The 113,955-nt window shown below is 58.4% G+C and carries 107 protein-coding genes and 1 tRNA gene (2 of these 108 only partly in view); 47 read left to right on the top strand and 61 right to left on the bottom strand.

Annotation, left to right across the window (positions count from 1 at the left end):
• From ASE26_RS14595 to ASE26_RS14570, 6 genes are all read left to right on the top strand, one after another.
• On the top strand, window positions 1–825 hold the 3' portion of the coding sequence (locus ASE26_RS14595) for a branched-chain amino acid ABC transporter permease (protein WP_055927198.1). The gene continues 234 nt to the left of window position 1, outside the view; the window shows 825 of its 1,059 coding nt (coding positions 235–1,059); its start codon lies off the left edge, out of view; it ends in the stop codon at window positions 823–825.
• A 29-nt stretch (window positions 826–854) separates the two neighbouring features.
• Entirely contained in the window at window positions 855–2,159 is a 1,305-nt protein-coding gene (locus ASE26_RS14590) for an ABC transporter substrate-binding protein (RefSeq protein WP_055927203.1), read from the top strand.
• 7 nt (window positions 2,160–2,166) lie between these two features.
• On the top strand, window positions 2,167–2,967 hold the full coding sequence (locus ASE26_RS14585) for an ABC transporter ATP-binding protein (protein WP_057246464.1): 801 nt from the start codon (window positions 2,167–2,169) through the stop codon (window positions 2,965–2,967).
• 5 nt (window positions 2,968–2,972) lie between these two features.
• Window positions 2,973–3,326 (top strand): MmcQ/YjbR family DNA-binding protein, encoded by a 354-nt coding sequence (locus ASE26_RS14580; protein ID WP_057246472.1) that lies wholly within the window; start codon window positions 2,973–2,975, stop codon window positions 3,324–3,326.
• Complete coding sequence (locus tag ASE26_RS14575; RefSeq protein ID WP_057246463.1) at window positions 3,326–4,582, top strand: phenylacetate--CoA ligase family protein; 1,257 nt, start codon at window positions 3,326–3,328, stop codon at window positions 4,580–4,582. Before ASE26_RS14580 ends, ASE26_RS14575 begins: the two co-directional genes overlap by 1 nt.
• Window positions 4,583–4,677: 95 nt before the next feature.
• Complete coding sequence (locus ASE26_RS14570) at window positions 4,678–5,259, top strand: hypoxanthine-guanine phosphoribosyltransferase (RefSeq protein ID WP_055927206.1); 582 nt, start codon at window positions 4,678–4,680, stop codon at window positions 5,257–5,259.
• Between the two features lie 2 nt (window positions 5,260–5,261).
• On the opposite strand, the gene ASE26_RS14565 is transcribed toward ASE26_RS14570, so the two are convergent.
• The 11 genes from ASE26_RS14565 to ASE26_RS14515 all read right to left on the bottom strand — a co-directional run bounded on the left by ASE26_RS14565 (window position 5,262) and on the right by ASE26_RS14515 (window position 19,721).
• Window positions 5,262–6,695: an ATP-binding protein gene (locus tag ASE26_RS14565; RefSeq protein WP_055927207.1), complete on the bottom strand. Its 1,434-nt coding sequence runs from the start codon at window positions 6,693–6,695 to the stop codon at window positions 5,262–5,264.
• Window positions 6,688–7,401 carry a response regulator gene (locus ASE26_RS14560; RefSeq protein WP_055927211.1) on the bottom strand — a complete coding sequence of 238 codons (714 nt, stop codon included), beginning with the start codon at window positions 7,399–7,401 and terminating at the stop codon, window positions 6,688–6,690. Before ASE26_RS14560 ends, ASE26_RS14565 begins: the two co-directional genes overlap by 8 nt.
• Window positions 7,373–8,701: an ABC transporter substrate-binding protein gene (locus ASE26_RS14555; protein ID WP_229208154.1), complete on the bottom strand. Its 1,329-nt coding sequence runs from the start codon at window positions 8,699–8,701 to the stop codon at window positions 7,373–7,375. The genes ASE26_RS14560 and ASE26_RS14555 overlap by 29 nt, the downstream gene beginning before the upstream one ends.
• A 32-nt stretch (window positions 8,702–8,733) precedes the next feature.
• Window positions 8,734–10,071, bottom strand: coding sequence for a sugar MFS transporter (locus ASE26_RS14550; RefSeq protein WP_055927213.1), 1,338 nt, complete (start codon window positions 10,069–10,071; stop codon window positions 8,734–8,736).
• Between the two features lie 63 nt (window positions 10,072–10,134).
• Window positions 10,135–12,738 (bottom strand): TonB-dependent receptor, encoded by a 2,604-nt coding sequence (locus tag ASE26_RS14545; RefSeq protein ID WP_057246462.1) that lies wholly within the window; start codon window positions 12,736–12,738, stop codon window positions 10,135–10,137.
• A gap of 90 nt (window positions 12,739–12,828) precedes the next feature.
• Window positions 12,829–14,079: an ABC transporter substrate-binding protein gene (locus tag ASE26_RS14540; RefSeq protein WP_057246461.1), complete on the bottom strand. Its 1,251-nt coding sequence runs from the start codon at window positions 14,077–14,079 to the stop codon at window positions 12,829–12,831.
• A gap of 238 nt (window positions 14,080–14,317) precedes the next feature.
• Complete coding sequence (locus ASE26_RS14535) at window positions 14,318–15,277, bottom strand: nitronate monooxygenase family protein (RefSeq protein WP_057246460.1); 960 nt, start codon at window positions 15,275–15,277, stop codon at window positions 14,318–14,320.
• A 10-nt stretch (window positions 15,278–15,287) separates the two neighbouring features.
• Window positions 15,288–16,883, bottom strand: a complete 1,596-nt coding sequence (locus tag ASE26_RS14530; protein WP_057246459.1) for a DUF4139 domain-containing protein — start codon at window positions 16,881–16,883, stop codon at window positions 15,288–15,290.
• A 58-nt stretch (window positions 16,884–16,941) separates the two neighbouring features.
• Entirely contained in the window at window positions 16,942–18,459 is a 1,518-nt protein-coding gene (locus tag ASE26_RS14525) for a CorA family divalent cation transporter (protein WP_229208153.1), read from the bottom strand.
• A gap of 124 nt (window positions 18,460–18,583) precedes the next feature.
• Window positions 18,584–19,492, bottom strand: coding sequence for an MBL fold metallo-hydrolase (locus ASE26_RS14520; RefSeq protein WP_057246457.1), 909 nt, complete (start codon window positions 19,490–19,492; stop codon window positions 18,584–18,586).
• A gap of 4 nt (window positions 19,493–19,496) precedes the next feature.
• Window positions 19,497–19,721, bottom strand: coding sequence for a DUF1289 domain-containing protein (locus tag ASE26_RS14515; RefSeq protein WP_055927230.1), 225 nt, complete (start codon window positions 19,719–19,721; stop codon window positions 19,497–19,499).
• 106 nt (window positions 19,722–19,827) lie between these two features.
• Here ASE26_RS14515 and ASE26_RS14510 point away from each other — a divergent pair, with 106 nt between their 5' ends.
• A complete protein-coding gene (locus tag ASE26_RS14510) occupies window positions 19,828–20,796 on the top strand; it encodes a PHB depolymerase family esterase (protein ID WP_055927233.1) in 969 nt (322 codons plus the stop codon).
• Here the strand turns inward: ASE26_RS14510 and ASE26_RS14505 are convergent.
• Window positions 20,738–21,001 carry a SemiSWEET transporter gene (locus ASE26_RS14505; protein ID WP_055927236.1) on the bottom strand — a complete coding sequence of 88 codons (264 nt, stop codon included), beginning with the start codon at window positions 20,999–21,001 and terminating at the stop codon, window positions 20,738–20,740. The genes ASE26_RS14510 and ASE26_RS14505 overlap by 59 nt on opposite strands.
• Complete coding sequence (locus ASE26_RS29980; RefSeq protein ID WP_082507176.1) at window positions 20,991–21,209, bottom strand: hypothetical protein; 219 nt, start codon at window positions 21,207–21,209, stop codon at window positions 20,991–20,993. The genes ASE26_RS14505 and ASE26_RS29980 overlap by 11 nt, the downstream gene beginning before the upstream one ends.
• A gap of 152 nt (window positions 21,210–21,361) precedes the next feature.
• Between ASE26_RS29980 and argB the strand changes: the two genes are divergently transcribed.
• Window positions 21,362–22,255: an acetylglutamate kinase gene (gene argB, locus ASE26_RS14500; RefSeq protein ID WP_154668170.1), complete on the top strand. Its 894-nt coding sequence runs from the start codon at window positions 21,362–21,364 to the stop codon at window positions 22,253–22,255.
• Between the two features lie 39 nt (window positions 22,256–22,294).
• Window positions 22,295–22,369: transfer RNA gene (locus tag ASE26_RS14495), tRNA-Thr, on the top strand.
• Window positions 22,370–22,375: 6 nt separating this feature from the next.
• On the opposite strand, the gene ASE26_RS14490 is transcribed toward ASE26_RS14495, so the two are convergent.
• A complete protein-coding gene (locus ASE26_RS14490; RefSeq protein ID WP_055927242.1) occupies window positions 22,376–23,272 on the bottom strand; it encodes a TraB/GumN family protein in 897 nt (298 codons plus the stop codon).
• 18 nt (window positions 23,273–23,290) lie between these two features.
• On the opposite strand from ASE26_RS14490, the gene ASE26_RS14485 reads away from it, so the two are divergent.
• Genes ASE26_RS14485 through pabB form a run of 3 tightly spaced genes read left to right on the top strand, consistent with a single transcriptional unit; the run spans window position 23,291 to window position 26,377 of the window.
• Window positions 23,291–23,968 (top strand): pyrimidine 5'-nucleotidase, encoded by a 678-nt coding sequence (locus ASE26_RS14485; RefSeq protein WP_055927244.1) that lies wholly within the window; start codon window positions 23,291–23,293, stop codon window positions 23,966–23,968.
• 19 nt (window positions 23,969–23,987) lie between these two features.
• The gene (slmA, locus tag ASE26_RS14480; RefSeq protein ID WP_055927247.1) at window positions 23,988–24,563 is read left to right on the top strand and encodes a nucleoid occlusion factor SlmA; all 576 of its coding nucleotides are present in this window, start codon (window positions 23,988–23,990) and stop codon (window positions 24,561–24,563) included.
• Complete coding sequence (gene pabB, locus ASE26_RS14475) at window positions 24,560–26,377, top strand: aminodeoxychorismate synthase component I (protein WP_055927250.1); 1,818 nt, start codon at window positions 24,560–24,562, stop codon at window positions 26,375–26,377. The genes slmA and pabB overlap by 4 nt, the downstream gene beginning before the upstream one ends.
• Here pabB and ASE26_RS14470 read toward each other — a convergent pair.
• A complete protein-coding gene (locus ASE26_RS14470; protein WP_055927253.1) occupies window positions 26,363–26,722 on the bottom strand; it encodes a DUF1428 domain-containing protein in 360 nt (119 codons plus the stop codon). The genes pabB and ASE26_RS14470 overlap by 15 nt on opposite strands.
• 30 nt (window positions 26,723–26,752) lie before the next feature.
• Window positions 26,753–27,727, bottom strand: coding sequence for a transcriptional regulator FtrA (gene ftrA, locus ASE26_RS14465; RefSeq protein WP_055927255.1), 975 nt, complete (start codon window positions 27,725–27,727; stop codon window positions 26,753–26,755).
• Between the two features lie 97 nt (window positions 27,728–27,824).
• Between ftrA and ASE26_RS14460 the strand changes: the two genes are divergently transcribed.
• Window positions 27,825–28,238, top strand: coding sequence for a rhodanese-like domain-containing protein (locus ASE26_RS14460; RefSeq protein WP_055927258.1), 414 nt, complete (start codon window positions 27,825–27,827; stop codon window positions 28,236–28,238).
• Here the strand turns inward: ASE26_RS14460 and ASE26_RS14455 are convergent, their stop codons facing one another.
• Complete coding sequence (locus ASE26_RS14455; protein ID WP_055927261.1) at window positions 28,239–28,844, bottom strand: glutathione peroxidase; 606 nt, start codon at window positions 28,842–28,844, stop codon at window positions 28,239–28,241.
• A gap of 37 nt (window positions 28,845–28,881) precedes the next feature.
• Between ASE26_RS14455 and ASE26_RS14450 the strand changes: the two genes are divergently transcribed.
• Window positions 28,882–29,859 carry a PHB depolymerase family esterase gene (locus tag ASE26_RS14450; RefSeq protein WP_055927265.1) on the top strand — a complete coding sequence of 326 codons (978 nt, stop codon included), beginning with the start codon at window positions 28,882–28,884 and terminating at the stop codon, window positions 29,857–29,859.
• Here ASE26_RS14450 and ASE26_RS14445 read toward each other — a convergent pair.
• The 3 genes from ASE26_RS14445 to ASE26_RS14435 are packed head-to-tail and all read right to left on the bottom strand — an operon-like array spanning window position 29,825 to window position 32,054.
• Entirely contained in the window at window positions 29,825–30,844 is a 1,020-nt protein-coding gene (locus ASE26_RS14445) for a HAMP domain-containing sensor histidine kinase (protein ID WP_229207083.1), read from the bottom strand. The genes ASE26_RS14450 and ASE26_RS14445 overlap by 35 nt on opposite strands.
• Complete coding sequence (locus tag ASE26_RS14440) at window positions 30,816–31,547, bottom strand: response regulator (protein WP_055927271.1); 732 nt, start codon at window positions 31,545–31,547, stop codon at window positions 30,816–30,818. Before ASE26_RS14440 ends, ASE26_RS14445 begins: the two co-directional genes overlap by 29 nt.
• Window positions 31,548–31,562: 15 nt before the next feature.
• Complete coding sequence (locus ASE26_RS14435) at window positions 31,563–32,054, bottom strand: Spy/CpxP family protein refolding chaperone (protein WP_055927274.1); 492 nt, start codon at window positions 32,052–32,054, stop codon at window positions 31,563–31,565.
• A gap of 208 nt (window positions 32,055–32,262) precedes the next feature.
• Here ASE26_RS14435 and ASE26_RS14430 point away from each other — a divergent pair, with 208 nt between their 5' ends.
• The 5 genes from ASE26_RS14430 to ASE26_RS14410 all read left to right on the top strand — a co-directional run bounded on the left by ASE26_RS14430 (window position 32,263) and on the right by ASE26_RS14410 (window position 35,215).
• On the top strand, window positions 32,263–32,448 hold the full coding sequence (locus ASE26_RS14430) for a hypothetical protein (protein ID WP_055927277.1): 186 nt from the start codon (window positions 32,263–32,265) through the stop codon (window positions 32,446–32,448).
• A 51-nt stretch (window positions 32,449–32,499) separates the two neighbouring features.
• Window positions 32,500–32,787 carry a hypothetical protein gene (locus ASE26_RS14425; RefSeq protein WP_055927280.1) on the top strand — a complete coding sequence of 96 codons (288 nt, stop codon included), beginning with the start codon at window positions 32,500–32,502 and terminating at the stop codon, window positions 32,785–32,787.
• Between the two features lie 47 nt (window positions 32,788–32,834).
• Window positions 32,835–33,155 (top strand): hypothetical protein, encoded by a 321-nt coding sequence (locus ASE26_RS14420; RefSeq protein ID WP_055927284.1) that lies wholly within the window; start codon window positions 32,835–32,837, stop codon window positions 33,153–33,155.
• 47 nt (window positions 33,156–33,202) lie between these two features.
• Window positions 33,203–33,493: a hypothetical protein gene (locus ASE26_RS14415; RefSeq protein WP_055927286.1), complete on the top strand. Its 291-nt coding sequence runs from the start codon at window positions 33,203–33,205 to the stop codon at window positions 33,491–33,493.
• Window positions 33,494–33,604: 111 nt separating this feature from the next.
• A complete protein-coding gene (locus tag ASE26_RS14410; RefSeq protein WP_055927288.1) occupies window positions 33,605–35,215 on the top strand; it encodes an alkaline phosphatase in 1,611 nt (536 codons plus the stop codon).
• An 8-nt stretch (window positions 35,216–35,223) separates the two neighbouring features.
• On the opposite strand, the gene ASE26_RS14405 is transcribed toward ASE26_RS14410, so the two are convergent.
• Together ASE26_RS14405 and ASE26_RS14400 are read right to left on the bottom strand one after the other, a co-directional pair.
• Window positions 35,224–36,822 carry an NAD(P)-binding protein gene (locus tag ASE26_RS14405; RefSeq protein WP_057246456.1) on the bottom strand — a complete coding sequence of 533 codons (1,599 nt, stop codon included), beginning with the start codon at window positions 36,820–36,822 and terminating at the stop codon, window positions 35,224–35,226.
• Window positions 36,822–38,333, bottom strand: coding sequence for a polyamine aminopropyltransferase (locus ASE26_RS14400; RefSeq protein ID WP_055927292.1), 1,512 nt, complete (start codon window positions 38,331–38,333; stop codon window positions 36,822–36,824). The genes ASE26_RS14405 and ASE26_RS14400 overlap by 1 nt, the downstream gene beginning before the upstream one ends.
• A 64-nt stretch (window positions 38,334–38,397) precedes the next feature.
• On the opposite strand from ASE26_RS14400, the gene ASE26_RS14395 reads away from it, so the two are divergent.
• The 6 genes from ASE26_RS14395 to rsgA all read left to right on the top strand — a co-directional run bounded on the left by ASE26_RS14395 (window position 38,398) and on the right by rsgA (window position 43,084).
• Window positions 38,398–38,784 (top strand): DUF350 domain-containing protein, encoded by a 387-nt coding sequence (locus tag ASE26_RS14395; RefSeq protein WP_055927296.1) that lies wholly within the window; start codon window positions 38,398–38,400, stop codon window positions 38,782–38,784.
• An 11-nt stretch (window positions 38,785–38,795) separates the two neighbouring features.
• Window positions 38,796–39,842 carry an SPFH domain-containing protein gene (locus ASE26_RS14390; protein WP_055927299.1) on the top strand — a complete coding sequence of 349 codons (1,047 nt, stop codon included), beginning with the start codon at window positions 38,796–38,798 and terminating at the stop codon, window positions 39,840–39,842.
• Window positions 39,843–39,852: 10 nt separating this feature from the next.
• On the top strand, window positions 39,853–41,334 hold the full coding sequence (locus ASE26_RS14385) for a DUF4178 domain-containing protein (protein WP_057246455.1): 1,482 nt from the start codon (window positions 39,853–39,855) through the stop codon (window positions 41,332–41,334).
• Window positions 41,331–41,504 (top strand): hypothetical protein, encoded by a 174-nt coding sequence (locus ASE26_RS31205; protein ID WP_200953774.1) that lies wholly within the window; start codon window positions 41,331–41,333, stop codon window positions 41,502–41,504. The genes ASE26_RS14385 and ASE26_RS31205 overlap by 4 nt, the downstream gene beginning before the upstream one ends.
• Window positions 41,501–41,860, top strand: a complete 360-nt coding sequence (speD, locus tag ASE26_RS14380; RefSeq protein ID WP_055927306.1) for an adenosylmethionine decarboxylase — start codon at window positions 41,501–41,503, stop codon at window positions 41,858–41,860. Before ASE26_RS31205 ends, speD begins: the two co-directional genes overlap by 4 nt.
• 210 nt (window positions 41,861–42,070) lie before the next feature.
• Window positions 42,071–43,084, top strand: coding sequence for a ribosome small subunit-dependent GTPase A (rsgA, locus tag ASE26_RS14375; RefSeq protein ID WP_057246454.1), 1,014 nt, complete (start codon window positions 42,071–42,073; stop codon window positions 43,082–43,084).
• Here the strand turns inward: rsgA and ASE26_RS14370 are convergent.
• Window positions 43,081–43,470, bottom strand: coding sequence for a VOC family protein (locus tag ASE26_RS14370; RefSeq protein ID WP_057246453.1), 390 nt, complete (start codon window positions 43,468–43,470; stop codon window positions 43,081–43,083). The two genes, rsgA and ASE26_RS14370, sit on opposite strands and share 4 nt — an antisense overlap.
• A 115-nt stretch (window positions 43,471–43,585) precedes the next feature.
• Here ASE26_RS14370 and ASE26_RS14365 point away from each other — a divergent pair, with 115 nt between their 5' ends.
• Window positions 43,586–44,140, top strand: a complete 555-nt coding sequence (locus tag ASE26_RS14365; RefSeq protein WP_055927314.1) for a hypothetical protein — start codon at window positions 43,586–43,588, stop codon at window positions 44,138–44,140.
• On the opposite strand, the gene ASE26_RS14360 is transcribed toward ASE26_RS14365, so the two are convergent.
• From ASE26_RS14360 to ASE26_RS14350, 3 genes are read right to left on the bottom strand one after another with little or no spacing between them, the layout of a single operon-like run.
• Window positions 44,141–44,824: an SDR family NAD(P)-dependent oxidoreductase gene (locus ASE26_RS14360; RefSeq protein WP_055927317.1), complete on the bottom strand. Its 684-nt coding sequence runs from the start codon at window positions 44,822–44,824 to the stop codon at window positions 44,141–44,143.
• A gap of 31 nt (window positions 44,825–44,855) precedes the next feature.
• Window positions 44,856–45,623, bottom strand: a complete 768-nt coding sequence (locus tag ASE26_RS14355; protein ID WP_055927320.1) for a LytTR family DNA-binding domain-containing protein — start codon at window positions 45,621–45,623, stop codon at window positions 44,856–44,858.
• On the bottom strand, window positions 45,602–46,642 hold the full coding sequence (locus tag ASE26_RS14350) for a sensor histidine kinase (RefSeq protein WP_162259176.1): 1,041 nt from the start codon (window positions 46,640–46,642) through the stop codon (window positions 45,602–45,604). The genes ASE26_RS14355 and ASE26_RS14350 overlap by 22 nt, the downstream gene beginning before the upstream one ends.
• Window positions 46,643–46,812: 170 nt before the next feature.
• Between ASE26_RS14350 and ASE26_RS14345 the strand changes: the two genes are divergently transcribed.
• Window positions 46,813–47,640: a DUF2306 domain-containing protein gene (locus tag ASE26_RS14345; RefSeq protein ID WP_057246451.1), complete on the top strand. Its 828-nt coding sequence runs from the start codon at window positions 46,813–46,815 to the stop codon at window positions 47,638–47,640.
• Window positions 47,641–47,688: 48 nt separating this feature from the next.
• On the opposite strand, the gene ASE26_RS14340 is transcribed toward ASE26_RS14345, so the two are convergent.
• From ASE26_RS14340 to ASE26_RS14275, 14 genes are all read right to left on the bottom strand, one after another.
• Window positions 47,689–48,114 carry a F0F1 ATP synthase subunit epsilon gene (locus tag ASE26_RS14340; protein WP_055939532.1) on the bottom strand — a complete coding sequence of 142 codons (426 nt, stop codon included), beginning with the start codon at window positions 48,112–48,114 and terminating at the stop codon, window positions 47,689–47,691.
• A gap of 52 nt (window positions 48,115–48,166) precedes the next feature.
• Window positions 48,167–49,567 (bottom strand): F0F1 ATP synthase subunit beta, encoded by a 1,401-nt coding sequence (atpD, locus tag ASE26_RS14335; protein ID WP_055939529.1) that lies wholly within the window; start codon window positions 49,565–49,567, stop codon window positions 48,167–48,169.
• 30 nt (window positions 49,568–49,597) lie between these two features.
• Window positions 49,598–50,470 (bottom strand): F0F1 ATP synthase subunit gamma, encoded by an 873-nt coding sequence (atpG, locus tag ASE26_RS14330; protein ID WP_055939526.1) that lies wholly within the window; start codon window positions 50,468–50,470, stop codon window positions 49,598–49,600.
• Between the two features lie 45 nt (window positions 50,471–50,515).
• The gene (gene atpA / locus ASE26_RS14325; protein ID WP_055939521.1) at window positions 50,516–52,057 is read right to left on the bottom strand and encodes a F0F1 ATP synthase subunit alpha; all 1,542 of its coding nucleotides are present in this window, start codon (window positions 52,055–52,057) and stop codon (window positions 50,516–50,518) included.
• A gap of 48 nt (window positions 52,058–52,105) precedes the next feature.
• Window positions 52,106–52,639 (bottom strand): F0F1 ATP synthase subunit delta, encoded by a 534-nt coding sequence (locus tag ASE26_RS14320; protein WP_055939517.1) that lies wholly within the window; start codon window positions 52,637–52,639, stop codon window positions 52,106–52,108.
• A 2-nt stretch (window positions 52,640–52,641) separates the two neighbouring features.
• Complete coding sequence (locus ASE26_RS14315; protein ID WP_055939514.1) at window positions 52,642–53,112, bottom strand: F0F1 ATP synthase subunit B; 471 nt, start codon at window positions 53,110–53,112, stop codon at window positions 52,642–52,644.
• A gap of 40 nt (window positions 53,113–53,152) precedes the next feature.
• Window positions 53,153–53,431, bottom strand: a complete 279-nt coding sequence (gene atpE / locus ASE26_RS14310; protein ID WP_055939510.1) for a F0F1 ATP synthase subunit C — start codon at window positions 53,429–53,431, stop codon at window positions 53,153–53,155.
• Window positions 53,432–53,503: 72 nt separating this feature from the next.
• The gene (gene atpB, locus ASE26_RS14305) at window positions 53,504–54,304 is read right to left on the bottom strand and encodes a F0F1 ATP synthase subunit A (RefSeq protein WP_055939506.1); all 801 of its coding nucleotides are present in this window, start codon (window positions 54,302–54,304) and stop codon (window positions 53,504–53,506) included.
• A 19-nt stretch (window positions 54,305–54,323) separates the two neighbouring features.
• Complete coding sequence (locus ASE26_RS14300) at window positions 54,324–54,692, bottom strand: ATP synthase subunit I (RefSeq protein ID WP_055939505.1); 369 nt, start codon at window positions 54,690–54,692, stop codon at window positions 54,324–54,326.
• 247 nt (window positions 54,693–54,939) lie between these two features.
• Entirely contained in the window at window positions 54,940–55,827 is an 888-nt protein-coding gene (locus ASE26_RS14295) for a ParB/RepB/Spo0J family partition protein (RefSeq protein ID WP_055939502.1), read from the bottom strand.
• Between the two features lie 15 nt (window positions 55,828–55,842).
• Window positions 55,843–56,613 (bottom strand): ParA family protein, encoded by a 771-nt coding sequence (locus ASE26_RS14290; RefSeq protein ID WP_055939498.1) that lies wholly within the window; start codon window positions 56,611–56,613, stop codon window positions 55,843–55,845.
• Between the two features lie 98 nt (window positions 56,614–56,711).
• The gene (rsmG, locus tag ASE26_RS14285; protein ID WP_055939494.1) at window positions 56,712–57,356 is read right to left on the bottom strand and encodes a 16S rRNA (guanine(527)-N(7))-methyltransferase RsmG; all 645 of its coding nucleotides are present in this window, start codon (window positions 57,354–57,356) and stop codon (window positions 56,712–56,714) included.
• The gene (gene mnmG / locus ASE26_RS14280) at window positions 57,356–59,284 is read right to left on the bottom strand and encodes a tRNA uridine-5-carboxymethylaminomethyl(34) synthesis enzyme MnmG (protein ID WP_055939491.1); all 1,929 of its coding nucleotides are present in this window, start codon (window positions 59,282–59,284) and stop codon (window positions 57,356–57,358) included. The genes rsmG and mnmG overlap by 1 nt, the downstream gene beginning before the upstream one ends.
• A 158-nt stretch (window positions 59,285–59,442) precedes the next feature.
• Window positions 59,443–60,204, bottom strand: a complete 762-nt coding sequence (locus ASE26_RS14275; RefSeq protein WP_055939488.1) for a TSUP family transporter — start codon at window positions 60,202–60,204, stop codon at window positions 59,443–59,445.
• 92 nt (window positions 60,205–60,296) lie between these two features.
• On the opposite strand from ASE26_RS14275, the gene ASE26_RS14270 reads away from it, so the two are divergent.
• Both ASE26_RS14270 and ASE26_RS14265 read left to right on the top strand, forming a co-directional pair.
• Window positions 60,297–61,454: an iron-containing alcohol dehydrogenase gene (locus ASE26_RS14270; RefSeq protein WP_373922111.1), complete on the top strand. Its 1,158-nt coding sequence runs from the start codon at window positions 60,297–60,299 to the stop codon at window positions 61,452–61,454.
• A 59-nt stretch (window positions 61,455–61,513) separates the two neighbouring features.
• Window positions 61,514–62,233, top strand: coding sequence for a hypothetical protein (locus ASE26_RS14265; protein WP_057246450.1), 720 nt, complete (start codon window positions 61,514–61,516; stop codon window positions 62,231–62,233).
• Here the strand turns inward: ASE26_RS14265 and ASE26_RS14260 are convergent.
• From ASE26_RS14260 to ASE26_RS14230, 7 genes are read right to left on the bottom strand one after another with little or no spacing between them, the layout of a single operon-like run.
• Window positions 62,230–63,207, bottom strand: coding sequence for a branched-chain amino acid ABC transporter permease (locus ASE26_RS14260; RefSeq protein ID WP_055939479.1), 978 nt, complete (start codon window positions 63,205–63,207; stop codon window positions 62,230–62,232). The two genes, ASE26_RS14265 and ASE26_RS14260, sit on opposite strands and share 4 nt — an antisense overlap.
• On the bottom strand, window positions 63,208–64,092 hold the full coding sequence (locus ASE26_RS14255; RefSeq protein WP_055939476.1) for a branched-chain amino acid ABC transporter permease: 885 nt from the start codon (window positions 64,090–64,092) through the stop codon (window positions 63,208–63,210).
• Window positions 64,093–64,097: 5 nt separating this feature from the next.
• Window positions 64,098–65,303 carry an ABC transporter substrate-binding protein gene (locus ASE26_RS14250; protein WP_055939474.1) on the bottom strand — a complete coding sequence of 402 codons (1,206 nt, stop codon included), beginning with the start codon at window positions 65,301–65,303 and terminating at the stop codon, window positions 64,098–64,100.
• 27 nt (window positions 65,304–65,330) lie between these two features.
• The gene (locus ASE26_RS14245) at window positions 65,331–66,035 is read right to left on the bottom strand and encodes an ABC transporter ATP-binding protein (protein ID WP_055939471.1); all 705 of its coding nucleotides are present in this window, start codon (window positions 66,033–66,035) and stop codon (window positions 65,331–65,333) included.
• Entirely contained in the window at window positions 66,032–66,781 is a 750-nt protein-coding gene (locus tag ASE26_RS14240) for an ABC transporter ATP-binding protein (RefSeq protein ID WP_057246449.1), read from the bottom strand. The genes ASE26_RS14245 and ASE26_RS14240 overlap by 4 nt, the downstream gene beginning before the upstream one ends.
• A gap of 18 nt (window positions 66,782–66,799) precedes the next feature.
• A complete protein-coding gene (locus tag ASE26_RS14235) occupies window positions 66,800–68,404 on the bottom strand; it encodes a GMC family oxidoreductase (RefSeq protein ID WP_055939464.1) in 1,605 nt (534 codons plus the stop codon).
• A 12-nt stretch (window positions 68,405–68,416) separates the two neighbouring features.
• Window positions 68,417–69,454 carry a nitronate monooxygenase family protein gene (locus ASE26_RS14230; RefSeq protein ID WP_055939461.1) on the bottom strand — a complete coding sequence of 346 codons (1,038 nt, stop codon included), beginning with the start codon at window positions 69,452–69,454 and terminating at the stop codon, window positions 68,417–68,419.
• Window positions 69,455–69,758: 304 nt separating this feature from the next.
• Between ASE26_RS14230 and ASE26_RS14225 the strand changes: the two genes are divergently transcribed.
• On the top strand, window positions 69,759–72,731 hold the full coding sequence (locus ASE26_RS14225; RefSeq protein ID WP_156409943.1) for an EAL domain-containing protein: 2,973 nt from the start codon (window positions 69,759–69,761) through the stop codon (window positions 72,729–72,731).
• Window positions 72,732–72,957: 226 nt separating this feature from the next.
• Window positions 72,958–73,662 carry a 5'-methylthioadenosine/adenosylhomocysteine nucleosidase gene (locus ASE26_RS14220; RefSeq protein WP_055939455.1) on the top strand — a complete coding sequence of 235 codons (705 nt, stop codon included), beginning with the start codon at window positions 72,958–72,960 and terminating at the stop codon, window positions 73,660–73,662.
• On the opposite strand, the gene ASE26_RS14215 is transcribed toward ASE26_RS14220, so the two are convergent.
• Window positions 73,655–74,110, bottom strand: coding sequence for an Lrp/AsnC ligand binding domain-containing protein (locus ASE26_RS14215; RefSeq protein ID WP_028103394.1), 456 nt, complete (start codon window positions 74,108–74,110; stop codon window positions 73,655–73,657). The genes ASE26_RS14220 and ASE26_RS14215 overlap by 8 nt on opposite strands.
• Window positions 74,111–74,322: 212 nt before the next feature.
• On the opposite strand from ASE26_RS14215, the gene putA reads away from it, so the two are divergent.
• Window positions 74,323–77,952, top strand: coding sequence for a trifunctional transcriptional regulator/proline dehydrogenase/L-glutamate gamma-semialdehyde dehydrogenase (gene putA / locus ASE26_RS14210; RefSeq protein ID WP_057246447.1), 3,630 nt, complete (start codon window positions 74,323–74,325; stop codon window positions 77,950–77,952).
• A gap of 111 nt (window positions 77,953–78,063) precedes the next feature.
• A complete protein-coding gene (locus tag ASE26_RS14205; RefSeq protein ID WP_082507640.1) occupies window positions 78,064–78,837 on the top strand; it encodes a transposase in 774 nt (257 codons plus the stop codon).
• Window positions 78,838–78,893: 56 nt separating this feature from the next.
• Here ASE26_RS14205 and ASE26_RS14200 read toward each other — a convergent pair whose 3' ends face one another.
• A complete protein-coding gene (locus ASE26_RS14200; RefSeq protein ID WP_055939445.1) occupies window positions 78,894–79,862 on the bottom strand; it encodes a LysR family transcriptional regulator in 969 nt (322 codons plus the stop codon).
• A 102-nt stretch (window positions 79,863–79,964) separates the two neighbouring features.
• On the opposite strand from ASE26_RS14200, the gene ASE26_RS14195 reads away from it, so the two are divergent.
• Window positions 79,965–80,228 carry a hypothetical protein gene (locus ASE26_RS14195; protein WP_229207329.1) on the top strand — a complete coding sequence of 88 codons (264 nt, stop codon included), beginning with the start codon at window positions 79,965–79,967 and terminating at the stop codon, window positions 80,226–80,228.
• Between the two features lie 19 nt (window positions 80,229–80,247).
• Here the strand turns inward: ASE26_RS14195 and ASE26_RS14190 are convergent, their stop codons facing one another.
• The 5 genes from ASE26_RS14190 to ASE26_RS14170 are packed head-to-tail and all read right to left on the bottom strand — an operon-like array spanning window position 80,248 to window position 83,212.
• Window positions 80,248–80,871 carry a chalcone isomerase family protein gene (locus tag ASE26_RS14190; RefSeq protein ID WP_229207328.1) on the bottom strand — a complete coding sequence of 208 codons (624 nt, stop codon included), beginning with the start codon at window positions 80,869–80,871 and terminating at the stop codon, window positions 80,248–80,250.
• 58 nt (window positions 80,872–80,929) lie between these two features.
• Entirely contained in the window at window positions 80,930–81,184 is a 255-nt protein-coding gene (locus ASE26_RS14185) for a YfhL family 4Fe-4S dicluster ferredoxin (protein ID WP_055939436.1), read from the bottom strand.
• A 12-nt stretch (window positions 81,185–81,196) separates the two neighbouring features.
• Window positions 81,197–81,688 carry a pantetheine-phosphate adenylyltransferase gene (gene coaD, locus ASE26_RS14180; RefSeq protein WP_028103399.1) on the bottom strand — a complete coding sequence of 164 codons (492 nt, stop codon included), beginning with the start codon at window positions 81,686–81,688 and terminating at the stop codon, window positions 81,197–81,199.
• 36 nt (window positions 81,689–81,724) lie between these two features.
• Window positions 81,725–82,318 (bottom strand): 16S rRNA (guanine(966)-N(2))-methyltransferase RsmD, encoded by a 594-nt coding sequence (rsmD, locus tag ASE26_RS14175; protein ID WP_156398226.1) that lies wholly within the window; start codon window positions 82,316–82,318, stop codon window positions 81,725–81,727.
• Window positions 82,319–82,345: 27 nt separating this feature from the next.
• Window positions 82,346–83,212, bottom strand: coding sequence for a DUF6279 family lipoprotein (locus ASE26_RS14170; RefSeq protein ID WP_057246446.1), 867 nt, complete (start codon window positions 83,210–83,212; stop codon window positions 82,346–82,348).
• Window positions 83,213–83,243: 31 nt separating this feature from the next.
• On the opposite strand from ASE26_RS14170, the gene glmU reads away from it, so the two are divergent.
• Entirely contained in the window at window positions 83,244–84,641 is a 1,398-nt protein-coding gene (gene glmU, locus ASE26_RS14165; RefSeq protein ID WP_055939430.1) for a bifunctional UDP-N-acetylglucosamine diphosphorylase/glucosamine-1-phosphate N-acetyltransferase GlmU, read from the top strand.
• Here glmU and ASE26_RS14160 read toward each other — a convergent pair.
• Both ASE26_RS14160 and ASE26_RS14155 read right to left on the bottom strand, forming a co-directional pair.
• The gene (locus tag ASE26_RS14160; protein ID WP_055939428.1) at window positions 84,604–85,200 is read right to left on the bottom strand and encodes an ACP phosphodiesterase; all 597 of its coding nucleotides are present in this window, start codon (window positions 85,198–85,200) and stop codon (window positions 84,604–84,606) included. The genes glmU and ASE26_RS14160 overlap by 38 nt on opposite strands.
• 327 nt (window positions 85,201–85,527) lie before the next feature.
• Entirely contained in the window at window positions 85,528–85,986 is a 459-nt protein-coding gene (locus ASE26_RS14155; protein WP_055939425.1) for an Lrp/AsnC family transcriptional regulator, read from the bottom strand.
• 129 nt (window positions 85,987–86,115) lie between these two features.
• On the opposite strand from ASE26_RS14155, the gene glmS reads away from it, so the two are divergent.
• Window positions 86,116–87,945, top strand: a complete 1,830-nt coding sequence (gene glmS, locus ASE26_RS14150; protein WP_057246445.1) for a glutamine--fructose-6-phosphate transaminase (isomerizing) — start codon at window positions 86,116–86,118, stop codon at window positions 87,943–87,945.
• Between the two features lie 284 nt (window positions 87,946–88,229).
• Here the strand turns inward: glmS and ASE26_RS14145 are convergent, their stop codons facing one another.
• A complete protein-coding gene (locus ASE26_RS14145; protein ID WP_156409942.1) occupies window positions 88,230–88,766 on the bottom strand; it encodes a DUF6471 domain-containing protein in 537 nt (178 codons plus the stop codon).
• Window positions 88,767–89,659: 893 nt separating this feature from the next.
• Here ASE26_RS14145 and ASE26_RS14135 point away from each other — a divergent pair.
• From ASE26_RS14135 to ASE26_RS14115, 5 genes are all read left to right on the top strand, one after another.
• A complete protein-coding gene (locus ASE26_RS14135; RefSeq protein ID WP_057246442.1) occupies window positions 89,660–90,940 on the top strand; it encodes a hypothetical protein in 1,281 nt (426 codons plus the stop codon).
• Window positions 90,937–92,679: a TnsD family Tn7-like transposition protein gene (locus ASE26_RS14130; protein ID WP_162259175.1), complete on the top strand. Its 1,743-nt coding sequence runs from the start codon at window positions 90,937–90,939 to the stop codon at window positions 92,677–92,679. The genes ASE26_RS14135 and ASE26_RS14130 overlap by 4 nt, the downstream gene beginning before the upstream one ends.
• A 37-nt stretch (window positions 92,680–92,716) precedes the next feature.
• The gene (locus ASE26_RS14125; RefSeq protein WP_057246440.1) at window positions 92,717–94,321 is read left to right on the top strand and encodes a TniQ family protein; all 1,605 of its coding nucleotides are present in this window, start codon (window positions 92,717–92,719) and stop codon (window positions 94,319–94,321) included.
• 65 nt (window positions 94,322–94,386) lie between these two features.
• Window positions 94,387–95,256, top strand: a complete 870-nt coding sequence (locus ASE26_RS30640) for a hypothetical protein (RefSeq protein WP_162259174.1) — start codon at window positions 94,387–94,389, stop codon at window positions 95,254–95,256.
• A complete protein-coding gene (locus ASE26_RS14115; protein ID WP_057246438.1) occupies window positions 95,249–97,507 on the top strand; it encodes a hypothetical protein in 2,259 nt (752 codons plus the stop codon). The genes ASE26_RS30640 and ASE26_RS14115 overlap by 8 nt, the downstream gene beginning before the upstream one ends.
• A 155-nt stretch (window positions 97,508–97,662) precedes the next feature.
• Here the strand turns inward: ASE26_RS14115 and ASE26_RS14110 are convergent, their stop codons facing one another.
• Entirely contained in the window at window positions 97,663–97,995 is a 333-nt protein-coding gene (locus ASE26_RS14110) for a helix-turn-helix transcriptional regulator (protein ID WP_200960815.1), read from the bottom strand.
• A gap of 276 nt (window positions 97,996–98,271) precedes the next feature.
• On the opposite strand from ASE26_RS14110, the gene ASE26_RS14105 reads away from it, so the two are divergent.
• The 4 genes from ASE26_RS14105 (at window position 98,272) to ASE26_RS30630 (ending at window position 106,571) form a co-directional block, all read left to right on the top strand.
• A complete protein-coding gene (locus tag ASE26_RS14105) occupies window positions 98,272–104,040 on the top strand; it encodes an ATP-binding protein (protein WP_082591364.1) in 5,769 nt (1,922 codons plus the stop codon).
• A 32-nt stretch (window positions 104,041–104,072) separates the two neighbouring features.
• Window positions 104,073–105,047 (top strand): DUF4917 family protein, encoded by a 975-nt coding sequence (locus ASE26_RS14100; RefSeq protein ID WP_057246436.1) that lies wholly within the window; start codon window positions 104,073–104,075, stop codon window positions 105,045–105,047.
• A gap of 291 nt (window positions 105,048–105,338) precedes the next feature.
• On the top strand, window positions 105,339–105,947 hold the full coding sequence (locus ASE26_RS30635) for a hypothetical protein (protein ID WP_156409940.1): 609 nt from the start codon (window positions 105,339–105,341) through the stop codon (window positions 105,945–105,947).
• An 84-nt stretch (window positions 105,948–106,031) separates the two neighbouring features.
• Window positions 106,032–106,571, top strand: a complete 540-nt coding sequence (locus ASE26_RS30630; protein ID WP_156409939.1) for a hypothetical protein — start codon at window positions 106,032–106,034, stop codon at window positions 106,569–106,571.
• Between the two features lie 503 nt (window positions 106,572–107,074).
• Here the strand turns inward: ASE26_RS30630 and ASE26_RS14090 are convergent.
• On the bottom strand, window positions 107,075–107,542 hold the full coding sequence (locus tag ASE26_RS14090) for a hypothetical protein (RefSeq protein ID WP_156409938.1): 468 nt from the start codon (window positions 107,540–107,542) through the stop codon (window positions 107,075–107,077).
• Between the two features lie 28 nt (window positions 107,543–107,570).
• Between ASE26_RS14090 and ASE26_RS14085 the strand changes: the two genes are divergently transcribed.
• Window positions 107,571–107,852 carry a helix-turn-helix domain-containing protein gene (locus tag ASE26_RS14085; RefSeq protein ID WP_057246433.1) on the top strand — a complete coding sequence of 94 codons (282 nt, stop codon included), beginning with the start codon at window positions 107,571–107,573 and terminating at the stop codon, window positions 107,850–107,852.
• Between the two features lie 228 nt (window positions 107,853–108,080).
• The gene (locus tag ASE26_RS14080; RefSeq protein WP_057246432.1) at window positions 108,081–109,121 is read left to right on the top strand and encodes a hypothetical protein; all 1,041 of its coding nucleotides are present in this window, start codon (window positions 108,081–108,083) and stop codon (window positions 109,119–109,121) included.
• A gap of 393 nt (window positions 109,122–109,514) precedes the next feature.
• Here the strand turns inward: ASE26_RS14080 and ASE26_RS14075 are convergent, their stop codons facing one another.
• Window positions 109,515–112,916 carry a DEAD/DEAH box helicase family protein gene (locus ASE26_RS14075; RefSeq protein WP_057246431.1) on the bottom strand — a complete coding sequence of 1,134 codons (3,402 nt, stop codon included), beginning with the start codon at window positions 112,914–112,916 and terminating at the stop codon, window positions 109,515–109,517.
• 20 nt (window positions 112,917–112,936) lie between these two features.
• Window positions 112,937–113,955 carry the 3' portion of a restriction endonuclease subunit S gene (locus ASE26_RS14070; protein ID WP_057246430.1) on the bottom strand. It continues 211 nt past the right edge of the window, so 1,019 of the gene's 1,230 nt are visible here — the last part of the coding sequence; its start codon lies off the right edge, out of view; its stop codon occupies window positions 112,937–112,939.

Below are 113,955 nucleotides of genomic sequence, written 5' to 3'. Positions count from 1 at the left end.
GGCACCGCCGCCTTCATGGCGGTCGGTGCGTTCGGCGCATATAACTTCATGCTGCGCGTTCCCGGCATTCCGGTGCTGGTGGCATTCGTGCTGGGCGGCCTGTGCGCTGCAATGGTCGGCATTGCCTTCGGCCTGCCTTCGCTGCGCATCCGCGGCTTCTACCTTGCCGCGTCCACCCTGGCGACGCAGTTCTTCGTGGTGTGGTGCCTGACCAAGATCGGCTGGCTGACGAATTACAGCTCCTCCGGCGTGATCACAGCGCAGAAAATGGAAATCTTCGGCTACGCCTTCGATACGCCGGAACGCAAATACCTGTTGGTGTTGATGGTGGTGGCGATCATGGCCCTGCTGGCCAAGAACATGATCCGCTCCAATGTGGGCCGCTCCTGGATGGCTGTGCGCGACATGGATGTGGCGGCGGAAGTGATCGGCATCCGCCTGATGCGCACCAAACTGCTGGCGTTCGCGGTGAGCTCCTTCTACTGCGGTGTGGCCGGCGCGTTGTACGCCTTCGCCTACCTCGGCACCGTGGAACCGGAAGCCTACAACCTGGACCTGTCCTTCCGCATCCTGTTCATGATCATTATCGGCGGCGTCGGTTCCGTGCTGGGCTCTTTCCTCGGTTCGGCCTTCATCGTGCTGCTGCCTGTATTCCTCAACATCGTTGCTCACGGCCTGGCGCTGCCGACCACCGTGGCATCGAACCTGGAGCTGATGGTGTTCGGCGCCCTGATCATTTTCTTCCTGATCGTGGAACCCCACGGCTTGGCGCGTTTGTGGCAAATCGGTAAAGAGAAACTCCGCCTGTGGCCTTTCCCGCACTGAGCGGCAACTATAAAACCTGGAGACATTACATGAAATCGTTCGTACTTGGCATTGCCGCAGCAAGCAGCATCGTCGCCGGCAGCGCATGGGCACAACCAGCGGAACAATTCGTCGCCCTGCCCTCCTATCGCGTCGGTCCCTATGCGGCGGGCGGCTCCGGCTTTTACGGCGGCATCATCGACTACTTCAACCTGGTCAATGCCAACGGCGGCGTGAATGGCGTGAAAATCAGCTGGGAAGAATGCGAGACCGAATACAACCCTTCGCGCGGCGTCGAATGCTATGAAAGGCTGAAAACCAAGAATGGCGGCGCAACCGTGGTCGAACCGCTGTCGACCGGCATTGCCTACGGCATCCTGGACCGCATCCCGCAGGACAAGATCCCGATGACAACCCTGGGCTACGGCCGCTCCGACGCAGCCAACGGCAAGGTCTTCCCGTATGTCTTCCCGCTGATCTCCAACTATTGGAGCCAAGCCGCAGCGATGGTGAAATACCTCGGAGAGAAGAGCGGCGGCATGGACAAGCTGAAAGGCAAGAAGATCGTGCACCTGTACCACGATTCCGCCTTCGGCAAGGAGCCCCTGCCCGTCTTGGAAGCGATGTCCGCGCAATACGGCTTTGAACTGGTCAAGATCCCGGTCGCGCCACCTGGCAGCGAGCAGCAGTCGCAATGGCTGCAGATCCGGCAGGCAAAGCCCGATTACGTGATCCTGTGGGGCTGGGGCGTGATGAACTCCGTCGCCATCAAGACCGCGCAGCGCAATGGCTTCCCGCGCGAGAAGATGCTGGGCGTCTGGTGGGCCGGCTCTGAAGAAGACACCGTGCCTTCCGGCGATGCCGCAAAAGGCTACACCTCGATGACCTTCAACACCCCTGGCAACTACCCGCTGCTGGATGAACTGCGCAAGAAGGTGTATGCCGGCGGCAAAGGCAACCTGGCCGACCAGGGCCGCATCGGTTCGGTCTATCACATGCGCGGCCTGACCGCTGGCGTGATGTACGTGGAAGCGATGCGCGCCGCGCAGGATAAATTCGGCAAGGGCAAGGCTGTCAATGGCGAGCAACTGCGCTGGGGCTTCGAAAACCTGAACATCGATGAAACACGCCAGAAAGCCCTAGGCGTCTACAACATGTTCCCTACTGTGAAGACCTCCTGCGAAGACCATGAGGGCTCTGGCGCCGTGAAAGTCCAGCAATGGGACGGCAAGGCCTGGAAGGCTGTCACGCCGAACTGGGTGGTGGGCGACAAAGTCCTGCTGCGCAAACTGGTGGATGAATCGTCCGGCAAGTACGCCGCTGAAAAGAAAATCACGCCTGCCTGCATGAAGTGAGCCGCTTATGAGCTACCTGTCGGTAAATAACATCGAGGTCATTTACGACCACGTGATCCTGGTGCTGAAAGGCGTGTCGCTGCAGGTCCCCCAGGGCAAGATCGTTGCCCTGCTGGGCGCCAACGGCGCCGGCAAGTCCACCACGCTGAAGACCATCTCGACCTTGCTGCGCGGCGAGCGCGGCGACGTCACCAAGGGCGAGGTGCAATTCAAGGGGGAGCGCATCGACCAGCTGACGCCCAATGAACTGGTCAAGCGCGGGCTGTCGCAGGTGATGGAAGGCCGTCATTGCTTCGGCCACCTGACCATCGAGGAGAATTTGCTGACAGGGGCTTATACGCGCAGCGCATCGCGTGGCGAGATGAAGGAATCGCTGGACAAGGTCTACCACTACTTCCCACGCCTGCGCGAACGCCGCAACAGCCAGGCCGGGTACACCTCGGGTGGCGAGCAGCAGATGTGCGCCATCGGCCGCGCGCTGATGGCCAGGCCTTCCATGATCCTGCTGGATGAACCTTCGATGGGCATCGCGCCACAGATCGTGGAAGAGATCTTTGGCATCGTCAAAGACCTGAATGCAAAAGAGAACGTGTCTTTCCTGCTGGCGGAGCAGAACACCAACGTGGCGCTGCGCTACGCGGATTTTGGCTACATCCTGGAGAACGGCCGGGTGGTGATGGAAGGCGAGGCCAGCGAGCTGGCCAACAACGAAGACGTGAAGGAGTTCTATCTCGGCATGTCCGGTGCCGGTCGCAAGAGCTTCCGCGACATGAAATTTTATCGCCGGCGCAAGCGCTGGTTAGCTTGATCAATATGAATCTGACTAAAGCCAAAGAGTTCTGCCGCACCCTGCCCGGCACCACCGAAGACATCAAATGGGAGTGCAACCTCGTGTTTTCGGTCGGCGAGAAAATGTTCGCCGCCATGGATGCCAAAGACAAGGCAAAGGCCATCAGCTTCAAAGTGGACGACGACCGCTTCCTGGAATTGACAGACCGCGAAGGCATCATCCCCGCGCCTTACCTGGCGCGCGCCAGGTGGGTGATGGTGGAAGACTTGTCCAAACTGCCGGATGCGGAAGCGAAAGCGCTGCTCAAGCGCTCACACGAGCTGGTGTTCGCAAAATTGACCAAGAAACTGCAACGCGAGATTGAAGGAGCGGCATGATGGCCGAAACCCTGGACAGCCTCGAGACGCGCCCGCACGCCGAGCGTGAACGCGATCTGATGGAGCGCCTGCCTCTGTTGATAGCGCAAGCGCAAGCGGCACCTGGCTGGGCGCGCATCCTGTCCGGCATCGATGCCTCACGCATCGACAGCCGCGACGCGCTGGCGCAACTTCCGGTCACACGCAAGTCCGACTTGAAGTCTTTGCAGGCGCAGCAGCGTCCCTTCGGGGGCCTGAACAGCACCCCGTCCGGCCAGCTGGGTCGCATTTTCATGTCCCCCGGGCCGATTTTCGACCCGGAAGGCCGCTCGATCGACTGGTGGCGCTTCTCGCGCCCGATGTTCGCCACCGGCGTTCGACCCGGCTGCCTGGTGCAGAACTGCTTCTCTTACCACTTCACGCCGGCCGCCTTCATGGTGGAAGGCGGTGCGGCACGCATCGGCTGCACGGTGATCCCGGCCGGCGCCGGCCAGACCGAATTGCAGGTGCAGGCAATGGCGGAACTGCGGCCGGATACCTATATCGGCACGCCCTCCTTCCTGAAAATCATCATCGAGAAGGCCGCCGAGATGGGCGCCGACATCAGCAGCGTGAAGCGCGCCATGACGGGCGCCGAGGCGCTGCCTGAATCGCTGCGCCAGTGGTTCGCGGCTCATGGCGTGCCGGAAGTGATTTCAACCTACGCCTCCGCCGACATCGGCAGCATCGCTTACGAGACACGCAGCAACGGCAAGCTCAATCCCGGCATGGTACTCGACGAAGATGTGCTGCTGGAGATCGTGCGTCCCGGCTCCGGCGAACCTGTAGCGCCAGGCGAAGTGGGCGAGGTGGTCATCACCCTTTTCAACCCCGACTATCCGCTGGTGCGCTTTGCCACCGGCGACTTGTCCGCAGTGCTGACCGACGCCGCACCGTCGGCATGCGGCCGCACCAATACCCGCATCAAGGGCTGGCTGGGACGCGCCGACCAGACCACCAAGGTGCGCGCCATGTTCGTCCACCCATCGCAGGTGCACGAAATCGCGCGCCGCCATCCCGGCATGGGCAAGGCGCGCCTGGTCGTTTCCGGCAAAATCGCCGATGAAATCATGACGCTGCATTGCGAAACCGACGATCCCGCGCTGGCGGCGCAAGCCACCGAAATCGTTGCCACCATCCGCGACATCACCAAGCTGCGCGGCGAAGTATGCTTCGCGCCGCGCGGCAGTTTGCCAAATGACGGCAAGATCATCGACGATGTGCGCGATTACAGTTGAGATACCGAAGCGTGTGGCGTAAATCCAACTGTTCCTAGGGCGGGCGGCGGAATGGCGGGATAATTGAGCCATTCTTGACCTGCCTCAGAAACATCATGCAAGATTTTCACCACAACCGCGCACGCGCCCTGCTGCAGAACGCAGAAGAGCTTTTCGACAAGGAAACGGTACAGGTGGCGGTCAGCCGCATGGCCGACACCCTGAACGACCGCTTCGGCGATCCTTCCAAACAGGAATTCCCGCTGGTGCTGGGGGTAATGGGTGGCGCCGTGGTCTTCACCGGCAACATCCTGCCGCAACTGACCTTCCCGCTCGAATTCGACTACATCCACGTCAGCCGCTACGGCGACGAAGACCAGGGCGGCAAGGTAGTGTGGAAGGTCGTTCCGCGCCCGACCGTCTCCGGCCGCACCGTGATCGTACTGGATGACATCCTCGACGAAGGGGAGACTTTGGCGCATGTCAAAGAGCGCCTGCTCGAAATGGGCGCCAAGGAAGTCATCATCGTCGTCTTCTGCGACAAGGATATCGGCAAGACCAAGCCGGTGAAGGCCGACCTGGTCGGCATCACGATTCCCAACCGCTTTGTGGTCGGCTTTGGCATGGATGCTTACGGCTACTGGCGCAACCTGCCGGGCCTGTGGGCGATCAATCCGGCCGACCTGAGCAAAGGCTGAGCTCAGGCCGGCAGCCGGATCACAGCATTCAGGCCGCCGTCGGGGTGATTGGCCAGCACCAGCTGGCCGCCATGGCCATCCACGATTCCCTTGGCGATGCCCAGGCCAAGCCCCATGCCCGTGTCGTTGCGCTCACGGCCATGGGACAAGCGCACATAAGGCTCCAGCAGGCTTGGTATCGCTTCTTCCGGAACGCCGGGGCCGTGGTCGCGTACCGCGATTTCCGTCCATCCCTCCATTGAATGCACGCTGATTTGCGCGCGCTCGCCGTAAAACAAGGCGTTGTCCAGCAAGTTGCCGATGGCACGCTTGAGCGCCAGGGGCTTGCCATGCACGGCAATGCCGCTTTCTTCGTATGCCACGTTGTGACCCGCCAGTTGTGCGCTGCGGACCAGGCGACGAATTAGCGGGTCCAGTTTCACTTCGGTCGGGTTTTCGTGGATATCGCTGTCTTTCACGCATTGCAGCGCGCCTTTGACCATCATGTCCAGTTCATCCAGGTCTTCCTCGAACTCGCCGCGCAGGGCATCGTCGTCAAGCAGTTCGGCGCGCAGTTTAAGGCGGGTGATCGGCGTGCGCAGGTCATGCGAAATGGAAATGAACAGGCGTTCGCGGTCCTTGATGTATTTGGCGATACGCTCGCGCATGGCGCCGAAAACGCGCGCCGTGTTGACGAACTCACGGCTGCCCGATTCGGGCAAGGCTGGCGCATGTTCGTCCTTGCCAAATGCCTCGGCGGCATCCGATAGCGCCGCCAGCGGGCGCGTGATCGAGCGCACGACCAGGAAGGAGAGCAGCAGCAGCACGGCCAGCGATACGCCCTGCACCACCAGTTTGTCCGGCGACAGGGGGTCGTTGCTGTTCAGGAAATAGGGATTTGGCATCAACGTCGCGAGGTAGAGCCAATTGCCCGGCTCAAGTTCGGTCTGGATCACCAGGATCGGCGCCGGATCGGGCTTGAGCAGCAGGATATGGCGCACCCACGCTTCCGGCAGCTCGCCAACGCGTACTCCGTCCGGCGACACTGCCAGTTGCTCGGGCCAGGCGAAGTCCAGCCGCAGGCGATTATCCCCTGCCAGGTCCTTGCGCAGCGTGGTCTCCAGCGTTCCGAGCGCAGTCTGCGTCAGCGCGGTCTGCGCAATTTTCTGCACCTCGACCTCATCACGATTCAGCGCAACGTAGAAGCGCGTGCCGCCCATTTCGCGGAACTGCTGGATCAACAGGCTGCGGTAGCTTGGCGGCAGGCTGCGGAAGAAACGGATCGAGGCGGCGGCGCCCTGGCCCAGGTATTGCGCGGCCGATTTGACGTCCGCCTGGGTCTTGTCGCGCAGCTGCAAGGTCCACAGCGCACTCACGGCCACCTGCGTCAGGAGCAGCCCCGCCACCATCACCAGCGACAGGCGTGCCAGCAGCGATTGCGGCCAAAGCCTAAGCATGCGTGACCGCCACTGTGGCGGAAAACACGTAGCCAGCGCCGCGGACAGTCTTGATCAGCATCGGTTGCTTGCCATCGTCGTTAAGGCGCAGCCGCAGGCGGCTGATCTGCACGTCCAGTGAGCGATCTAACGGCCCCGAATCGCGGCCGCGCGTCTCCTCGCACAGCACGCTGCGGTCCAGCACCGTGCCGGGATGTTCGACAAAGTATTTAAGGAGCTGGAAATCGAGCCCGGTCAACGCCAGCGGCACGCCATCGCCATCGACCACCGTGCGTTCCGCCAGGTCCAGCGTGAAGCCGTTGAAGTGGTAAGCGCGCACTGTCGGCGCCGGGTCGGCCCCGGCGCGGCGCAGGATCGCCTTGATGCGCGCCAGCAGTTCGCGCGGGCTATACGGCTTGGCGATGTAATCGTCAGCGCCCAGCTCCAGCCCCACCACGCGGTCGGTTTCGTCGGAGCTGGCGGTCAGCATGATGATCGGCAGGTTGGAGCGCTGGCGCACGATGCGGCACAACGCGAAGCCGTCGGTATCCGGCAGCATCACATCGAGGATCACCAGCGACAGCTGGTCCGCATGCGCGTGCAGCTCTGCCAGGAAACTCTCGCCGTTGTGGGCGAGGATCACCTCGTACTGGTTCTTCTCCAGGTACGTCTTGAGCAGCAGCCGGGTTTTTTGGTCGTCATCGACGATCAGTATCTTGCGTGGCATGTTGGCTTCCTTGCTGTTTGTGGGTGCGCAGATTCAGGGTGCGCAGGAGGCTGGCCAGGCGGCGCTGCGTTTCCGCCGCCGTCACCCCGTCATCCATATAGAAGCGATGCAGCTCGGCGATGATGGCGTCGCGGCTCTCTTCGTCAGCCGCCATGCGGTGCACCAGGCTTGGAGCTTGCGCTGCCGCGCCCCGCGCGAAACTGCGCCACGAGGAGCGCGCGCAGCTATCCATGGCGGCAGGACTGGCGTCGCGGCGAACCGGGACCGAACCCTTGGCGCTGCTGTATTGCTGCTGCGCGAGCGGAGACATCACAGCCTTCGCCAGCTTTTCCTGCGCAGCCTGGTGGGCGTAGTCGTTGACGAACATGGCCAGCGTGTCCACGCTGTAGAGATGGTAATTGTCGGTGCCGGGCAGCGGGACGCAGGAGAAATCCGTGTCGATGGCCTGTCCCAACTCATTCAGTTCGGCCTTGGCCCAGTCGCCCATCACGAACATCGCCGCCTCGCCGCGCGAGAAGCGTTTTACCGCCTCGGTCCATGGCTGTTCCTCGCCGGGGCTGAGCATCCATCCCTTCATGGCGCGCAGCCGCTGCAAGGCTTGCGCCAGGCGCGGATCGGCAGCCGCCTGCGGGCTTTGCCGCACAAACAGCTCGCGATAATATTCAGGCCCGCCGGTCGCCAGCAGCAGGTTTTCGAACAAGGTGGCCACCTGCCACGGTTCGCTGCTCTGTACCAGCGGGGCGATTCCCGCGGTGCGCAGCTGGCGTGCGGCTTTTTCGAATTCGGGCCACGTCGCAGGCGGCGCCAAATTGAGGCGTTCGAACAGCTTGCGGTTGTAGAACAGGGTATTAATGCGGTGAATGCCCAGCGGCGCCGCGACCACATGGCCGCGATGCCGGACCAGGTCGCGCACGGTGGGGAAAAGCGCTTTGTTCCAGTTGCCTGTGCTGGCGACACCATCCAGTTCGAGCAGCAGGCCAAGTTCCGCCCATTCACCGATGGAAACGCCGATGATCTGCGTGGCGTCCGGCGCATCGCCTGCCAGGACCCGGCTGCGCAGGACCTTGCCGGCGCCCAGGCCTGCACCGCCCGGAATCGCAGCATCCTGCCAGGTAATGCCTTCATCCCCCAGCCGCGCCGCCAGCACATTGGCGGCATGGCGCTCCCCGGCCGACGTCCACCAGTGCAGCACCTGCAAGGATGGTGCTGCCGCCTGGACGGGCAAAGACATCAGCATCAGGGGAAGTGCGAGCAGGCGCGCCAGGCGCGCAATCTGCAAACGCCGGTGGGACTTGGGCACCTACTACTCCAGCAGATAACGATCCGGCAATTCTATCTCCATGAAGTCATTTTGTGTCCTTTTACCGCATAGAACAGGATCAGCGCATAGCACGGCAGCAGCATCCAGTATGCCGACTGCGATCCGGAGACGTCGGACAGGTACCCGTACAGCATTGGCAGCAGCGCGCCGCCGGCAATCCCCATGATCAGCAAGGCCGAACCGCTGGCCGTGTAGCGCCCCAGGCCGTCCAGCGCCAGCGGCCAGATCGCCGGCCATACGAGGGCGTTGGCGAAACCCAGCATGGCGAGGAACATCACCGTATCCGGCACCGCCGGCACGCCGAACGCGCCAAGCATCGCTTGCGACAAACCGCTGCCGCTCGCCGAGCCCTCGATCACGCCAAAGGAGAACACGATGCCGCACAAGGCCGACAGCAATAGCGCCTGTTTCTGCGACAGCCAGCGCGGAATCGCCACGATGCCGACGATATAGCCCGCCACCATGAAGCCCATGGTGTAGGAAGTCAGGATGCCGAATTTCTCCACATGCAGGTTGTGACCGTACAGGCCGATGGTGTCGCCCGCGATCACTTCCACGCCCACGTAGACAAACAGCGCCAGCGCCCCCAGCACCAGCTGCGGGAATTGCAGCACACCCCAGCGCGAAGTGCCCTCATCGCTGCCGGCCTTCTGCTCCGGGATCTCGCTTAGCGGCGCAAAACGCACGATCAGCGCCATTGCCAGCAGGCCGGCAGCCATCAGGCCGTATGGCAGCACCAGGCGTTGCGCGAGCTGGCTGCGCAGCAAAGCACCATCAACGGCACTCATGGCGGCCAGCGTCGCATCAGAGTATTTGCCAAAATCGGACAGCATCATGCCGCTGAACGCCAGCGGCACCAGTACGCCGGCAGTCTTGTTGAACAAGCCCATGATGCTGATGCGGGTCGCCGCACTCTCGCGCGCCCCAATGCAGACGATGTAGGGATTGATTGCCGTCTGCATCAAGGTCATGCCGCTGGCCAGCGTGAATAGCGCCAGCAGGAACAGCGGGTAGGACGCAGCGCGCGCCGCAGGAATGAACAGCACCGCGCCGAACGCCATCACGGCCAGCCCGATCGACATGCCGGCACGATAGCCGGTGCGCCGCAGCACCGCGGCAGAAGGCAATGCCATCAGGGTATAAGCGATATAGAAGGCGAAAGTGACCCACAGCGACTGGAAATTGTTCAGGTCGCAGGCGATCTTGAGGAAGGGGATGAGCGAACCATTCAGCCAGGTAGCGCAGCCAAGAATGAAAAACATCAGGCCAATGAAAGTCATGGCCACCGCCACGCTGGCGCCGGGCACGGCCTGGGCGCCGGCCATCTCGAGAGTCTGTTCTTTGTGCATGTGAATCCGAAGGGCGAAGATGAAGAAGCGCCCTCCCGGCCGGGAGGGGCGCGTTGCGGCAAATCAGAACTTGCCGCGCAGGCCGACGCTGTAACGCGCGCCGTTTTCATACACACCAACCGGCAAGCCGTCGGTGGTGTTGGTGCGGATCAGCTCATTGCCGATGTTGACGGCGCTGGCAAAGATGCTCAACTGCGGCGTGATATCCCAATTGGCGGTGGCGTCCCACTGGCCGTAAGCGCTGGTCACGTCCTGGCCACCCTGGTCCAGGCCACCATAGGACTTGGAGCGATAGTTGTACGACAGGCGCACGCTGTAGCTGTTCTTCTCGTAGAACACGCTGGCATTCATCTGGTTTTTCGAGTTGCCGATCACGTTCAGCTTGCGGCCGCCTGCCACCGCGCCGGTCTTGGCATCGGTGTAGGTGAAATTGACCACCGTGCCGAAGCCGCTGCTGCCAAACGCTTGCTGCCACTGGATTTCCAGGCCGTTCACCTTGGCGCCATTGTCGGCGTTATGCGGACGGGTTACGGGGCGCTGCACGCCGGCCACATTCTCCATTGCAGTCGAGGTATAGATGAAAGTATCGAGCTGTTTTGAGAAAGCGGTGGCCGACAGCAGCGAGGCATCGGCAAAGTACCATTCGGCACCGAGCTCGAACTGGTTGGCGTGGTATGGCTTGAGCAGCGGATTGCCCGCGGTCGCGGCATTGGTGGTGCCGCTCACCTCGGTACTGGCACTCAGGTCGCTGAAAGTGTTGCGGGCCATGACGCGCGAGGCGGCCGCACGCAGCAGCAGGTCCTTGCGGAAGTCGTACACCACGTTGATGTTCGGCAGTGCGTCCGTGTAGCTGCGGCCTACGCTGCCCAGCACGTAGTTGCCGGTGCCATCCAGGTCCTGGTAAGCATCCGAGGCCTGCTTGGTGCGCACCAGGCGCACGCCGAAGTCGCCGCGCCATTTATCGAAGGCGTAATCGGCACGGACATAAGCCGCCGAAATTTTCTCCTGGATGCGGTAATACTCGCCCTTCGCCTCCTTGTAGACCATGCCTTTGTCGTACATGGCGAAGCCCTTGCTGGCCGCAAGCCCGTCATCCACCCAGGCAAACTGGGTCAGCGAGCCTGCGGTCGCGGCTTCCTGGCTGATCATCGGCGACGGACCGCTCGACAGGTCGGCCAGGGTATAGGGAATCCAGCCGACGCTGCCCGGGCCGACGCTGCCGATGGTGCGGCGGTTCTGCACCTTGTTGTCGCGGTACTTCAGGCCAACCTTGACCGACTTGATATAGGGATTTTCCAGGTCGAACGTCAGGTCGGCCTGGCCGTAGTTTTCCTTGCTTTCCATGCGGCGGATCCAGTCGCGCGCGCTCTGCAGCGTCAGCTTGGTCGGATCGAGGGGGCTCATGTCGAGGTATTTCACCTCGTAAGTATCCGGCGCGATGTTGATAGTGGCGCGCGTATTCCCGGTGAACCAGAAATTGCGGTCATGCTTGCTGCCGCCGGAACCGGAAGTCGTACCGGCCTGCGCATGCAGCTTCCAGTTGTCGCCGTCGTAGCTGCCCTCCAGGTCCAGCACTTTCGACTTCACATAGGCTTCGCGGTAGATCGGCTCGAACGACACGCCATTCACCGGACCTACGGTGCCGCCCACCACCGACTTGCCGCCGTCGGAGTTGTTGATAAAACGCGGGTTGTCCACACGGATATTGTTGTTCGCGTCCGCCAGGCCGCCAATCTGCCACAGGTAATTCTGGTTGCTGTTATCCATCTTCATATCGGAATTGAGGTAATTCAGCGATATGTCGGATTGCGGGGTCGGGCGCAGCTGCAGGGTGATGTTGCCGGTGGTGCGCTGGCGATCCTGGCGGAAGATCGGCGTGCCGCCGCCCCAGGATGCATAGGCATTCGGCGTCACAACGCCATTCTGGTCGACGATGTTGTACTTGGTGGCGTCGGTAAAGTTCTCCAGGCCGTCGCGGCGCATGGTGCGCTCCTGGCGGCTCAGGGCCACCAGCACGCCGAAGGTCTTCGCTTCATTGACCCAGTTCACCAGCCCGGAAAACTGCGGGTCGGTTTTTTTCGGCAAATCACTGTAGGTTGCTTCCGCCGAAACCTGCGCAGTAAACGGCTTCTTGAATTGCAGCGGCTTGCGGGTACGGACGATCACCAGGCCGCCGATGCTGCCTTCATCCAGGTCGGCCGAAGGGCTCTTGAATACATCCAGGCTGCCGACCAGCTCGGACGGCAGGATGTCGTAGTTGAAGCCGCGGCTTTGCGCGTCGTTCTTCCACCAGTAGGCGGAAGCCACCGACTGGCCGTTCAACTGCGTCATGTTCAGGTTCTTATCGGTACCGCGCACGAAAATGTCGCGCCCTTCGCCCCAGGTGCGGTCGACCGAAATGCCGGGGATGCGCTGCAGGGAATCGGCCACGTTCTTGTCCGGGAATTTACCCAGGTCCTCCGCCGTAACGGAATCCACCACATTCAGCGCGTCGCGCTTCTCGGCCAGGTTGCGCTTCAGGGTTTCGCGAATGCCGCGAACCTCCACCGATTGCAGGGCCTCATTGCCGTCTGCAGTCTGCGCCTGCACGTTATGCAGTGCCAGCGTGCCGAACATCAGCGCGATCAACTGCGGTAGTTTCTTCCTTCCTAGCGGTGCTCCGTTCATTTCTTTTTCCTTATCGTCTCTAAAGCGCTGCAAAAAATTCCCCGGCATACTCCCCATGCCGGGGCCAACACACTGCTTGGGGGAGTGTGATCATTCCTGCTGTGGCAAATACCACTTTGCAAAACCGTTCTGTATGCGGGCCGCCGCCTCGCGCGCGCCCAGCTTTCCGTTCAAGACCTGTGCATTCACCGACCACAGCTCGCTCTCCATATTGGGCAAGCCGCGGTTCATGATCAGCGCATTGAGGCGAAAGTTCGAATCGCAGGTCGTGCGCCAGGCCGCCATCTGCTTGGCCAGCGGGTCGCGCACGGCGATCAGGTGGTTCGACAGCGTAAAAAAGCCGATGACGCGATTGGTGTACAGGTCCGCAAACTCCTGGGAGCCGAGCCAGGCCAGGAACTTGTAGGCGTCGGCCTTGTTGCGCGACTTGCGGTTGATGCCGATGCCGATGTCCATGTGGTCGGAAATCTGGCAGCGGTCGCCCGCCTGCTGTACCGGCGGCGCGAAAACGCCCAGTTCAAGCTCCGGGAACTGGTTGAAATACGAAATGTCCCAGGAGCCTGCCGGGTAGATCGCGGCGCCGCCCTGTGCAAACAGCAGCTGGGCATCGCGGTAAGTCTGCACCGGGGCCGATTTGGGCAGGTATGCGGCAAGGCGTGCTTCGAACTCGAAAGCGGCTACGAAAGGCGCATCGGTGAACTTGGCCTTACCGGCTATCAGCGCACGCCGGCCCTGCTCCCCGCGCCAATAATTCGGCCCGATATTGGTAAACACGGTCTGGCTGGACAACCATTCATCGGCCGTGCCCAGCGCCAGCGGCGCGTACTGGCTCTTGCGAACCGCATCCAGCACCCCGAAAAATTCCGCTTCCGTCGCAGGCGGCTGCAAGCCAAGCTTGCGGAAGATCTTCTTGTTGTACAGGAAGCCATGGATCACTGAGGCGACCGGCAGGCAGAAAATCTCCTTGCCATCATCGGTCTGCCACGCAACCAGCGAGCCGGGCGCGAAGTTTTCCATGCCGGCCTTGCCGTTCAGCTTTTCAAGGTAGCCGCGGCGGTACAACAGCAGCGAAGTATCGAAAGGGCGGCAGGCCAGCATATCGCCTGCAGTGCCGTTGCCCAGGCGCGCGGCCAGGCTGGTGTCGTATTCGGTGGGAGCGGTAGGCGAGAACTTTACCGAGATGCCGGGGTGCTTGCGTTCGAACGCCGGCAGCAGCACGATTTCCCATAAGGCCTTGTCGTCAACCCGCCAGCTCTCCAGCACCAGCGTACCGGCGCGTGCGGCGCTGGTGCAGGTCAGCGCCAGGATGAATGCAGCTCGCAGGATACGACTGGTTGGCACGGCGGATTCTCCACGGGGTGTTGTCGATCAGTAAATTCATGCTAACACCGTGAAAAATGTGACACCAGCGACACCCTCGCGTGTGCTGCGGGATCGCAAATCGTTGATTCTTATGAGGATTTTGCAGAAGGACTGCGGCGGCGCTTACAAAACTTTACAGAGCAGCGGCCGCAGCCCGATGATTACGTAAAGGCCCTGGCATGAGCACTTACAAAACATTACGAAACGCGCGCATTTATTACGTGCGAAGCTGAAGGCGGGCGCGCGCAGCGTTGTATTCCGTCTTCAGTCGCTCCACCAGTTCGGCCGTCGTCGGCACATCGTGCATCAAGCCGACGCCCTGGCCAGCACCCCAGATATCGCGCCAGGCCTTGGCCGTGCCGCTGTTGAAGCTCATTTTCGTTTTGTCCGATTCCGGCAGGTTCTCCGGATCGAGGCCGGCCGACACGATGGATTTCTTCAGGTAGTTGCCATGCACGCCGGTGAACAGGTTGGTATAGACCACGTCCGCCGCCGACGATTCGATGATGGCCTCGCGGTAGTCTTGCGTGACGTTGGATTCCTGCGTGGCCAGGAAGCGCGAACCGATATAGGCAAAGTCGGCGCCCATCGCCTGCGCCGCCAGCACCGCATCGCCGGTAGCGATCGAGCCAGACAGCGCCAGCGGTCCGTCGAAGAAGCGCCGCACCTCCCCCACCAGCGCAAAGGGCGACAATGTGCCGGCATGGCCGCCCGCGCCGCTGGCAACCAGGATCAGGCCATCGACGCCCGCTTCCAGCGCCTTTTGCGCATGGCGGATATTGACCACGTCATGCAGTACGATGCCGCCGTAGCTGTGGATAGCATCCAACATTTCCACAGGCGGCGCGCGCAGCGAGGAAATGATGATTGGCACCTTGTGGCGCACGCACACGTCCACGTCGTGCTCCAGCCGCTCATTCGAATGGTGGACGATCTGGTTGACCGCAATCGGGCCAACGCGCACGCCTGGATTCTCGGCCTGGTGGACGGCAAGCTCCTTCTGCAGGTCGGTCAGCCAGGTATCGAGCAGCTCCTTCGGCCGCGCGTTCAGCGCCGGAAAGGAACCGACAATACCCGCCTTGCACTGGGCTGCCACCAGCGCGGGGCCGCTGGCGATGAACATCGGCGAAGCAATGACCGGAAGCGTCAGATTCTGCAATACGGCGGGTAGTGTCATGGCCCTGTCCTTAGAAATTGTGCATGCCGCTTACTGTACCTTCTTTGGGATAGCTGATGGTGTAGCCGACGCTGATCTTCATGGTCTCATTCGGCGCCATGGTTTTTTCCCAACCAACCACGCCCTGGCGCTGCTCCCATGCTGCAATACCCGGCTGCGGCGAGAAGGCCTGCTTCACTTTGATCTCTTCCGATGCGCTGACCGGCGTTGATTCCAGCACCAGCAATTCAACCGGCGTCTTGTGGAAGCTGCTGATCGTGAACACATCGGCGACCTGCTGCTCGCCGCGCTGCGACAGGAAGCCGCGGCTGCCCGACTGCTGGTCGGCGCGGTCAACCGTGACGCGCACCAGTTCATCGCGGCCGAAAGACAGCGCCAGCTTGTCCGAGCTCTGGGTATTCCAATGGGTCGCGCCGACATAGCCGCCATCGCGGAACAACTGGATATTCCCGCTCAACCAGACGCCGGCCGGGCGCTCGGCTTCCGCCGTGATCACGGCGAATTTCTCCTGGCGCGGCACAACGCGCACGCGCTGCCTGGCCGCGACCTTCAGTGTCGACAGGGGCAAGGTAATTTCGCGGCCGTCGGATGCCAGGGTGACCCGGTTCGGCACCGCGAATTCGGTATCGAAGGTGCCTTGCGTCTCGAGCACCGGCGGGATGAAGTTGTCCGATGCAATGCGTGATCCGGTAACCGCTACAGGGGCGGCAGGCGGAGCCGCTGCGTACATCGGTTCCGGCATGGGGCGCGATTCCTGCGGCGGACGCGGCGGGTAATAGGTCAAACGCTGCGGCACAGGTTCAGGCGCTTGCGGCGAAAGGCGCGGCTGGCCGGTGGACAGGCGCATCTCGACACCACTCCAGTCTTCGCCGGACTTCTGCGCCACCACTGCCATGCGCTCCAGCTCAATGGTCGACGTGGCGGAATTCAGGGACGCGCGGTAAGCCGGTTTCCAGCCCGCGCGGTTCACCTGGTAGGACAGCTGGATGCTGCCGGCCTGCTGTGCCGCGACGGCAATGGTAATACTGCGCTGGTCGCGCGCCCCGCTGCGCACCTTCTCCAGTTCGCGCTGCACCATCTTGAGCTTCTTGTCGATCTCGCGCAATTGAACCTGGGTGCGCTGGATCTGCGCCAGCGCCTCACGGCCGCCGCGCTTGATCGTGTCGACGGCGGCAGCAAGCGACTTGCCATCAAGCTGGCTCGGAACGCCCTCGCCGCCATTCAGCTTGGACAGGTAGTTCTTCACCAGGACAGACGACTCGATCTCCACGTTCAGCAAATCGCGGCTGTCCTCCAGCGCCTGCAATTTCGCCTCCAACTCCGCCTCGCGCGGACTGACCGCATCCGCCTGCCCCACGTCGCGCGTCACGACCTGGCCGACCTGCACGCCTGGCGAAGCCTGGATGCGCAGTGTCTGCGCATCGAAATTAGCCGGCAGGCCGGTGATTTCAAGCTCCTTCAAGCCGGGGGAAACCTGGGCGCTGCGCTCCACGGTAGCGATCCCGGAATACAGGGTCACGCGCGAGATCGGCGCATTGCTGGCGCAGGCGAAACCCTGCAGGGTGAAACAAAGGACCACTGCGGTGGCGATGCGGCTTGGCTTCATAAAGGCTTCACGGGCGACGAAAAACCTGATCTTGCAGCGCCCGCAAAATATTGTCAATTTAGGAACGCCACACCGAGGCCAGGACCTTCACTTTGGTCCATATCGACAAGCGTTCGTCCGACAGCGCATCGAGGAAGTCGGACAGGCGCTTGGACTTCGCCATGGTGTACACCGTCAGGGCAGTAGTAATGACGAAAACCGAGCCAAATATCCACACCCGGCGCGACATCGGCGCATCGGCTTCGGCCAGCAGGTTCATGCCGAGGAAGCCGGTGGTGATGGTACCGATCATGCCGAAGATGGTGACCACCGTCAGCCGCACGACGGTGTTGGCCTGGCGCCGCAGGCTGTCGGCCTCCAGGTAGCCGTTCATGTCGGCCACGCGGGTTTTCACCTCCGCATAGGCGCGCTCGATGTCGAGGTGCTGGCTGCTCATGCGAAACAGGGCGCGGATCTGCTGCTGGTCCGATATTTCGGTGAACCAGTATCGATGCGTGAAGCGCAGGAAGCTCTCGAAGGCGTAGCGGATACGGCGCTTGAAGGAGCGCACGCTGTCGGCATCAGTCACCTGCAGCTCCGTCAGCGCTTCTGCCAGGCGATCGGAGAACATCAGCAGCGACGCTTTCTGCAGGTGGGCGATCATGAATAGCAGGAAGTGCTGGTGGCGGAACTGCGACAGTACTCCGCGCTCCTTACAGCAGAAAAATTGCGAAGCCGCGTCGCCGACGACAACCAGCGCGTAGCCGCTGCAGATGTAGCGCGTGTAGGGCGCGGCGCCGCCGTTGCACCAGAAGCGGTCATAGAAATAGCGGCGGTCGACGCCGTCCGACTGCGTGCGCTGGGCGTCCGCCGGAGCGGAAGAAGTACCGGCCATCGTGCCCAAGGCCGCGAAATCGGCTGGCGACAGCTCGCTCGGACGCTCGACGGCAAGGTAGGCCATCATCGGCATGCGGTAGTACTCCACCTGCCGGTAGCGCAGTGCCGCCCTGGCGCCGGGGCCATCGGGCTCCATCGGCTCCAGCAGGTAGCGCCAGTGCGAAGCGATACGCGGCGTTTGGTGGCGCACCACCTGGTCGATGAAGGCTTGCCGCTCCTGCGCATCGGATTGCACCAGCAGGCGGCCGTCGGCATCGAGCCACTCGACGCCGTGCATGCAATGCAGGGCATTGCCCGCGTCATCCCAACCAGCGGGGTAGGCACGGCCGAAGCGGTACAACAGATCCTGCGCCTCATCGAACTGCAGGTCGTTGAAGCCGACCTCCATCACCAGCAGCACGATATCGACGTCGAAGAAGAAATGCAGGCAGAGGTTATGCACATCCAGCACGCGCGGTTCGGCGCCGGGGAGGGTCGTCACGCGAACCCAGGCGATGTCCTTGCGGCGGAAGATGCGGCGCTGGCCGGCGCCGAACAGGAAGCGCTGCACATAAGGCAGGAAGCTGACGAATTCGGTGTAATAGCGCTCCTGGAAAGCAGCGCTGGCATCCTGCGCGGAAGTGACTTCGCGCCACGGCGCATCAGCGCCCAAAAGTTCCCAAGGCCGCGCATGCGCACGCTCGGCCCCATCGGGCGGCATCAACCGCAAGGGCCATAAAAGAACCTGCCTTACATGCTGGACATGCGGGGATTGGGCGCTCATGCACCCAGTATAGCCGAGCCCGTGTCACACCCTGGGGTCACACCCAAGGTGTGACACGAAGTCAGCCGTCGTTCAGGAGGATGTCGTTTTCGACGCGGGCGCTGCAGGCGCGCACCAGTTGCTTGATGGCCCAGGCGGCCAGCTCGTCGATGCTCATGCCAAGATGGCGGCTGGCGATTGCCTGCATCAGGGGGATGGAGGCGAACAAGGGCACTACGTCGGCTACCGGCATGCTTTGGCGCTCCAGCAGCAGGAATTTGAGCAGGACTTTGACAGCATATTCGGCATTGCGTTTCGGGTCGGCCGACAGGAAATCCAGGCGGCGGCGGGCGCGCGACAAAGCGGCTTCCACGTCGTCAAATACCGCGCCGTGGCCCGGGATCACGACTTTCACATCCAGGCCGGCAATCACGTCCAAGGTGGCCGCCGCTTCGGCAAAGCCTTCATCGCCTTCCAGCTCGGGGAAAATCACGCCGAAACCGTTTTGCCACAGCGCGTCGGCCGACACCAGTACCTTCTCCGACGGGCAATAGAAGATTACGGAGTGGGCATGGTGGCCTGGAGCGCCCAGCACCTGCCATTCCAGGTCGCCCAGCGCCAGCGTTTCGCCGGCGGTGATCACGCCGTCGATGGAAAATCGTTCGCACTGCTGGCCGGTGGCCTTGAAACTGAGCGCGTCCTCGTCCCAGTGCCGCACTTTGTCCGCTTCCGGCTCGGGGATATAGGTGTCGCAGCCGAAATGCGCCTGCAGCGCCGCGTTGCCGCCACAGTGGTCGGAATGCAGGTGCGTGGTGTACAGGCGGTCCAGCCGGCGGCCGTGCAGGGCGTGCCGCACCAGGTCGAGCGTCTGCTGCTGGTGCGCGACGTAGCCGCTGTCGATCATGGCCGCGTCGTGTCGGCCCAACAGCAGGACGTTATTGGATGAGAGCCAGCCGCGTTCGAAAACGTGGATGGATGGGTGTAGCTTCATTGCGTCAGTCAAAGTCGATCAGTTGCTCACGGCGGCGCAGCTCGGCCCACACGGCGCGCTTGTAAGCGTCGTCGGCACGCGACCAGGCGACGATTTCGTCGATGGTGCGCAGGCAACCTTCGCAAAAACCGGTGTCCTGGTTCATCTTGCACAGGCTGATGCAGGGGGATGGCACGGGCGTGGCCAGTTCCGGCGCGCCTGGCGGCAGTTCAGTACTCATGGCCGACATTTTACCGCAGTGCGGCAAAAATGCCCGGAATGGCCATATACTGATGGGGCACCAGAACAAAAAAAATGGCGAGGAGACACCCTGACCAACCAGCTCCGAGGTGCTTATGAAGCTCGATCGCCATTGGTTTTCCCGCGCGCTGGGCCAGTTGGCGCGCAGCCGCCTGGGCCCTCCTGGCCCAGGCCAGCCGCAATTTATCGGCGGCGATTTCAATTGCCGCGCCGGTAGCCGCAGTTACAAGCTGTACGTGCCTTCCTGCTACCAAGGCCAGCCCATGCCGCTGCTGGTGATGCTGCACGGCTGTCTGCAAGATCCCGACGATTTCGCCGCCGGCACGCAAATGAATGCGGTGGCCGAGGAACGCGGCTGCCTGGTGCTGTACCCGGCGCAAACGCCGGATGCCAACCACACCCGATGTTGGAACTGGTTCAGCGCCCTCGACCAGGAACGCGGCCAGGGCGAGCCAGCCATCATCGCCGCCATGGCGCGCGACGTCATGGCCCACTACCCGGTGCTGCAAAGCGCGGTGTACATCGCCGGACTGTCGGCGGGCGGCGCTATGGCGATCATTGTTGGCACGCTTTATCCGGACCTGTTTGCCGCCGTTGGCGTGCACTCCGGCCTGCCTTTCGCTGCGGCGCGCGACCTGCCATCGGCCTTGCTGGCCATGCGCCGCGGCGCTGCACACGCACAGGCGGCACTGACAGCGGGCCAGCCGGTCATCGTGTTCCACGGGGACCAGGACCGCACCGTGCACCCGGCGAATGGCGAAGAGGTGCTGGCGCAGGGCTTGCGCAGCCACCCGCTGGGCGAGCAGGCCAGTCCGGCCACGCTGGCAGGCCAGGTGCCCGACGGCCACGCCTTCACGCTCAAGGCGCACTGGCTGGAAGACGGCTCGCCGCTGGGAGAACATTGGGTAATCCATGGCGCCGGCCACGCCTGGTCAGGCGGCAGCGCGGAAGGCAGCTACACCGACCCGCGCGGGCCGGATGCCAGCCGCGAGATGATGCGCTTTTTCAGCGCCGCGAAAAGTGCAGTTTCATCGCCAGCACGCACAGGGCCAGCACCAGGGTGATGCCGTTGGCGATGATCACCGGCCAGGCGTTGGTTTGCAGGCCGTACAGCAGCCACAGAAGCACGCCGATGCTGAAGATCAGGTACATGCCGGTGGAAATGCCTTCGGCGCTACGCTGGCGCCAGACCAGCAGGACTTGGGGTACAAAAGCGAAAGTGGTGCAGAAGGCGGCGATAAAGCCGAGCAGGTCAGGTTCAAGCAACATCAGTTGGAGTTTCCAGGGTGGCGATATGGGCACGCAGGCATGCAGGACACCAGCATCCGACCGCCTCGGCTCCGGGCACCGGAATGGCGGGCGGCAGGAAGGTGCACCAGCACGGTGTCTCGCCAGGCGCGCCAGTCGGCTCCTGGCCCGGCGGTGCATCGGCCATCGCGCACAGGAACTCGGCGCCGCAACGCTCACAGGTGCTCATATCATCAATGCAATCATGCGTAAGGGAGAAGGCCAGACTAGCGGATCAAACCGTAAATTACAACTCGATTGGCCCTATAATGCGCAGCATTGACCTTAAATCTAATTTTCTGGAACCCCGCCATGACCAACCTGCCTGTCCACGACCCGGATATGTCCACTGACCTGAGCGGCGTCACGCCCCAAGTCAAGGCCCAGATCCTGGCCGAGGCGCTGCCGTATATCCGCAATTACCACGGCAAAACCATCGTCATCAAATACGGTGGCAATGCCATGACCGAAGAGCGCCTGAAGCATGGCTTCGCGCGCGACCTGATCCTGCTGAAACTGGTGGGCATGAACCCGGTCGTGGTGCACGGCGGCGGACCGCAGATCGACAATGCGCTGAAGAAGATCGGCAAACAGGGCACCTTCGTGCAGGGTATGCGTATTACCGACGAAGAAACCATGGAAGTGGTGGAATGGGTGCTGGGCGGCGAAGTACAGCAGGACATCGTGATGCTGATCAACCACTACGGCGGCCAGGCAGTGGGCCTGACCGGCAAGGACGGTGGCCTGATCCGCGCCCGCAAGATGGCCATGCCGGACAAGGAAAAGCCAGGCCAGTTCCTGGACATCGGTTTCGTCGGCGAGATCGAGGCAATCAACCCGGCCGTGGTAAAAGCCCTGCAGGACGATGCCTTTATTCCAATTATTTCCCCGATCGGCTTCGGTAAAGATGGCCAGGCTTACAACATCAACGCTGACGTTGTAGCCGGCAAGATCGCCGAGATCCTGAAAGCTGAAAAGTTGATCATGATGACCAACATCGCCGGCGTGCAGGACAAGAACGGCAACCTGGTGACCGACCTGTCGGCGCGCGAAATCGACGAGATGTTCGCAGACGGTACGATTTCCGGCGGCATGCTGCCGAAAATTTCTTCCGCACTGGATGCCGCCAAGTCGGGCGTGAACACCGTGCACATCATCGACGGGCGAATTGAACACAGCCTGTTGCTGGAAGTCTTGACCGAACAGGCTTTTGGCACTATGATCCGGTCTCACTAAAAATTTTGGCGGCTTTCAACAGCCGCCGAAATCGTGAATGCCCTTGTAGCTCAGTGGTAGAGCACTCCCTTGGTAAGGGAGAGGCCACGTGTTCAATCCACGTCAAGGGCACCATTCTCCTTAGTAGATCCGCTCTACTTTCACGCCACGCTGGCGCAGCAGTTCCGCAACATTCCCCGATCCGACCAGATGCAGAGTGCCGATAGCGGCAAAACTGTGCTGTTCTTTTTTCATCATTTCCACGATGCCGTCGGCCAGCACGGGATTGCGCTCGTCCAGCAACACCCGCTTCATGAACTTGCCTGAGAAGGTCTTGTCCTCCTCCACCTCGCGCGCCAGCGCGTCGAACTTCGCGGCATCGGCGGAAGCCCAGGCATCGACCAGGTCGCGCGGCTGCACGCCCTGCTTGCTGTCTTCGAAGGTATCCAGGCTGTCTTCCAGGAAGCGCGCCTGCTCCTGCGGCGTCAGGCGGCCGAACAGCGCGGCCTGGCCGCCGACCGATTCCAGCTCCACTACGCGCTGCTTGCGGCCGTGCGCTGCACGTGCCAGTTGCAGGTCGATGCCCAATTCCGGACGGTAGCCCAGGGCACGGTATTCGCCGACGGTGATCATCATGACAATCAGCCATGGCTTCATCGACGCCACCATTTCAGGCGCGATGCCGTGCTTCTTCAACATGCTTTCCAGGCGCGGGCGGTATTCGGGACGGATGTCGGCCATGGCATTGCCGGCGCCGGGCGCGTACAGGCCATACTCGCGCATGACCGCCATGGACTTGGCCGGGTCGGCGGCGGGATCGACTTCCAGCGCAACCGCCGTGGCACGCTCCATGGCCTGCGTCACGCGCGGTTCGAGCGGATAAAAGTCGGGCAGGCCGACGTGGATAGTGCCGAACAACCAGGACGTATGGCCGGCGTATTCCAGCTTGTACAGCGCACCGCGCGCAGGCGGGGCGGCAGTGGCCGAGAAGCTCAACCCAAGCAGCAGGCAAAACATCACTATAATCGTGCGTCGCATAGTCTCTCCAAGTAGAACGTGAATATTAAACCTTTGGCACCGGTCTGGCTCTTCGACCTGGACAACACGCTGCACAATGCATCGCATGCCATCTTCCCCGCCATGGTGGAGAAGATGAATGCGTACATGGCGCGCGTGCTGGGCGATGGCGAAACGCCGGCCAGCGCAGAGGAAATCAGCGCCACCCGCGCCCTCTACTGGCAGCGCTACGGCGCCACCCTGCTCGGACTGGTGCGCCATCACGGCGTCGATGCGGCCCACTTCCTGCGCGAGACCCACGACCTGCCGGAAATCGAATCGATGATCCGTTTTGAGCGCGGCCTGGGGCAGTTGCTGCGCCGCCTGCCGGGCCGCAAGATCCTGCTGACCAATGCGCCGCGCGACTATGCGCGCAAGGTGGTCGGACACATGGGCATCGGCCGCCATTTCAGCGACCAGATCACCATCGAATCGATGCATGTGCATCGCCAGTTGCGCCCCAAGCCGTCGCGCATCATGCTGCGGCGGCTGATGCGCCGGAAGGGATTGAACCCGCGCCGGTGTATCCTTGTCGAAGACACGCTGGATAACCTGCGATCGGCTCATGCGCTGGGCATGCGCACGGTGTGGGTCACGCAATACCTGCTGAAACCGGGGAAAAAACCGGCGTGGCTTGATGTCAAAGTAAAATCGGTTAAAAAGCTGATAGAAATTTAAATAAACAGGTCCAATACCCATGGCAAGTACACAGCCCGGACAGCGCAAGCTGCAAATCCTCCAGGCACTGGCTGAAATGCTGGAGCATCCTAAAGGAGAAAAGATCACCACGGCTGCGCTGGCGCGCAAGCTGGATGTATCCGAGGCGGCCTTGTACCGCCATTTCGCCAGCAAGGCCCAGATGTTCGAGGGGCTGATCGAATTCATCGAGTCCACCGTGTTCGGCCTGATCAACCAGATCGCCGACAAACAGGCGGACGGCCTGTCCCAGGCGCGCGACATCCTGGGCATGCTGCTGCATTTCGCCAGCAGTAATCCGGGCATGACCCGGGTGCTGATCGGCGATGCGCTGGTCAACGAGGACGAGCGCCTGCAGCAGCGCATGAACCAGTTTTACGACCGCGTGGAACTGGCACTGAAACAGGCGCTGCGTGCTGCAGCGGCCGAAGGCCAGGCCCATGAGGCTGACGTGACTGCCCGCGCCGGGCTGCTGGTCAGCTTCGTACTGGGCCGCTGGCACCGTTACGCCAAGAGCGGCTTCAAGTCGAATCCTTCGCAGGATGCCGCCATACAGATTGCATTGCTCTTGAATTGAACTGCTTGTCCTTTGCTTTGCTGGACGACGCTAGCGTCGATCCAGCCAGCGGCGCTGGCCGTCCATCCCGCCTCTACACCGGACATAAGGCCACCCTCGCCTGCAGCGATTTCGCCGGCTGGCCGGGTGTATTGGCAGGGATGGAGCAGGCGCTCGCCCGCGGCTTGCATGCGGTGCCGGTGCTCAGCTACGAATTGGGCCACCATATCGTGGGGGTGGCGCCGCGCGCCGCCGCGCCCGGCGCGCCGCCGCTGGCGCAAATACTGCTGTTCGAGCGCTGCGACGAGCTGTCGCAATCCGAGGTGGCCGATTGGCTGGCGGCGCAGGCCGGTCCCGCTGCAGCTCCCGCCGGCGTGGCGGATATCCGCCCCAACGTGAGCGAAGCGCAGTTTGTCGACGCCATCGAGCGCATCCGCGATTACATCGCCGCCGGCGACACCTACCAGGTCAACTACACCTACCGCCTGCACTTCGACGCCTTCGGCTCGCTATTCGCGCTCTACCAGCGCTTGCGCGCCCGCCAGCCCGTGCCATATGGCGCCCTGATCGGCTTTGAAGACGGCCGCGCCGTGCTGTCGCTGTCGCCGGAACTGTTCGTGCGCAGGGAAGGCTGCACGCTGACCGCGCGCCCGATGAAAGGCACCGCCCCTGCAGCACCCGACGAACCGGAAAACGCACGCCGCGCAGCCGCCCTGGCAGCCGACCCGAAGAATCGCGCCGAGAACCTGATGATCGTCGACCTGCTGCGCAACGACATCGGCCGCGTGGCCGCTACCGGCAGCGTCGAAGTACCTAAGCTGTTCGAGGTTACGCGTTTCAGCAGCGTGCTGCAAATGACCTCCACCGTGCAGGCCCGCCTGCGCCAGGGCGCCACGCTGCAGGACATCTTCACCGCCCTTTACCCATGCGGCTCCATCACCGGCGCGCCCAAGAAGCGCACCATGGAAATCATCGCCGAGCTGGAGCCGGAGGCGCGCGGCATCTACACCGGCGCCATCGGATGGTTCGCCCCGGATGGGGATTTCTGCCTGAACGTCCCGATCCGCACGCTCACGCTGCAAGCGCAGCAAAACGGTATTCGCGAGGGTGTAATGGGGGTCGGCGCCGGCATTGTCTACGATAGCGAACCGCACGACGAATTCGCCGAATGCCAGTTGAAGGCCCGCTTCCTGACCGGCCTGCCGAATGATTTCGAACTGTTCGAAACCATGTACGCCACGCGCGAAGCCGGCCCGCGCCACCTGGGGCGCCACCTGCAACGCCTGCAGGCCTCCGCACGCTACTTCGGCTTCGCCTGGGACGAAGCAGCCGCGCGCGCCTACCTCGCACTGGCCTGCCAGGCCCTGCCCGCCGGCCAAGCACACCGCCTGCGGCTCGCCATGAACAGTGCCGGTGCTTTCGCCGTCCAAACCGCTGCTCTCACGCCCTTGCAGGAACCAGTACGCGTGCTGTTGTCCGACGACGCAACCGACAGCAGCGACCTTTTCCTGCGCCATAAATCGACCATTCGCGAACGCTATGACGCGGCATGGAAAGCCGCCGATGCCCAGGGCGCCTTCGACAAGCTGTTCTTCAATGAGCGTGGCGAGTTGACGGAGGGAGGTCGGAGCAATGTCTTCCTCCGCATCGACGGCATGTGGATAACGCCGCCTTTATCCACCGGCATCTTGCCGGGCGTGATGCGCGCCGTGATCCTCGAAGCCTGGGGCGCGCAAGAACGCATCGTCACGCGCGGCATGCTGCTGGCCGCGGAGGAAATCATGGTCTGCAATTCCCTGCGCGGCGCGATGCGCGCCAGCCTACAGGTCGATTAGCATCTCGAAGCCGCCATAGATCAACCGTTTGCCGTCAAACGGCATCTTGGCGGGATCCATCATTTCCTTCATGCGCGGGTCTGCCATCACCTTCTCGTTGCAGGAATCGCGCACCTGGCGCGAGGGATAGATAATCCACGAGAACACAACCACTTCGCCGTCCTCCAGCTTGACCGCTTGCGGGAAGGAAGTGTGAACGCCCACTTTCACGTCGTCAGCCACAGTTTCGCGGTATTCCGTGGCGCCGTATTCGCGCCACACCTTGGCACACTGGCGCGACATCTCCAGGTATGCATCCATTTTGCTGCGGGGGACCGGCACAATGAAGCCATCGACATAAGCCATGTGAATCTCCTTGTGAAGTGAGCCCTCAGCTTATGCCGCACGATTGGCCGTGACAAGGAAAGCACGCCGGTATGCGCCCGGCGTGGTCGAGGCAATGCGGCGGAAATGGTGGCGCAGCGACTCTTCCGACCCGAAACCCGCCCGCTCGGCTACCTGGGCCAGCGCAATATCGGGTGATTCCAGCAAATCCTTCGCAATCGCTACCCTCTCGCGTGACAGCCAGTCGACCGCTCCCATGCCGGTAGCGTCCTGGAATTGGCGCTGCAAGGTGCGCGGGCTCATGGCCGCGCGCTCGGCCATGCTGGCCACGGTGTGGGGCTCGGCCGGATGGCTGCGCAGCCAGTCCATCAGGCGCGACAGCCTGCCCTGCTCATCATGGGCCATAGGCCGCGGCAGGAACTGCGCCTGGCCGCCTTCGCGATGCGGCGCCACCACCAGCCGCTGCGCCACCATATTGCCGACGCGCGCGCCGTAATCGCGCCGCACCAGGTGCAGCAGCATATCCAGTCCCGCGGCCGAGCCGGCCGAGGTAATGATTTGCCCTTCGTCGACATACAGGTCGTCCGCCAGCGCACGGATGCGCGGATAACGGCGCTCCAGACGTTCAACGTAGCGCCAGTGGGTGGTGGCGCGCAGCCCATCGAGCACGCCGGCAGCAGCCAGGATGAAAACGCCGGAACAGATGGTGCACAGGCGAGCGCCGCGTGCGTGGGCAGCACGGATTTGCGTCAGAAGGGCTTCCGGCGGCTTTTCGTCGGCATCGCGCCAGCCTGGAATCACGATGGTGTCGGCGCGCTCCAGCAGCGAGGGGTCGTAAGGTGCCTGCACCACAATGCCGCCCGCCGCGCGGATCGGCCCCTGCTCGACAGCGCAAACGGCAAAGTCGTACCAGTCAACGCCCAGCTCCGGACGATCGAGGGCAAACAATTCGACCGTGCAGCCGAATTCGAAGGTGCACAGGCCGTCGTAGGCCAGCGCCACGACCAGGTGTTTTTTCGCGCTCATGGCGCAATCTTAACGCAATATGGCATTCGCGCCACTGCCTGGGGCGGAGCCGGCGGCCGACAATGGAGCCACTTTCAACCGCTACAGGAGAATCCAGATGCCATCCATCGTCACCGAAATCGCCGCCGCCCCGAGTGCCGACGCCCTCGCTCACTTCGAAGATTCGCTGCGATTTGAAACCGATTGCTGGGATGTCCACAGCGTGATGGGCACCGCGCAGCAGGATTTCGTGCTGCTCGACGTACGGGGAACGGAGAAATTTGCAGCCGGTCACGTGCCCGGCGCGGTGGACCTGGCGCAGCGCAAGATTATCGGCTCCAAACTGGCCGGATACCCGCCGGAGACCGTGTTTGTCACTTACTGCGCCGGCCCGCACTGCAACGGCGCAGCGCGGGCGGCAATCCGGCTGGCCAAGCTTGGCCGTCCGGTGAAGATCATGACCGGAGGGATCACCGGCTGGCTGGATGAAGGCTTCGCCCTCGCCTCCGCGCCGGTGGCCGCCGCCGCGTAATCAGCCCGCGAGGGCCTTCTCGAGCGCTTCAACCAGCGCCTTGTCATCCGGTTTGACCTTGCTCGGGAAGCTCTCGACCACATTGCCCTTGCGATCGATCAGGTATTTATGGAAGTTCCAGGCCGGCGTCCTGCCGGTCGCCTTGATCAGCTTCGCATAGAACGGATTCGGCGCCTCGCCCGACACCACGGACTTGGCGAACATCGGGAACTTCACGCCATAAGTGTTGTAGCAGAGGTCAGAGATCTCCTTGCTGCTGCCAGGTTCCTGCCTGCCGAAATCATTCGACGGGAAGCCCAGCACGACCAGACCTTTTCCCGAGTATTTCGCATACACTTCTTCCAGTCCTTTGTACTGCGGGGTATAGCCGCAAAAACTGGCCGTGTTGACCACCAGGATCACTTTGCCGGCGTACTGGCACAGGTCCTGCGGCGCATCGTCCTGCAGGCGGTTGAAGGACTGTTTCAGGATGGCGGGGCAGCTCGCCGCCGGCGCATTGGCGCTGGGGGCGGCTGCAGGTTGCGCGGCAGGTGCCTGTGCAAAGGCAGCAGCAGCGCTTAGGCTCAGCGCGGACAGCGCTGCAAACTTGGTGAGGATAGATGGCATGGGTAGTCTCTTCCGGTACGTTCGAATTTCCGATTGTATGACAATTGCAGGCTGCACGTTGACGCTGGCCGCCGCACAAGCCGTGGCCGGGCCGGCGCCGCTGCCCGCGATGAAAGCGCAGCAGGTATCGATATCCGGCCTGTCGTCGGGTGCCTTCATGGCGGTGCAATACCAGGTCGCCTACTCCGGCAGCGTGGTTGGCGCAGGCATCATCGCCGGCGGCAGTTATTACTGCGCGCAAGGCAGCATGATGAACGCCATCGGAAGCTGCAAAGGCGCCGACGTCGGCGAGCTGGCGGCGGTGACCCGCAAGCGCGCCGAGGCCGGCCAGGTCGATCCGGTCGCGAAACTGGCCTCGCATCGCGTATGGATGTTCTCCGGCACCCTCGACAAGCTGGTGCCGCCGGCCGCGATGGCCGACCTGGCGAAATACTACGCAGCCTTCATTCCCGCCGCACAGCTTCAATACAAGAACGACCTGGCCGCCGGCCATGCCATGCCGACCGACAGCTATGGCAACAAGTGCGACGCACTGGCCGCGCCGTTCATCAGCAATTGCGGCTTCGACGCGGCCGGCGGCCTGCTGCAATGGATTTACGGACCGCTGAAAGCGCGCGCCGACAACGCCGCCCCGGCGGGCAAGCTGCAGGAATTCGACCAGTCCGAATTCCTCCCTTCGCCCACCACGCACGGCATGGCCAACACCGGCTATGTCTACATTCCACCGGGTTGCGAAACCGGCGGCGCGGGCTGCAAGCTGCACATCGCCCTGCACGGCTGCATGCAGGACATCGGCACCTTGAAAGATACCTATGCCCGCCACGCCGGCTACAACGCCTGGGCCGACACCAACCGCATCGTGGTGCTCTATCCGCAAACGGCGGCAATCAGCCCGATGCCCAATCCCAAAGCGTGCTGGGACTGGTGGGGCTACGACGATCCGGACTACTCGGTGCAGGGCGGCCGCCAGCTGCGCGCCATCAAACGGATGGCTGACCGCCTGACGGGAGCGTAACCCGGAAGCACGCGCCATGCTCGCCGTTTGGCAGGCATTCGACCTCGCCGCCATGGCGGCGGACAATCTGGCGCACCAGCGACAGGCCCAGCCCGACGCTGCCCGCCTTCTCCGATGCCCCGGGAAGCCGATGGAACGGCTGAAAGATGCGCTCACGCTCGGCCGCCGGTACACCCGGACCCCGATCGCAAACATCGAGCATGGTTCCGCCCGCAGCGCCGGCCAGCATCACGCTCACCTCGGCCTCGCCGCCATGGCGCCGGGCGTTTTCGAGCAGGTTGCGCACCATGCGGCGCAACAGCGTCGCATCGCCGCGCACGACGCCTGCGCCCCCGTCCAGCGCAGCATCAAGCCGCGCGCACTCTTCGGCGACGATACCGGTAAAGTCCACCTCTTCCGGTGCCGCACCATCCTGCGGCACCGCATCGAGCCGGCTGGCCAGCAAGACTTCATCGATCAACTGGTCCAACTCCGCAATATTTCGTGCCAATTCCTGGCGTATCGACGGACTGGCTGAATCCTGCAGCAGTTCGACCGCCATGCGGATCCGCGCCAAAGGCGACCGCAGTTCATGCGACGCGTTGGCCAGCAAGGATTTTTGCGCCTCCACCAGCGCCTCGATGCGCGCGGCCGAATCGTTGAAGCTGGCCGCCAGTTGCGCCACTTCGTCCGAGCCCTTGGCATCGACGCGCGCGGCCAGGTCCCCACGCCCCCAAGCCTGCACACTGCCCTGCAGTTGCTCCAGCCTGCGCGTTATCCGCCGCACGACCGGATAGGCGCCCGCCGCAATCACAATCGCGATCATCAGTAGCAGCAGCGTCACCGCCATGGTGGCATTGCGCGGCATATGACGCGGCGGAGCGAACCAGAAGTGGATGTAGCCGAACATCAGGACGGCCAGCAGGATGCAGGCCAGCAGCGTCGCGTAAATGCGCACGTACATGCGCGAGCCGAGGCTACGCATCCTGGACTTTCGCGAAGACATAACCGGCGCCGCGCACGGTGATGATGCGGCGCGGTGCCTTGGGATCATCTTCGATCGCCGCGCGCACTCGGCCCACATGAACGTCAATGGAACGGTCAAATGGCTCCAGCGCGCCGCCTTTGAGCGCATCGATCAACTGTTCGCGCGACAACACGCGGCCGGCGCTGTGGGCGAAGGCCATCAAAAGATCGAACTGGTAAGCCGTCAGCGGGCGCTCGGCGCCATCGACACGCGCAATGCGTGCGCCGGGGTCGATTTCAAGGCGCCCGAAGCGCAACGGCGGTTCGGCGCCCGAGGCCCCGGCCGGGCCTGCCAGGGTCGGACGGCGCAACAGGGCACGCAAGCGCGCCAGCAACTCGCGCGGCTCGAATGGCTTGGGCAAATAGTCGTCGGCCCCAAGCTCCAGGCCGATGACACGATCCAGCGGATCCCCCTTGGCCGTCAGCATCAGCACGGGCAGGCTGCGCAGCGGTTGCGGCATGCCGCGCAGGCGGCGGCAGACCTCCAACCCATCGAGGTCGGGCAACATCAGGTCCAGGATCAAGGCGGAGAAACTGCCCGGCGCGGCCTGCGCCAGCCGATCCAATCCCGCCTGCGCGGTACAGGCATGCTCCACGCGCAGGCCATTCTGGGCCAGGTAGGTTTCAACCATGGCCGCCAGGCGCTGGTCGTCGTCGATGATGAGGACAAGGGGTTGGGACATGGTTGAAACTATAACTTAATGACTCCCCATATGGCTCGTCGCCATCATGTGCAAGGCCCCATTGAACCTGGTGCGCTGTTCCGGCGAGAGCACTTCGGCGGCATCCATCGCCGCCGCCAGCACGCGGCGCGACATCAGGTCCATTTTCTGCACATGGTCGGCGCGCAGGGCCTCCAGCGCAGCGCGGTCGATCGCCGGCTGGGAGAGCTGGCGCGACATCGCCTCATGCCCCTCCTGCAATTGCTGGTGGATCGGCTTCACGTCGTTGAAGCAGGCCTTGGCGATTTCGGCCAGGCGCGATTTCTGGGCCTCCGTCGCATCGGGCAGGATGTGCGCCACCATTGTTTGGATGTGCTTGTCCGCCTGTGCGGCATCCATCGTCCACGGACTATGGCCATGGCCGTGGACGTGGCCCTGGCCGCCTGCATGGTCTGCACCGGCATAAGCTCCGGAACCACCCAGGGCGGCAACAACAGCGGCAATTGCGATCCAGGACTTCTTGTTCATGACATCTCCTGATAAAGGTTTGTGGGTAGGGCCACTTTAGGGAGCCGGCATGTCGCTTCGATGAGTCCTGCGTAAAGTTTTGTAAATCTGCGACAAATGTAAGGGTTTGTAATGACGGTCAACACACTGCTGAGTGAACCCGTTTTCAGCTCAGTGACACAGGAAACAGTGCGCTACACAAGATCAACTAAATAGTGAGGATTTAAAAATGAAAAAAGTCATCGCAACCCTGATCGCCGGCCTGTTCGCAAGCGCCGCATTCGCACAACAAACTCCTGCCCCAGCTACCCCAGCGGTCCCGGAAGTCAAAGCTGAAGTCAAGGCCGAAGTCAAAGCCGAGGTCAAACAAGAAGTTAAGCAGGAAGTTCAAAAGCCTGCAGCTGAAAGAAAGTAATCGAATAATTAGCTAAACGATTTATACAAATTCTTCCAAAGGACACGCACCATGAAAAAGACCATCGCTACCCTGATCGCCGGCCTGTTTGCTACCGCTGCCTTCGCTACCACTCCGGTTGCCCCAACCACTCCAGCGCCAGCAGCAGCTCCTGCGGCAGCCGTGGCAGCCACCAGCGCCAAGGCTGAAGCCAAGGTAGACGCGAAAGTCGAGAAGAAAATCGAACACAAAGGCACGCACAAGAAGGCTGAAAAGCCTGCTGAAACCAAAACCGAAGTGAAGGCGGGCGCCACCCCCGCAGCTGCGCCTGCGCCATCCGCCGCTCCAGCAGCCAAGTAATCCTCGCCAAACCGAATTTAAGACTACTGATTAAAAGGACACATACCATGAAAAAGACCATCGCTACCCTGATCGCCGGCCTGTTCGCTACCGCTGCATTCGCTACCACCCCTGTTGTTCCAGCCGCTCCGGCGCCGGCGGCAGCTCCTGCGGCCGAAGCCAAGGTAGAAGCAAAAGCAGAAGCCAAGACCGAAGCAAAAGTCGAGAAGAAATCCGTGCACAAAGCAGCACACAAGAAGGCGGAAAAGCCTGTTGAAACCAAGTCTGAAGTGAAGGCGAGCCCGGCTGCGACCACGGCCGCGGCGCCTGCACCGGCTGCAGCTCCTGCTCCTGCTCCAGCTCCTGCCGCAACCCCGGCAGCCAAGTAATCTTTGCCAATCGCGCAGCCCCAAACTCGACTTAAAGGACACACACCATGAAAAAGACCATCGCTACCCTGATCGCCGGCCTGTTCGCTTCCGCTGCTTTCGCTACCACCCCGGTTGCTCCAGCTGCTCCGGCGCCGGCAGCAGCGCCAGCCGCTGAAGCCAAAGTAGAAGCCAAAGCAGAAACCAAGACCGAAGCAAAAGTGGCAAAGAAAACCACTCACAAGAGCACCCACAAGAAGGCCGAAAAGCCTGTTGAAACCAAGTCCGAAGTGAAGGCGAGCCCGGCCCCAGTCACGGCCGCGGCGCCTGCACCGGCAGCAGCTCCTGCAGCCAAGTAATCCCGCCTCTCCCCAAAAAGGCCTCTTCGAGCACGAAGAGGCCTTTCTTCATTTGCCCGTCACATTCGGAAAATACATTGATGTACCGTCCAACATCAATGAGGTTTCAATATGACGAATCCCGGCTATACCCGCCGACGCTTCCTCACCCACAGCGGGGCATTCACAGTAGGCAGCGCAGCGTTCGGCCTGGCAGGTTGCGGCTCCGGCAGCTCCACGGCAGCGCCGAACATCATTGCTTCCGAATCCGAACGTCCCAAGCTGCCGTATGGATTCCAGATCGGCGACATCGCTGATGGCCGCGCCATGGTATGGGCACGTTCCGACCGCCCGGCCCGCATGCGCGTGGAGTTCGATACCACTGAAAGCTTCCTTAATCCACGCCAGGTGATCGGCCCGACTGCCACCGAGGCAAGCGATTTCACCAGCCGTATTGAGTTGACCGGACTGCCTTCCGGCGAGAAGATATTCCTGCGCGTCTCCTACGACAGCGCCACCGACCTGAAAATCGGCAGCGAACTCGCGACAGGCAGTTTCCGCACCCTCCCATCGCCGGACGGCAAACGCCCGGTGCGTTTCGTGTGGAGCGGCGATACCGCAGGCCAGGGTTGGGGCATCAATCCCGAATTTGGCGGCATGAAGATCTACGAAGCCATGCGCAAGCGCCAGCCGGACTTCTTTGTCCACAGCGGCGACAATATTTATGCCGATGGGCCGATCAGCGCCGAAACCAAAGCGGAAAATGGCCGCATCTGGAAGAACATCGTTACCCCGGAAGTGTCGAAAGTCGCCGAAACGCTCAATGAATTCCGCGGCCGCTACCGATACAACCTGATGGACGAGAATGTCCGCCGTTTCAACGCCGAAGTAGCGCAGATATGGCAGTGGGACGACCACGAAGTCACCAACAACTGGTCGGCGTCGAAGGACCTGGGAGGCGACACCCGTTACACCGAGAAAAATATCCAGACGCTGATCGCGCGCGGCAGACAAGCCTTCCTGGAATACGCCCCGATGCGCTGGGGCGACCAGCCTGAATCGCAGCGCGTCTACCGGCGGATTCCCTACGGCCCCTTGCTTGACGTGTTCGTCCTCGACATGCGCTCGTATCGCGGCCCGAACAGCACCAACCTGCAAGCCGTCGAGAGCGACGCAAGCGCCTTCCTTGGCCCGGCACAAGTCAAATGGCTCAAGGACTCGCTCGCGCAATCAACCGCAACGTGGAAAGTGATTGCCGCCGACATGCCGATCGGCCTGCAGGTGCCCGACGGCAAGGACGCCGGCGGCACCGCACGCTGGGAAGCAATCGCCAACGGCAATGATGGCGTGCCTTTGGGCCGCGAAATCGAAATGGCCGGCCTGCTGCGCGACATCAAGCCGATCAAGAACGTGGTGTGGATAACTGCCGACGTGCACTACTGCGCCGCCCATTACTACGATCCGGCGCAGGCCCAGTTCACCGACTTTTCGCCATTCTGGGAGTTCGTTGCAGGCCCGCTGAACGCAGGTACTTTCGGCCCCAACGCCCTGGACGCCACGTTCGGGCCACAGGTCAAATTCCAGAAAGCCCCACCCGCCGGACAGTCCAACCTTTCACCATTCGCCGGTTTCCAGTTCTTCGGTGAAGTGAACGTCGACCCATTGACGAAAGCGTTCACCATCGACCTCAGGGACCTGGACGGCGCTTCGGTCTACTCCAACACCTTGCCGCCGGCGGCCTGACCCGGCAGCTAACCGCGCAGTGCCCGCTGCGCTGCGCGGTATCCCCACCAGGACGCTTCCTCGAACACCGAGAAGCCACTCAGGTCCGAGTGCGCAAACAGCACCGGACCGTCCATCTCGCGTAACGCCTTCAGACCCGCATCACCGCGGAATCCAGGCACCGGCACTGCCATCGCATGGCCGCGCAAGGTAATGTCCACACGCTCGACGCAGCGCTCGAATTGCGCGCCGTAGGCTGCTTTCAGGTCAACGCTCGCCAGCGCCAGCAATTCGTCGCCGCTGGCAGCCGTCATCCACTTGCGTGCCTCGCGCGGATCGCGGTCGGCCAGCGCCACGTAGCTGGTGAAGACGGTTTTCTCAGGCGGCGCCACGCGAATATCCTGGTGGGTCGACACCACGTAACCCAGGCCCTTCGCGCCATGCACCACGTTATCCCAGGACAACGGCACCTCCGGCAACTCCCGTGGAAAACGCTTCATCAGGAAATTTGCCACCATCCAGGGTGCGTGGATCTGCTTGTGGACATCCGGCATGTTTTCCACAACCCTCGCCGCAACATGCAGCGGCATGGCCGAAATAACGCGCCGCGCACGAATCGTGAACGTGCGTGCCACGCCGCGTTCCAGCGCAAAGCAAAGCACCTCCACGCCAGCGGCGCCGTCCGTGTGCACTCGCACCGCGCTGCCCGCAAGCCGCTTTGGCCGCGCCAGCCGCTCCATCCCGCTTGCCAGCGCCTGCAGTCCCTCCGGCCAGGTCAGCCAGGAACCCGGCTCCGCGTTCTCCGCTTCGCCGCCGCGCCCGCAGAAATAATGCAACCCCGCCCAAGCAGATACCGCATCGACTCCCGCGCCGTAATCGTCGCGGCAGCAGTAATCCATGTACCAAAGCAGGGAGGGTGCCCGATAGCCGTGCTGCGCCAGCCACGTGCCAAAGCTCATGCCATCAAGCTGCATCGATTCCGCATCGGTCGACGAATGCTCGCTGGGGAAGGTAAATCGGCGCCGCCCATCCGCCCCGACCGCGCCGCGCAACACCTCCACCTGCGCAAAGAAGCGCTTGTGCTCGGCCAGGTCGGCATCCGGCACGCCTTCATGCGGCAAGACGCCTTCCTGCCAGACGCCGTTGAACAGCAGCCGATCTTCCGGTGCATGCAGCACGAAGCGCTCATCGTAGTAGGGCTTGCGCGACGTGGCCCCACGCTGGATCACCCCCAGGTCCGCCAGCAATTCGCGCACGTGGGCGCATTCCTCGGTCGGCAGCGGCAGGTAATGCGCACCCGTTGGATAAACCAGCGAACCAAAATGCCCGCCGGCCGCATTGCCATACGGTTCCGGCCCATCGAGCATCAGGAAGTCATCATGCCCCTGCTTGCGCAACTGCCAGGCCGCTGTCAGTGCGGCGATACCGGTACCGAGGATCAGCACGTCCGTCGACAGCGCCTGCGAAGGCGCAGGCAAAGGCTTGCGGTCGCGCAGGAAGTGGCCCTCCTCCCGCCCCGGGGCATTCACTGCCGGCGTTATCTCCTGCCAGCGCAGGTAGCCCGCCACGCTGGCCGCCGCGGTAGCGCCGCTGGCCGCGGCCCAGGCCAGGAAAGAACGGCGCAGCATCAGCGAATCACCCTGCGCCAGTCCTGTTCGAATTCATGCACCAGCGATTGGGTGTTGAGCCGGTTCGGCGCCATCGGCAGCGGTTTCATATCCGGCGGGAAGGCAAACATGGCGCGCGTGGTTTCCGCGTTCAGGAAGCGCATCGGAAGGCTGTACGACTCGGGCGGCCGGTATTCAAGCTGCGGCGAGGCCATGATGAAGCCCCATTCGCCAAACGATGGCACATACAGGTGATACGGCCAGGTGCGCATGCCCACGTCACGCAGCGTTGCATCGACCGTCCAGTAAGCATGCGGTGCAAAGAACGGCGATGTCGCCTGCACTACAACCAGCCCGTTAGCCGCGATATGCTTTTTCAGCACACCATAGAACGGCACCGAATACAGCTTGCCCAGCGCAAAACTGGAAGGATCGGGGAAGTCGACGATCGCCGCATCGAACATATCCTGGTTCTGCTGCAGCCAGATCGCCGCGTCGGCATTCACCACGGTGACGCGCTTGTCGCGGAAAGAGCCCTTGTTCAGCGCCACCAGCTCGTCGCGGCTGGTAAACGCTGCAGTCATCGCAGGGTCCAGGTCCACCAGCGTCACGTGTTCCACCTGTGGATAACGCAAAACTTCACGCAGCGCCAGGCCGTCGCCGCCGCCCAGGATCAGCACCCGCCTGGCCCACGGCAGCGCGCCCATCACCGGATGCACCAGCGCCTCATGGTAACGGTACTCATCGCGCGACGAAAACTGCAGGTTGCCGTTGATGTACAACCGCAGGTCGTCCTTCCATTTGGTGATGACCAGGCGCTGGTACGGCGTGCTGGTCGAATACACGATCTCATCGCCGAACAAGCCATGCTCGCCCCAGCCGGTCAGCCGGTCCGCGCCGCTGAAGCCGACCACCAGCGCCAGCATCACCGCGCTGGCGCGCAGCAAACGGCCTGTCACGTTCGCAAGCTCTGTGCGAAAAACGTAAATTGTCCACAGCGCGACCGCGATATTCAGCATCCCGAACAGGAAACCGGTGCGCACCAGTCCAAGTTGCGGCGCCAGCACCAGCGGGAACAGCAGCGACACGGCCAGCGCGCCAAGGTAGTCGAAGGTCAGCACCCGGCTGACCAGCTCACTGAATTCCGTCTGGCGCGAGTTCAAGGCCCGCATCACCAGCGGAATCTCCATGCCCACCATGGCCCCTACCAGGAATACCATCGTGTACAGCAACGTGCGGAACGGCGCGGAAGCCAATGCAAAAGTCATGAACAGCACCGCAGCCGACAGGCCGCCGACCAGGCCAACCGCCAATTCGATGTCGACGAAGCGCGCCAACACGTCTTCGTCCTTCACATATTTGGAAAAATGGGCCCCGACGCCCATCGCAAACAGGTAGCAGCCGATAATGGTGGAGAATTGCAGCACCGAGTCGCCCAGCAGGTAGCTGGAAAGAGCACCGGCGATTAATTCGTAGGCAAGTCCGCAGGAAGCGACGACGAAGACTGAAACAATGAGAATCTTTTTGGTCATTTGAGTGCTTTTGTTCTAATATGTTTCTTTTGCTACAAGCTTGTCACTTTAACCGGGGATCGACGTGAACGCCATCCTAAATTATCTGGTCCACTTGGCACTGGCCGCGCTGTTGTTGGTAGTCTTCTTCAAAGCCTATACCTGGCTGACGCCCTATGACGAAGTAAAACTGATCCGGCAGGGCAACCACGCCGCAGCCCTGTCGCTGGGCGGGGCCATGCTGGGCTTTTCGATGACCATCGCATCGAGCATCCTGCATACCAATAACTGGCAGCAGTTCCTGGCCTGGGCCGTCGGCGCGATGGTCGTGCAAGCGCTCGGCTATGCTGTTACGACGCACTGCCTGAAAATGGCGCAAGACCAGATTGAAGCCGACAACAGCGCCTTTGGCGGCCTGCTCGGCACTATTTCGCTTTCCATCGGCGGCATCAATGCCGCCTGCATTTCCTAAGAGGTCACATCATGGGTATCGGCAGCTTTATCAAGAAGCAGTTTATCGACGTACTGCAGTGGAATGAAGAAACGGAAGGCGTACTGTCCTGGCGCTACCCGATGCAGGACTTCGAAATCCAGAACGGCGGCGTGCTGATCGTGCGCGAGTCGCAGGTCGCAGTATTCGTCAACGAAGGCCAGATCGCCGACGTGTTCGGACCTGGTACCCACAAGCTCACCACGCAAAACCTGCCGCTGCTGACCAACCTGAAAAACTGGGACAAGCTGTTCGACTCGCCGTTCAAGTCGGATGTCTATTTCTTCAGCACCCGCGTGCAGACCGGCCGCAAGTGGGGCACCCCGCAGCCGATCACGATCCGCGACAAGGATTTCGACATGATCCGCGTGCGTGCCTTCGGCATGTACTCCTACCGCGTAACCGATCCGCGCAAGTTCTTCACCGAATTGAGCGGCACCCGCAGCACTTACACCCGCGACGACGTGGAAGACCAGCTGCGCGGCATCCTGCTGGCCTCCATGGCCAACTCGCTGGGTGCTTCGCAGATCGCATTCCTCGACATGGCGGCCAACCAGGCCCTGATGGCGCAGGAAGTCAAAGGCGGCCTGGCCGACGCATTCGCGCGCTACGGCATCGGCCTGGATGAATTCAATGTCGCCAGCGTCAGCCTGCCGGAAGAACTGCAAGCCGCGCTGGACGAGCGTATCTCCGCCGGCATGAAGGGCGGCATGAGCGATGCCAAGATGGCCGGCTACACCAAATACCAGGTGGCGCAATCGATCCCTCTGGCTGCCGGCAACGAAGGCGGCCTAGCGGGCATCGGCGCCGGCCTTGGTGCCGGCCTGACCGTCGGCCAGGTGATGGGCCAGGCCATGGGCCAGGCGCTGAACCCGGGCGCGGCACCAGCTCCTGCTCCAGAAGCAGCTCCGGCCGCGCCGGCGCAGGAATCGATCGAAGACCGCCTCGGCAAGCTGAAAGCCCTGCTGGACAAGGGCCTGATCTCGGCAGCCGATTACGACGCCACCAAGGCTGAATTGCTCAAGAAACTGATCGGATAAGCCAGGCCGCATGCAAACCGTTTCCTGCCCTAGCTGCGGCGCAGAGGTTAACTTCCGCTCGCACGCCTCCGTCATGGCGGTGTGCGAGTACTGCAACACGCGTGTACTGAAGGAAGCCGGCGCGGTCAAAGACCTGGGCAAGATTTCCTCCGTGCTGGAGGACTATTCCCCGATCCAGGTCGGCACCAGCGGCGTGCTGGGCGGCCGCAATTTCAATGTGGTGGGCCGCATCCAGCTTAAGTACGACGCCGGCATGTGGAACGAGTGGTTCATCGTCTTCGACGACGCCACCAGCGGTTGGCTGGGCGATGCGTCGGGCCAGTACACGGTAACCACCCTGCGCAAACCCGACTCGCAGCTGCCGGCCTTTGAAGACATCGTCCCCGGCAAGCCCTACCAGCTGGTTGGCGCGCGCTATATGTCGGCCGACGTCAGGACCGCGCAATGCGTTGGCGGCCAGGGCGAACTGCCGTTCAAGGTAGGCGACGGCTGGCAAGCGAAAGTCGCGGACTTCCGCCGCGCCGACCATTTCATCACACTCGACTACTCCGACGACGGCCCGCCGCTGATGTACACCGGTATCGCAGTCACACTGGAGGGCATGCAGGCCCAGTTGCTGCGCGATGTCGACGAAATCAAACGCACCACCGGCCGTTACCGCGGCAAGCTCGATGCGCTGGAATGTCCGAACTGCGGTACCCAGATCAAATACCTGCCCGGCTTGACGGCCAGCCTGGTTTGCCAATCCTGCCAAACCCAGATCGACGCGGGCGGCCCGAAAGCGGAAGTCATCGCAATCGGCGAGCGGCAAGAGAAGGAGCGCTTCACGCTGCCGCTGGGTTCCAGCGGCAAGCTGGGTAACCAGGACTTCACCGTAATCGGCGTGATGCGCCGTGCCGACGACGAAGGCAGCGGCTGGACCGAATACCTGCTGTACGGCAGCCGGAACGGCTTTACCTGGCTGGTAGAGACCGAGGACGGCTGGTCGCGCGCGAATGTGATGGACCAGTGGCCGGAGGCGAAAGTACTGGATTCCCAATCGGTCACCTTCGACAAGGCCGACTACAGCAAGCTGTATGACTACAACTCCGTCGTCACCTACGCGGCCGGCGCCTTCAATTGGCGCGTGCAGGTGGGCGACCATACCCACGTCTACGAGTTCAAACGCCAGCAAGTCACGCTGGCGGCCGAAATCACGACCACCGAACTTGGCTGGTCGCGCTCGACTCCGGTCGCCTGGGATCAGCTCAAAGCCTGGTTCGGCGATGCGGTCAAAGGCGAAGCGAAGGCCGGTAGCGCGGCTGCACAAGATTCCGGTAAGGGCCGCTATGCGCGCTCGGCCAAGAATTGGATCATCGGCATGCTGGTACTGAACGCGATTCCGCTATTGTTCAACTTTGGCGCCAGCTTCGGCGTCACTATTGTGGCCGCCCTGGCGCTTTACCTGCCGGCATTGGTGCTGGATGCAATCGACGAGCAAAACAAAAAATGAATAAATTCTTTGGCTACGCCGTGGTGGTGAGCATGTTCAGCGTGGGCACAAGCTGGGTCAAATTCATCAGCGAACCTTCGTCGAGCAGCGGCGGCGGCTATCGCGGCAGCAGCTGGTCCTCCAGCTCCGGCAGCTGGGGCAGCGGTGGCGGCGGCGGAGGCCACAAGTGAGCATTCACCAACCTAGTGGCACGCACCTGCTCGCGGACATGGCAGGCATCGATCCGAGCCTGCTGGTGGACTGCACAGCGATTGAGCAATTGCTGCGCAGTGCAGCAGCGGCGGCCGGCGCCCAGGTGCTGCACAGCCACTTCCACAGTTTCGGCGCAGGGCTGGGCGTGACCGGCGTGGTACTGCTGGCGGAATCCCATATTTCCATCCATACCTGGCCGGAAAACGGCTTTGCGGCCGCCGACATCTTCATGTGCGGTGCTGCCCAGCCCCACCTGGCGCTGGAAGCCATCGAGGAAGCACTGCAACCCGAGTGCTCGGAAGTCCGTACCGTCGACCGCGAGCCACCGCATTGACTTGCCTTGCCGCCAATGCGACACTGGCGGCTTACCCACCAACCCACAGGAGATTTGCCATGCGTTCGTTTGATATTGCCCTCCTGTCGGCTGCCTGACCTTCTGCGTTTGAGCTAGAGCGCCCCGCCGGGCGCCGACATTTCCAGACTATTCCTGCTTGCCACGCCGCGCGTGGCTGGCTGTGTTCACCTATGGAAAACGCTCATCATCATGATCGACTTCGACTACGAAGCATTACGCAGTATCGGACTTAACAACACCATCGTTTCGCGCCTGGCTGAAGCCCCTGCCGGCCGGCTATACCGCATCACCGAATACCAACGCGACCGTATCACCCTGCACGACGGCACGGCGGAACTGCACGCACGCGCCCTGCCCCGCCTGCTTGCCGATACACCGCTCTGTGTCGGCGACTGGGTAATCGCGGAGGTCAACTCATTAAACGAGGTGTGGATAAATCATCGTTTATCCCCAATGAATCAATTTGCACGCGCAGATGCTCCACCGATCGCCAGCAATATCGATACCGCTTTGCTGGTCATGGGGCTGGACGGCGATTTCAACTTGCGCCGTATCGAACGCTACCTTGCGTTGGCCGCAGCCGCCGAAGTCACGCCACTGATCGTCCTCAGCAAACCCGATCTCGGCGCCGACATCGACAGGCTGGTGGCCTCGCTGACGGAACGGCTCCCGCCGCGCACGCAATTCCTGCTGGTGAATGGCACTGATCCGGAGTCTGTCGCCCAACTGGCACCCTGGCTGGGCGCGGGCCAGACGATCTGCCTGCTCGGCTCGTCCGGCGCCGGCAAATCGACGCTGACCAATGCGTTGGCCGGAGCGGCGCAGGAAACCGGCGGCGTGCGGCGCACCGATCACCGCGGCCGCCACACGACAACAGCACGGTCGATGCACCTGTGCCCTTCCGGCGCCTGCATCATCGATACCCCGGGCTTGCGCAGCCTGAGTCCCGAATCCTTGTCGTCGGCCTTCGATGATATCGATTCGCTGGCGACAGGCTGCCAATTCCGCGATTGCCGGCATGAAGGCGAACCTGGCTGCGCTGTGCTTGGCCATGTCGATCCCGACCGCCTGCACAACTTCCACAAGCTGCAGCGCGAGGTACAGCGCAACCAGCAAACCGCACTGGAACGGATTGCCGAACGGCAGAAATGGAAATCCCTGATGAAGTCGGCCGCTGTGCGCAGCCGGCTGAAGCGGGGCTAGTTCTCCTGGACGGTGGCCTCGATGTTATTGCCGTCGAGGTCAATAATGAAGGCGCTGTAGAAGTTTGCATCGCTGACGCGTGGACCTGGCGGGCCGTTGTCTTCGGCCCCCAGGTCAATCGCCGCATGGTAGAACGCATTCACCGCGTCCCGGTTCGGAGCGGAAAATGCCAGGTGGACGGGACTGCGCGATGGTTCGTGACCGCTTTCCCAAAAGCTGGGAATTTCCGCGCCTACCCACAGGAAAGGATGGCCGGTGCCGGAGGCATAAATGGCCCAGTCCAGGTCAGACACTGAGCGCCGGATTCCAAGCGGCGCCAGGCAGGCATCATAAAGCGCCGCGCTGCGCACGAAATCCGAAACGACGATACCGAGATGGTGGATCATGCGTGCCTCCCGTCGCTACTTTTGGTTCAAGACTAACACTGCGCCAAAGCGGGCGGCGCACCACTCAGCTAGCCGGTCGGGTAAACTGTGGGACCAGAAAGAAGAGGTTCACACCATGCGCAAAGCCGCGCCACTCGCCCTGCTGCTAGCCCTTGCCGGCTGCGGTGACACTTATACTCCTGCCGCGCTATACCAGGCGACTTCGCCGGATTGCGGCACGCCGGTCGACGCCGATACCTTTGAGTTCCCGCGCGGAATTACCGTGGCTGCCACGACAGTCCTGCCGCAAGCAGCCGACGGCGGAATGGAGATCGGGGTCAACTACATGCTGCCCCGCACGACCCAGGTTCACTTTGCCACTGCCCACTTCCAGGTCAGCGAACCGAAGGGCCCGCTGATTGAAAACGCGACGGTGCTGAGCGTCTACCAGCGCCCGACCAACGCGAAGCCCGAGATCGTCGAAATCGTTAACGGTGTGCCGCTGGCCCTGTATGCCGTCGGCACCAGCGACGACACCCAGTTCCGCTACCGCCTGATCATCAAAGGCAAAATGCCGAAACGCTTCGACCTGACCCCGCCCGACGTCATCATCGGCGAGAAGCGCTACGTCTCCCGCACCTTTACCTACCGCTGGTTTGAGGACAAGCAAGCCTACGGCATGTGCCACTGATCAGGTGCAAGGGATCGCCGCACCGTGGATGGCACGGGCAGCGGGGCTGCAGAGGTAGAGGATCACGTCAGCCAGCGCTTCCGGCATGACCCATTTGCCGCGGTCGGCGTTCGGCATCGCGGCGCGGTTGTCCGGCGTATCGATGGTGCCTGGCAGGACGCAGTTGACGTTGATGCCCTGCCCGCGCAGTTCAGCCGACATCGACTCGGTGAGGCGGATCACTACGTCCTTGCTGGCACAGTAGGCACCCATATTCGCCAGGCCCTGGCGCGCCGAGCCGGAAGCGATATTCACGATCTTGCCGCCCTGCCCGTCCAGCATGCCGGGCACCACTGCGGCAACGGCGTTGCGCAGGCTGCGCACATTCAAATCAAACAGCTCGTCCCATTGCGCATCGGCGGTGGCATGCACCGGCGTGCCCATCGCGAAGCCGCCGGCGATATTGCACAAGCCGTCGATTCGGCCGAAGCGTTCGGCACCGGCACCAACCGCGGCGGCGACTGAGGCTGCGTCGCGCAGGTCGGCGACGGCAAACATGCGGCGTTCGCCCGCCGGTCCACAGGCAGCTTCCAGCCGCGCGGTATCCCTTCCAACGAGAACGGTATTGGCGCCGGCTGCATCGAAGGCTCGCGCGACGGCGCTGCCAAGTGCTCCCGCCGCGCCGGTGATGAAGATCGTGTTCATTGCATATCCCTCATTCGATAGTGTGGTGATTCTACATTTGCCTGAAATGGTGCAGATAGCTGCGGCTGACCGGCAGTAGTTCGCTGCGGCCGTGCAGGTGAAGCTCGGCTGTTTCGTTCATTCCGCGTATCATTTCGCGCACATACCTCAAGTTGACGATGACCGAGCGGTGGGTTTGCACGAATTGTGCTGGGTCTAGTTCTTCGGCCAATTCGCGGATGCTTTTCCTTATCAGCGCTTCTCCCTCATCCCATGCGACCAGCGTGTATTTTTCTTCGGCGCGAATGTAGGCCACCTGGTCGACAGGGATCAGGCGAACGCTGGTGCCAACTGACGCTTTGATCCACTGTAGCCAGGCGCGCTGCGGCTGCTTGCCCATTGCCTGCGCGACGCGGCCAAGCGCCAGTTCCAGCGCGGAGTGATCGACCTGTTTGTGCACTAGCCTTTGCTGCAACCGTTCGACAGTATCGGCCAGCCGTTGCCCATTGAGCGGCTTTACCAGATAGTCGATTGCCCCCTGTTCGAAGGCCTGGATCGCGTACTGCTCAAATGCGGTAACAAAGACGAGGTGGGCACGGCGTGCCAGGGCCCGCGCCACTTCGATTCCGTTCAGTCCAGGCATCTGGATGTCTAGAAACACCATGTCCGGCTGGTGAACGTCAAACAGTTCGAGCACTTCGTAGCCGTTACGCGCTTCATCAACGACGCGCAGGTCGGGCCAAAGTCGCTGCAATTGCGCGCGCAGGTGCTGGCGCAGCAATGGCTCGTCGTCTGCGATCAGGGCAGTGATGGACTGCATTCGGTTTCCCTAACTGTGAAATGACATTCTGCGCGCAGTCCGTGTGGCGCGACTTCATGCAGGTCGAGACGGGCCGTGTCGCCAAAGGTGGCGCGCAGCCGTGCACGCACATTGCCCAGGCCGGCACCGGGTGCGGCCGATTCCGGCATTCCTGAGCCGGTGTCTGCTACCCAGACGTTGACGGCTCCTGTGCCGCGGTCGCGCTTGGCGCCCACATCGATACGGCCGCCATCGGTCGTGGGATCTATGCCGTGGCGGACTGCGTTTTCAACGAGCGTCAGTAAAGCCATGGCGGGAAAGCGCAGGCTGGCCAGCTCCGGCGCAACCGACAAGGTGTATGTGAGCCGGTCAGGCATACGCATCCGCATCAGCGAAAGATAGGCTTCCACCAGTTGTAATTCCCGGCCCAGCGTCGCGTCTGCATCGGCAAGGTGTGGGCCGGCTGCGCGCAGGTAGTTGATCAAATGGCGCAGCACGGGAGCCGCGTTAGGCGAGCCTGCTTCGACCAGGGCCTGGATATTTGCCAGCGTATTGAACAGGAAGTGGGGCTCAATCTGTGCCTGCAACAAACGCAGGCGAGCATCGAGCAAGCTGCGCTCGAGCGCATCCTTTTCACTCGCCGCGCGGGCGCGGTCGTCCCGTTCACGAACCAGGCGTTCGAGGCGCAGTGCGATCGCCGCCGAGACCAGCCCGCATATCCAGGAAACGAGCGTCAGGACGACCAGCGCGCCCACGCCCTCCACCCTATCCAGGTATTTCCCGACATGCGGCCACTCCGCGACGATAAAAGTGGCCATCGAAGCAAGCGGCGCCAGCAGCGCGATTGCCAGCAGGCGCAGCACAGCGTGGCGCCGTGCCGTGGCATAGAACACGAACAGGAAAACCGCGCCAATGAATCCAATGCGCGCAAATACCGGCAGGAAGGCTGTGGAAAACAGTGCCTTTAATCCCCAGGACAATTGCAACGCGATGAAAAGCGCAATGGCGCCCTGTCGAGATGTCGGCAGGCGGCGCGGCAAACGGTTGGCCGGGTTGACGGGGTTAATAGGCATGCAAGTACGATAATCGCTTCATGCCCGTCATTCAAGCCCAGCAAACCGTGGTTCATCGCAAAATTCCGTGGGCCAGGCTTCGCATTCCCACGCGCGCATCTAAGTTGAAGCAGTCAACTTAACCAGGAAGCCACGCCATGACGACTGCCACTGCAACTTCTTTCCCACCGCTCCCAAAAAGCAGCCCTGCGCGCGCACTGAAGGCCGCAGCGACCTTTTGGTTCACCGTGACCGCCGTGGGCCAATTGATGTTTGTGCTGTATATCCTCGGCTTTCATGGCCGCGCGGTAGTACAAGGCCACCCGGAAACTGTGAACAAAGTGCTGCCCAAGGGATATATGCCTGGCGATCTGGCGGGCAACGTTGCGCTGTTCATGCACGTCGCGTTTGCAGTCGTGATTATTGCCGGAGGATTGCTGCAACTGGTACCGCAAATGCGCACCGTGGCTCCGGTGCTGCACCGTTGGAACGGGCGGACCTACGTAGCGCTGGCAGTTGTTTCAAGCCTGGCCGGCATGTTGATGATGGCGACGCGCGGGACAGTGGGCGGACCATTCATGTATGCGGGGATGACGCTCGATTCGCTGCTGGTATTGGGGTTCGCCTATATGGCGGTGCGCGAGGCACGCGCGAGGCGCTTCGATAGCCACCGGCGCTGGGCCCTGCGGCTGTTCATGGCCGTCAGCGCTGTCTGGTCTTTTCGTGTCGGCCTGATGGGGTGGCTGCTCATTAATGGCGGACCGGTGGGTTTCGATCCCGTGGCATTCCGCGGTCCCTTCCTCGATGTCCTCGCGTTTGCGCAATACTTGCTGCCGCTTGCCGTGCTGGAGCTCTACTTTCGTGCCCTGGCCAGCCGCAGCATGCTGGCTGGTCGCGCCATGGCAGCGACGTTGTTCGCGGCAACGACCTTGATGGGGGTCGGCATCTTCGGCGCGGCGATAGGAATGTGGCTGCCGCGCCTGTAAAAGAAAAAGGCAGCCGAAGCTGCCTTTCCAGTGCAACGAGAAAAGGGATCAGCCCTTGATCTTGCGCAGTTTTGCGATTGCTGCCAGCTGGCCGATAGCCGCTGCCAGTTCCGCTTGTGCTTTCGCGTAGTCGATGCCGGTCTGCTTGTTGGCCAGGCTTTCTTCCGCCAGTTTCTTGGCAGCTTCAGCTTTGGCTTCATCCAGGTCGTGACCACGGATCGCGGTGTCAGCCAGGACCGTCACAGCGTTAGGCTGCACTTCCAGCAGGCCGCCGGCGACGAAGACGAACTCTTCTTCAGCCTGGCCTGGAATCTGGATGCGCACCGCGCCTGGACGGATACGGGTGATCAGCGGGGTGTGCTTAGGGTAGATACCCAGCTCGCCCTGCTCGCCCGGCAACGCCACGAAAGTCGCTTCGCCCGAGAAGATCTGCTCTTCGGCCGAAACCACATCGACGTGAATAGTGTTTGCCATGTTTATCCTCTGTAGATAGCAGCCCCGCAAGCGAGGCCGCTACTTCAATCGATTAGCCCAGTTTCTTGGCTTTTTCGATGGCTTCGTCGATGGTACCAACCATGTAGAAGGCCTGTTCTGGCAGGTGGTCCAGTTCGCCGGAAGCGATCATCTTGAAGCCCTTGATCGTGTCTTTCAGCGAAACGTACTTACCTGGGGAACCGGTAAACACTTCAGCAACGTGGAACGGCTGGGACAGGAAACGCTGCATCTTACGAGCGCGTGCCACGACCAGTTTGTCTTCTGGAGCCAGTTCGTCCATACCCAGAATCGCGATAATGTCGCGCAGTTCCTTGTAGCGCTGCAGGGTGCCCTGAACGGCGCGTGCGGTAGCGTAGTGCTCTTCGCCCACGACCAGCGGGTCCAGCTGGCGCGAGGTCGAATCCAGTGGGTCAACCGCAGGGTAGATACCCAGTGCAGCGATGTCACGGGACAGAACGACGGTCGAATCCAGGTGACCGAAGGTGGTCGCTGGCGACGGGTCGGTCAAGTCATCCGCTGGAACGTACACGGCCTGGATCGAGGTGATCGAACCGGTCTTGGTGGAGGTAATACGCTCCTGCAGACGGCCCATCTCTTCAGCCAGGGTAGGCTGGTAACCCACTGCGGAAGGCATACGGCCCAGCAGTGCGGAAACTTCGGTACCGGCCAGGGTGAAGCGGTAGATGTTGTCCACGAAGAACAGAACGTCACGGCCTTCGTCACGGAACGATTCAGCGATGGTCAGGCCGGTCAGCGCAACGCGCAGACGGTTACCAGGTGGTTCGTTCATCTGACCGTAAACCATGGCCACTTTGGAGTTGGCCGGGTTTTCCAGGTCAACCACTTTAGCGTCAGCCATTTCGTGGTAGAAGTCGTTACCTTCACGGGTACGCTCACCAACACCAGCGAACACGGACAGGCCCGAGTGCGCTTTAGCGATGTTGTTGATCAGTTCCATCATGTTCACGGTCTTGCCCACACCTGCACCGCCGAACAGACCAACCTTACCACCCTTAGCGAATGGGCAGACCAGGTCAATCACCTTGATGCCGGTTTCCAGCAGGTCCTGGGATGGGGACAGTTCGTCGTAGGCAGGGGCCACGCGGTGGATCGAAGCAGTCTGCTCGTGGGAGACAGGACCGCATTCGTCGATCGGGTTGCCCAGCACGTCCATAATACGGCCCAGGGTGGCTTTACCCACTGGAACCATGATTGGTTTGCCGGTGTTCTGGATGGTCATACCGCGACGCAGACCGTCGGAGGAGCCCAGAGCAATGGTACGGACAATGCCGTCACCCAACTGCTGTTGCACTTCCAGGGTCAGCTCGGAGCCTTCCATTTTCAGCGCGTCAAAAACCTTAGGCATCGCGTTGCGTGGGAACTCAACGTCCACCACAGCGCCGATACACTGAACGATTTTGCCATCAGCCATGTTCGTTCCTTCAAATATAGTTAAATTCGTTTAAACCGCTGCCGCACCGGCGACGATTTCAGACAGTTCTTTGGTAATTGCAGCCTGGCGGGTCTTGTTGTAGACCAGCTTCAGCTCACCGATCACGTTGCCGGCGTTGTCCGATGCGGACTTCATCGCCACCATACGCGCCGATTGCTCGGACGCCAGGTTTTCTGCAACGGCCTGGTACACCAGCGCTTCAATGTAGCGCTCGAGCAGTTCGTCGATCACGGAAGCAGCGTCCGGCTCGTAGATGTAATCCCAGTTGTGGGACTTGTCATCGGCCTTCATCTTGTCCGCGGTCAGCGGCAACAGCTGCTCGACCAACGGTTCCTGCTTCATCGTGTTGATGAACTTGGTGTAGCACAGGTAAACGGCGTCCAGTTTGCCTTCCTGGAATTTCTCCAGCATCACTTGCACTGGGCCGATCAGCTTTTCCAGGTGCGGCGTATCGCCGATCTGGGTAGCTTGTGCGACCACTGGTACACCGATGCGGTTCAGGAAGCCCAAACCTTTGTTACCAATTGCGACTGCTTCAATCTTGTTGCCTGCAGCTTCCAGCTCGCGGGTCTTGTTGGTCACCATACGCAGAACGTTGGTGTTCATACCACCGCACAGACCTTTGTCGGTCGTCACGATGATAAAGCCCACAGCCTTGGCTTCCGTACCGGCTTCAGCCAGGAACGGGTGCGTGTACTCGGGGTTGGCATTCGCCAAGTTTGCAGCGATATTACGAATCTTGTCACTGTAGGGACGGGCGGCGCGCATACGGTCCTGCGCTTTGCGCATTTTCGATGCGGCGACCATTTCCATCGCCTTGGTGATCTTCTTCGTATTCTCTACGCTCTTGATCTTGCCACGTATCTCTTTGCCTGCTGCCATGATCCTTCTCCTTTGCGGGGTGGCCCGTTGCCGGGCCACCAGGTATTAGTTTGCGAAGGATTTCTTGAAATCAGCAATGGCGGCCGACAGCGCAGCTTCGCCGTCTTTGTCCAGTTGCTTGCTTTCTTCGATCTTGGCCAGCAGTGCGGAGTGCTTGGTCTTCAGGAACGAGTGCATTTCGCCTTCGAAGGCCAGCACGCGCTTGACTGGAACGCTGTCCAGGAAGCCTTTGTTCACTGCGAACAGCGAAGCGCCCATCAGGGAAATCGACAGCGGCGAGTACTGAGCCTGCTTCAGCAGTTCGGTCACGCGGGCACCGCGGTCCAGCTGCTTACGGGTCGATTCGTCCAGGTCGGAAGCGAACTGCGCGAACGCAGCCAGTTCACGGTACTGTGCCAAGTCGGTACGGATACCGCCGGACAGGTTTTTGATGACCTTGGTCTGGGCAGCACCACCAACGCGCGATACCGAGATACCTGCGTTAATCGCAGGACGGATACCGGAGTTGAACAGCGAGGTTTCCAGGAAGATCTGGCCGTCGGTAATCGAAATCACGTTGGTTGGAACGAACGCCGAAACGTCGCCAGCCTGGGTTTCGATGATTGGCAGGGCGGTCAGGGAACCGGTCTTGCCTTTGACAGCGCCCTTGGTGAAGGCTTCGACGTAGTCGGCGTTCACGCGAGCTGCGCGTTCCAGCAGGCGGCTGTGCAGGTAGAACACGTCGCCTGGGTACGCTTCGCGGCCTGGTGGGCGGCGCAGCAGCAGGGAGATCTGACGGTAAGCAACTGCTTGCTTGGACAGGTCATCATACACGATCAGGGCGTCTTCACCGCGGTCGCGGAAGTATTCGCCCATGGTGCAACCGGAGTAAGCCGAGATGTACTGCATTGCTGCGGATTCCGAAGCGGAAGCGGCGACAACAATGGTGTACTCCATCGCGCCGTGCTGTTCCAGGGAACGCACGATGTTCTTGATGGTCGATGCTTTCTGGCCGATAGCGACGTAGATACAGGTAACGCCCTGGCCTTTTTGGTTGATGATGGCATCAACTGCAACGGCGGACTTGCCGGTCTGGCGGTCGCCAATGATCAGCTCACGCTGGCCACGGCCGATTGGTACCATCGCGTCGATCGACTTCAGGCCGGTCTGCATAGGCTGGCCGACGGACTCACGGGCGATAACGCCTGGAGCGATCTTTTCGATTGGGGAGGTCAGGCTGGTGTTGACAGGACCTTTGCCGTCGATCGGCTGGCCCAGCGCGTTAACTACGCGGCCGCACAGTTCAGGACCGATCGGCACTTCCAGGATACGGCCGGTGCACTTGACGGTGTCGCCTTCGGAGATGTGCTCGTAGGCGCCCAGAATAACGGCACCAACGGAGTCACGCTCCAGGTTCATTGCCAGGCCAAAGGTGTTGCCTGGGAATTCCAGCATCTCACCTTGCATCACGTCGGACAGGCCGTGGATGCGGCAGATACCGTCTGCTACGGAAATTACGGTGCCTTGATTGCGCACTTCAGCGCCGCCGTCAATGCCTTGGATCCGGCTCTTGATCAGCTCGCTGATTTCGGATGGGTTGAGTTGCATACTAACTCCTAAATGTTTTCTCTCTAGCTGTCGCGAAAGGCGGCCTGATTAGGCGACCAGCGCGGAACGCAGCTGCTGCAGCTTGGCATTGACCGAAGTGTCCAGCACTTCGTCGCCAACCACGACGCGAACACCACCGATCAACGAAGGATCGACGGACACGACTGGTTTGAGCTTGCGGCTGAATTTCTTTTCCAGCGTCTTGATCAGCTCGGCCACTTGGGCTTCGCTCATGTCGAATGCGCTCGTGATTTCGGCGTCTGCCGCACCTTCGGCTGCATTCTTCAGCAGCGTGAATTGGGCGCCGATTTCCGGCAGCAATGCGATACGACCGTTTTCGATCAGCATCGAGAGGAAGTTGTTCGCTTCCGCGTTGAGCGGCGATTTCAGCAAGGCCTTGATGGCTGCGATGACATCGCTATCCAGAACTTTTGGATTGCGGGCATATGCCAGCACCTCTTCATGCGAACCGATCTGGGCCAGTTCGGACACCAGATCGGACCACTGCGCGAGGTTGCCAGCCTGGGCTACGCGGAAGACGGCTTCCGCGTAAGGACGGGCGACGGTTGCGAGCTCTGCCATAATCAGAGCTCGGTAGCCAGGCGAGACAGCAGGTCAGCGTGAGCCGACGCGTTGACTTCGCGCTTCAGGATTTGCTCCGCGCCCTTCACAGCCAGGTCAGCCACTTGGCCGCGCAGTGCTTCGCGGGCCTGGGTTACTTGCTGCTCAGCTTCAGCTTTAGCTTGTGCCACGATGCGGGCAGCTTCAGCTTGTGCGTTTGCTTTGACTTCTTCTGCGACCAGTTGAGCACGCTTTTCAGCGTCCGAAACGAGCGACGAAGCATCGTTACGGGCAGTGGTCAGGAGTTCTGCAGCGGCTTTTTCAGCGCGCTTCATGGCATCCTGACCTTGGTCGGCGGCAGCCAGACCATCTGCAATTCGCTTGGCACGCTCATCCAGCGCACCATTCAGCGCTGGGAATACGAACTTCATCGAGAACCAGACGAGCACCGCGAAGGTGATCATCTGACCGATGAGAGACATATTGATGTTCATACCTTGCTCCTAGAAAGAGTTTCCCCGGTTGGAGCGTTGATTACTGAACAGCTGCGGTCAGGGCGGTCAGGAATGGGTTGTTGAAGGTGAACAGCAGAGCAACACCAACGCCGATCATGGAGATCGCGTCCAGCAGACCAGCGATAACGAACAGTTTGGTTTGCAGTTGTGGCATCAGTTCTGGTTGACGTGCCGAAGCTTCCAGGAACTTGCCGCCCAGGATAGCGAAGCCGAGTGCGGTGCCGATGGCGCCCAGGCCAACGATGATTGCTACGGCCAGAACGGTCATGCTTTGTACTTGTGCGATCAGAGCTTGCATTAGATTTCTCCTAATTTAAAAAAAACGAAAATACCAAAAAACTAAAACCAAATACTACGAATAAGTTGCTGATTAGTGCTTTTCAACCGCGAGGGCCAGGTACACAACCGTCAACGCCATAAACACAAACGCTTGCAGAGTCACAATCAGAATGTGGAAGATTGCCCATGGACCGCCCAGCAGCCACTGTGCCCACCATGGCAGCAGTGCGATCAGGATGAAGATCAGTTCGCCGGCGTACATATTGCCGAACAGTCGCAGCGACAGGGAAATCGGCTTGGCGAACAGTTCCAGCATCTGGAAGATGAAGTTCACTGGAGCCAGCAGGATGGTAGCAACGGTGCCGTGAGCGTGGAACGGTGCGGTGAACAGTTCTTTACCCCAGCCACCGACGCCTTTGGCTTTGATCGAGAAGCCGATGATGCAGATCAGCACACCAACGGACATGCCGAAGGTGTGGTTCACGTCAGCGGTAGGAACGACGCGCAGGTAGTTGACGCCGACATAGCTCAGCAGCTTAGGCAGCAGGTCGACCGGCAGGAAGTCCATTGCGTTCATCAGCCAGACCCATACGAAGATGGTGATGGCCAGAGGAGCGATAACAGCGGATTTGGCGTGAAATGCGGAATTGACGGTCTCGTTGACCATCTCCATGACCCATTCCACGAAGTTTTGCAGCTTGCCTGGCACGCCAGCGGTAGCGCGCTTGGAAGCCATGTAGAAGATACCGAGGAATACGAAGCCCAGGATCAGGGAGATCCAGAAGGTATCCAGGTTGACGGTGCCATTGCTGTTGTGAGTAAGGTGGTGCTGGATATACTCGGTGGCGTTAGCCGGGCCGGCGTGACCGCCCGTAGCGTGTTCAGTAGTCATAGGTCCGAATTTTTAATGATTAAATCTTGAGCAGCGACAGCCAATAAGCCAGGGTTGCCACTACGAATCCTAGGATCAGCCATAACCAGGCGGCTGATTTAAACAGCACCAGTGCACAAATAAACAGCACTGCCGTTACAAATACCTTCAGCATCTCGGCGCGGAAATGCGTCCGAAATGCTTTCTTTGCATCATCGGTGCCGCGCGCTACCATCAGCGCATAGACCAGGCTACCGGTTACTGCCATACCGCCGCCCATGGCGGCAGACCAGCCTTTTTCCACCCCGGCGAAAAGCGCCACGGTAGCGGAAAAGAGGACGGCGATTGTGAATTGCAGGGCAACTACTCGGAAGACTGGCCAGGCGATACTTCTTGAAGAATCACTCACTTGCCACCATTCCTTAAGACCCAAAGACACGGGATTATAGTTTGTTTACATCGCCAAGGTCAAACGTGGTCCATCGCAAAAAGTCGCTCTAACAACAAGTTATTCTGCTGAAAAGGTAGGCATCTGGCGATTACTTGTGGGGTAATCGAAACCGGTAATGCAGTGTCTGACCTCAGGGTCAGACACTGCTCGGCAGCCGCCGCGGGTGCGGGTCTGACCCTTGGGTCAGACCCTGGTTTACCGGGCTTTAGCCGCGCAAACGGGCAATAACGCCATCCAGGATATCGAGATCCGCGAAATCAATAATCATCTGCCCCTTGCCCTTGGCCCCCATCTTGAACACGACGGAGGTTGCCAAAGTATCGGACAGCTCTTCTTCGAGACGCTTGATGTCGCCCGATTTTTCTTTGGCGCGCGCGGTTGGCTTAGCCTTCGCCTCTTCCATATGGTTGTGGACAAGTTTTTCCGTCTCACGCACCGATAGTCGTTTCGCTACAACAACATTCGCCAAAGCAATTTGTGACGCCGCATCGACTGCCAACAAGGCACGCGCGTGCCCCATGTCGATATCCCCCGCCATCAGCATGGTCTGCACCGGCTCCGCCAGGTTCAGCAAACGCAGTAAATTGGAAACCGCCGAACGCGAACGACCGACAGCCTGCGCGGCCTGCTCATGGGTAAACGAAAAATCTGTAATCAGCCGATGGATGCCCTGCGCTTCTTCAAGCGGGTTCAGGTCTTCGCGCTGGATGTTCTCGATCAGGGCCATGGCGGCCGCGGTCGTGTCATCCACATCCTTCACCAGGACTGGCACGGTTTCCAAACCAGCAAGTTGTGCTGCACGGAAACGACGCTCGCCGGCGATGATTTCATATTTGACATGACCGGTTGCCTGGTCGATGCCGACCGGACGAACCAGCAGCGGCTGGATAATGCCCTGGGTCTTGATCGACGCAGCCAGTTCCGCCAGGCCACCCTCATCCATCTGGGTACGCGGCTGGTATTTGCCGGCTTGCAAGAATTGCACTGCCATCTCCGACGGAGTCGGGTGCGAAGTTGGATTGGACGGGTCTTCGTCGCCGCCGAGCAGCGCGTCGAGACCGCGGCCGAGGCCTTTCATTTTTTTAGTCGCCATTGTGGATAAGTCCGCTTACATTTTCTTGATACGTTTAACCATCTCGGCGCCGAAGGCGATGTAGGCCTGCGCGCCCTTCGACGTCGGGTCGAAAGTCACGCCCGGCATGCCGTAGGACGGCGCTTCGGCCAGCCGCACATTGCGCGGAATGATGGTCTTGAATACTTTGTCGCCGAAGTGCTGCTCGAGCTGGGCCGAGACTTGCTGCGACAACGTCATGCGCGGATCGAACATCACGCGCAGCAGGCCGATGATCTTCAGGTCCGGGTTCAGGTTGGCGTGCACTTTCTTGATGGTGTTGACCAGGTCGGACAAACCTTCCAGCGCGTAATACTCGCACTGCATCGGGATGATTACGCCATGCGCCGCGCACAAACCGTTCAGCGTCAGCATCGACAGCGCCGGAGGGCAATCGATCAGCATGAAATCATAGTCTTTCGCTGCCAAGCCCAGCGCATCGCGCAGGCGGCGCTCGCGATTCTCCAGCTGCACCATCTCGACTTCGGCACCGGCCAGCTCGCGGTTGGCTGGCAGCACGTCAAAGCCGCCGGCTTCCGAGCGCACGCGCGCAGTCGCCACGTCGGCAGTGCCGAGCAGGACTTCATAAGTGGAAGCTTGAAGCGTCGCCTTGTTGATCCCCGCGCCCATTGTCGCGTTACCTTGAGGATCGAGGTCAACAAGCAACACTCGTTGATTAAGTTTGGCCAGGCCGGCGGCCAGGTTCACAGTCGTGGTAGTCTTACCTACGCCGCCCTTTTGATTTGCTACACAGAAAATTTTGGCCATCGAGTTTTCTTATATGGTCTAAATCGTTTATTCGGTATAAACCGTTTATACTATTTATCTCGTATAAACGATTAAAATTATTTATACTGTTTAGCCAGTTACGTCCTGCCGATGAAAACCAGGTGGCGCTGCGCCTCCAGTCCTGGTACTTGCAAAGGCTGTAGCTCGTTCACTTTCCATGGGTCTGGCAGTCGCTCGCGCTCCTCTGCCGGCGCCGTGCCTTTCAGGGCGATGAATCGCCCGCCCTCTGCCAGCAAGTGTCCGGACCAGTTCACAAAATCGCTCAGGTCCGCGAAGGCTCGCGAAGTGATGACGTCGTAAGGCGTCTTGACCTGCAGTTCCTGCACCTTCTTCGTGTACACCGTTACGTTGACCAACTCCAGCTCGGCTTTCACCTGGTTCAGGAAGGCGGTCTTCTTGTGCACGATGTCGATCATCGACACTTTCATGTCCGGTCTTGCGATGGCCAGGACCACGCCCGGCAATCCCCCCCCTGCCCCAACATCCAGCACACTCTGCGCATCCTTGAACGCCGGCACTGCTGCCAGCGAATCGAGAACGTGCAGGGTCATCATTTCCATCGGGTCGCGTACGGCCGTCAGGTTGTACACCTTGTTCCACTTGTTCAGCAGGGACAGGTAATCCAGCAGTTTTTCCTGCTGTACTTCGCTCAAGCCCAGGTCCAGCTGTTTGACACCGTTCTCCAGTACATGCGCCAGGGCGGCGCGATCAAACATCGCCATCAAGCCGCCTCATCTTTCAGCGTGACGAAACCGCCGAAGCCGGCTTTCTTCAGGTGCACCAGCAGCAGCGAAATTGCAGCCGGGGTCACACCCGAAATACGCGAAGCCTGGCCCAGGGTTTCCGGACGATGCTTCTGCAGTTTCTGGCGCACTTCCATCGACAGCGCTGTGATCTCTGCGTAGTTGAAACCTTCCGGCAGCTTCAGGTTTTCGTAATGCTCGTGGCGCTCGACTTCCCGCAGCTGGCGATCGATATAGCCGGAGTACTTCAGGGTGATCTCGATTTGCTCCATCACTGCATCGTCGGTAACGCCCTGGCCCGCCAGCGACTGGCCTTCGGTACCAGTCATGGTCATCAGCTTTTCGTAGCCGACGCCCGGACGACGCAGCAGGTCGGCCAGCGAATATTCACGTTCGATGGCTTGGCCAATCACGCGCTCGGACTCGGCTGCCGCCAGGATGCGCGGGTTGACCCAGACCGATTTCAGGCGTTCCAGCTCTTGCGCCACGGCTTCGCGTTTGCGCTCGAAAGCTTCCCACTGCGCATCACCGACCACGCCCAGCTTACGCCCGATTTCTGTCAGGCGCATGTCGGCGTTGTCTTCACGCAGGCTCAGGCGGTATTCCGCGCGGCTGGTGAACATACGGTATGGCTCTTGCACGCCTTGGGTCACAAGGTCGTCAACCAGCACGCCGAGGTAGGCTTCGGAACGGGCCGGGGTCCAGGCTTCCTCGCCCTTGGTTTGCAGTGCGGCGTTGATACCAGCCAGCATGCCCTGGGCCGCCGCTTCTTCGTAGCCAGTTGTGCCATTGATCTGGCCGGCGAAAAACAGGCCGTTGATCGCTTTTGTTTCCAGCGACGCTTTCAAACCGCGCGGGTCGAAATAGTCGTACTCGATGGCGTAGCCTGGACGCAGGATGTGTGCGTTTTCGAGGCCCTTCATCGAACGCACCAGCTCGATCTGCACGTCGAATGGCAGGCTGGTCGAGATACCGTTCGGGTAGAACTCGTGGGTAGTCAGGCCTTCCGGTTCCAGGAAGATCTGGTGCGATTCCTTGGCCGAGAAGCGGTGGATCTTGTCTTCAATCGACGGGCAATAACGCGGGCCGACACCCTCGATCACGCCGGTGTACATCGGGCTGCGGTCCAGTCCGCCACGAATAATGTCGTGGGTTTTCTGGTTGGTGTGGGTGATCCAGCACGGCAATTGCTGTGGGTGCATGGACGTATTGCCCATCACCGAAAACACTGGCACCGGGTCCAGGTCGCCCGGCTGCTCGGTCATTTGCGAGAAGTCGATGCTGCGGCCGTCGATACGCGGCGGGGTACCGGTCTTCAGGCGGCCTTGCGGCAGTTTCAATTCTTTCAGGCGAGCGGACAGCGAAATCGCAGGCGGATCGCCGGCGCGGCCAGCCGAGAAATTCTGCAGGCCGACGTGGATCTTACCGTCCAGGAAGGTCCCAGCGGTCAGCACAACAGCACGACCGAGGAATTTCAAGCCGATCTGGGTCACGGCGCCAACCACGCGCTCGCCCTCCACCATCAGGTCGTCCACCGCCTGCTGGAACAGCCACAGGTTTGGCTGGTTTTCCAGGCGATGACGGATCGCAGCCTTATACAGGATGCGGTCGGCCTGGGCGCGAGTCGCGCGCACGGCAGGGCCTTTGGACGAGTTCAGGATACGGAACTGGATGCCCGACTCATCGGTTGCGATGGCCATGGCGCCGCCCATGGCGTCAACCTCTTTGACGAGGTGGCCTTTGCCAATGCCGCCGATGGATGGGTTGCACGACATCTGGCCCAACGTCTCAATGTTGTGCGTCAACAGGAGAGTCTTCTGGCCCATGCGGGCGGAAGCGAGGGCCGCTTCGGTACCGGCGTGACCACCGCCGACAACGATAACGTCGAATTCAGTAGGAAATAACATGGTGAAAATGAGGGAAAGCTGGGGATCGAACTGAATTATAAAGTTTTTTCGCCCCTGCGAATTTTTTGGGCAGGATTTTTTTGCGCGCAATGTTTCACGTGAAACAAAAAAGGGCGCCGTTTAGCGCCCTCTTCAACATTGTTTCACGTGAAACACTATTACTTAAACCACGCGTCATAGCCGGTTTTGATGATTAGCAGCACCACCACAACCAGGAACAGGCGCCTTACAAACCCGCTCCCATGCTTCAGTGCGAGCTTGGTGCCGAGTACCGAACCGACCACCTGGCAGACCGCCATGGTCAGGCCCAACTGCCAGATGATGTGGCCAGTAAATCCGAACAGCAGAATCGCCGCGACGTTGCACGCCACGTTCACCACCTTCGCGGCCGCTGAAGCGCCAAGGAAGTCGAAGCCGAAGCTGCGGACGAACAGGAAGACAAGGAAGCTACCGGTGCCGGGACCGAAGAAGCCGTCATAAAAACCGATGCCCGCCCCCACCAATATCGCCAGGACCTTTTCCTTGGTGCCGGTATGCAGCGGTGCATGAACACTGCCAAGGTCCTTGCGAAAGAAGGTATAACCCGCCACAGCGACCAACACAAATGGGAGCAAACCACGCAGGAAATCCGGCGGGATCCGGGTGACGGTATACGCGCCGAGGAAAGCAAACAGGAAAGCAGCAATCGCCGCCGGTGCGACAGTGCTCCAGGCAATCTGAGTGCGCCGTGCATAGTTCACTGCCGCGGCGCCAGTGCCAAACACACTGGCCACCTTGTTCGTACCCAACAACGTCGCGGGAGGGGTAGCACCCATTGTCGAGAAAAGAGCAGGAATCTGGATCAGCCCGCCGCCGCCAACCACCGCGTCCACAAATCCCGCCGCAAATGCGGCCCCCGCCAACAATCCATACTCGACCATTACCCTGCCCCAGCCATATTCGGAAACGTAATATTGTAAGTCGGAACCCGGCACGCTGCTGGAGGCTGGTGTAAGCTTTCCCGATGGACCTGTTGACCTCTTTCAGCTTTGCGACCGTCCCCACCATCCTGTCCGCTCCCGGCGCGACAAAAGCTCTGGGCAAGGAACTTCGGAGCCGGTTCCCGAACATCCGTCGCGTGCTCCTGGTTAGCGACCAGGGTTTCCTACGCACCGGCCAGGCCGATGCAGCCATCGCAAGCATGCGAGCGGCAATGTTTCACGTGGAACAATTTGCGGATGTGGTAGCTGATCCTCCCGAGCACGTCGTCGAAGAGGCACTTGCCCTCGCCCGACAGCATGCGTCAGAACTCGTTATCGGCCTCGGTGGCGGAAGTTCAATGGACGTCGCCAAGCTCGTTGCCGTGCTGACCGCCAGTCCGCAATCGCTGTCTGAAATCTACGGCATCGGCAACGTACACGGCTCGCGCCTGCCCCTGGTCCAGATTCCGACCACTGCCGGCACAGGCTCAGAAGTCACCAACATATCCATCGTCACCACCGGCGCCACCAGCAAGATGGGCATCGTTGCACCCCAGCTGTACGCCGACATGGCCATTCTCGATGCCGAGCTTACCATCGGCCTTCCGCCCGCCGTGACCGCAGCAACGGGCATAGACGCCATGGTTCACGCCATCGAAGCCTACACCAGCAAGCACAAAAAGAATCCGCTATCGGATGGGCTTGCACGCCAGGCCTTGGGCCTGCTGTCGCGCCACCTGATCCGCGCCTGCGAAAATGGACAGGACTTGGCAGCCCGACAGGCCATGCTGCTTGGCGCCATGCTGGCTGGACAGGCCTTCGCCAACGCACCGGTCGGAGCCGTTCACGCGCTGGCATATCCCATCGGCGGCATCTTCCATGTCGCCCATGGGCTCTCGAACTCTTTGGTCCTGCCCCATGTCTTGCGATTCAACGCGCAGGCGTGCGCCGAACAATATGCAGAACTGGCGGCGATTGTCGTGCCTCACGCAGCGGGAAGCACGGCGGCGCGCGCCGAAGCCCTCGCTGTTGCAATGCAACAATTCGCCGCTGTCACGGCTCTGCCGCGCACCCTAAGTCAAGTCGGCATCACCGCCGGCGATCTCGACTTGCTTGCGAGCGAGGCCATGAAGCAAACTCGCCTCCTCGGCAACAATCCACGCCCGGTTGCTCGCGCAGACGCCTACGCACTGTATGAACTCGCGCTCTGAGTTATCACCGTGACAAAGATATAATCCGCGTTCCCAAAAAAACTACGCGGATACTGCACATGGCCGTTCGGTCAGCCCTTCCATTTCTCATATTGCTGATGGCCGGACCAGCTGCCGCAGGCGATGGAATCGATGGGCGCTTTGGTCGCACCGAAGTTCGCTACATTGCCGCCAAACCGGCCGTCTTCCAGAATGGGCAGAAAGCACTCGCCCTCGACGACGCAAGCGAAGCCGCTATCCTGCGCCTGGTGCCTGAAGCTACAAAGGACTTCATCCTCCTCCGCTCCTGGAAGCCAGCACCGAAGTGCCCAGCCAGTTATCGCTTGCTAAGCATCCAAGCGAAGGCGCCGCTCCAATCCTCCCCGCCGTTTGGTGTGTGTGCTGACCTCGCGGGTATCAGCTTCGCTGGCCCCTATCCACTCCTTCACCTGCGCCAGTCTGCCCCAACGAAAATTACGCAGTTCACCTGGAAGGATGGGAAGATGTTCGAACTGCCGGCGATGACCGAGGCATGCTTCGCCAAGCACGAACACGCGGTCGAAATGAGCGGCCGGCAACTTCAGCAAGCTAGCTATGTGGCAGCCGGCGAAGGGCGGCTGCAATTCCATTCAGCACCAGATGAACGCTGCGGCATTGAAGGCATTTTCGTGGTTCCTGGCGACCGGCTCGAAGCGTCCCGCGTCAACGGCCGATACACGCTGGTCTTTTACCAGCATCCAAAGACCCCCAAAGTCGCTGCCGGTTGGGTCCACAGCGCACGGCTCAAGCCAGTGAATTAGGCTTGCTTGCGCCGCTTTCCTTGCAGGTAGAGGAACTCGCCAACGATCCCCTTGCGGAACAGCAGCACACAAGCGACGAAGATAAATCCAATCACCAGGCTGACCGCTTCGCCAAGCGTGGAGAACCACTCAATGCCGGTGGCCCCAGCCATCATTGTACCGAAGTCCCCAAGTTTGTTTTCCAGCGAAATGATCAGGATCGCACCGATGATCGGGCCAACCAGCGTGCCCATTCCGCCAACAAGCGTCATCAAGATGACCAGGCCAGACATCGCCCAATGCACATCGGTCAGCGTTTCAAAGCCCAGCACGATCGACTTGGTAGCCCCCGCGAGGGCAGCCAGCGAACCCGAAAGCACGAACGCCGCCAGCTTGTACTTGTCCACGTCATAGCCAAGCGAAATTGCCCGCGGCTCGTTCTCCTTGATCGCCTTCAGCACCTGGCCAAACGGCGAATGCACCGTGCGCATAATCAGCGCAAAGCCCGCAATGGAAATCGCCAGCACCACGTAGTACATGGTCAAGTCGCTACCCAAGTCCAGCACACCAAGCAGCTTGCCGCGCGGGACACCCTGCAAGCCATCTTCGCCGCCGGTGAAATCGGTGAAGCGCAGCGCAGCGAAATACACCATTTGCGCCAGTGCCAGCGTAATCATCGAAAAGTAAATTCCCTGGCGCCGAATCGCCAAGCCGCCCATCACCAATCCAATCGCGGCACCGGCCAGCACGCCAACCAGCAAACTCAGCTCAAACGCCAGTCCCCAGTTTTTCAAGGCGTTGCCGGCAAAGTAGCCCGCGGCGCCGAAGAAGGCCGCGTGGCCAAACGACAGCAAACCGGTAAAGCCAATCAACAGGTTGAACGCGCAGGCAAACAGCGCGAAACACAGAAGCTTCATCAGCAGCACGGGATAGCCGACAAACGGCGCGCCCAGCGCCAGCGCAAAAGCGATGGAATAGCCCAGCTTCTTGTTCATTTATCGTTCCTTGCCAAACAGGCCGGCGGGACGCAGCAATAAGATGATGACCATCACCAAAAATACGACGGTGTTGGCAAACTCCGGATAGAACACTTTCGTCAGCCCTTCGATCACGCCGAGCGCCAGGCCGGTCACGATCGAGCCCAGGATCGACCCCATGCCCCCGATCACCACAACGGCGAATACGACGATAATCAGGTTCGACCCCATCAAGGGTGTCACTTGCTGGATTGGAGCCGCCAGGACGCCTGCAAAGCCCGCCAAAGCGACACCGAAGCCATAGGTCAGGGTCACCATCAGCGGCACGTTGATTCCAAAGGCTTCCACCAGCTTCGGATTCTCGGTCCCGGCCCGCAGGTAGGCGCCAAGTTTGGTCTTCTCGATCACGAACCAGGTCGCCAGGCAAACCACCAGGGATGCCAGCACCACCCAGGCCCGGTAATTCGGCATCGCCATGAAGCCAAGGTCGGTCGCCCCCTGCAGGGCCTCCGGCGTCTCAAACGGCTGCCCAGAGACCCCGTAAAACGAGCGGAAACCACCTTCAACCAGCAGGGTCAGGCCGAATGTCAGCAGCAGCCCGTAAAGGTGATCGAGTTTGTACAGGCGCCGCAGCATCGTCCTCTCGATCACCACGCCCAATATGCCGACGATCAACGGCGCGAGAACCAGCATGCTCCAATAGCTCATGCCAAAGTAGGTCATGCCGATCCACGCGAGGAAGGCGCCCATCATGTACATGGCGCCGTGCGCGAAATTGATCACATTCAGCAGGCCGAAAATTACGGCAAGACCGAGCGACAGCATGGCGTAAAAAGAGCCGTTGACGAGCCCCAGCAAAAGCTGGGACATCATCATCGGAAGCGGACGGCCGAAGATCTCCATCTAGCTTACTTCCACAGGGCACACTTGGATTCGGCCTTGGACATATAGGCCTGGTTGCCAGGGATCGTCGCCGCAACCTTGTAGTAATCCCATGGATACTTGGATTCCGACTGCTTTTTGACCTCCATCAAATACATATCGTGCACCATGCGGCCATCAGGCCGGATCACGCCGTTGCTGGTGAATACGTCCTTGATGGTGGTCGATTTCAGCTTCGTCATCACCTTGTCCGCATCGTCGGTACCGATAGCCTTCACAGCGGCCAGGTATTGCGAGGCGGCGGAATAATCCCCCGCCTGCAGCATCGACGGCTCCTTCTTCATTTTCGCGAAATAGCGCTTCGACCAGGCGCGCGTGGTGTCGTTCATGTCCCAGTACCAGCCGTCCGTGAGGTACATGCCCGCGGTGGCGTTCAGGCCCAGCGAATGAATGTCGTTGATGAACACCAGCAAGCCAGCCATCTTCATCTTCTTCGACACGCCGAATTCATTGGACGCCTTGACCGAATTGATAAAGTCGCCGCCCGCATTCGCCAGGCCAAGCACCTGCGCACCTGAAGAAGACGCCTGCATCAGGAAGGACGAAAAGTCGGTGCCAGGGAAGGGGTGGCGCACATTGCCGATCACCTTGCCGCCGGACTTATTCACCACCTCAGTCGTGTCTTTCTCCAGCGAGTGGCCGAAGGCGTAATCGGCCGTCAGGAAATACCAGTTCTTGCCGCCCTGCTTGACCATCGTGGCGCCGGTGCCGCGCGCCAGCGCCACGGTGTCGTAAGCATAGTGCACGGTGTAGGGCGTGCATTCCTCGTTGGTCAGGCGCGACGAGCCGGCCCCAATCACCATGAACACTTTCTTCTTATCCGCGGCAATCTTCGCCATCGCCAGGTTAGCGCCGGAATTGGTGCCGCCCACCAGCATGTCAACGCCCTGCTGGTCGAACCATTCGCGCGCCTTGGATGCTGCAATATCGGCCTTGTTCTGGTGGTCGGCAAAAACGAACTCGATCTTCTTGCCATTGATCGCGCCGCCCGCATCGGCAATCGCCATCTTGATGGCTTCGGCGCCGCCCTGCCCGTCGATGTCTGAGTAGACACCCGACATATCGGTGATGAAGCCGATCTTGATGGTGTCGCCGGAAATCTGGGCGTGGGCGCTGCCCACCGGTCCAAATGCGCAAAGGGCTGCTGCAAAGGCAATGGCGTTGCGTTTCATAGTGTCTCCGTTTTCAGTTTTTGATATTCAAACGCCCAGCAGCTCGGTCAACACCGGCATGCGGGCATCCAATTCCGATGACGCAAAACTCTCAACAATCCGACCGTGTTCCATGACATAAAACCGATCCGCCAGCGGCGCCGCGAACCGGAAATTCTGCTCGACCATCACAATCGTGTATCCCTTGGCTTTCAGCGTGCGAATCATACGCGCCAAGCCTTGCACAATCACTGGCGCCAGCCCTTCGGAGATTTCGTCCAGCAGCAACAGGCGCGCACCAGTGCGCAGAATCCGCGCCACCGCCAGCATCTGCTGCTCGCCACCGGACAGGCGCGTACCCTGGCTGGCGCGGCGTTCCTTCAGGTTCGGGAACATCTCGTAGATTTCTTCAACCGACATGCCCTCCCCGGTTTTCAGCGCAGGAGGAAGCATCAGGTTTTCTTCGGTGGTCAGCGAAGAGAAAATGCCGCGCTCTTCGGGACAATAGCCGACTCCCAGATGGGCAATTTTGTGCGTCGACAAACCGATCGCTTCCTGGCCGTTGATCCGGATCGAACCCTTGCGGGTTCCGGTCAGCCCCATGATGGCGCGCAGCGTCGTTGTACGGCCGGCGCCGTTACGCCCAAGCAGCGTCACCACTTCGCCGTGGTTCACGTTCAGGTTTACGTCATGCAGGATGTGCGACTCGCCGTACCAGGCCTGGAGCTGGCTGATCTCCAGCGCCGCCGTCATGCTTCGGTCCCCATATAGGCTTCCATTACGTGAGGACTTTTCGATACCTCAGCATACGGCCCTTCAGCCAGCACTGCGCCGCGCTGCAGCACGGAGATCCGGTCGCAAATGCCGGAGACTACGTTCATATTGTGTTCGACCATGAGGATCGTGCGGCCGGCAGAAACCTTTTTGATCAACTCCGTCACCCGGTGCACGTCTTCGTGCCCCATGCCTTGGGTCGGTTCATCGAGCAGCATCAGTTCAGGCTCCATCGCCAGCGTGGTCGCAATCTCCAAAGCACGCTTGCGGCCATAAGGCATATCGACCGTCAGCGTATCGGCAAACGAAGCCAGGTCGACCTCAGCCAGCAACTCCATCGCGCGGCCATTCAACTGCTCCAGCGTTCGTTCGCTGCGCCAGAAATGGAAGGTTGTGCCGAGCTTGCGCTGCAAACCGATGCGCACATTTTCAAGCACGCTCAGGTGAGGGAAGACTGCAGAAATCTGGAACGAACGAATCACGCCCATGCGCGCAATCTGCGCCGGCTTGTACGAAGTGATGTCCTTGCCGTTAAAGAGGATCTGGCCCGAAGTCGGCACCAGGAATTTGGTCAACAAGTTAAAGCAGGTCGTCTTGCCGGCGCCGTTCGGGCCAATCAAGGCGTGGATATGCCCACGTTGGACTTGCAAGTCCACGTTGGCGACAGCGGTGAATCCCTTGAACTCCTTGGTCAAACTCTTTGTTTCCAAGATGAAGTCGGACATTGCGTCTCCCCGGTTTTGCTAGATCATACACAAAAGCGCTGCCTTTTCCGCAATCATGATTACCGGGGAATTCGTGTTACCTGAAGTGATGGTCGGCATCACCGAAGCGTCGGCAATGCGTAAACCGCGCACACCGCGAACCCGCAATTCGCTGTCAACCACGGCCGAAACGTCGTCCGTGCGGCCCATTTTGCAGGTGCCGACCGGGTGGAATATCGTGGTGCCGATGGAGCCCGCAGCCTCCGCCAACTCCTCGTCGGTGCGAAAATGCACACCGGGTCTGCATTCTTCCGGCCTGTATTTTGCCAGCGCCGGCGCCGCAACGATTTTGCGCGTGAGGTTCAATGCAGCCGCGGCGACGCGCCGGTCTTCATCGGTGCTCAAATACATCGGCGTGATTTTCGGCGGCGCATAAGAGTCGGCGGAAGCAATCCGCACATGGCCGCGCGAAGTCGGGCGCAAGTTGCAAACGCTGGCCGTGAAAGCAGGGAAGTCATGCAGAGGTTCTCCAAAGCGTTCCAGCGACAGCGGCTGCACATGGTATTGCAGGTTGGGTGTCGCCTGCTCCGGGCCCGAACGCGCAAAGGCGCCCATTTGCGATGGCGCCATCGACATAGGGCCGCTCTGGAACAACGCATACTCAAGCCCGATGCGGGCTTTGCCCAGCCAACTGGCCGCCAAAGTATTCAGCGTACGTGCTCCCTCCACCTTGAACACCATACGCAGCTGCAAATGGTCTTGCAGGTTCGCACCGACACCCGGTAAGTCGAGCACTGGCGTCACCCCTGCTTTCGCCAGCACATCCGCCGGGCCAATACCGGACAGCTGAAGGATTTGCGGCGTACCGATAGCGCCAGCTGCCAGCACTGTCTCGCGCCGCGCCTCGGCGCTCCAGCGGGTCCCGCCACCGGTGAAGATCACACCTTTGCAAACACCCTGCTCCAGCACCAGTTTCTCGACGTGGCAGCCTGTCATCAAGGTCAGGTTAGGGCGCCGCGCCGCCCTGCGCAAAAAGGCCTTGGCCGTGTTCCAGCGGATGCCGCGCTTCTGGTTCACCTCGAAATACGAACAACCGAAATTGTCACCCCGGTTGAAATCATCGACTTTCGGGATCCCGGATTCGGCGGCCGCGTCCCGGAAAGCGTCAAGGATGTCCCAGCGCAGGCGCTGCTTCTCAACGCGCCATTCACCACCGGCGCCATGAAAATCAGTAGCGCCGCCATGATGGTCTTCGCTCTTGCGAAACAACGGCAAGACTTCCGACCAGCGCCAGCTCGAATCACCGCACATCTCCGCCCATTTGTCGTAATCGCTGGCCTGTCCGCGCATGTAAATCATGCCATTGATGGAGGAACTGCCGCCAAGGACTTTACCGCGCGGATAAATCAGGCTGCGGCCGCCCAACCCCACATCTTCCTCTGTGCGGAAAAGCCAGTCGGTACGCGGGTTATTGATGCAGTGCAGATAGCCGACGGGGATGTGAATCCAGACGTAATCGTCCTTCCCTCCCGCCTCGATCAACAGTACTTCCACCTTCCGGTTTTCAGTCAGGCGGTTCGCGAGCACACAGCCCGCAGTCCCACCGCCCACAATAATGAAGTCAAACTGGCCTACAGATTCCAAGTGTTCTCCGGGTCAGGAATTATCGATTTCCGAAATAAGAGTTTCCATCAATTTTGCAGTCGGCATGGCGCGGCATTTAGCGACGCCCGTGCCCGCCCACAACGACATCAATTCGGCATCGCCACGCTTCGCCGCTTCAGCACGAATGCTGCCGGTCAGGGCGTTCTGGATTGGATAGGCCGGCACTTCGGCCTCGACCTCGGCCATCTGGCGCATGAAGCGGTTCTCGATTCCGCGTGCATAGCGCCCCGAAATGGCGCGCGTGAGCCGGGTGGGGTTGCCTTGCGCGGCCAGCAAGCGCTCTTTGTAGGCCGCCGGGATGCCTGACTCTTGCGTGACCAGGAAGGCAGTCCCCATTTGCACCGCAACTGCACCCAACGCCAGGCGCTCACGGATCTCTGCACCCGTCATGATATTTCCGGCGGAGATAACGGGAATCTTCACCGCCTGCAGCACGGCAGACAACAGCGGAATTGCCGCCAGCGTCGCAGCGGTTTGCTCGCCAATGAAGGTGCCGCGATGGCCGCCCGACTCCACGCCGGAAGCAACAACCGCATCAGCTCCGGCGGCCTGCCAGGCCAGCGCTTCTTCCACATTGGTAACCGTACCGATAACAAACATGCCCGCATCATGAAGGCGTTTTACCTGCGCGGCGCTAAGGATATCGAAGGTAAAGCTGGCGACGGCAGGCTTCAGCTCCAGCAAAAGCTCAAACTGCGCGGCGAAATCCTCACACCATTTAGCCGGCTTCGGCAGGTCCGGCCAGCCCAGCGAGCTCCAAATTGGCCGCAACAATCCAGCCCCGCGCTCCACTTCCTGCTGCGAAGGCGATGGCATTCCCTGCACGAAGCAATTCAGCATGAATGGTTTGGCGGTCAGGCGCCGGGTTTCGGCAACTTGAGCACGGATTGTCTCCTGCGAAATCATCGAAATACCGAACGATCCAAGCCCCCCGGCATTTGACACCGCCGCCACCATCGCCGGCGTATTGGCACCACCAGCCATCGGGCCCTGGATGATCGGAATGGGAAAAATCGCTTTCATGCTCATTTTTCACCCCTTTATAGCTGTGGATAACGCTATGAATATCCACAGGCATCATTTGTGAGTAAACAAGACTTCCCGAAAACCGCCGAAAATTGTCCAAAAACAGTTCTCTGTTCACGCAAGGTTTACGCGCCTGCTTATACAGCTCGTAAACCCCTGATTTTTCTTCGCAAGGTGCACTTATCCACAGAAAGTCGGGGTTGTTAACAACCATTACTACTTTGTATACACACTAATCTAACGTAAACACAACTCTCCACCTATACTGAACAAGCAAGTTGTTCCATGCAATTCGCCTGGAGGGCTCTTGTCGACCACCGACGCCTATCGACGCTTTCGCAGGCGTTTGCTCGTCACCATGACCATGCTCGCCCTGCTCGCCACGGCAGTCGTGGCCTGGCAGCTCGCCTCTTCCGCACGCGATCGCGAACAGGCCATCCGTCAGCAAACCCAACACTACGCACGAGCAATCGAAGCCCAAGTCCTTAGCTCGATCCAACTATCCGACATCGCATTGCTCGGCTTTGCCAACGCGATCAAGGTCGCTCCCTACACGCCACAGACCATTGACGGCCTGCTTTCTTCTCGCGGAGCCTCTTTCGGCAACAGTTTCTGGATAACCTTCCTTGATCCAAAAGGCTTTGCCACTGCCAGCTCGCGCGATATCGCTGTCAAGGGCATCAACTATGCTGACCGCGACTACTTCCGGGCCCAACTAAAACCCGGAACCGAACTGTTTGTCGGTGAACCGACCTATGGACGAATTTCAAAATCGCGGCTTCTTTTCCTGAGTCGCCGGGTTGAAGACGCTGAGGGCAAATTCCTCGGGGTGATCGTGGCTCCGGTTGACGCCAGTCGCCTTGCAGAAACCTTTGAGAACTCACGCCTCAGCGACGACGTCACGGTCACCCTGTTCCACACCAACGGACATATCGTTGCTCGCGCTCCCCTGTTCAGCGAAACCTTCAACCGCGATATTCACGATTCAAACGTCTACAAGGCCTTCGGCAGCAACCCGATCGGCACAATCGAGACGGTCAGCCCCATAGACAAAAAATCCCGCATCGCCAGCTACCGCAAACTACCAAACCTGCCCCTGGTAGTTACCGTCGGTAGCTCAAATGTCGGCTTAGCCCTGATTTCGCAGCGCCAATTACTCATCGCCGGCATCGCGCTGTTCCTGATCTTTACGCTGATCGTTGCTGCGATCATCTACGCCCTGCGTTCCTTTGCCGCGGCAGAAGACCGGGAAATCCGCTATCGCGCCCTCTACGCGACCTCGATGGAAACAGAAAAGAAACTGGCCAGCAGCGAACAACGCTTGCGCCTGATAGCGGACAACCTGCCAATCGTGATCGCCTACATGGACCGGGACGAGCATTACTCCTTCAAAAATCGCCGCTTTGCTGAAACTTACGGCAGTGGCGAAAGCCTGCAGCAAGCCCTGCCACCTGACCTTTACGCCGAAACCATGCCTCACCTGGAACGTGCCTTTGCCGGCGAAACGGTACATTTTGAGCGGGGCATGAAACGCAAAGACCAGGAATGCTGCGACGCCATCACCTACGTGCCCGATCGCGACGAACAAGGAAAAGTCCTTGGCCTGTTCGTCATGGCGGAAGACATCAGCGAGCGAAAGCGCCACGAAGAGACCAGCAAACTGGCCACCCTCATGTACGAGAATGCCAGCGAAGGCATGATGGTGACCGACGCGGAAGGCCGCATCTTGTCCGTGAATCCAGCTTTCTCCCAGATCAGCGGTTATGCCCCAGAAGAAGTCATCGGCCACCTTGCTTACGAGCTGACCTCGAGCCACCAGGACATCAAGTTTTACAGCCGCATGCGCCAGACCATCACCGACACCGGCTACTGGGAAGGAGAAATCTGGCACCAGCACAAGAACGGCGACCACTACCTGGTCTCGCTGCGCTTCAACACCGTCTTCGATAACAAGGGCAACCCGCTGCGCCACGTAGCCCTGTTCACCGATATCACGAAGAAGAAGGCGAGCGAGGAGGCAATCTGGAAGCAGGCCAACTTCGACACCCTCACCAGCTTGCCCAACCGGCGCATGTTCAATGACCGGCTGCGGCAGGACATCAAGAAAGCAGCACGCGACCATTTGCCAATGGCGCTGATCTTCATCGACCTGGATGGCTTCAAGACTGTCAACGATACGCTTGGCCACGACTTTGGCGACGTCTTGCTCAAACAAGTGGCGGAACGCCTCATGCAATGCGTGCGCAATACCGATACCGTGGCCCGCCTGGGAGGCGATGAATTTACCGTCATCCTCAGCGAGCTCAAAGAACCCGGTGACGTGGTCAGGATCGTCCAAGAAATCCTGCACAGCCTGGCCAGGCCATTCCAGCTCAAACATGAAATAGCCGATATCTCGGGCAGCGTCGGCATATCGCTATTCCCCGACGATGGTGACGATGCTGAAGTGCTTATTAAAAATGCAGACCAGGCCATGTACCTCGCCAAGCAGCAGGGCCGTAACCGCTTCAATTACTTCGCGCCCTTCATGCAGGAAGCCAGCCAGATGCGCATCGAACTGGCGAATGAGCTGCGCAGTGCCTTGAAAAACAATGAGTTACGCCTGCTGTTCCAGCCAATCAGCAACTTGGCCACAGGCAAAGTCGAAATGGCGGAGGCCTTGATTCGCTGGGAACACCCTCAACGAGGATTGCTCAAGCCAGCCGAATTCATCGGCGTCGCTGAAAATACCGGGGTCATTGCAGCGATCGGCGAATGGGTCTTCCAGGAAGCAGCAGCGATGGCAGCCAGATTTGGCAACGAGTTCAAGGTATGCGTGAACAAATCGGCTTGGCAGTTCCGCCATGAAGCGGTCGGCGTTGAGCATTGGCTGGAATTGCTGCGCGAGCAGGCCCTGTCCCCTTGCTCGATGGTGATCGAAGTCACCGAAGGCTTACTGCTCGAAGCAAACAGGGAAGTGGTGCACCGGATGCAGTCACTCAGGGACGCCAAGCTCCAGATTTCCCTGGACGACTTTGGCTATGGCTACTCGTCCCTGAACTTCCTGAAGCGATTCAAGATCGATTTCCTCAAACTGGACACCAGTTTCAGCGACAACCAGCTCCTTTGCGAAGCAATTGTCACCATGGCGCACAAGCTCGACATCAAAGTGATCGCAGAAAAGATCGAAAACAACGCCCAAATGGAAATATTGATGGCTGCAGGTTGTGATTTTGGCCAGGGATACCTGTTTGGAGAGCCAATTTCAGCTGAAAAACTGCATCGCCTGTTGATAAGTTGATGAATATCCACAGGATCGAATGTGCGTAAACACCATTTTCGAGTTCACGCACAAAAATTGTTCAGAACTCATCCGGTTTACACACAGTTCTTGTCCAGCCAGTTCTACAATTCGTAAACTTCTGATTCTGTGGATGTTAACAGCTTTATCCACAGACAGGCTCGCGTTTACTATCTACTACTATCCTTTCGTATACAACTTTAAATAAATAGAGGACAACTCGCGCATGCGTCTCGGGATCATCTCAGCCTTGGCAGAAGAACAGCAAGGTCTACTGGAAGCCATGGAGAGCCCCTACAAGCTCATCCACGGCAAGCGTGAGTACACAGCCGGAAAACTCTGGAAAATCGATTCTGTAGCTGTTTTATCGCGAATTGGGAAGGTTGCTGCAGCAGTGACAGCTGCAACACTTGTGGAGAAGTTCAACGTTACCCACATTATTTTTACCGGCGTTGCCGGTTCTGCAGACCTGGGGGTTCGAATTGGAGACGTCGTAGTCGCCGATTCCCTGGCTCAACACGATTTTGATGCCAGCCCCTTGTTCCCCCGCTTTGAAATCCCGCTAACCGGGCTCTCGCGCATGCCGACAGACCGTGAATTGAGCCTGAAGCTGAGCCTGGCTACGCGCCAATTCCTGCAAAACGACGCACAAGTGCATCGCGGCCTGATCGGCAGCGGAGATCAATTCATCAAGGACAGGCTCCACCTGGAAGCCCTGAAAGACGCACTGCCTGATTTATTGGCAGTGGAAATGGAAGGTGCAGCAGTCGCCCAGGTATGTCACGAACTGGGAGTACCGTTTGCCATCATGAGGACGATTTCCGACAACGCAAACGAAGAAGCGGCGACGGATTTCATGCACTTCGTGCAAACCGTCGCCGCTCGCTACGCCTTTGGCGTGATCCAGAATTTCTGCAAATCGCTTACTTGATGGGCAGTTTGGTAGTGTTTTTAACTTCTTCCATCACCGCATAGGTGTGCGTCTCACGCACACCCTTCTGCAGCAACGTTTTGCCAAGGAACTCACGGTAAGCCGCCATGTCTTTTACGCGAGCCTTGACCAGGTAGTCAAAACCGCCGGCAACCATATGGCATTCCAGCACTTCGGGAATCAGCTGCACGCTGTGCTTGAAAGCATCAAACACCTCCGGTGTCGTGCGATCCAGCACCACTTCGATGAACACCAGCAGCGAAACATCCAGTAGCTGCGGATTCAGCTGGGCCGTATAACCCATGATGTAGCCCGCTTCGTGCAACTTTCGCACTCGTTCCAGGCAGGCGGCAGGCGAAAGGTTCACTCGCGCAGCCAGTTCAACGTTGCTGATCCGGCCATCATTCTGCAACTCGGCCAGAATCTTCTTACTGATCTTGTCCAGCATTACATCCCCACTATTAATTTTATTCGGTCAAATTCTCTCACCAAAAACTATCTATTGCTAGCAATAAGTATTACCAGAATTAATCCGAGCGATTCCGCCGTACAATCGAATCATTAGTTGCACTGCACAACACGCCCGGGCAAACAGGGTTTGCCGGGCGTGTTTTCTTGTCAGCGTCCAGATTTTTTACATACCAGCCAATAGAGACATCCATGCACCTGAACACCACACCGTTCGCAGCACTTCAAGCGGAAATCCTGCGAGATCCGAGCCCGTTGCGCAGCGCCATCACTGCTGCGTACCGCCGTGACGAACAAACTGCGGTGCAATGGCTCCTGTCGCAGATTAACGTCGGTTCGCCGGAAACTACGCAAGATGCACAATCCTTGGCTAAGCGGCTGGTGACCTCCGTTCGTGAAAAACGCACGCGTTCTTCCGGTGTGGATGCCCTGATGCATCAATTCTCGCTGTCGTCCGAAGAAGGCATCGCCCTGATGTGCCTGGCCGAAGCACTGCTGCGTATTCCAGACTCTGCAACCGCTGACCGCCTGATCGCCGACAAGATTTCCAAAGGCGACTGGCGCAAGCATTTGGGCGAATCGCCTTCCCTGTTCGTGAATGCAGCGACCTGGGGCTTGCTGATTACGGGCAAGCTGGTCAGCTCTTCCAGCGAAGAAGGCCTCGGATCGGCCATTACCAGCATAATTGCCAAAGGTGGCGAGCCCCTGATTCGCAAAGGCGTCGACCTGGCAATGCGTATGCTGGGCAACCAGTTCGTCACCGGCCAGACCATCGACGAAGCAATCAAGAACGGCAAGGACAACGAAGCACGCGGCTATCGCTACTCCTACGACATGCTGGGCGAAGCAGCACTGACCGAAGTTGATGCTGCCTACTACTACGCCGCATACGAGAAAGCGATCCACGCGATCGGCAAGGCCTCGAATGGCCGCGGCATCCGCAATGGCCCTGGCATTTCCGTCAAGTTATCAGCCTTGCATCCACGTTACAGCCGCGCCCAGCGCGACCGCGTGATGTCCGAACTGCTGCCGCGCCTGACCGCGCTGGTCAAGCTCGCCAAGCGCTATGACATCGGCCTGAATATCGACGCCGAAGAAGCTGATCGCCTGGAACTGTCGCTCGACCTGATGGAGGCAATGGCCTTCAATCCGGAACTGGAAGGCTTCGACGGCATTGGCTTCGTGGTACAGGCCTACCAGAAACGCTGCCCGTTCGTAATCGACTACCTGGTCGACCTGGCAAAGCGCAGCGGCCGCAAATTCATGGTGCGCCTGGTGAAAGGCGCCTACTGGGATGCTGAAATCAAACGCGCCCAGGTTGACGGCATGCCTGGCTATCCGGTCTACACCCGCAAGGTCTATACCGACGTGTCCTACCTCGCGTGCGCACAGCGCCTGCTGGCAGCGACCGACGTCATTTACGCGCAATTCGCAACCCACAACGCTCAAACCCTCTCCACGATCTACACCTGGGCCAAGCGTGACGGCATCTCAGGTTACGAATTCCAGTGCCTGCACGGCATGGGCGAAACCCTGTATGACCAGGTCGTAGGCGCAGAAAACCTGGACAAGGCATGCCGCATCTACGCCCCGGTAGGCTCGCACGAAACCCTGCTGGCTTACTTGGTACGCCGCCTGCTGGAAAACGGCGCCAACTCCTCGTTTGTGAACCAGATCGTCGACGAAAGCATCCCGGTCGGCTCCCTGATCACCAACCCGATTGAAGCCGCACACAACCTGAATGGCGTGCCGCACTCCAGCATCGCCCTGCCGCTGGACATGTTCGGCACAGAGCGCAAAAACTCCGCCGGTATCGACCTCTCGAACGAAGACGTGTTGCGCGAAGTATCGCTCGCGCTGGCCCAACCTCGCAGCTGGACTGCAGGCCCACTGCTGGCGGTGAAAGCCAGCGCCGGCCAGGCATCCCAGCCGGTCATCAACCCGGCCCGCAAGGACGATATCGTAGGCTCCGTGACCGAATCGACTGCAGATGACGTCAACAACGCCCTGAACGCCGCCAGCCAATTCGCCATGGACTGGCAAACCACCGAACCATCGCAACGCGCCGCCTGCCTGGATCGCGCCGCCGACCTGTTCGAGGTCCACAAACTCGAGCTGATGGCCCTGGCCGTGCGCGAAGCCGGCAAATCGCTGCCGAACGCGATCGCCGAAGTGCGCGAAGCGGTCGACTTCCTGCGCTACTACGCCGTACAGGTGCGCGGCTCCACCAATACGCTGGCACTGGGCCCTGTCACCTGCATCAGCCCATGGAACTTCCCACTGGCCATCTTCACCGGCCAGGCCGCAGCCGCACTGGCCGCCGGCAACGTGGTGCTGGCAAAACCAGCAGAACAAACTCCGCTGATCGCCCAACGCGCAGTCGAACTGCTGCACGAAGCCGGGGTACCGCGCGCAGCCTTGCAATTCCTGCCAGGCCGCGGCGAAGTGGTTGGCGCAGGCCTGTGCAACGACTCGCGCGTCAAAGGCGTGATCTTCACCGGCTCCACCGAAGTAGCGCAACTGATCAACCGCACCCTCGCCAAGCGCGCCGCTGCTGAAAATGTAGACATCCCGCTGATCGCAGAAACCGGCGGCCAGAATGCGATGATCGTCGACTCCTCCTCGCTGCCGGAACAAGTGGTGGGCGATGCAATTTCGTCCGCCTTCGACAGCGCCGGCCAACGCTGCTCCGCCCTGCGCGTACTGTTCCTGCAAGAAGACATCGCCGACAAGACCATCAAGATGCTCAAAGGCGCGATGAAGGAACTGCGTATCGGCTCACCGGACCGCCTGGTAACCGACATCGGTCCTGTGATCGACAAGGAAGCGCAGCAAAACCTGCTGTCGCACATCGACAAAGTACGCGCCCACGCCAAGGACAGCTTCTCGCTGGAAGTTCCGGATGCCGATGCAGGTACTTTCGTGCCGCCGACCGTGCTGGAAATCCGCTCCCTGTCCGAACTGACCAAGGAAGTGTTCGGCCCGGTGATGCACGTGATCCGCTACAAGCGTCCCGAGCTGCCGAAAGTGATTCAACAGATCAACGCCAGCGGTTTCGGCCTGACCCTGGGTGTGCATTCGCGTATCGATGAAACCATCGACTACATCGCCTCCAGCGCGCACGCCGGCAACATCTACGTGAACCGCAATATCGTCGGTGCGGTGGTGGGCGTGCAGCCGTTTGGCGGAGAAGGCAAGTCCGGCACCGGCCCGAAAGCCGGCGGCCCGCTGTACCTCAAGCGCCTGCAGCGCGGCGCCGTCGCCCTGGACCGCCACGAGCGCAAAGGCGTACCGGCAATCGACTCGCTGGCCGCATGGGCCAAGGCACAAGGCAAAGCGCGCCTGGTAGCGCATATCGAAAGCTATGCACGCACCACGCCGGTAGGCTGCCTGACCGCCCTTCCAGGCCCGACTGGCGAGCGCAACACGCTGGCTTACGTCCCACGCGGCCATATCGCCTGCTTCGCAACGCATCCTGAAGTGCTGCTGAACCAGGTCGCAGCCGCCCTGTCGACCGGCAACCGCGCACTGGTAGTTGATGGTTCCTTGCCGGCAGAGCTGCCAGCCGAGGTAAAAGCCGCGATCCAGACGATAGCCGCAGCCGACCTGGCTAAATCCGACTTCCAGATCGCACTGGTCGAATCCAGCCTCAGCGCCAAGTTGCGCCCGGAACTGGCCGCCCGCGACGGCGCGATTGTGTCGGTCATCGACACAACGGAAGAAGGCGACATCCCCCTCTGGCGCCTGGTGGCCGAACGCGCCCTGTGCGTCAACACCACCGCCGCCGGCGGCAACGCCAGCCTGATGACGCTCGACGCCTAACTACGGCTGACCTCGTGTCACACCATGGGGTCACACCCCAAGTGTGACACGGGCCCGGCCGTTTGATTTTAGTCAGCATGCGTGGTTTGGCGCGGTGCTAGCGTTGCTGGTATGAGCCGAGCACCCCGCGTCGTATTTCCCGGAGCGATTTACCACATAACCTCGCGTGGAAATCGTCGCGCCGCCATTTATCATGACCGGCGTGACCACCTGATTTGGCTCGATACGCTAGCCGAAACAGTGGAAAACCATGAGCTAAAAGTCCACGCTTTTTGCCTGATGCCGAACCACTACCATCTTTTGATGGAAACGGTTCGTGCTAACTTGTCGGAGGCGATGCATCAGCTAAATGCATCGTACTGCCAGCATTTCAACAATCGGCACCGTCTAACGGGTCACGTTATTCAAGGACGCTTCCACGCAGTGACTGTGGCAAGGAGCGAGCAGCTGCTCGCGGTAGCGCGCTATATCAGTCTCAATCCAGTACGGGCAAAGCTTGTAAATGACGCTGCGGATTGGCTCTGGGGCAGTCATCGGTACTATCTTTCTCCCGACGATGCGCCCGATTGGCTAGAGACGAAATGGATCCTTTCGCAATTCGGGCCAGGCGACCAGAGCCGAAGGATTGTCGCGTACAAAGAATTCGTTGCGAGTGGGGTCGACTTACCGAATCCCTTGAAATTTCACACTGAACGACCTAATCCGCGATCCGCAGCGGCGCATCCTTTGGCGACCTATGCCGCAAGTTACCTGAATCGCGACGAAGCGATGGCGCGCGCATTCCAAACTAGCGCCTATACTCGCCTGGAAATCGCACTTCACTTCGGCGTCTCCATCCGGACAGTAGCGCGTGCCATTAAGAGTTACGCACAGGACGACAGCTGAGGGCGTGTCACACTTGGGGTGTGGCCCCATGGTGTGACACGGGCCCAACAGTAAAATTAATAGGTATCGTTTTTAGGATTGGTACCCGGGGCGGTCTTCTGGGCGATGGCGTTCATGCTCTCGAGGTGGCCGCGCAGCCATTTGTGGGCTGGGCTGCGGGCGTCGCGTTCGTGCCAGAGCATGTCGAGGTGCACGGCTGGCAGCTGGAACGGCAGCTCTTTGTAGATCAGCGCGTCGGTCATGCCGGTCGAGGCGATCAGGTGCTTCGGCAGTACCGTGATCAGGTCGCTATTGGCTACTACGCGGCCGGCAGTGAAGAACTGGTTCACCGTCAGCAAAATCCGGCGTTCGCGCTGAATCTGCGCCAGCGCTTCGTCCACCAGGCCGTGCGCGCGGCCGGAGAAGCTGACCAGCAGGTGGTTGGCTCCGCAATAGTTGTCCAGCGTTAGGTCTTGCTTGGCCAGCGGATGTCCGCGCCGCATCACGGCCACGTAGATCCCCGAATACAGGCGTTCATGGCGGATAGGTGAGCTTGGTTCACTCATCAACTGCGCAGCCACGCCCGGGAAGAAGCCCACTGCCAGGTCAATATCGCCGCGCAGCAGCATCGGACGCGGTTCGCGTGTTGTCAAAGGAACCATGCGGATGTTGACGCCCGGTGCTTCGCGTTCGATCGAGCGCATCAGTGCGGGCAGCCAGAACGCCGCCGTTGCGTCGGCCATCGCCATGCGGAAGGTGGCATGGGTCTTGGAGACGTCAAACGTCCCCGGCGTTACCGCGGCTTCCAGGGAAGCCAGCGCGCTGCGCACCTGCGGCCACAGCGCTTCGGCCCGCGGCGTTGGTTTGACGCCGTAAGCCGTACGGATCAGCAAGTCGTCGCCCAGGCTTTCACGCAGGCGCTTGATGGCGTTCGACACCGCCGGCTGCGTCATGGCCAGGTGGCCGGCAGCGCGCGTCAGGTTCTGCTCAGTCATTACCGCGTCGAAAACGCGCAGCAGATTCAGGTCGAGGGTCAGAAAGCTCATCGGTCATTCACACCAATAATAATTGATATCGGGAAACGGAATTGGCGTTATATGTTGCGGCGCACTATAGTACCAGTAGATTCTAAAGGTACAGAAACGGCCATGTCTACTTACATTAACATCATCGAATTCGCGCAGTACCTGCCGCTGGTGATCCTGGCGCTGGCGCTGGCTGTCGTGTTCAAGCCGCTGCTGCGTGGTATCGCCCGCGCAGCCGTGCTTGTCGTTAAGCCAAAGTTGAGCAAAGAGGAACGCCTGCAGCGTCGCCTGATGCGCGACACCATGATGTTCAAGCGTATGCTGAATTCGATGGAAGGCTCGCCTAGCCACGTCGCAGAACTGCGAGCGATGGCCTGCCGCGCGTAAGCCTTCCGCAGCGCAGCAATCAGTTAGTTTCTGGCGCCGGGGCTGGTTTCTCAACGCCCGACAGCAGTTTCGGTTTCAGCGAAGAATCAACCGGCTTGTTACCGATCCAGATGCGCATGATGGCGTTGAAGAACGCCTGGTCCGGCAGCACTTCCCCTACTTTCTTACCGTTCAGGAACGGCTGGGAGCCCACGGCCGGGTTCCAGTCGACGATCAGCTCGTCACCCTTCTTCAGTCCAGGGAACTGGGCAAAAATCTCCCCGAAAGCCTTGGTCTGCGGCAGCAGCTTGGTGCGTTCCTCCGGGCTGACGTTGTCGTTCAGGCCCTTCATGAAGGCCATGCCGAAGTCGTCCGAGCTCAGGTCACGCATCGCGACGATGCGGATCCGGCGCGGGCCGCCTACGGCCAGCACATCCTGCACGGTGGTCTTCTTTTCCTGCAGGTAGAAGCCCACTGCGTAGACTTTGAACACCAGCTTGGTGCGCACCCCGGCGCCGTTCAGCTTGAGGTCATGGCCGGCTACAGAAACAGTTTCCGGGAATTTGACGCCTGCCACGTCAGCGGCAAAGGCGGGTATGCTGCTCGCGGCCAGGAAAGCGACGGCGGCTGCAGTTTGTAAAAGTTTACGGCGAGTAATACTCATTTTGTCTCCGTTTGTATCAGATAGCAATATACCGCAGAGCTACCCTTTTTGGGAGGCATCAGGTCTTATCTGCCTGCAATTTCACGAATTTTGCCAACAGTTGCTCCTTGCTTTCCCGCCAATCTGGATTAAAAGGAATGCAAGAGACCGGGCAGACTTGCTGGCACTGCGGTTCGTCGAAGTGACCGACGCACTCGGTACACTTGTTGGTGTCAATTTCGTAGATCTCCGGACCCATGTAGATTGCGTCGTTCGGGCACTCCGGCTCGCACACGTCGCAATTGATGCAGTCGTCGGTAATCATTAAGGCCATGGCAATACTCTCTTAATCGCCCTTGCGCGCTGCGATTTTTTTACGCAGCCAGCGGTCGACGGACGGGAAAACAAACTTGGATACATCACCGCCAAGCTCGGCAATCTCGCGCACGATGGTGCCCGAGATGAACTGGTACTGGTCGGACGGGGTCAGGAACAGCGTTTCCACATCCGGCAGCATGTAGCGGTTCATGCCCGCCATCTGGAATTCGAACTCGAAGTCCGACACGGCGCGCAGGCCGCGCACGATCACGCGTGCATCGTGCTCGCGCACGAAGTCCTTCAACAGCCCGGAAAAACTCTCAACTTTGACGTTGGGATAATGTCCCAGCACTTCGTTGGCAATTTCCAGCCGTTCTTCGAGGGTGAAGAACGGATGCTTGTTCTGGCTATCGGCCACGCCCACGATCAGCGTGTCAAACAGGCCCGATGCGCGGCGCACCAGGTCTTCGTGACCCCGGGTCAGCGGGTCGAAAGTACCCGGATAAACTGCTACAACCATTGCAACTCCATGCGATTGGCTTAGGACAAAGAAGGATTATGCCTCATTTTCAGGCAATGCCTGAAGCAGGTGGTAGAACACCATGCCCGCCTTATCGGCGCGAACCACCTGCCAGCCGTCGAAGGCCAGCGGTGCTTCCGCCTCGGCATATACCAGGCCGCCGTCCTTGAGCAGGGCACGGCACAGTGGCATCGAGCGCTCCAGCAAGCCTTGCTCATACGGCGGGTCGAGGAAAATCAGGTCGAATTTGGCGCCGCGGCCGGCCAGCGATTGCGCCGTTGCCAGTGCGTCGCCGCGCTGGATGGCGATATTCGTGGCCTTCAGCTTCTCGCGGTTGGATTCAAGCTGGCGCACAACGGCGCTGTTGGCGTCGATCATGGTGACCTTGGCCGCGCCGCGGCTGGCAGCCTCAAAACCGAGCGCGCCGCTGCCGGCGAACAGGTCCAGTACCTGGGTGTCGCTCCAGGCGGCATCGTGCAGGTGGTTGATCCAGTTGAAGACGGTTTCGCGCACACGGTCGGGCGTTGGGCGCAAGCCCAGTGCTTCCAGTACCGGCAATGGCGTGCGCTTCCAGTCGCCGCCGATAATGCGGACCTGGTTGGGGACTTTCTTCTTTTGCATGGGCGGCATTATCTCATGCCGCCCCTATGCCAAGGCCTAATGCACTTGCGCCGAAAGGGTATTCAAGTCCTTGATCCAGCCGTCCATGCGCTTTTGCGCGTGGGCTTTTTGCTCCGGCGTGGAGATGCGCACAACGGTGTGGACAAGGTCCAGCGTCGCCTGGGTGTAGTTGTCGAAGAAGGCCTTGCGCTCCGAGACGCCGAAGCGGTCAAAGCCCGAGCGTATCAACTCCTCTATCCATTGCGTGGCCACCTGCTTGCTCGGTTGCTCGGTCATGATCCTGCGCGCCAGGTTGATGATCTTGAGCTGGCGCCGCATGCGTTCATCCAGCCATAACCCGTTATCCAGCGGACGCGCATCGGATGCCTTGCGGATAATGGCCTCCTGCTCGTCGCTGAAGTCGCCGAACCACAGCTCGAACTGTTCCATCGATTTCTTGTAGCGGAACCTGTTCTGGTCCTGCGCGTCGCCCTTCATATTCTCTTTACGGAATTTGGCGTTGTTCTTGGCGAACTTCTTCTCCATGCTCTCCAGCTGGTCGGGCTTGAGCGACAGCGCCAGCTCCGCGATATCGGGTGCCGAGCGCAGCATCAACGCCTCGGTGCGGTCGCGGATATCCACATAATCGGCCATCAGGTCGGCCGGGGTCGGGTTGCCATGCAACTGGTGCTGGGCCTTCTGCAGGAACTGCACATAGTCCTGGAGCTGGGTCTTGCGGTGCCAGCGGAAGAACTCACCAATGTCCTGCTTGACCTCCCCTTTCTGCTCGTTGTCGAAATCGACATAGGCATCGAGCCACCAGTACAGCAAGGTGTCGCCGTTGTTATAAGCCAGGCGCAGGGAACTGCACGCTGCGAGCAGAATGGCAAAAGCCAGCACGATGCACGTGTTAAACTTTTTCATCTTTTTAACTCACACAAGAAAACTACGGTCTATGAACGTCGTCATCCTCGCCGCCGGCATGGGTAAGCGCATGCAGTCGGCGCTGCCAAAAGTTTTGCATCCCGTAGCTGGCAAGTCCCTGTTGTCTCACGTTATCGACACCGCGCGCAGCCTGTCTCCGGCTAAATTGTGCGTCATTTACGGTCACGGCGGCGCAGCGGTGCTGGCTTCGCTGGACAAGCACAAGGCCGTTCCCGGCACCGAAATCTCGGCCGCATTGCAGGAACCGCAACTGGGCACCGGCCACGCTGTCCAGCAGGGCCTGGAACACCTCGACGACGACCAGCCAACCCTGGTGCTGTACGGCGACGTTCCGCTGACTTCCTCCGCTTCCCTGAAACGCCTGGCCGACGCCGCAGGCAAGGACAAGCTGGGCATCCTGACCGTGGTGCAGGACAACCCCTTCGGCCTTGGCCGCATCGTCCGCGTGGGTGGCGCCATCCAGCGCATCGTTGAAGAGAAGGATGCCACAGAAGCCGAACGCATGATCAAGGAAATCAATTCCGGCATCATGGTGATCCCGACCGCCAAGCTGAAACAGTGGCTGGGCAAGCTGAAAAACGAAAACGCGCAAGGCGAGTACTACCTGACCGATATCGTCGCCATGGCGGTGGAAGAAGGCGTGCAAGTCGTTTCGGCCCACCCTGCCGCACCCTGGGAAGTGCTGGGCGTGAACAGCAAAGCGCAATTGGCCGAACTGGAACGCATCTACCAGCGCAATGTCGCCAACTGTCTGCTGGACAAAGGCGTGACCCTGGCCGACCCGGCACGCATCGACGTGCGCGGCGAGCTGACTTGCGGCCGCGACGTGACCATCGACGTTGGCTGCGTTTTCGAAGGCAAGGTGGAAATCGGCGAAGGCGCGACTATCGGCCCGAACTGCGTGCTGATTAACGCCCGCATCGGCGCTGGCGCCAATATCAAGGCCTTCACCCATATCGAAGAAGCGGTGGTGGGCGACAAGAGCCAGATTGGCCCATACGCCCGCCTGCGCCCGGGCACCGAATTGGGTGAGGACGTCCATGTGGGTAACTTCGTCGAGATCAAGAACAGCCAGGTTGCTGCGCATTCGAAGGCCAATCACCTGGCCTATGTAGGCGATGCCACCGTCGGATCACGCGTAAATATCGGCGCCGGCACCATCACCTGCAACTACGATGGTGCGAACAAGTTCCGCACCGTGATTGAAGACGACGCCTTTATCGGCAGCGACAGCCAGCTGGTGGCCCCGGTGATCGTGGGAGCAGGCGCGACCATCGGCGCCGGCACCACGCTGACCAAGGATGCGCCAGCCGGCAAGCTGACCATCTCGCGCCCTAAGCAATTGACGATTGAAGGCTGGAAGCGCCCAGTCAAGCAACCGAAAACTGGCGGCGGCGCTGGTAAGTAAATTTCACCAGCTCGGGGAAGAAGCGATCGAATCCGTCCGCGATCGCCTCGTAGTGCTGCTGCACTTCCCCGATGCCCTCGCGCAGCAGGTGGCCGTTGCGGCTTAACCTGTCCGACATGCGCGTCAGCGCCAGCTCGACCCCGCTGAATTCCCCATAAGCTCCCAGCCAGTCCTGCTTGATCAGCTTGGGCAGGATTTCGCGCAGCCGCTCCGGCAATTGCCCCTCATGGGAGGCCAGGGCGCCGTAAAAGCGCTCGATCAACTCCGCGCGCGGCTCTTCGCAGTATTCGTCCCAGCGCTGGCTCAGGATATGGTCGTAGAACACGTCCAGCACGATGCCCGCGTAACGCCGCCGGCCCTCCGTGAACAAGCTTTTGGCCTCGGTTACCACCGGGTGGCTATCCGTGAACGAGTCGATAAAGCGGTGCAGCGCGATCTCGTTCGCAATCTCCGGCGCATAGTGGTCCCCACCGTTCGCCTTGACGAAGTCGCCCAGCATGGCGCCAACCATCGCCGCCTCACTATGCCGTGCCAGGTAGATATGTGCGAGGTAGTTCATGCCCCATTCTAGCGCTGTGGATAAAGATGTGTAAAAGCCGGTGCAATTCCGACTGAAAACGGTGGGATAGGCATTGGATAAGCGACACCTGGCATACCTGCATTATCCACAAAGCGCGCCATGGTAACGGTTCTGTGGAAAAGCCTGGGGAATACAGGCTAACAACCATGCATAACTCAAAACTGTGGATAAATGTGTGGGAAACCCTGCGGAAAACGCGAGGATATGCGGTGTGGATCGCTGGATAACTGCGTTCGGGCAGCGCGTCCGTGTGGAGAAAGTTGTGTATAAGCTTGTGACTAGCCGGGTATAAGCCGGGATAACTGCTTAGACCGGGATGCTGGTTTCAAACTTGCTTCGGAAAGTGGAAAAGTAGGCTTTGACGTTACGTACATTGGCCTGGCCAGCGAACAAACGGTGGGCCAGCGCGTGGTAGGCCGGCATATCTGCCACCTGTACGATCAGCACGAAATCCGGCCCGGGCGAGACCCGGTAGCATTGCAACACCGCCGGCTCCGGGGCCACCAGCGCCTCGAATTCCGTCATGCGTTCAGCGGCTTGGATATCCAAGGAGATTTCCACAACCGCCGTCAGGTGCGAGCCAACCTTATCCGGCGCCACCAGGACAACTTCACGCTCAATCACCCCGGAGTCGCGCAAATGCTTGACCCGACGCAAACAAGTGGGCGCCGAAACGTGTACGGCAGCGGCCAACTCGGCGTTGGTTTGCGACGCATCCTTCTGCAAGGCATTCAGAATACGCCGATCAATTTCATCAAAGTCCATAATTTGAAAGAATATTTCTCGCAATAAGTGGTGAGAAATATTCTTTCACAGTATTTGAAAATGAGAAAGCAAATTTCGTCACACCTGCTCTAGCATGCACTCATTAACTTTTAACGAATGAGGTCGCGTATGTGCGGTATTGTCGGCGCTGTAGCCCAGCGCAATATCACCCCAATCCTGGTTGAAGGCCTGAAACGCCTGGAATACCGCGGCTACGACTCCTGCGGCGTTGCCTTGCACCTGGATGGCAAGCTGCAGCGCTCCCGCAGCACCTCGCGCGTGGCCGACCTCGAAAAGCAGATCGATGAAGGCGGCCTGAACGGCTTCACCGGCATCGCCCACACCCGCTGGGCCACGCACGGCGCCCCGGCCTCGCATAACGCCCACCCGCACTTCTCCCCAAGCGAAGCTGCTGCCCGCATCGCCCTGGTCCACAACGGCATCATCGAGAACCACGACGAACTGCGCGCCGAGCTGACCGCCCTGGGTTATGTCTTCACCAGCCAGACCGACACCGAAGTGATCGCCCACCTGGTCGACCACATGTACAACGGCGACCTGTTCGACACCGTGCAGCACGCTGTCAAGCGCCTGCATGGCGCCTACGCCATCGCCGTGTTCTGCCGCGAAGAGCCGCACCGCGTGGTGGCAGCGCGCCAAGGCTCGCCGCTGATCGTCGGCATCGGCCAGGGTGAAAACTTCGTCGCATCCGACGCCATGGCGCTGGCCGGCACGACCGACCAGATCATCTACCTGGAAGAAGGCGACGTAGTCGACCTGCAGCTGGGCCGCGTGTGGATCATCGACGTCGACGGCAAGCAAGTGAACCGCGAAGTGAAGACCGTGCATGCCCACACCGGCGCCGCGGAACTGGGTCCATACCGCCACTTCATGCAAAAAGAGATCTTCGAGCAGCCGCGCGTGGTCGGCGATACGCTGGAAGGCGTAACCGGCGTCATGCCGGAGCTGTTCGGCGACGGCGCCTACAAGGTATTCAAAGAAATCGACCGCGTGCTGATTCTCGCTTGCGGCACCAGCTACTACGCCGGCCTGACCGCCAAGTACTGGATCGAATCGATCGCCAAGGTACCGGTCAGCGTGGAAATCGCTTCCGAATACCGCTACCGCGACAGCGTACCGAATCCTAAGACCCTGGTGGTGACCATCTCCCAGTCCGGCGAAACCGCCGACACCATCGCCGCGCTGAAGCACGCGCGCAGCCTGGGCATGGAACACACCCTGACCATTTGCAACGTGTCGACCAGCGCCATGGTGCGCGAGTGCAAACTGGCCTACATCACCCGCGCCGGTGTGGAAGTGGGCGTGGCCTCGACCAAGGCCTTCACCACTCAATTGTCCGCCCTGTTCCTGCTGACCCTCAGCCTGGCGCAAGTAAACGGCCTGCTGACCGAAGAACAGGAAGCCGCACACCTGAAAGCAATGCGCCACTTGCCGTCTGCCATTGCCGCCGTGCTGGCGCTGGAACCGCAGATCATCGCCTGGGCCGAAGAATTCGCACGCAAAGAGAACGCCCTGTTCCTGGGCCGCGGCCTGCACTACCCGATTGCCTTGGAAGGCGCGCTGAAGCTGAAAGAGATCTCCTACATTCACGCCGAAGCCTATCCAGCCGGTGAGTTGAAACACGGCCCGCTGGCGCTGGTGACCGACGAAATGCCGGTCGTGACCATCGCCCCGAACGACGCGCTGCTGGAGAAGCTGAAGTCGAACATGCAGGAAGTGCGCGCCCGCGGCGGCCAGCTCTACGTCTTCGCCGACGTCGACTCGCGCATCACCTCCGGCGACGGCCTGCACGTGATCCGCTTGCCGGAACACTACGGCCATCTGTCCCCGATCCTGCACGTGGTTGCGCTGCAGCTGCTGGCTTACCACACCGCCTTGGCCCGTGGTACGGACGTTGACAAGCCACGTAACTTGGCGAAGTCGGTCACGGTTGAGTGATCAATTTGCTTTGATTGACTTGAATGCGGGCGGTAAATAGAAGCGTTCCTTTCGCTCTACTTAAATGCATGGGTTTCGAGAGCGCTAAGCTCAAGAAACCCAAGCGCGGCTAGGGTGGGAACGCATTTATTTACCGTGACAGAATTCTTCGTAATTTGGGGCCAAACAACCCCCAGAGTTCTTCCGCTTTGATGACGCTGAAGTCCGGATATCCGAATTTGTGTGGCCTCGTCGCAGGCCGAACAAGAACCCACAAAAACGATAGTGGATACTGAAATTTTATGCTAAGCACGGCAGCCGTCAGCGTTGTCGACGGTTACAATCTGCAGATGCGCCGCAGACACCAAATCTCTGTACTCAACAAACGCATCCAGACTTCTGCTGCGCAGAATGACCAAGCATTTCAAGAAATCAGGCAGGGAGAGATTTCCCGACGAAATGTGCGCTACCAAGGTCTTATGCGTGAAGCCGGCACCTAGCCGTGCCAAACGACTCGCAAGCTCGTCTACACTAAATGGTGGTATTTGATTGAGTTCGCACCTGATTACCTCCTTAGCACGCGTTTCCCAAGGCTGGGCGCTTTCCATGGCAGAGCACCATATCGTCGGTAGTTCTGAGTCTACGGCTTCAAGTATCTGAAGGAATAGTTCCAGCCTCACCCGGCCGACAGCCACTCGGGCTGCTAAGCCCTTCTCATCGTCACGAATCCCGAAAGCGGCCAAACGCTTGGCGAGCTCAGCATAGCCCACATCCTTTCGCATAAGTGCGACACGAACAACGCGGGCAGCCAAGCCAACCCACGGAGCATTGTTTTCGCTCACGAATTTCCTTGATTTTTGTGAATAGACGTCTACTGTAAACCACAGTAAATACTAACAATTTAAAAGGCCAATACAGACCTAGAACATCAAGAAATTTATGCTAGTCGACAATTGGCCGTGGGCTCATTGTATTGAGAAGTACGGACCCTGCCAATGCGGATGCAGCGCTGTTAGTTGAAGCATCGGCGACAAGAAGTGAACGGCTATTAGCTGAGGTGAAGGGCGCGGGCTAACTGGGCAGTATTGCCAAAAGAAAGGTCGCAAGTTACACTCCGCAACTTACGCAATGAAATTGTAGACTAAACTATGCCCACAATGGCATGGTATAGCTGAAATCGCTCATTTGTCAAGCCCAGCGTCACACCGCTTCTCAATTGAGTACATCGGAGAATGAGAATGTAGAGCCAATGAACCTGATACCTGCAGTTTGCGGGCCCAGAAAATGAAAATGGAGAAGTCCCGCGCCAACGAGACTTCCCCATCGAATTTGTTGCACGCCATTAGAAATGGCTGTCCAAACACGTACGCGCGGATGGTCTCATGCATGGTGTGCAATGTCAACCCCTGCCCGAAAGGTTTAGGCGGGGCGAGGAATCCTAGGATTAACACCATGGAAATTACTATTTGCGCCTATAGGTGTCGTAGGGCCTATGCCTGGCCTTCCCCAAACGCCGGTTCTTTGAACACGGTGGATTTCAAATATCCTGCTTACCAATCTCCCCAGCCCACCTCACGCTGCGGCAAGGGTGCGGAGTGCCACGTCTCACCTGGCTGGGGACATGGCCATGCCTAGCGAGCTGCAAACATTAGACGCCATCGATTCTGGTGCACCTAGAAAAGCTATCGTCCCATTTGAAGATAGGGTAGCAGTTAGCGACCTAAGAAGTCCTCGTATGGTCGAAGTTATGCGCGTTCCGACGATAGAAGAGCTGCGCGAAAAATTGAAAGTGATGGGCGTTCCAAACAACCCAGCGCTTCGCGACGCGAACCTAGAGACCAAAATCGATGCGCTTGCCAACTTCGGTCGAGCGTATCTGCCGACGTTCGAAGTGATTACGTTCGTCGCGACGCTGTTGGCGAAAGTCCGCGAAGTGTATTGCGCAAAGCAGTTTGGCGGAGAAGAGTTTCGCACGTACTTTCACGCAGCTGCGGGAGTCATGAGAGGCGGGAAACTACGCCCATTGCCTGCTTGCCTTTCTGCCATTTCAGCGACTGGCTTTACGCTGACCGGTCCATCGCTCATGGGTAGAACAGCGATGTTAAAGAGAGTCGTAGAGCTATTGGGTAAGCCCTTCCGGGTCGAAGGTGACCACCCTGCTCCGCGAGTGATGTGGGTGGTTCCTATTCTCTACTTGGGCTATCCAACGTGCGGTACGTTAGAAGGACTACTTCGAGACATGCGCGACCGCATATTGGCGGAGGTAGGTCGGCACGACATGAATGTCAATGCGCTGGCAGAACTGGAAGGTATCAATGGCGAGAACGTCGCGATTGCCTTATGCACGCTTATGAACGTTGGCGTGTTCGTGCTTGATGGAGGCGGCTTTTCCGACGTCAATGGTAAGACAGAACGCATATTTCGATTCTTGCTGAAGTTGCGAGAGTTTGCCGGCATCCCAGTGGTCATTTCAGGTACAAGTGCATTCATGTATTCGTCTAGCTACATGGGTAACCTGAACTCGAACCTATTCAATGGGCCGAGTCTTCAAATGAATCCGTTTAGGCCACCGTTGCCGCCACGTGACGGAGTTGAAAACTCCAAGGCTAAGAATGGGGTATGGCAGCAAATGAATGCGTGGTTGTGGCGGCAAGGCCTTCACCCCCATTCGAGCCAGATGCCTGATGAATTGCCATCATGGACCTATCAGGCCGCATATGGTCGGCCTGGATGGCTAGTCCAAGGATTCGAAGCATTACATCTTGCGCTGATTACGAAACCAGAGCTGTTGAATACGGGAGCGCTCACAGAAAAGCGAGTGCTGGCCATCTTCGATATGAAACTCCAACTGCACAATAGTGCCCGCCGAGCTGTGGCTCGAACAGTCCCGCCATCTGCGAAAGGACGAGCCTCGTTTATTAAGAATCTCGACCACCTGTCGACTCATGATTTTGACGAGCCACAAGTTCATGAGTGGCTGGACGAGGCAATGCTGCGTCGAGCATGGAACCGGTGAATAACAACCTCCTGGTGGCTCCCCAATTTCCTGATGGTGAAATTGTGAATGCATTCTTGATTCGCATGTCGAGCTATAGCGGCTCACAATCATTCGCTATGGCATGTCGCCAGCTCCTACATCGAAAACCAGGCTTGGATGGAATGCCCAGCTTCCTCGGCAGATTTCACGAAGAAGTCGGTCATGTCTATGGCGACATCGACACAATCATCGACAAGCATACCGAATACAACTTCTTCTGCTGCGGATTGCCCCGTTCGCGATTTGAAGCGCAGCGAGCACGTTTAATTCAGATGCATCGTGGGCCAGTGCGACTCGCCCGACTACCTCTGCTCTATAGCGAGAGTGAAGCGCGTTTTTTCCAATGCGCAGAGTGTGCGGAACAACAGGAAAAGGAGTTCGGTTTTACCTTCATCCATAGGCGAACTGGTGCGCCTTTCGTTAACGTATGCCCGCATCACGGGCTCGAAATACAGTGCAAGAGCAGTCGCCTGCTTCTATTCGACAGGCACTGCAAATCAACACTCTCAAATTACCAACGGATTATGACCATGGAACTCGGAAAACGCATTGAAGATTGTATGGAGAAGCCAGTCACTGAATCGGGATATCACAAAGACGACCTACTCTTGCTGTTGAAGGGCGCGGACTGGATTGGAAGCGATGAGCGATTCCACTTGAGAGAGTTCGTCGATGCGTTCACGAAGTTCTTCGCCGGGGCGTTTGCGGATGAGCGCCTGAGTCTGATGTGCTTGTCGAAGAAACACGTCGAGTCCGCCATACGCTCGCTAACGCGCGTCGAGAAGGCTCTCCATCCGGAATGGTGTGTCCTGTTTCGTTGGTTTGCGGAAGTTCAGCCGCGCTCCACGCCGTCGTGTGGGGGCTCTGCCGCACTTGGCGCCCCGCATCCTAAGAAGCGCGCACATTCGACGACTGTGCCGTTACGTGCAGAAATCGAAGCTGCAATGGCCCGGCATCGAACTTTGCGTGCAACCGCGAAAACGATGGGGCTAAGCGTTCCGTTGCTCAGTACGTACTGCAAACGCTATGGCGTCAAGGTTAGCTGGCGCCCAAAGAAGATTACGGCACAGATTTCGTCCGAGATAGTAGATGCACTTAGGGCGGGCATGCACCCTAATGAGGCCGCAGAAGAGTTCAACATCTCACCATCGTCGGCCTATCGCCTTCTTGTGGAATCGGGTATGCCACTTCCAACTGTCGAGGCCAAAACTTTGCGCACCGAAGAAGACAAGACGAAGTGGCGGCTGTTGGTCTTGGAGCACCCCAATGCGTCCCGAAACGCATTGAGACGACTACAGCCAAACCTTTGGATGCGTTTGAACAGGAATGCTGAAGACTGGCTCGAGGAAAACCTGCCTGCCCCGCTACCTGCTGGCTGCGGCGTTAGAGCCCGTCCGTCCGTTCAGTTGAGTAGCAAGCTAAATCTGGCTTTGGCTGATGCTACGAAAGCCTGCAGCGCGGCGGACCACATTCGAATGCATATGTCTCGCTACCGCTTGCAAGACCTCACCGGCGTCACGCTCTATGCGTTGAAACGCTGCGAGGAGACTGGAAGTGTCGAAAGGCGCGAAGAGTCTCGCGAAGCGTTTGTGGACGGGCGGCTAGCCAGGCTCACGAAGTCAATTGGCCGCCCTGTTCAAAGGTTTTCATTGATTGCAAAAGAAGCGGGCCTGCGCACTGAGACAGTTCGTAAGGCCTTGAAGAAAGAGCGGACCTGAATTTTCGATAGAGAGGAAGCCGTTGTCAGTAACACGAATGAACCAGCAGCTGTTCATCATGAACATCCTGCCCGAAGAAGACATCACCGGGTTCTTAGTAAGACAGTCATTTGAACGGAGCCAGGTGAGAGCGCTCATGAAACCTGAAAACTTGGCGAAGTCGACAGAAAGACCTGGATGGGCATTTCCGTCCGGGCTCAGCTCTCTCACAAACGAAATCCAATTCGCGTTGCCGGATACCGATGGCGTGATATCCAAACATACCCGCTTTCCACTGTACTCGCGGTTTCTCTCCGATGAGGATGCCCAAGCGCTGCGAAAGCATTACGTGGGAACCGCCATGAGGGGCGTGGCCGCTCACGTCGGTATGTCCAGCCGTGCGTTCAGAAGCAGAATGGCAGTTTGTCCAGAATGCATACAGACCGACATCAGAGACAATGGCTATGCATTCTGGCGGCGACTTCACCTCACACCAGGTATCACTGCGTGTGCGACTCATAAGCGGCCGTTGCTGACGTTCTGCGACGCATGTGAGGCAGCTCATCGGCGTAACCGAACAAACTGGCTTCCGCCTAAGCGCTGCTTATGTGGCGGCAGCTTGAAAGTGATAGCGGAGTTAAAAGACAAGGAGCATGAAGCCGCCGTTGGAGTTGCAACCTTGGCTGAACAGGTTTTGCAGGGAACTGTTTCCACCAAAGTTTCGTCCGCTACAGTGACAGCGCTATTGGAACGGCTCTTCGCCAACCCAAAAGCCGAGAAAGGTCGGCTTCCATATGCACTTTTTGGAGAGCTTCTTCACGAGACTGTAGGCGCCAAATTCGCCACGCAGGTGGGCATCGGCACAACCACTTTGAAGCGGATGGTCGGCGCGCTTAAGTCAGGAGGACTCATCCGCAATCCGATTCAATACCTGGCCGCGATTTACGCGGTTTTTGGCGACTTCGACGGTTTCGAAGTTGCCTTACAAACGAATCAGGAGACTGCCGAAACTGACGGTGTCATTGACGTTAGACCTAGGCCCAAAAAACGACGTAAGCGTGAGCCCGCTGAATACAAGGCCTGGATTAAAAAGCTAACGCCTACGCAGAATTCTTCGCTCAGAATGGAGTCTCGAACCTGGCTCCTCGAGCGCTTACATGAGTCGCCGGCTATTCAACGGTCAGAACTGTACGACTTGCCTGGCAGCGATGGTCCCTTGCGCTATTTGAGACTTGCTGATAAAGCCTGGTTTGACAGCATCTTGCCGCCATTGGATGCGCGGCGGATTCGCGTTGCCCGCGAACGCCAACTCGTTCAAGAAGTAGTTCGACTCAAGAATCACATACTTGAGCGCTATGAGCTCTCCATAAAGACCCAACCGATGGAACGGGTTACTAGGACCTACCTCATATCGCACGCCGGATGTGAGTCACGAGGTAGCCGTGCACTTGAAAGTGAAGAAATCCAAACGATGCTCGAGATGTATTCAGAAACACCTGCTCAGCGTCGGAAGCGCGTTATGGATATGGTCTGTCAAGAAGTGAGAACGCGGGCACCGGACCATCCGTTGGGGGCGGAATCGACCTACGTTGACTTGAACGATAACTGCTTCGCTTCACGCCTTTCACGAGCAAAAAAATGGTTAGCACAAAACGCAAAATAGTCCCCTATTCCGTACCTCTTCCCTACACACCCGAAGATGCCGAGCGGATTCGGCGGACTGGCAAGTTGGAATACGTCGAGTTCGTTCCCCGGCCAGAAAACGAAACGGGGTTCTATCTGGCCGATTTATCGGGGTGCCCGATACTTTCATGGCCACCAGAGCTGCCGAAATTTGACCCCCGCGGGCATCCAGCGGCGGGTTCATTTATTCATTGGAAAAAGGCGCAGGACAGCAAGGTAGGGATACCTGGCAATTACTTCAGCTTCAAAGGAGGCGGTTTGATTCCTTGTCACTCCGCGTTGGAACACCGCCATCTAAGCCATTTTGAGATGAATCCGTTTGTCGTCGAAATTCGAACTCAATATCCAGAATGGAACAGCAGCCTTTATTGGGAATATAGGAAGATGGGCATGCGAATGCCGAAGCGAGCCCTGATGACAATCGATTTTTTGCTTACGTTGAAGATTCCGGGCAGTGCGAGTCTTCATTACCACGCAGTTTCAACGAAGCCGCACGAGTTTCTTCAAAATCCTGCAGTACAGAAGAGGCACAAACGTGAAGTCGACTCGGTGACTCTTTGGGGCTGCACCCACGAAGTGATGACACAGCATTCGGTTACGGACATGGAAGCAATCAACAATTGCAGGTTGTTTGAGTACATGCGCGAAGTCGATGACATTGCTAGTTATCGCTCGGTGGCTATAGATATGGCGACCGCGCTGCTCAGCGACCTAACCACCGGCACTTGCGACCAGAAGATTGGACGAGTCTCTAAGCGTTTCGGCTGGACCTTGAACGAAGGTTATAGGATTTTCGCCATCGCGAACTTTCTCGGATATCTCTCTTTGAATCACGAGTTCGAACTCTTGCTGGATAAGCCGCTCATCGTTGGGAAAAGGATGGCGCGAGAGGTTCAGGGCGCGAAATATGAATGATTCTGAGAATACGGTAATCATCCGGTGGAGTAATCTTTCTCTAACTCATGGGCGTGGGAAAGAGCTAATTTACCGAGTGCTGGCCATCAGTGACTCTTTCATTCACGTTGTAGAGCTCGGCACTGTACGGCGCGAGAAGACCGGTGCTCTTGAAGCCAAGATTTTCACGGCCAATCCGCCGCCCAAGACAGGAAACAGAAGGTTGATGTGGCCTAGGGAGTTCGTGAATGCATCGTTTAACGAAGGGCGGATGAGGCACGTCGCCGAGCACGGAATACCGGCGCAAATGGCCGACACCAGTAGCACCGCCGCGGAGTCTCCAAGGCTGACCATTCGAAAACAAGTTGTTACGCACATTGAGACGCATGGGGGTGACGCGGTTTTCGAAGACCGGGAAATTTATGCCCGTTCAATCCAAAATGCAGCAGCCTTCTACAACGTCTGCGAGAAAGCAGCCAGGAAATGGTTTGAGATGTTTGTGTTTTACGGTCGGCATGAGAACGCGCTGATTGACCAAGACTGGAGAAAGGGCGCGCCCGGGGTAGGCCGAAGAAATCTGCGAGACAAAAATGGAAAGCCTGCGACGCTAGGGAGACGCACCGACAGTGAGAAGCTATTCGGAAAGGAAGGGCATCCACGGAGGAGATTGACTAAACAGCTTCTTGCGGAGTACTCGAACTTTATCAGGAAAGAGGCCTACGATAACAATGTCGCGTTTCCCGAAGTCTTTAGTCGCTGGCAAGAGAGTCGAGTCGCGTTTAATCGGGATAAGGATGGGAATATCGCAGTCTATAAACTCGACCGTAAGAACTACCCCACCGATGACCATATGAAGAGAGTCGGTCGTGTTCTGCTCAAAAAGTATCGTGAGTTACGAGACAGGGACGAGAGGCTTCGGCCAGGCAGTAAGGGGGGCAGTGCCCAAGACATCGTGCACGACCAGTTGCCCGTCATGGATATGGATGGCACGCCGGCAGACAACTATGTTCTGTATGGAAAGGATGTTAAAGGGAGAAAGCCGACGGTGGTACTGGCGGTTGATAGAGCCAGTTGCGCTATTGTTGGATGGGATGTGAGCTTCGTTCCAGAAAATGGCGATGCATACCTCAATTGCTACTTCTCGGCGTGTACAGATAAAACTCGCGAGCTCCACCGCTGGGGGGTGCCACATCTGCGTGGCATGGTCTTCGGCTGTGCGAGCAGAATATTTATCGACCGCGGTCCCGGTATCGGGAAAAAGGCGCAAAGCGCGATTGTAGAGCGCTGTCGTAACGCCACGATGATTGCTGAACCAGGTTCTGGTCAAGCCAAAGGCCATGGAGAAGGCGTAATGGGCGCGATTCAAAAGGCATTAGCCTACCTTCCTGGGTCTACGTTTCCCACTGGAGATATAGAAGAGGACAGGAAAAGACGACAGCTTGCAAAGACGGGCGCGGTAACCCAAAAAAGGTTTATGCAGGAGCTTCTTATAGCGATAAGTACACGAAACGAAACACTCGACGTTAAGCACCTCTTAACACAAGACATGTTGAAGCAGAAAATTCCTGCTTGCCCAGCGGAGATTTATCGCTACTACAAGAGCAGACGGCGCGGTGATGCCGCATGGGATTGGCCGCCTGAGGACACCATTAGGAAGCTATGCGTTAAACGTACAAAGAAGGCACCGGAAGGTATCGTGACGATAGACCAACGTGAATATACTTCTTCAGAACTGCAACGACTCGCGCGTCAACACGCAAAAATGAACAATGGTGCTTCTGTTGAAATTACGACGTACGGTGTCCCGCGTGCAAAATATGTTCTGTTCTGGGAGCTTCCCGGTAATGAACTGGGAGTGCTGCGTCAGACAGAGTTCACACAGAAGTACTATGACGATATCAATGATTCGTCTGAGGATGATAATAAAGTTCGTAATCATCTATTGGCGCGCGCGAAAAGTAATTCACGCAAACCCATTCGACTAACCGACGGCTCTTCTGGCGGTGCCTCAACTACATTGGTTTCAAAGGCGAAACAAGCGAAGATTAATGATGTTGAGCGCAACGCAGCACCAACGTCGCCCCGGGCGACTTCAGAGGAATTCTCGGGAATAGGTAGGCGTCAGTTTGTCGATGACATCGAAGCGGTTCCGATGCTTTCTGAGATTGTCAAAGCTCAAGAAGAGCCTGTTGAACCTCTCCAACACGACGACGTCGGCATCGATAACGGGCTAAGTTGGATTGCCGATGACCAGGATTTGCTCATCGATTAATAAGAAGCGCGAGATGTGCCTAGTTCGCGAGGAGGTTCAAGGCGTAGTGGCAGAGGTTGCGCGCCGACGGTATCGGCGGACCTTTAGCAGTCGCGAAGGTGAACCATTAAGTTCTATCCCATTTTGCCCGCTTGAACGAGGTCAAATCAGAATCTTCATTCATTAGTGCGGAGAGTGGGTTTCTCCACCTTCTTCCGTGGTTTGCTTGCTCTTTGCCGAGGCTGCGCTTGTCGCGTCAGCATCAATGGGTCGACAGTCGCTAGGGGCGCAATTGTGTCAAACCAGGACTGTCTTCCTAACGCCCTGACAATCAGCACCAAGGTTCGCAACGATGAGCCATTCCCCAGCTCCAGATTCCTCACTGAACGAAGGCTGACGCCCGCCTGCGCAGCCAGGGCCTTCTGCTCGAGGTTCTTACGAATTCGAAGTCTCTTCAGGTGGTTTCCCAATTCGACCTCTATTTCTTCTGGAGTTCTGAACTGCGTCATCCGGGTCGCCTATCAAAAATGCGCCAGCAACAAAGGGTTAAATTCTGCCTATTATGACAGAGAATTACCGTTAAAAGGCAATATTCAACCTGTTAAGTTGCCCCTACATTGTCCCGGCGCTTCCGGCAACCAAGTCTTTGAAGCATCGTTCTTCGGCAATTATCATTCAGCTAAAAAATATTATTCTTGGTCAATTGATATCTTTGTATGCATGCCGTATCGTGGGAGACGAATACCACCAATCCGTTTCGATGTCTTCATTTCACCCAGTAGCAGATGAGTAAAGTTAAAACCTCAGCGATTCCATATGCTGGTTACACCTATCAAACGTACCAAGGCATGGCTTGGCTAGTGGATTGGTTGGCTTCTCCAACCCGATTCGTGAAAATGCGATTTGAATGTAACGACAAGTCATCAGCACCGCAGGGGTTGGACGATATCGTCGCATGGCGAACAGATGGTCTGGTCGATTATGCGCAGGTCAAATTCACAGCGAATACAGACGAACATCGACTGTCCTGGGACTGGCTCCTCGAGCTTCCTTCGACCAAAATTCCGCGGTCGTTGCTGATGAAATGGTTCGATGCGCTGCAGGCTATCGAGCCCACCGAACTGGGACGAGTTAGTCTCATCACGAACAGGGAACCCGACGAAGAGTTTGGGCGATGCTTGGTGGGTAATAGGATGGACTTTGACAAGCTCGAACATAAGCGTCAGCAAGAAGTAATCGTGCAACTGGGTAGCGAGTCAGCTGCTCGCCAGATTTTCACAGTGTTGGAAGTGGAGCATAGCAACACAGCCTTCCTAGCCCTACCTAGCAAACTTCTGGGCGATTTGGTCCAACTTGGGTATGACGAAGGCTCCTATCATCGGCTGTTCTCGGAATGCACAAGGTGGGCCACGCATGGCCTACCACTACCCGATGGCGACATCACTCTAGACGCTATTCGCGCAGTTATATCAACGCTTCGCCCCGAGCCAATTTCGCAAGAATTTGAAATCCCAGCCGGTTATATACCTCCAGATTCAGACTTTCATCAGGAGTTGCTTGAGAGGCTTTCAAAGCCCGACGACAAGGACAAGCTGCACGTTCTCACGGGCCCACCTGGTAGAGGAAAGAGTACATATCTGAGCTATCTAACTGAGGAGTTGGATGCGAGAGCAATTCCAGTCATCCGGCATCACTACTTTCTGTCTACGACTGACAGGAGTACAGACCGCATGCGCCTTTACTCAGTTGCGAACTCATTGCTGTCTCAGATTGGAAGATTGCGAGCATCAGGCCGGGCGAGTACGAATCACGAAGACCTCCGGAGCGAAATCACGAACTGCGCACGTGAACTCGAAGAACGAGGCGTACCACTTGTCGTCATCATCGATGGGCTTGACCATGTTTGGCGACAGGGCAAAGACATTCGGCCACTCAATGACCTCTTTCAGCAGCTGATTCCAGTACCTCCGAACACGCACCTGATTTTGGGAACACAACCGGTGGGGAATGACCAGCTTCCCGAACGCTTAGTGGTCTCGCTAGGCCGGGATTCGTGGACTGAGATTCCCACGATGTCGCCAAAATCGATTTTGGGGTATGTGGTGACTCTAGTTCGAAGCGGTCGGTGGACACGGCCTCGGCACAATCAACTCAAACGTGAAATACGTGCCTGCAGCTCCGCATTGTACGAGCGAACTGGTGGGCATCCGCTTCACCTAATATTTTCGGTCGAAGAGTTGCTGAAACGTGACACGCCGCCGACAGAGTACGCAATCAAGGGATTGCCACCATGTCCCGACAATGACATACGGAAGTACTATGGGGAACTTTGGCTGAAGCTCTCGGATGCGCAGCAGGACTCTCTACACTTGATATGCGAGCTCCCCTTCTTCTGGCCAGCGCAGGCGTTCTTTGAAATCACCGACGAGCGTCATCAAGTCAGTATCGACGGAATTTCGCACCTACTTTTCGAATCGACAGTTGGCTTTCGCCCGTTTCATGAAAGCCTAACGGTTTTCGTTAGGAGTAATCCGAAACATAGGGAGCGCGTTGAAAAGCTTTTCCCGCTGGTAGAAGCCTGGCTCTCGACATTGGCGCCGGCTGTTATCCGAAACAGTTGGCTTTATTCTCTGCGGGCAAAGCGAGGAGCACACGCTCAGCTTGCCCAAACCCTGACGCGTGAATGGGTTCTTGAACGACTCGCGGAAGGATATTCGACGTCCACCATTGAACGTATGCTTCAAGAGGCTGAGCAATATATGTTCGACGGCGGCGACTATCCTGAGGCATACAGGCTGAGGTCCCTTAAGCATAGAGTAAATCAAGGGCCGCAATTCCAAATACACGACATGCAGTCGCTGTTGGCGATGTGCTGGGCTGTCTCAAGTGACGACAGTCTTGTGAACGAGACCGTTGCAAACGCGTCTTTGCTGACTCCGTTGAAGCAAGGTAGCTTGAGCCAGGCCCTTCAATACAATGGAGATGTCCGTGCGAAAGCCCTAGCGAGGCGAGCGGTAAACCGGTTCCAAGCTGAGTACCGTTTCAAGCGGGACATACATGACTCACAGTCAGAGCGTGACTTCCACTATCTAATCGAGCGACTGGCTGAAGCCGGCGAGCTCCGAATCGAGTACTTCACCGAATCAGGCGTACTTGACAATGAGCCACATGACCGTATTGCCGCTTTGCTTCGCGGGCTGGTGCAGAGCGGCGATATCTCCACTTTGTTCCTCTTCCACTCGCACACATCGGTACAGCGGACCGCTAAGCTTATTGAAATGGCGATTCTGCAAGTTGCAGTTGAAAACAAGATTGACCTGGTAGCTTGGGAGGAGAGTCGAAAATTCTGGGCTTGTGAGGTTGTAGCCCTTGCTATGGCGCAGATAACCAGGAGTGGAGACAACTCGTTTAGCCGCGACGCTATTCCCCCATCGCCTGCTATTTGGGATAAAGCAGGTGGCTCCGATGCCAAGATTGGCGCCGGACTGACCTATGGTTTCTTCAATTCGTTGGCCCTCCATCTGCTCCCAGGACATTCGATTTGCATTTTGCCCATCTGGCAGCAACAAAATCCAGAGTACGCCCGATTCGTTGTCGCGATTGAAAAAGCGGCCGAAGCAGCTGCGATTAAAGTGAAATCAAAGCAGCCATTGGATTATGGGTTCATCTTCGAGGCAACTAAGAACATCACTTACCAGTTTGGTAGCGATTATCGTTCCAGGGAAGCATACGAGGACATCAAGCGCGCACTTCATGTAATCGCTATCAATCTTCATTTGTTCAGTATGGCGACCGGCACGACACAGTTGATTTCTCGGTCAACTATCGAGCACGCGAGCGCATGTAAGCACTTTGCTACCGGTCGATTCATGGTTGATGTCGCTGATATGCGCATTCGAATGCTTTCGCCAGAGTTGCTGAACGAATTAGTGGAAAGGGAGTTGGCTCAGTTACCGACTGCACATGAGCAAATAGGAGAGTCAATCCAAACGCTTATGGTGCTTGCTCACCTTTGCTTCGTGCCACGAGAAATCAACGCGGTTCGAAGACTGTGTCGTTCCGTTTGGACCCTTGTGCTTGGATATGGTAACCATAAGGACATTAGCGTGCTTGAAGTTCTTGAGGGGATAGAACATCTTGCCTCGGTTGATGCTAAGACTGCCACTGACATGCTTGTGTCGTTATCGGGAGTGATAGCAAACGTCGCCGATTTCACGGATGGAGATGAAACTCACAACGTTCATAAGTGGGCGGCTGACGCGCTTCGAGTTGCAAGCCCAGCGATGCTCATTCGGAAGTATCGCTATCACTTGAGTCGCGGTGAATGGTCGGCCGCAGAAGACACGATTCGAAGTGGTTTGAAGCATTTGGAGCCGCATTGTCAATTTTCACAGGCTCTCGCGCGAACTGGATTAAGGAACGGCGAAATGCCTCGTTCCTGGAGTCAAGGTGCGGACTCTGACAGCCGCCACCCTTTGTATGAAGTAAACAAGCGATTTTTAGGGATTGAGATAACTGTCGAAAAACCGACCGAATCAACTCCTTACGAGCATAAAAAATTTGCTGTGGACTTTTCAGTTTATCCGCCTTCACAGCTTTCCAAGCTTTTTGAGGATATGCGTGCCGCCGGCCATATCTACGAAAGAGACTACCTCGCAGAGTGGTATGACTACTGGAAGGGCAAGTGCCACTCGAAGCTGGTCCAGTCGCTACATAAGTACCTTTTCGAAGATGGCAGCTACGATGCGGAAGTACGCTGCATACTTGACCGGTTGTTCGACAGTACAGTCGCGCTTTTCGGGCGAGACAAAGGGTTTTCCGTCGCAGTCTTGGCCCATGTTGAAAATCGTGCTTGGTCTAGTTGGGCGCTTGCGGAAATAGGTAGTGAGTCGGATAAGCGCATAAGAAAAGTCGCCGCACTGTACCCCGACAGAGGTGTTGAGTTCGTCGTCCAAAGCTGCACGACGCCGGATATGCTGTTCCGAGATTTTAAAGACGACAGCTACACGATTCCCGGAGCACGCCTTGTGTACTTCTTTGCTCAGATTGGTGACCTGGACCGAGCTAGAGCATATCTCGCGTCAATGGTTTCGACTGTTTTGAGCGAAACTCAAATGTTCGCCCTTCCCGCCCCGCATTGGGCGCGCGCAACAGATGAAATTGAAGCGAATGAACTTGCCCTGCACTTTTTAGTCGCTCGCCTGAAGTCGGGAGTTGCAACGACGCGCTTATGGGCAACGCAAGAACTTGTTGAGCTTCTCGTTGGGGTAGATACTCGAGCATCTGTTGAACGGGCACTGCTCAAACACATTGATGACATCGTGCTCGATTCGGAGTTAGTCGAAGCCCTATGGGTGTTCGCCTTTGCAGTTGAACGAGGGTTTGAATTCTCCTCGCCAGTTCGCATCAAAGACGTTGGTTCATGCTTGGCTGCGCGTTTGTGCGAAAGGCTGGGAATATCGTATTCGAAGAGTGCGTTGCTTGCAGCTCCCATGGGATTCGCAGACCCCCTCAACTACTTCAAGGTCGATGGCCTACCAGGTATGCTGTTTAGCGACCTTGAGAGGTTGCAATCGGCGTCTAGGTTCCCGTGGATTTCCCAAGCTACGTTTGAAGCGGCGCGCCTTTCGAAGTCCGTGCATTACAGTCGCAGCGTTGAATTCTTCTTCGGCTCGCTACGTGGCCCGCGGTTTGGGGCGTTGCTGTCCAATGCCACGCAGGTTGCACGCTCAGCGTATCTCCGCACACTTGCTGTCGCTAATCAGACCGCTGGAATGCCGGAAAGGAAGGCTCTTGAATGGGGCATGACTGCGGCTCCGTTCGTCCCATTACTAATGGGGATGAGGCCACAAGAACCAGCCTATTGGAAAGAATTATGCAGGGCGTGTCGAGCCGGTGTGTCTGACATCCAATCGCTCATCTCGTCTCTTCTGAAGGATGCTAACAGCGCGGAACGTGTGCTTGGGACGCTTTATGCGCCTCTCTGGATTTCAGATAATGAATTCTGGACGTTGGAGCTGGATGCGTTTGCGCATGCGCCCAATCTGAACGGCCAAGAACTCTTGAACGAAATCTCTGCCGAGGATGAACCAGGGGAGCTGTTGATTCTCGACCTTTTCAGTGACGAAGGCTCGTACGCATGCAAGAAGCCAAGGAGTCGGGGTTCAAGAAACGTGGCGCGCCGTTTCATTGTGCTACCCCACGCTTATATGCATCTCGATATTTTCGCGCGTGGCATACGCCTCCCAGTACCAGTAGGTACTGAAGAAGAATTTTGGGTAGCGCCTAACGACGGTGGGATTTCGGCCTGCTGTGTGGACAAGCCTATTGGGCACTTCTCTTACTGGAATACCGAATGGTCGGCAGGATATTCAGAGACAACGGGCCCTGGTTGTGCGGCCGCGCTTATGATAAATCGCGACTCACTCGCGCAGCTAAAGGAAAGTGCTGAGACTTTATCCTATCGATGCAGTGTGACAAAACACCATCGGAAATACGGTTACGGTGAATTTGATGATGGGCAGGTCGAGTGTGTTGTTCTGAATCTTGAATAAATAGCGAACTCATTAGAACGTAAGGAGAATTGATGCTGACCTATGCCGAAGCACTGGAGCGAGTTGGCGAAGGCGAACGGCCTTCGGTAATTCTCGGGAATGGCTTTTCTAGAGCCTGGAGAGATGACATTTTCAACTACGCCAACCTCTTAGATGCTGCGAATTTTGGGCCGCGGGATGACCAAATCCGCGAACTATTTCGACGGTTAGATACATACGATTTCGAAGCTGTCATGAGGTGCCTCGTTTCCGCGCGTACTGTTCTGGAGAGTTATGGTGACGGCGCCCATTTGGGGGAACAGATTCGGGCAGATGAGCAGGGGCTGAAAGACGCGCTTATTGCTGCCATCGCGCAGACTCATCCTGAAAGGCCATGGGACGTTACCAATGACCAGTACAGCGCTGTGAGGTCATTCTTATGCACGTTCGCAAGCATCTTCACGCTCAACTACGACCTTTTGCTTTATTGGTCACGCAATGTGGATGTGCAGCCCCCGCTAAGGACAGATGATGGGTTCCGACGTGAGTCCAAATGGCTTGGTTACGGCACCAACCAACAAGTCCACTTTTTACATGGAGGGCTGCACATCTTTGACAGTCCGGCTGGAGTCAAGAAGCATACTTTCGATGGAGGCGGTAGCATTATCGACCAGGTGAGGGACAATTTAAACGAGGGCAGATTTCCACTTTTCGTTTCAGAACCGACCTCAAAACGCAAGCTGGCCAGGATTGAGCATAACCCCTATCTCAACTTCTGCTATCGCGCGCTTTCGAACCTAAATGGGACAGTATTCGTTTTAGGGCACTCGATTGATGAGAATGACAAGCACATCTTTGATGCGGTCAAGAACAGCGCTGTATCTCAAATCTTCATGAGCTTGTATGGCGACGAACGCTCAGATGCTAACACTCGTTCAAAGGCCAATGCGTTAGCGTACTTAGGTGGTCCCGGGCGCTTAGTTGAGTTTTTTGATGCCGCGACTTCTCGCGTTTGGGAGCAAGGGTGATGGTCAACACTCGACAGCTTGAACGAATTACATCCTTCAGCCAGCAGCATTAGCAGGCTGCTGAAATTCTGGTTCCGTGATTCGAGACAACGTAAGAAACCTCGTAAAACGGTGCTAATGAATTCTTTCTTGATGGTTCATGGGCGAGGTACTCCTGCCGAGGGTCAAAACGAACTCTCTGCGGAGGTATTTCAGCAGCCTGCTACCTCGCCACACAACTGCCAGCTACCGATACGAGCCGAGTGTTATGAAATTAAATCATTCCGGAAAAGTAATGTTTATGGCAACATAATGGTCATCCGCTTAACTTTCACTCATGTCATGTACCATCACATTGTCTTACTATCTGACCTTAGCTATCAAATAGGTATTATTGGTCTGATGGAGTACCGCGAGAGGCTTCAAATTGCTGAATGGTTAACTAGTAGCAAAAACTCACTCGATGACCCTAGAGATTCCGGCGAACGGAATCCTATGGAGGATAGCGAATCACCACGCGAGGTTCCAAATAAGGATGTAACATCCAATAACTCCGGCGGCGCGGCAGCGTTAAAAGATGACGACGATGAGTTGGACCGATGGGCTCAATTTTTGGCGTTCAAGAAATGGGTTTTTACCATTGGAGATGCGGATTGTTCTCCATCTGTACCTCATGGTCATTTACATCACAAGAATAATCCCCATCCTAAGCTCAACCCTTATACGGGGCGTGTCTTTGGGAAAGGGCAGAAGGAAGATGTAAGTTTGAGATTAACAAGAGCAGAGATGAAATCACTTTGGAATGATTCTGAGTTCGTGGCTCATTGTCGTGAGCAAGTTATTTACTATAGTAGTTTTGCTCCCGCATATGATTTTCCGAATGCAAGACATGGAAGGCTTCATTTCCCACGCTGGCGCTAGAACATTCGAGCTTTCACTAACTGCAAAAACTTTCGCGTCGAAACGCGTCAAGTCGATGTTTCAGTTTTTCATCGGAAATACGTCATGTCCCTGCGTCAAGAAAAGAGTGATTTTTTACGATACGAGCTGGGGGTGCTGACATTAAAGGGAGCGCTGTCGACGCGAAGTGATGAGGCTCCGATATATGCAATCGCAGCTAGATGGAATAGAACTTCTTTCAAAAGCGCACTCCGTAAGGAGTTGCAGGCACTTGAATTGGTATACTCTACTGGCTGTGTTTCCGACGAATTTCACTACCAGTACATCTCATCTTTTTCAGAACGAGTCAGCACCTCCTACGGAGAATTTCTTCACGGCGGACGATTGCGATTTGGCGTTACTCAAAAGCTTGTCAATCTTCATTTGAAATATCTTTGGGTAGCTGGGCTTATTGAGGAGCCACCTCATTGTCCTATTGATGGAATAATTCGCGATGTTGCAGGCCTCGATTATGATTGGACAAGAAGTGACTCGAAATCAGAATATGAAACTGCTATTAGCGTGCTCTTGCGCCATGCACACCCATCTAGCCTGGCGGTTTGGGAGCTTCAGAAGTTCACGCGCAGAGACCAAAATAAAGTGTAATGCGAATATGTGACGCAAATGATTTCGATAAAAGAAGCGATTTATGGCGGCGCCCCGGTCCGCCAGTTTGACGCCTTACCGATTCATGACTGCATCGGCCGGCACCACGACTGAAAAGCGGCTGATTGTCGGCCGTAGCGCGGGCACGATGTCTAAAAATTGTGTGATTCGTGGCTGAGATGTCTGAAAACATGCAAATTCAACTCAGATACAAGGACACCTGTTGAAGGAACGCTTAGCTTCAGGCTTCCCAACCTAAATGCGGTTGACATCTCGATGCGGCTGTTCTATTGTTTTTCAACAATTTTAAAAGCTACGTATTGAGCGGGTGCGCAAAACGTAGTGCCACCTTGGCAGTGTTTTTGCCACGGTCCCACCTGGAGTGGCTAAGAGAATCCCGCACGCGACGGTCGCTTAGGCGACCGTTGTGCCGTTTACGGCCTACTTCTCCGTTAAGTGTAAAAGAAGAGGCCCCGTGATTCAGGGGCCGGTGAGGCGTTAAGCTAGTACAGAGGTCGCTTAGGTTCGGGAGCGTCAAGTATGGGGTCCGAAACCAGGATAAATGGGTCAAGCCAATCTGCTTTGGCTCGAGTCCAGGCAAGCCAGCTCGTTTGCTCTTCGGACAGCCTCCCAACTGCCAAGGCATTTCGCTCGAACGCATCGGCGAACGCGCGCAATTTGACGGCGCGCTCCCAATTGGTCGCATCACTTTCTAAGGACTTGAAACACGCCGCTTCAGATGCTCGTCGTTTCATAAGGAACTCGTAGCGAGCTTGAGCTCGACGTAGAGCCTCTTGTCGACGAGTCTCTTCTTGTTCTTTAGCGAAGGTCTCCTGGGCCAGCACTACAATCCCCGCAACGACTTCGCCAAGCCGTTGTTCGAGATTCTTCGTCGGAGTGTCTTTCCAGGTGCGCTGAGGCCAGCGTCCGACTTGAAGGGTGAGCGCACCTGTGTCCGCAATCACGGACATTAACTCTGTTGCGACTGAGATTGCGGACATGAAACGCGATGAAACCCCTTTGCTGTCGCCTGCCAGGCTGATGGAAGCACGCGAGCTTGGTGAAAAGCTCGCACGGCTGCGCAAGGCGCGGCGTTTGCGGCAAGCCGATGCTACCGCGCGCGCCGGTATGGCCCGCTCGACGGCCGCACTCATTGAGAAAGGTGACCTCAGCCGCACGCAGGCGCAAATCCTGCGCTACCTGGAGGCCATCGCGCCCGGCCTCACACTCTTGGGGTTGTTGCAGGAAAGCATATATACAGACTCGCGCTCTTCAAAGTGAATACCGCTCCTGACCTGGCTCCAGAATGATGCAGAGTCACCGCTCAAAGAGGACCATCAAACGCCGCATTGGAAGAGCACGCTGAGTCTGAAAAATGCGGAATCGGCGTTCGTCCTTACCGATTGATGTCTGAAAAATGTATGATTCGTACCCAACTTGTCTGAAAACCTGCGAATTGGGGCCAGGGGTCCTTTCTCCAACATTTCAAATCCCTATATGGACTAGTTCATGGAAATTACAGAGCAACAGAAGAGGCAAGCCTTCTTCGATGAAATCGTGAACTACCAGTTCATCCGAGAGGATGGGCGTTTGGTGCTAGAGCCGTTTTGCGTATATTTGTCGCATTGCTTTGGATTCGACGGCATCCTTGAGATATCTCCTAAGCCGAGAGAAATTTATATGCTTTTGATTGAAATCATCCGAGAGCGGCTCGGCGAAGTCGAAGCCTCGGAGAAAATTCAGACCCAAGGCATTAAGGACTGGAGGCCTGAACTGGCTTACATCTTTCCCGAGCGGCAGATGACTTGCATTCACGTTGGCGCTCTGGTCTTGGTCTCACATGACTGGATTTACGGAATCGGCCACACGCTTATGGGAATTCCTGAGCCTGCGACGCCGAGGAAGTATTTCGCTTGGGCTAAGGAAGAATGGCTGGCCGTTCACACCTTCATTAATGGGTATCACAACGCTTTCATGTCGTTTCAGAAACAGTTCGACCGGGATAGCATTCAGAAAAATGGCTTCTCGATGTTCGAAGCATTGCATCTCGCATACAAGAAAGATATCGACTTCGATAGCGCTGTGAGCGTTCTAAAGGCTCGACATGACTCGTATTTATCTGCACTGGGTCAAGTTTCAAAAGCACTCAACGATGGCTACTACCTTGAGGCAATTGCACTCGAAGAGTGCTTGATTAGTAACTGCCTCTTTAATTTCCTGGACGCTAAAGGTACGAAGCTATCGGGTCCAACGTTCTACGCCCTGCTCAAGGAGCTCGATGCAGAGCATTCGTCTGCCTATGAGTTTCCAAGTGAACTGCTTCGGGGCCTTGACGCGTGGCGGAAGGAACGTAACAACGCAATCCATGGATTTGTCTCGGCCCACAGTCAAGAGTTGAACAACTCAAGAGCCAATTTTTCCGGCGCAACTCAAATAACCGCAGTAAGAGGTCTGGAGCTGTGCAACGCCGTAGTCTCCTGGTATGAGGTCGAATGCGTTAACTTCATCCGCCATGAATTCCCGAGTGAGAGCCGCAGGACTGTCCACTGAAGCAATCGAGCTTCGTTGAATCTGATAAATCAGCGCCTCTTCCCAGATTCAAATGAACCGTAAAGTACTGGCGACCAGCGCCCTTTGGGCTGAGCCGCAGGCTTCCGTGCTCGTCGTCTGGAGTATTTAATCTCGGACTTAATGCGCTTGCAAAGTTCACTGTAGATTTCCACCTTTTTCCGGGCTTCTTCACACTCGGGCTTTAGAGCTCGCGTCTGGAGCCATTTGCGCAATTCAGCAAGGAGCTCTCGCTCCTTGGCTTTCATTCGCCGCACTCGCTCTTCGTGGGTAATCAGGCTTTCATTCATGTCGCACGCAGTTCCTTCGGCACTTCACAATCGGATTCTCCTCCCGCTCCACCATGCTGTCTCTTAGGGGACGCGCCTGTCAACGCTAGGCCACCGCACGCTCACGAATTAGGTTCAGAACATCGACGATTTGCGAAACTCGAGTCGCCGGGAAAATACCGAGCGGTCCTTGCGCGTTAAGGTCCGTGAACGGTGATTCGAACAACCTGTCCGCATCCATGGTGCCGTTTTGAGTCAATTCCTGGACGATAAGATTCACGAATTCGATTTGGTCCGGAGTCACGGTTGTGCCGTTGATGAACTCGCTGAATTCATGCATAGCGGCCTCTCGGTCGAGCCCCACCAATGAGCGAATGAAGATACCCAAACCATGACTCTGCTCTCTGGCCTCGTCGATTTGTGATTTAGTGCCACCAGCCTCGACAAGCATCTTTTCCAGTTCAATCAAGTCCGTCTTCGTCAATGGCTGGTTTCGTCGCAACCGCTGCAGCGAAAGATGAGATTCATGCGCCTTCAAGAACTGTCTTGCCTTCTCGCGAAACTTGCCCATATTCAGTCCGGCGGTCACCTGCGGCAAGTCAATGGTGGCAGCTTCCCCCAATTCATCCTCAAAATCAGTGTAGACAATCTTCTTTTGTCCTTTCGGGATGAGTTTGACCAAAGAACGCAACCGTCGTCGGGCAATCTCCAGCATCGGCACTGTCACGTCCTGCCACCAGTCGTCGCTGACTACCGATTGAATCAGCACCATTTCCGCTTTGATAGCAGGAATGGCCATCTGCTCTTCTAATGCGCTCGCGATGGTTTGAATTTTTTCTCTTAGACTTGCAAAGTCAGGTTTTGCCTGAAGCACAGCAAGCTGCGTACGAAGCATTAGCATATCGAAGCGCTTTGCTTCCTCATCGTCGTCCATCAACTCGGACGGTAGTCCTGCGACTCTGCTGACCAGCTCGTGAAATTCTTCCTGGCCAAGTACATTCCAAGAATTGGCGTCCGCGAATCTCTCAACTGCTTTGCGCTGGGGGCGCACGACGAAATTATCCAAGTTCATCGCCGCCACTCTCGCGTGCAACATAGCCGCCACATCACGACGAAGTTGAGCCTCGGTTAAGGTGTCACCATACTGCGCTTCTTCATCGTCAATTTGCACTCCCGCCTTTAGTTTGGTATCGAGTTCTGCAATGACGTCCAATCTGGCTTTGAACAGACGCGTACTAAGTGGCTCAGACGATGCGCCTTCGGCGAAGTCCGGGTTTTGAGCGAAAAACTCAAGGTTCTGGCAGAAGTCAAAGATATAAAAATTCTGTTTGTCTTCACCTGGGCCAAAGAGGTCTTTGCAGAGACGGGTTCCTCGCCCAACCATTTGCCAGAATTTGGTCTTCGACCGCACAACCTTGAAGAAAACAAGATTGACTACCTCTGGAACATCGACACCGGTGTCAAGCATGTCCACCGAGATAGCAATGTGCGGCATCTTCTCCTTTTTCGAAAAGTCGTCGATGAGACTTTGTGCGTACTCTGTCTTGTACGTCACAACCCGCGCAAAATGGCCTTTGTACTGCGGAAAATTGACATTGAATCGCTCGGCAATAAAATCCGCATGGTCATTATTCTTGGCGAATACAATGGTCTTGCCAAGTCTATCCCCTCCAGCCACCTTGTGGCCCTTGGTCATAAGCAGCTCAAGAGCCTTGTCCACAGTGTCAATGTTGAACAGCCACTGATTCAACTCCGCTGCGTCAACTTCATCCGGAACGGTACCTTCCTCATTCCACTCCAGGGCGTCCCACTGCTCCTTTTCGTCTTCGCTCAAGTCGCTGTACTTGATTCCCTCCCGCTGAAATTTCAGGGGTACCGAGATTGGGACCGGCGGCACCAGATGCCGGTCAGCGACAGCTTCATCGAGGCCATAAGCATCGGTTGGCACTCCGGATTCAAGGTCAAAGAGGCCATACGTATTCCGGTCAATTTCGTCTTTTGGAGTGGCGGTAAGTCCTACAAGTAATGAATCGAAGTAGTCGAAAATTGCCCGGTATTTTTGATAGACGGAGCGATGAGCCTCGTCGATGACAATCAGGTCAAAGTGGCCAACGCCAAATCTGCGCTGCCCATCTTGAGCTTCGTCGATGAGGCCCATCATAGTTGGGTAGGTTGAAACGTAGACCCGCCCTTCTGTGTGTTTGTCGGTGACCAGATTGACTGGCGCCGCATCCGGTAGGTGCGCCTTGAAGGCATTAACTGCTTGATTGACCAAGGCCACCCGGTCAGCAAGGAACAGAATGCGTTTTGCCCAATTGCTTCGCATGAGGACATCGGCCAATGCAATGACGGTTCTGGTCTTCCCGGACCCTGTAGCCATAACCAACAAGGACTTCCGCTGGTTATCGACTTCGAATGTGGCGCCGACTCGCCGAACTGCTCTGGTCTGGTAATACCGCTCGATGATGCTGCTGTCGATGGTGGTCTCGGCAAGCTTCTTGCGGCTGCTTCGACGCTGGACAAGCAGTTCTAGCTCAGGCTTCTTGTAGAAGCCTTGTACTGGGCGCGGCGGATAGGACACATCATCCCAAATCCAATGTTCATAGCCGTTCGAGTAGAAGATGATGGGGCGTTGCGCGTACATCTTTTCCAAGCAGTCAGCGTACAGTTTTGCCTGCTGCTGTCCCACCTTGGGGCTGCGTGTAGTTCGCTTCGCTTCAACCAACATTAGAGGCTTTCCGTCGTCTCCCCACAAAACGTAGTCCACGTAGCCTGTGTTTTCGCCGTTGGGCATACCGGTCACTTCGATTTCGAAGTTCTTAGCTGGGTCAAGTGTCCACCCAGCCTCACGCAGCAGGAGGTCGATGTATGCCTTTCTGGTGTCGGCTTCCGAGTAGTCGTGGGTGTCAGGCTCGGCCGCATTCGCCAGCTTTGCTTTGGCGACCTCGTCCCGCAGACGCTGCAACTCGGCATCCAGGTCTGCTCTCTCATTACGAAGCACGTGAAGGGCTTCGTTCTTCTCCGCCAATTCGTCTGCGAGCTTTTGTAGCTGGCCCTGTGTCAGCGCTGCTGCCGGGGATGCATTTGGAATTAGGCCGATAGAGAAGTTCAGGCCGGGGGCCGGGCGCGAGGTGCGACCGTAGTTTCGTGCCAGCCAAAAGCAAAAATGGAACAGTTCGCGAGTGGCGCTGACAGCATCTGATTCCAGTACCTTCTTGTTGCTGTGTACGGCCATGTTGCCAAGGTCTTTGATGAGTCTGGCCTTGGTGAAGAGCGCGTCACCGACTGCTTTGCGAAAGGTGGGTTCAAAAATAAAGGCGTTCAAGTTGTCCTGATAGGGCACCTTGAACGCCTTGTCATGAGCGTAAAGCCAAGCGACCGCAAGCTCCAATCCTCGCCGGGCATAGAAGCAGGCAGTGCGTGGGTCACCGAAAACAGCCTGCTCGGCACGGTGCGCAGCTTCGTGCACTGTGCCCCATTCAGGCTGTAGAAACGCGAAGTTGCTCATGTCTGGATTAGCCCCTACTCTTAGTTGGTGCGCAATTCATCATTTTCATGGCGCACAAATTCTGGGACGTTGGAACCCTTGAGTTCACCCCGGAATGCTCGATGTTGGAGCACTGAAAAAAGTGCGTCCATTCTTTTCAGCGCTTCTAGTTGCCTATCCCTCAGCGAGTTCAACGCCTCGACCCTGCAAACGAATTTGCGCTGAAGTTCGATTGGCGGTATTGGCAATCTAAGCGAGTTCATTTCTTTGGTGTTGATGTTGTACTGCACAGCAGTCCGGCGTGTCGCCTTTAAAAATAACGAGCGCCCTCCGGGCGTCATCCACAAATGACGGACGAACTCAGGAGATGCGCGCTCGGGATTAAACCGCAAGCGCATCAGATGGGAGTCAAAAGCCCATTTTCTCCCAGCGGGAGTTGCGACTACGGCCTTTCCAAGGTGCTCTTGAGAAGCAATTGCTCGTGCCAACAATAAGTCCCCGTCTTTTACACTGTGTCGTTCGATGGTATTTGGGGGGAGATTGACGTACTTCTGGTCTGACAAGTCAAGGCGCCAGTCTTGAATGTTTGCGACCCTCAGGGAGAGCCAGTTGCCGCCATCAGGAGTTGGCGGAATCATTGTTCCAAATATTGGCGATGTTTCGAAGAGCGCGGCCATTTCAATTTCGGCCCACCTCTTCGGATTCGTCACTGGGTCACCAAACATTTCCACGAAAATCGACTGTGCCAGACAATCCAACTGAGCCAAGGCTTCCCGTCGCTTGGCACGCAAGGCGTCAGCTTTGTCGAGAATCGCTGCAATGCGGTGTTGCTCTGAGATTGGTGGAAGGGGGGCCTCGTAACGCCAGAACTCACTCATAACCATTCGCGGCATCTTGGCGCCAGCAACCACGGTGTTCGCGAAATTCAGGAATTCTGCCGACCTGAGGTAATAGGCGAGATATGGGGCATAGACCTTTTCCGGGTCACCTCTCAGCGGGACAAGTTCAGTCGTCGCAAAGCCATCGCTGTCAGCGACAACCACTTTGTTCAGGTATGGCC

This window comes from Duganella sp. Root198D2 (assembly GCF_001428585.1).
GTDB lineage: Bacteria > Pseudomonadota > Gammaproteobacteria > Burkholderiales > Burkholderiaceae_D > Rugamonas.
This window is presented reverse-complemented; position numbering and strand designations above follow the sequence as displayed.

What these genes read in the sequence shown, in the direction of transcription:
- ASE26_RS14590 (WP_055927203.1), top strand. Translation starts at nt 855, where the DNA reads ATGAAATCGTTCGTACTTGGCATTGCCGCAGCAAGCAGCATCGTCGCC.
- ASE26_RS14585 (WP_057246464.1), top strand. Translation starts at nt 2,167, where the DNA reads ATGAGCTACCTGTCGGTAAATAACATCGAGGTCATTTACGACCACGTG.
- ASE26_RS14580 (WP_057246472.1), top strand. Translation starts at nt 2,973, where the DNA reads ATGAATCTGACTAAAGCCAAAGAGTTCTGCCGCACCCTGCCCGGCACC.
- ASE26_RS14575 (WP_057246463.1), top strand. Translation starts at nt 3,326, where the DNA reads ATGGCCGAAACCCTGGACAGCCTCGAGACGCGCCCGCACGCCGAGCGT.
- ASE26_RS14570 (WP_055927206.1), top strand. Translation starts at nt 4,678, where the DNA reads ATGCAAGATTTTCACCACAACCGCGCACGCGCCCTGCTGCAGAACGCA.
- ASE26_RS14565 (WP_055927207.1), bottom strand. Translation starts at nt 6,695, where the DNA reads ATGCTTAGGCTTTGGCCGCAATCGCTGCTGGCACGCCTGTCGCTGGTG.
- ASE26_RS14560 (WP_055927211.1), bottom strand. Translation starts at nt 7,401, where the DNA reads ATGCCACGCAAGATACTGATCGTCGATGACGACCAAAAAACCCGGCTG.
- ASE26_RS14550 (WP_055927213.1), bottom strand. Translation starts at nt 10,071, where the DNA reads ATGCACAAAGAACAGACTCTCGAGATGGCCGGCGCCCAGGCCGTGCCC.
- ASE26_RS14545 (WP_057246462.1), bottom strand. Translation starts at nt 12,738, where the DNA reads ATGAACGGAGCACCGCTAGGAAGGAAGAAACTACCGCAGTTGATCGCG.
- ASE26_RS14535 (WP_057246460.1), bottom strand. Translation starts at nt 15,277, where the DNA reads ATGACACTACCCGCCGTATTGCAGAATCTGACGCTTCCGGTCATTGCT.
- ASE26_RS14530 (WP_057246459.1), bottom strand. Translation starts at nt 16,883, where the DNA reads ATGAAGCCAAGCCGCATCGCCACCGCAGTGGTCCTTTGTTTCACCCTG.
- ASE26_RS14525 (WP_229208153.1), bottom strand. Translation starts at nt 18,459, where the DNA reads ATGCCGCCCGATGGGGCCGAGCGTGCGCATGCGCGGCCTTGGGAACTT.
- ASE26_RS14520 (WP_057246457.1), bottom strand. Translation starts at nt 19,492, where the DNA reads ATGAAGCTACACCCATCCATCCACGTTTTCGAACGCGGCTGGCTCTCA.
- ASE26_RS14515 (WP_055927230.1), bottom strand. Translation starts at nt 19,721, where the DNA reads ATGTCGGCCATGAGTACTGAACTGCCGCCAGGCGCGCCGGAACTGGCC.
- ASE26_RS14510 (WP_055927233.1), top strand. Translation starts at nt 19,828, where the DNA reads ATGAAGCTCGATCGCCATTGGTTTTCCCGCGCGCTGGGCCAGTTGGCG.
- ASE26_RS14505 (WP_055927236.1), bottom strand. Translation starts at nt 21,001, where the DNA reads ATGTTGCTTGAACCTGACCTGCTCGGCTTTATCGCCGCCTTCTGCACC.
- ASE26_RS29980 (WP_082507176.1), bottom strand. Translation starts at nt 21,209, where the DNA reads ATGAGCACCTGTGAGCGTTGCGGCGCCGAGTTCCTGTGCGCGATGGCC.
- argB (WP_154668170.1), top strand. Translation starts at nt 21,362, where the DNA reads ATGTCCACTGACCTGAGCGGCGTCACGCCCCAAGTCAAGGCCCAGATC.
- ASE26_RS14490 (WP_055927242.1), bottom strand. Translation starts at nt 23,272, where the DNA reads ATGCGACGCACGATTATAGTGATGTTTTGCCTGCTGCTTGGGTTGAGC.
- slmA (WP_055927247.1), top strand. Translation starts at nt 23,988, where the DNA reads ATGGCAAGTACACAGCCCGGACAGCGCAAGCTGCAAATCCTCCAGGCA.
- ASE26_RS14470 (WP_055927253.1), bottom strand. Translation starts at nt 26,722, where the DNA reads ATGGCTTATGTCGATGGCTTCATTGTGCCGGTCCCCCGCAGCAAAATG.
- ftrA (WP_055927255.1), bottom strand. Translation starts at nt 27,727, where the DNA reads ATGAGCGCGAAAAAACACCTGGTCGTGGCGCTGGCCTACGACGGCCTG.
- ASE26_RS14460 (WP_055927258.1), top strand. Translation starts at nt 27,825, where the DNA reads ATGCCATCCATCGTCACCGAAATCGCCGCCGCCCCGAGTGCCGACGCC.
- ASE26_RS14455 (WP_055927261.1), bottom strand. Translation starts at nt 28,844, where the DNA reads ATGCCATCTATCCTCACCAAGTTTGCAGCGCTGTCCGCGCTGAGCCTA.
- ASE26_RS14450 (WP_055927265.1), top strand. Translation starts at nt 28,882, where the DNA reads ATGACAATTGCAGGCTGCACGTTGACGCTGGCCGCCGCACAAGCCGTG.
- ASE26_RS14445 (WP_229207083.1), bottom strand. Translation starts at nt 30,844, where the DNA reads ATGTCTTCGCGAAAGTCCAGGATGCGTAGCCTCGGCTCGCGCATGTAC.
- ASE26_RS14440 (WP_055927271.1), bottom strand. Translation starts at nt 31,547, where the DNA reads ATGTCCCAACCCCTTGTCCTCATCATCGACGACGACCAGCGCCTGGCG.
- ASE26_RS14435 (WP_055927274.1), bottom strand. Translation starts at nt 32,054, where the DNA reads ATGAACAAGAAGTCCTGGATCGCAATTGCCGCTGTTGTTGCCGCCCTG.
- ASE26_RS14430 (WP_055927277.1), top strand. Translation starts at nt 32,263, where the DNA reads ATGAAAAAAGTCATCGCAACCCTGATCGCCGGCCTGTTCGCAAGCGCC.
- ASE26_RS14425 (WP_055927280.1), top strand. Translation starts at nt 32,500, where the DNA reads ATGAAAAAGACCATCGCTACCCTGATCGCCGGCCTGTTTGCTACCGCT.
- ASE26_RS14420 (WP_055927284.1), top strand. Translation starts at nt 32,835, where the DNA reads ATGAAAAAGACCATCGCTACCCTGATCGCCGGCCTGTTCGCTACCGCT.
- ASE26_RS14415 (WP_055927286.1), top strand. Translation starts at nt 33,203, where the DNA reads ATGAAAAAGACCATCGCTACCCTGATCGCCGGCCTGTTCGCTTCCGCT.
- ASE26_RS14410 (WP_055927288.1), top strand. Translation starts at nt 33,605, where the DNA reads ATGACGAATCCCGGCTATACCCGCCGACGCTTCCTCACCCACAGCGGG.
- ASE26_RS14405 (WP_057246456.1), bottom strand. Translation starts at nt 36,822, where the DNA reads ATGCTGCGCCGTTCTTTCCTGGCCTGGGCCGCGGCCAGCGGCGCTACC.
- ASE26_RS14400 (WP_055927292.1), bottom strand. Translation starts at nt 38,333, where the DNA reads ATGACCAAAAAGATTCTCATTGTTTCAGTCTTCGTCGTCGCTTCCTGC.
- ASE26_RS14390 (WP_055927299.1), top strand. Translation starts at nt 38,796, where the DNA reads ATGGGTATCGGCAGCTTTATCAAGAAGCAGTTTATCGACGTACTGCAG.
- ASE26_RS14385 (WP_057246455.1), top strand. Translation starts at nt 39,853, where the DNA reads ATGCAAACCGTTTCCTGCCCTAGCTGCGGCGCAGAGGTTAACTTCCGC.
- ASE26_RS31205 (WP_200953774.1), top strand. Translation starts at nt 41,331, where the DNA reads ATGAATAAATTCTTTGGCTACGCCGTGGTGGTGAGCATGTTCAGCGTG.
- rsgA (WP_057246454.1), top strand. Translation starts at nt 42,071, where the DNA reads ATGATCGACTTCGACTACGAAGCATTACGCAGTATCGGACTTAACAAC.
- ASE26_RS14370 (WP_057246453.1), bottom strand. Translation starts at nt 43,470, where the DNA reads ATGATCCACCATCTCGGTATCGTCGTTTCGGATTTCGTGCGCAGCGCG.
- ASE26_RS14365 (WP_055927314.1), top strand. Translation starts at nt 43,586, where the DNA reads ATGCGCAAAGCCGCGCCACTCGCCCTGCTGCTAGCCCTTGCCGGCTGC.
- ASE26_RS14360 (WP_055927317.1), bottom strand. Translation starts at nt 44,824, where the DNA reads ATGAACACGATCTTCATCACCGGCGCGGCGGGAGCACTTGGCAGCGCC.
- ASE26_RS14355 (WP_055927320.1), bottom strand. Translation starts at nt 45,623, where the DNA reads ATGCAGTCCATCACTGCCCTGATCGCAGACGACGAGCCATTGCTGCGC.
- ASE26_RS14345 (WP_057246451.1), top strand. Translation starts at nt 46,813, where the DNA reads ATGACGACTGCCACTGCAACTTCTTTCCCACCGCTCCCAAAAAGCAGC.
- ASE26_RS14340 (WP_055939532.1), bottom strand. Translation starts at nt 48,114, where the DNA reads ATGGCAAACACTATTCACGTCGATGTGGTTTCGGCCGAAGAGCAGATC.
- atpD (WP_055939529.1), bottom strand. Translation starts at nt 49,567, where the DNA reads ATGGCTGATGGCAAAATCGTTCAGTGTATCGGCGCTGTGGTGGACGTT.
- atpG (WP_055939526.1), bottom strand. Translation starts at nt 50,470, where the DNA reads ATGGCAGCAGGCAAAGAGATACGTGGCAAGATCAAGAGCGTAGAGAAT.
- atpA (WP_055939521.1), bottom strand. Translation starts at nt 52,057, where the DNA reads ATGCAACTCAACCCATCCGAAATCAGCGAGCTGATCAAGAGCCGGATC.
- ASE26_RS14320 (WP_055939517.1), bottom strand. Translation starts at nt 52,639, where the DNA reads ATGGCAGAGCTCGCAACCGTCGCCCGTCCTTACGCGGAAGCCGTCTTC.
- ASE26_RS14315 (WP_055939514.1), bottom strand. Translation starts at nt 53,112, where the DNA reads ATGAACATCAATATGTCTCTCATCGGTCAGATGATCACCTTCGCGGTG.
- atpE (WP_055939510.1), bottom strand. Translation starts at nt 53,431, where the DNA reads ATGCAAGCTCTGATCGCACAAGTACAAAGCATGACCGTTCTGGCCGTA.
- atpB (WP_055939506.1), bottom strand. Translation starts at nt 54,304, where the DNA reads ATGACTACTGAACACGCTACGGGCGGTCACGCCGGCCCGGCTAACGCC.
- ASE26_RS14295 (WP_055939502.1), bottom strand. Translation starts at nt 55,827, where the DNA reads ATGGCGACTAAAAAAATGAAAGGCCTCGGCCGCGGTCTCGACGCGCTG.
- ASE26_RS14290 (WP_055939498.1), bottom strand. Translation starts at nt 56,613, where the DNA reads ATGGCCAAAATTTTCTGTGTAGCAAATCAAAAGGGCGGCGTAGGTAAG.
- rsmG (WP_055939494.1), bottom strand. Translation starts at nt 57,356, where the DNA reads ATGGCGATGTTTGATCGCGCCGCCCTGGCGCATGTACTGGAGAACGGT.
- mnmG (WP_055939491.1), bottom strand. Translation starts at nt 59,284, where the DNA reads ATGTTATTTCCTACTGAATTCGACGTTATCGTTGTCGGCGGTGGTCAC.
- ASE26_RS14275 (WP_055939488.1), bottom strand. Translation starts at nt 60,204, where the DNA reads ATGGTCGAGTATGGATTGTTGGCGGGGGCCGCATTTGCGGCGGGATTT.
- ASE26_RS14265 (WP_057246450.1), top strand. Translation starts at nt 61,514, where the DNA reads ATGGCCGTTCGGTCAGCCCTTCCATTTCTCATATTGCTGATGGCCGGA.
- ASE26_RS14260 (WP_055939479.1), bottom strand. Translation starts at nt 63,207, where the DNA reads ATGAACAAGAAGCTGGGCTATTCCATCGCTTTTGCGCTGGCGCTGGGC.
- ASE26_RS14255 (WP_055939476.1), bottom strand. Translation starts at nt 64,092, where the DNA reads ATGGAGATCTTCGGCCGTCCGCTTCCGATGATGATGTCCCAGCTTTTG.
- ASE26_RS14250 (WP_055939474.1), bottom strand. Translation starts at nt 65,303, where the DNA reads ATGAAACGCAACGCCATTGCCTTTGCAGCAGCCCTTTGCGCATTTGGA.
- ASE26_RS14245 (WP_055939471.1), bottom strand. Translation starts at nt 66,035, where the DNA reads ATGACGGCGGCGCTGGAGATCAGCCAGCTCCAGGCCTGGTACGGCGAG.
- ASE26_RS14240 (WP_057246449.1), bottom strand. Translation starts at nt 66,781, where the DNA reads ATGTCCGACTTCATCTTGGAAACAAAGAGTTTGACCAAGGAGTTCAAG.
- ASE26_RS14230 (WP_055939461.1), bottom strand. Translation starts at nt 69,454, where the DNA reads ATGAGCATGAAAGCGATTTTTCCCATTCCGATCATCCAGGGCCCGATG.
- ASE26_RS14220 (WP_055939455.1), top strand. Translation starts at nt 72,958, where the DNA reads ATGCGTCTCGGGATCATCTCAGCCTTGGCAGAAGAACAGCAAGGTCTA.
- ASE26_RS14215 (WP_028103394.1), bottom strand. Translation starts at nt 74,110, where the DNA reads ATGCTGGACAAGATCAGTAAGAAGATTCTGGCCGAGTTGCAGAATGAT.
- putA (WP_057246447.1), top strand. Translation starts at nt 74,323, where the DNA reads ATGCACCTGAACACCACACCGTTCGCAGCACTTCAAGCGGAAATCCTG.
- ASE26_RS14205 (WP_082507640.1), top strand. Translation starts at nt 78,064, where the DNA reads ATGAGCCGAGCACCCCGCGTCGTATTTCCCGGAGCGATTTACCACATA.
- ASE26_RS14200 (WP_055939445.1), bottom strand. Translation starts at nt 79,862, where the DNA reads ATGAGCTTTCTGACCCTCGACCTGAATCTGCTGCGCGTTTTCGACGCG.
- ASE26_RS14195 (WP_229207329.1), top strand. Translation starts at nt 79,965, where the DNA reads ATGTCTACTTACATTAACATCATCGAATTCGCGCAGTACCTGCCGCTG.
- ASE26_RS14190 (WP_229207328.1), bottom strand. Translation starts at nt 80,871, where the DNA reads ATGAGTATTACTCGCCGTAAACTTTTACAAACTGCAGCCGCCGTCGCT.
- ASE26_RS14185 (WP_055939436.1), bottom strand. Translation starts at nt 81,184, where the DNA reads ATGGCCTTAATGATTACCGACGACTGCATCAATTGCGACGTGTGCGAG.
- coaD (WP_028103399.1), bottom strand. Translation starts at nt 81,688, where the DNA reads ATGGTTGTAGCAGTTTATCCGGGTACTTTCGACCCGCTGACCCGGGGT.
- rsmD (WP_156398226.1), bottom strand. Translation starts at nt 82,318, where the DNA reads ATGCCGCCCATGCAAAAGAAGAAAGTCCCCAACCAGGTCCGCATTATC.
- ASE26_RS14170 (WP_057246446.1), bottom strand. Translation starts at nt 83,212, where the DNA reads ATGAAAAAGTTTAACACGTGCATCGTGCTGGCTTTTGCCATTCTGCTC.
- glmU (WP_055939430.1), top strand. Translation starts at nt 83,244, where the DNA reads ATGAACGTCGTCATCCTCGCCGCCGGCATGGGTAAGCGCATGCAGTCG.
- ASE26_RS14160 (WP_055939428.1), bottom strand. Translation starts at nt 85,200, where the DNA reads ATGAACTACCTCGCACATATCTACCTGGCACGGCATAGTGAGGCGGCG.
- ASE26_RS14155 (WP_055939425.1), bottom strand. Translation starts at nt 85,986, where the DNA reads ATGGACTTTGATGAAATTGATCGGCGTATTCTGAATGCCTTGCAGAAG.
- glmS (WP_057246445.1), top strand. Translation starts at nt 86,116, where the DNA reads ATGTGCGGTATTGTCGGCGCTGTAGCCCAGCGCAATATCACCCCAATC.
- ASE26_RS14135 (WP_057246442.1), top strand. Translation starts at nt 89,660, where the DNA reads ATGGTCGAAGTTATGCGCGTTCCGACGATAGAAGAGCTGCGCGAAAAA.
- ASE26_RS14125 (WP_057246440.1), top strand. Translation starts at nt 92,717, where the DNA reads ATGAACCAGCAGCTGTTCATCATGAACATCCTGCCCGAAGAAGACATC.
- ASE26_RS14115 (WP_057246438.1), top strand. Translation starts at nt 95,249, where the DNA reads ATGAATGATTCTGAGAATACGGTAATCATCCGGTGGAGTAATCTTTCT.
- ASE26_RS14110 (WP_200960815.1), bottom strand. Translation starts at nt 97,995, where the DNA reads ATGACGCAGTTCAGAACTCCAGAAGAAATAGAGGTCGAATTGGGAAAC.
- ASE26_RS14105 (WP_082591364.1), top strand. Translation starts at nt 98,272, where the DNA reads ATGAGTAAAGTTAAAACCTCAGCGATTCCATATGCTGGTTACACCTAT.
- ASE26_RS14100 (WP_057246436.1), top strand. Translation starts at nt 104,073, where the DNA reads ATGCTGACCTATGCCGAAGCACTGGAGCGAGTTGGCGAAGGCGAACGG.
- ASE26_RS30635 (WP_156409940.1), top strand. Translation starts at nt 105,339, where the DNA reads ATGGTCATCCGCTTAACTTTCACTCATGTCATGTACCATCACATTGTC.
- ASE26_RS30630 (WP_156409939.1), top strand. Translation starts at nt 106,032, where the DNA reads ATGTCCCTGCGTCAAGAAAAGAGTGATTTTTTACGATACGAGCTGGGG.
- ASE26_RS14090 (WP_156409938.1), bottom strand. Translation starts at nt 107,542, where the DNA reads ATGTCCGTGATTGCGGACACAGGTGCGCTCACCCTTCAAGTCGGACGC.
- ASE26_RS14085 (WP_057246433.1), top strand. Translation starts at nt 107,571, where the DNA reads ATGAAACGCGATGAAACCCCTTTGCTGTCGCCTGCCAGGCTGATGGAA.
- ASE26_RS14080 (WP_057246432.1), top strand. Translation starts at nt 108,081, where the DNA reads ATGGAAATTACAGAGCAACAGAAGAGGCAAGCCTTCTTCGATGAAATC.
- ASE26_RS14075 (WP_057246431.1), bottom strand. Translation starts at nt 112,916, where the DNA reads ATGAGCAACTTCGCGTTTCTACAGCCTGAATGGGGCACAGTGCACGAA.